This window comes from Prevotella veroralis, from assembly GCF_018127765.1.
GTDB lineage: Bacteria > Bacteroidota > Bacteroidia > Bacteroidales > Bacteroidaceae > Prevotella > Prevotella veroralis.
Genome location: NZ_CP072330.1, coordinates 576716 through 692058, shown reverse-complemented (window position 1 = coordinate 692058; position 115343 = coordinate 576716). Strand labels below are relative to the sequence as shown.

Genomic DNA, 115343 nt, shown 5'->3' with positions numbered 1-115343 from the left:
ATGGCGGTATTCAACTTGTCATCTGTATTACCGAAGGTGTACCAACGCTCGACGCTGTAGCTGCACAGCATTATGCTAAAGTTCACGGTGTAAAGGTTATCGGACCTAACTGCCCTGGCTTGATATCTCCAGAAGAGAGTATGGCTGGTATTATGCCAACAAACATCTTTAAGAAAGGACATACTGGCGTCATCAGTCGTAGTGGTACTTTAACTTATGAGGTGGTGCATAACCTCACCCAAGCAGGTCTCGGACAGTCAACAGCCGTTGGCGTCGGTGGTGACCCAGTTGTAGGTCTTTACTTTGAAGAACTATTACAGATGTTCCAAGATGACCCAGAGACGGATAGCATTGCACTCATTGGTGAGATTGGTGGTGACGCAGAAGAACGTGCCGCAAAGTTTATAAAGGAACATGTAACTAAACCTGTAGCTGTCTTCATCTCTGGACAACAAGCTCCTCCGGGCAAACAGATGGGACACGCTGGTGCTATAATTTCAAGTGGCTCTGGCTCTGCAAGTGAAAAGATAGCTGCGTTTGAGGCTGTTGGTGTTCCTGTTGCACGTGAGACGAGTGAGATTCCAACACTACTAAAGCAACAGATGAAGAAGTGATGCGAGGTATCTCCCAAGACTTTCAAGATAAGGAAAAGCCCCATCAGAACTATATTTCAAAGGAAGTGAAACATGAATCAATTAGTAAATTTGTTTAGCATTTCATATTAACTATAACTTCCTTAAAGAATCTAATATACCCTCGTTCGTCCAATAACTTTATTTATATGCGGACTAACGAGGGCTTTCTATTGCACACGAATAAGGTTCAGGACATCCCACTTTATTATAAGCATAGATTATTAGAATAATAAGTCCTTTTCCTTTCATATAACCCTTATCACACTGCTCATATAAGCTATACGATAGTACTTATATAAGCAGTACCATCGTATTCATATAAGCATCTCCGTATTATACACGTTTGTATAATGAATTATACACGCTTGTATAATCAGTTATACACGTTTGTATAATTAGTTATACACGTTTGTATAATCAGTTATACACGCCTGTATAATTCGTTATACAAACGTGTAGAACTCGGTAAGTCTTATTGAAGTACGATTGAACACTAACTTAAAGTATGGTTGACACCTAACTTAACCATCTATCTCACTTATCCTTAGACATCAATCCTAGTGAAAAAGCGCATCCAAACCATCGAGGCTAATCCTCTCATCAGTAGGAAAGTAAGGAAGGCTAACCACAATGCCTCATTAGCAAGACTCCCCCTAAACCCTAAGTAAACTGCGAAGAACGATAGCATGGCAATGACCGTTGAAAAGAGCATACCCTTCGTGTCAGTAAGTCCGATGAATACCCCATCAAGGATGAAAGCCGTCACACCTACAACAGGAATAAAGCAAGCCCAAGGCAAGTAAGGTCGCGCCGCCTCAACGACTGCAGCATCATCCGTAAGAAGATGTAAGAATCCTGTTCCACCTATCACATATATCCCCGTGAACAGTAGGGTCATCAAACCGCCAAACGCAAACAAGCGTCGTATCGTAATTCGCAGTCCTTGCTTATCTCCAGCACCATAATACTTGCCACTCAAGGCTTCTCCAGCATAAGCGAAACCGTCCATGACGTAAGAAAAGATAGTGAACAAGGTCATCAACAGCGTGTTTACAGCCAACAGCATTGTACCTTGTTTTCCTCCCGCCGAAGTGAAATAGAAGTTAACGGCTATCAAACATAAGGTGCGAAGAAAGATATCTTTATTGACAAGGAAGAAGTCAATCCACGCTCCTTTCACTGAAAGAATGTGGGTAAAATTAGCCCAAGTAGATTGCCCTAAGCTCGTTCCCTTTCTCGCCTTATTAATCTTACTTACACGCTTCCATGCACTTAATAATGCCACCAGAAAACCAATCCATTGAGCGAGCAATGTTCCTGTAGCGACACCTGTTATCCCCCAGCCCAAGGCAAACACCAAGGATAAAGAAGTAAGAATATTCACTATATTCTGTAAGATGGCTACGACCATAGGTGTACGTGTGTCCTGCATTCCAATGAACCAACCTGTCAACCCGTATAACCCCAACATTGCTGGTGCGCCCCAGATAACAATACGGAAGTAAGTTGCGACATAATCCCACGAGGCTTCAGGTGTATTCATCAAACGTAATAAGCCCCATTCCAATCCTCTTTGAGCAAGGATGAACGATAAACCGAAAGCAAGTCCAATGGTTAAACTACGCACCAATATTCCAATACATTCCGCCTTGTCCGCACGTCCAAAGGCTTGAGAAGTCATCCCACTGGTTCCCATTCTTAGGAAGCCAAGTAACCAGTACATCACATTGAAAATCATTGTTCCAACGGCAATCGCACTGATATAGGCTTCATTGCCAATATGCCCCACCACCATAAGGTCAACTAGTCCTAACAGCGGCACCGTGATATTACTCACAATGGAAGGTAAGGCTAGGCGGAGTATCTCCTTATTCTTATCGTCCAATCGCATCATTGTTTCACTCACGAATATAGTCTTTCGCTACAAGGTCGTAATATAAAGCTTCCAACTCAGCCAAGGATAAATGTTCTATGGAATGTTCTAACACGCGGATAAGCTCCATCCGACGAGTTTCATTCTCTACTCTATCAAAGTTCATAAGATTTCTTTTCTATATTATATCGTTGATCTTCCTACTAGAAGGGACAACATGACATACTAATTTACACTGCTATATACACGCAGAATGAGGCGACAAAAGTAATTGAATTAATTGTGAATTCAAAAGATATTAGGTAATTTTGCGTACATTAATGTATTATTAAACCATCATGGGAAAGAAACAGGAATACAAGCAAAAGAATGAGGAATATCTGAAAGAAATTAGTCAGCGGGAGGGAATAAAGGTTCTTCCTCATGGTATTCTTTACGAGATAATAAAAGAAGGAACGGGCGAAGGAAAGGTGCAGTCGCGTTCTATCGTAACTTGTAATTATCGTGGGAGTCTCATCTCTGGTAAGGTTTTCGATGATAGTTGGCAAAGGGGAGTGCCAGAGGCATTCCGTGTTAACGAATTGATTACAGGCTTTCAAATAGTTCTATGCGCCATGCATAAGGGGGATCATTGGCGTGTTTATATCCCTTATCAAGACGGATATGGTACGAAAAGAGACGGGGATATTCCTGCCTTCTCTACACTAATCTTTGAGATTGAACTCATTGGGATAGGTTAAGAACGTAGAGCGGAAAGTAATCTTCAATTAGCTTTTTAAAATACAATGCCTATGTTGCTTAAAACTTTCATTGGGTCTTGCATTGCGTTAATATCCTTCTGTTCTTGCAATTCAAAGTTGACTGTCGGTAACATGGCAGGAGAATACCACTATATATATAAGGTGGGAAAGGGGATGAGTGGGAGTTGCCGTCTGACACTACGTAAGGACAGCAGTTTCAGTTACTCAGAACATTTCGACCTCATGTATTCAAGTGGTAAGGGAGTGTGGGAACTAAAGAAAGACACAATAACCTTAATATTTGATAATCCGCCTTATAGCATTTACGAGGCACTAGCAGGCGGAGAGACTTATCGCGGAACTTGGACTGTGCCCATCATAAGAAGAAACAAAGTGCAAGTAAAGAATATAATACTCGTTAAGAAGTTGCACTTAACGAAGAAGTCATCTTATCTTGAGACGAAGAAGAATGACTAATTCACATTCGGATATGCGCTGCACCTTATCATCAATCAGCACAAAAAAAAGACTCTCATCATTGAGAGTCTTTCTTGAGGTGCCTAGCGGAATCGAACCGCTCTACATGGTTTTGCAGACCATTGCCTAACCTCCCGGCCCAAGCACCATTGTTGTTAGCAAAGGAGTATCTTGCTTTGCGTGTGCAAAGATAAGTACTTTATTCGGTTTAACCAAACTTTTCAAGATTTTTTTCAATGCCTTATAAGAAAATCATCCCTACGTTGCATTGCTCAATACCACTTAAAGGGTATTAAAAAGAGGACTTCAGTTATTGGTTAACTTGCGAAGTCCTCCGTTTCTAATTACTTAAAGCATACAGGCTTCTTGCGCCCTTTCAACTTCCGCTTAGCTTTGAGTTGGTCGTGGATAGCACATCCAGCGCAACCATGACAAGGGTCTTTGGCAGTTTGAAATGTTTGCCAAATTCTATAGCCCACATAGGCTAGAGCCGCAAGAAGGACTATTGCTAAAACAATATATTGCCACATCTCCTCCTCCTTCTATCTCTTAAACAGGAACATTCGTATCATCCTCAGCAAATGGATCTTCAGAGAAGTTTAGCTCATCCTCATCAAACCATTTAGAGAGTTTCTGCTTTGCTTTATCCTTTAAGTTATCATCAACTTGACTCCAAACCTTCCCTAAAGCATAGAGAAGAACGGCGAGGTCGTCAGCTAAACCAGCTATTGGTATTGCATCAGGGACAACATCTATAGGAGAGATCAGATAACCCAAAGCCCCAATGATGATGGCTTTGTCTTTCAATGATACCTTGTCACTCTGCATGAGATAATAAAGAATCAAAGCTATATAAACCAACTTAGCTCCTGCTCGCTTGGCGATGCGTTGTATCTTCTCAATGAAGTTCTGCTGTGAGAACTTGTCCTTGTATTTCTGTAAATCAGGTATTTCCATATTACAATTACATTAAAATTATTACTTAAAGGCTATCACTTTGTCAACGTATGCTTTAGCTTCAGGATAATCTTGATTAGCACGATGAACACGACTACGGACAACTGCCTTCATGATTACTCTATAGATTAAGAAGAGCACCAAACCGACAGCTATTGCCACCAAAACATTCCACACACCTTTGAAAGGTAGTGAATCATCGGGGAAACCAGACATTACGAGGATTGGCAAACATAATAAGATGCCAGCTACAGTATAACGTGAACGTTCGGTTCCCTCGCTATCTAAAGCTGCTTGATAATCAAACAAATAATCTGAAAGAACCTCTTCGCTAACCTCTACTGGTCGTTGAGGGAAACCAGCTTCATCCTTATGATTCCTTATCTTATTCTCTACAACGTGCTGGAAGTCATCCACTACAGTTACATATTGTTCTTCTAAATCTTTCATGATCAAACTCGTTTTTTAGCTAATGTCACACTCTCACCCACGCTAATCTTCTATAAAGGAAGATTAAAGGAGCATAATTGAAAAAAGATAAAGCAGTGTTCCTATAAGCCGGGTTCCGTCTCTTCCTCATCTTTCGATAAATAGGAAGATGCCTGTCATTTATCTAGTTTACAAGTCACCTTGTAACTCAAGCATTCTACCCTCCGTTGTGCTAACGCTTGGGCGGGCAGCCCTCAAACAACGGTTTACATGAACTTGCAGCTCCTGAACGATACAGCCAGACGATCACCCGCCTGCTGGTAGTCTCTTACACTACCTTCTCACCCTTACCACTATTAGAAGTGGCGGTCATTCTCTTCTACCTTCATCTATTGTCCCCAATAGCTTCTACTTTCGGAAGCAGGATGCCCTATGCTGCCCGGACTTTCCTCTCGTACCTTTAAAAGATACCAGCGACAGAGCCGGAACACTGCCTTATCAGGGTTACAAAGATACTATTAAAACATGGAACGGGCAAAACATTTTGATTTTTTTCATATAAATAGAAGGGCATACAAACTGTAACTACATTGCACATAACTATTCAATAGCATAATAAAAGAGCATCTTCTTTATCTTAGAAAGTGCTCTTTTCTTATGAAAGAAAGCACCTTCTATGACATTAAGAAGCCTCTTGTAATATACTTCAAATTATCTATTGATTATCAGGATGTTATAACTTTAGTTTAAACATCCCTCCTTTTTCTCCTTAGAAAATCATATATAATAAAGGTATCAAGTCCTTTGATGATACTTACAAAGAGTTATTTCCTATAGTTATTATTAACTAATTTGAAAGAATTAACAACGAATTGAAGAAGAGATAACAGGAAAAAGCGTTGAAACTGAACGAATGTAAATTTATCAACTCTTCTAATTAAGAGCCGTTAAGTAGCGAAATTAAAGTGTTAAAATCGGATAAAGATAGCTGACAAAATAACCGATTTACACAATTTGCACCTATATTTGCAACCACAAAAGAAGTCTGATAGACATTCCATACAATGCCAATTTGACAGATAACAAAGTTACTAATAAATAAAAGAATAAGTATATGAAGAATTTATCAAAGTATCTGGCTGGTGCAGCATGTGTTACTGCTCTTGCCTTTTCCACAGGTGCTTTCATCAAAGTATATGCAGCTGAAGCACCAGTTGTAGCTCCAGGTCAGCCAGTAGACCTCACTTATGCAGCAGAGAAAGCACTGCCCGCTGTAGTGCATATTAAGTATGTCCAAAACTCTAAGACACAGACCGTAGACGTTCAAGATGATCCATTTGGAGGCTTTTTCGATCCATTCGGTTTCTTCGGCAACCCTAATCAAGGTAACGGAGGATCACGCAGACAGAAGATCCAAACACCAAAGAAAGAGGCAACTGGTAGCGGTGTTATTATTTCATCAGATGGATATATCGTAACAAACAACCACGTAGTTGAGGGTGCTGACGAATTGACAGTTACCTTAAATGACAATAGAGAGTTCTCTGCACGCATCGTTGGTTCTGACAAACAGACAGACCTTGCCTTATTGAAGGTAAATGCGAAGAATCTCCCAACTCTACCAATCGGTGACTCAGATAAACTAAAAGTTGGAGAATGGGTAATCGCTGTTGGTAACCCTTATAACCTAAGTTCTACTGTTACAGCTGGTATCGTTAGTGCAAAATCTCGTGGCTTAGGAGCTTCTCAAAATGGTATCGAGAGCTTCATTCAAACTGATGCAGCTATCAACCCTGGTAACTCTGGTGGTGCGCTGGTAAATACGCAAGGCGAACTGGTTGGAATCAACGCAATGCTTTACTCACAGACTGGTTCTTATAGTGGTTATGGTTTCGCCATCCCAACAACTATAATGAATAAGGTTGTTGATGATATTAAGAAGTATGGTAGTGTTCAGCGTGTAACCTTAGGAATTCAAGGCGGTGACGTTCTAAACTATATCAACGCACAGAAGGAAGATGGCAAGAATGTAGACCTTGGAACGAATGAAGGTGTATATGTTGCCGAAGTAGTATCAGAAGATGGCAATGGTGCAGCTCTAGGCTTGATGAAGGGTGATGTTATCACAAAGTTTGATAACCAAAAGATAACTCGCATGTCTGAACTTCAACAGGCACTCAATGGTAAACGTCCTGGTGATAAGGTTACAATAACTTATCTCCGCCACAAGAAAGAGATCACAAAGAGCATTACATTGAAGAATGCACAGGGTACTACAAAGATTATCGAGCAAGCTGATATTGATGTTCTTGGTGGTCAGTTCCGCCCAGTAACAGAGGCAATGAAGAAGCAATTGAATATCAACTATGGGCTTGAAGTACTGAAGGTCAATAACGGTGCATTGAAGTCTGCTGGTATCAATCGTGGCTTCATCATCCAGAATGTCAATGACAATATGGTTAAGAGCATTGACGATTTACAAGGTCTCGTAAAGAAGGCTTCAACCAGCAAAGATCCTGTACTCTACATACAGGGTATTTATCCAACTGGCAAGAAAGCATACTTCGCAGTACCATTGGGTGACTAAGCCTTTAGTTGTAGTCTTTTGAGACAATAAAAGATAATCCTCCTTTCTCCTGAAAATAACCATGAGAAAGGAGGATTTCTATCTATAATAAGGTAATATTTTCTACGTTTTATTTGCTCAACTCATTGGATTTACGTAAATTTGCCACCACTTTAGTTAATGCCACGCAACATGAGACAATTGAAAATCACAAAATCGATTACGAATCGAGAGAGTGCTTCTCTTGATAAGTATCTTCAAGAAATCGGTCATGAAGAAATGATTAGTATTGAGGAGGAAGTTGAACTTGCTCAGCAAATACGAAAAGGTGACCGTAAGGCTCTTGAGCGGCTAACTAAAGCCAACCTACGCTTCGTTGTCTCTGTGGCAAAACAATATCAAAATCAAGGATTATCGCTCTCCGACCTTATCAATGAAGGTAACTTCGGATTGATAAAGGCTGCTGAGAAATTTGATGAGACACGCGGCTTTAAGTTTATCTCTTATGCAGTGTGGTGGATTCGACAGAGTATCTTACAAGCGATTGCAGAACAAAGTAGAATCATTCGATTACCCCTCAATCAAGTTAGCTCGGTCAACAAGATAAACAAAGTGCTAAACAAGTTTGAGCAAGAAAACGAACGAAGACCAAGCATAGATGAGATCGCACAGGATACAGATATTCCTGAAGAAAAGATAATTGAGGCTTTCAAAATAAACACGCATCATATCTCTGTTGATGCTCCTTTTCATGATGATGATGAAAGTAGCTTATTGGATGTTATTCCGAATGATGCAATTCCATCTACTGACAAATCTTTAGTAGAAGAGAGCTTACGGGCAGAGATTGGTAGAGTGTTAGATATCCTCGAAGATAGAGAAAAGAAAGTCATTGAGGCTTACTTCGGTATTAACCAACGGGAGATGACCTTGGAAGAGATTGGAAGTAAATATGGACTGACACGTGAACGCGTAAGACAAATAAAAGAGAAAGCAATAAGACGATTACGTCAACAGACAAATAGTAAAATACTCAAGGCTTATCTTGGGCAATAATATTAATATAGAAATAAGAAAATGAGACTTCGCCAACTATTAATCGTCACAGCTCTTCTTGTGGGATGTGTAATTAACGGTAATGCAAAAGGATATAGACCAGCAAAGATTTACATGTTTGGTTTTGCTGCTTCTTTTAACGATTCAATTGTCTATCTAACGGATATTCAAACAGTAAATGCATACTTAGTAAACAACAGAACAAAGTTCTTGGCTAATCGTGAAGACTATTCTTATCAATTACGCAACTATTTACAAAGTAATGGTTTAGAGGCTTATCCTACTTGCATAACCATGTTCGCAGAGAACGAGAAAGATGCTACAAAGAAGTATCTTAAACTAAAAGAACGTTACGAGAAATCGAAAAAGAAATACTCTATCAAGAGTTTAAAAGATAGTCAGTTTAAGTACACGCCTGTTGAACCCGACCAACAATCATAAAATGGACGTAAACAACTTTAGAGTAGCTGACCTTGACGTGCAGATTACATTCCGTGATACAAGTATCAACGGAATGCACTTGTTACGCTCGTTTGAACCTTTTAGAGTCAAGGAAGAATCATACAAACCTTTCTTTCGTCTTATTGTTGATGATTCAATAAGACCTGTACTCAAAGAGCAACGCAAACGTATTCGTGCCTTTGACACAGGTAATGGAGACACCATTGTTGATCGTGTTGAAGATGGAAGTTATCAGTACATCATCAAAGATATTAGTGGTGCTGATTGTTGCTTACTTAAATGTAATAAGGATTTCAGCGAATGTTATTGCGCCTTGAATGGCAATACCAATATGCGTACATTCGGTCTTAATAATGCACTGATGCTCATCTTCGCATTTGCGGGTGCTCAACGAAAAATCTTGCTTATCCACGCCTCCTTAGTACGCAATAATGGTTATGGATATGCTTTTATCGCAAAGAGTGGAACGGGAAAATCAACACAAGTCAGCATGTGGTTGCGTCATATTCCGGGTAGTGACCTCATGAATGATGATAATCCCATTGTGAGACTTATTGATGGAGAAGCATGGATTTATGGAAGTCCTTGGAGTGGGAAAACTCCTTGCTATCGTAATATTAAAGCTCGCTTAGGTGCAATCACACGTATCGACAGAGCTAAAGAAAACTCTGTCGACAAGCCCTCTCCTATTGAGGCATTCGCATCTCTTCTCCCTTCTTGCTCTAGTATGAAATGGGATTCTACCATCTACAATGCTGTTTGTGATACTATCACTAAAATAGTTGAGACTGGTCGTATATATACTCTCCACTGTTTGCCAAACAAAGAGGCAGCGGAGATTTGTCAACGCGCAATAGCAATTAAATAAGAATGTCGACTAAAAAGCCAATCCTCACAACGACTGAGATTCAATTTGCAAATGCCGATTTAATCCCAGAAGTCGTTAAGATCTTAAACGAAGGACATAATGTAACTTTGCGCCTTCGGGGATTCTCTATGCGTCCATTCCTTGAGAATGACAGAGACAAGGCTTTACTGGTAAAACCTTCAAGTATAAAGGTTGGCGATCCAGTCCTTGCCGAGATAAGTCCAAAACATTTTGTTCTGCATCGTATTGACCAAATAGACGGAGAGAATATCACGCTTCGTGGTGACGGAAACCTCGGTGTTGAACATTGTAAGCGAGAGAACATTGTTGGTGCAGTCATTGGTTTTTATAGAAAAGGACATAAGACCATGGATCGTACTGACGGGTGGAAATGGAAGTTATATAGCAAACTATGGGTAGGTTTACTTCCCTTTCGTCGTTATCTCCTTGCCGCCTATAGGCGATTATGGATTCCATTATTCGGACCAATCTAAGCAATGACAAAGTTCCTTTCTCTGTCCAATCAAACAAATAAGGCTAAGACATTAACTCATAATAAGTAATCAACAATAATGAAAGTAAAGAATGGCTTTAACCTCCGTGAAGTATGCGGAGAAAATATCATAGTTGCAGAAGGAGATGAGAATATCGACTTCAGCAATATCATCTCTATGAACGAGAGTTCGGCTTACTTATGGCAAGAAGTGCAGAAACTAGATAACTTCACCATTGATACTCTCACCCAACTCCTTTGTGAACAATATGAGATTGATGAAGCAACAGCTAAAAAAGATGTAACAACACTTGCTACACAATGGGCTGCAGCTGGAATCATTGAGGGCGAAGATATGCCTAAAGTTAAAGCAGAAGAGCAATTTCACAAAGAAGATATCAAGTCTCAAAAGGAGGAAATAACGAAACCAAAAGAGAAAAAGAAAGGTTTCTTTAAACGTATCTTTGGATAGATAAGATTCCGTTTTATATATTAGAAACGAGTCTCATCAAACCAGGGAGAGACATTGCTAAGATATACAAGAAAAAGTTCGTGAACAATTTAAGAAAAGTTCGCGAACTTTTTCTTGTATATCTTAGCATTGACAGATTGGCGAGACGATTATATATAAAATAAGATGTACCAATGCTATTGTAGCTTTTGATACACCTTATTTATTTGTTTTTACATCAGCTTTAAATACTGCTATTACTTGTTTCTTTTGTGGAATAAGCCAAATTTCTTTTTATCAGAGGAGCGGGAAGTCTTCATACCACCAAACTTCCGATAGAGCTTCCAGCCCAAGATAAGTCCATCTAATACGCCAGCTCCCGTATTGATAAGCCCAGAGAAGCGTTGTGTTGGTGTATTATTATTCTTGGGTTTGTGCATGAGCTGATTCCATAAGTCAGCTATTTTGTTGCTGTCTTTGGTTAAGTCAGTAAGCAACTGAGCTTTTCGAAGTCGAATGTCATTCAACGACTTATATTCAGAATCAGTGATAGTTTTCTGGTCAGTCATAAGCTTATTTTGACATTAAAAGGCTTCCTAAGAATCTTACTAATGGTCGTTCGATTAAACGATGACGTAATAAGATAAAGAAAATGAGTAGTACTAAATAGAAAGCACCAACGACTAGGAAAGCCAGGATAAGCGAACCCATCAATGTTTGCAACGCATAAGCTGCTGCAAAAGAAAAATAGACCAATGAGATGAGAAGAGTTACGCTAAAAACTGTAAATATAGTAATTACAGTCAATAACCGCACAATCTTCTCAATTACATCGAGCTTCAGATATTCTGATTGAAGCCCGATGTAATGCTTTAACGCCTCAACGAGTTGCGCTATTGTTTCAATGTTGTTATCGTTAGAAAACATTTCAACAAATTAGATAGTCTCTGCTGCTGCGTCCTTGATGTCCTCTACAAATTCATCAGCCTCTTTACGGCTAAGTTTAAGATCGTGCTTCTTGCAGAAGTCGTCAACAGCATCAGCAATCTTTGTTCGTGTGTCTGTTCCCTTTTCTGGAGCCAACAAAAGTCCAAGTGCTGCACCTGTAATACTACCGCAGAGGAATGCTCCAATGTAACCTAATGTCTTCATAATCTCTTACTTTAAAATGTTAGTTAAACATAATCTAATCATTGGCAAATATAGTCAAAGTTTCGCGTACTGACAATACGATCGCTAGTATTTTGTGTTAAAAATATTGCAAATACCTTATTTAACAAACTTTAGTTACGTTATTTTTTAACTTCTGCTGCTTATTTCGTAACTTCGCACGACAAAAAGAATAAACGCATAACTAATAAATAACTAACGGATTATGAAAAAAATGATGGTTTTGGGTGCTGCTATGTGTGTGGCATTATCATTCACTGGTTGTAAGTCTAGTGAGAGTGCATACAAGAAGGCTTATGAAAAGGCAAAAGCCCAAGAGCAGACATCTACAGATAATGATGATAGCATGAGGCAGGATGCTCCTGTTGTTGCTCCTGTTGAGACTGTACAGCAGCCTGTAACTCAAGCTCCAGTTGTCGATAACTATGACAACGAGCCAGTTCGTCGTGAGAATGTTTCAGTTGTAAATGGTGCTGGCTTGAAGGCTTATAGCGTTGTTGTTGGTTCTTTCGGTGTAAAGGCTAATGCAGAAGGTTTGCAGCAACGTTTGCAGAATGCAGGTTACTCAGCACAGGTAGCTTTCAATTCTGGTAATAATATGTATCGTGTTGTCGCTGCTACATTTGATAGCAAGGCTTCTGCAGTACAAAGCCGTAATCAGCTTCGTGCAACTTATGCTGATGCTTGGTTGCTCGCAAAGTAAATGGGTAGGATTCTAGCAATAGACTACGGAAAGAAACGTACAGGATTGGCAGTCACTGACCCATTGCGTATTATTGCAAATGGGTTAGCGACTATCCCCACATCCGATATTTTTGATTACTTGACACAATATGTTGCCAAGGAACCAGTAGATCAATTGGTAATAGGTAAGCCTATTCAGCCGAATGGTCAACCTAGCGAGAATCTAGCTCGTGTAGAAAACTTCGTTAATCGTTGGCGTAAACTACATCCAGAGATGCCTATCGATTATTATGATGAGCGTTTTACCTCTGTGATAGCGCATCAAGCGATGATTGCTGGTGGTGTGAAGAAAAAGACACGTCGTGAGGATAAAGGGCTTGTTGACGAAATTTCTGCAACAATTATTCTTCAGGATTACATGAGGTCTAAAGGGCTTTAGTCGATGAGTGTGCTTTGTTAAATCGACTCGATTAATGCAATAAGACCTAAAACCCAATAATTAATTAAAGAAGTAATATGGTATTACCTGTTTACACATACGGTCAGCCTGTGTTGCGCAAAGTAGCAGAGGATATTCCTCTTGACTATCCTGATTTGCAGCAGCTGATACAAAATATGTTTGAGACCAATACTGCCAGTGATGGTGTAGGGTTGGCTGCTCCACAGATAGGAAAGTCTATTCGTGTGGTAGTTATTGATTTGGATGTTCTTTCAGATACATTCCCTGAGTATAAAGGCTTTCGTCATGCTTTCATCAACGGACATATCTTAGAGTTCGATGATTCAGAGACTGAAACTTTAGAAGAAGGATGTTTATCATTGCCAGGTATTCATGAGTCTGTGACACGTGCCAAGCGCATCTATGTGAAGTATGTTGATGAGAACCTTGTTGAACATGAAGAATGGATTGAGGGTTACCTTGCCCGTGTTATTCAGCATGAGTTCGACCATCTCGATGGCAAAGTATTTACTGATCATCTCTCCCCATTCCGCAAGCAGATGATAAATAGTAAGTTGAAAGCCCTTTTGCAAGGAAAGGTGCGTTGTAACTATCGTGTGAAGCCTCCACGTAAGTAGAGTGATATGTTGCGTGGTATCGTAGTATCCTTGCTCTGTCTCTTGACATTGCCAGCAGCAGCCCAGTATAACATCAATAAGATGATGGAAGAGGGGAGGCGAACGCTAGATCAAGGATATTACGTTACTTCCATGCAAATATTCTCTCGTATTGTCGGTTTAAAGCCAAACCTTTATGAAGCATGGTATCTTATGGCTTTATCCAAGTATCATCTAGAAGATTATAAAGGAACCGATAGCGATTGTCGGCGTGCCTTAGAGCTACAACCTTATATAGCTGATATCTATGAACTTTATGGAATGACTAATATTCGTGAAGAACATTACGATAGTGCTATTGTTGCTTATACTCATGCGATAGATATTTCGCCTGACAATCGTGATTATTGGTTTAATCGAGCTTATTGTTTATATAGGATAGGAGACAAGCAAACAGCGCTTACCCAATTAGATTATATGCTAAAGCGGTGGAAAGACTTTAGTGCAGCTCAACAACTCCGAGCTGATATCAAAGCAGGACGACAGCCAAAGCAACGCCCTTCCAAGCCGATTCAGTTCGATATCAATCATCTTCGACCATTAAATAAGAGTCCTTGGCTAATGAAGCAAGTAACAGAAGGTGAGAATAAGCAGAGCAAACTCCCATAACCATTCCTCGTCTGATTGATTATACACCTAATCTTTAAGTCAGCATAGACTATTAAGTGCGAATTGATAGCACTTGGCGAATCTCTATTACTAATTGGTTTGTTGAAAATCACATTTATATTCCTCATTCTCATAATAAAGTGTTACCTTTGCCACAACTTTGATTTATAAAACTAATTTGTAGTATGGTTAAAATCACTTTCCCAGATGGTTCCGTTCGTGAGTACGAACAGGGCGTAACTGGTTATCAAATCGCCGAGAGCATTTCGCCGGCTCTCGCCCGTGACGTTGTATCTTGCGGTGTAAATGGCGAAACAGTAGAGCTCAATCGTCCTATCAATGAGGATGCAACGATTGCTCTTTATAAGTTTGATGATGAGGAAGGTAAGCACACCTTCTGGCACACTTCTGCCCACCTTCTTGCAGAAGCATTACAGGAACTTTATCCAGGTATACAGTTTGGTTTCGGTCCTGCTGTTGAAAATGGCTTCTTCTATGATGTAATGCCACCAAAGGGTCAGGCTATCTCTGAGAACGATTTCCCAAAGATTGAAGAGAAGATGCGTGAACTTGCTAAGAAGAACGAGCAAGTTGTGCGTCATGATATATCTAAAGCAAATGCCGTTAAGGAGTTTACTGCTGATGGACAAGAGTATAAGGTGGAGCACATTGAGCAAGATCTCGAGGATGGAACCATCTCAACATATACACAAGGTAGTTTCACCGACCTTTGTCGTGGTCCGCACCTTGTATCAACGGGTGCTATCAAGGCTATCAAAATTACCAGCGTTGCCGGTGCTTTCTGGCGCGGCGATGCAAAGCGTGAGCAGATGACACGTATCTATGGTATCTCTTTCCCAAAGAAAAAGATGCTTGATGAATATCTCGTTATGCTCGAAGAGGCTAAGAAACGTGACCACCGCAAGATTGGAAAAGAGATGGAACTCTTCATGTTCTCTGATCGTGTAGGTAAGGGTTTACCTATTTGGTTACCAAAGGGTACGCAACTTCGTCTACGTTTGCAAGAGTTATTGCGCCGTCTTCTCCGTCCTTACAACTATCAGGAAGTTATCACTCCAGGTATCGGTGGTAAGAACCTTTATGTAACTTCTGGTCACTATGCTCACTATGGCAAGGATGCTTTCCAGCCAATTCATACACCAGAGGAGGATGAAGAGTACATGCTTAAGCCAATGAACTGCCCTCATCACTGTGAGGTTTATGCTTACAAGCCACGTTCTTATAAAGATCTCCCATTGCGTATTGCAGAGTTCGGAACGGTATTCCGCTATGAAAAAAGCGGTGAGTTGCATGGATTGACCCGTGTTCGCACGTTTACGCAGGATGATGCGCATATCTTCGTTCGCCCAGATCAGGTAAAAGCAGAGTTCGAAACTAATATCGATATTATTCTAAAGGTATTCGCAACCTTTGGATTCGACAATTACGAGGCACAGATTTCACTCCGCGACCCTAACGATAAAGAGAAATACATCGGTTCTGATGAGGTATGGGAAGAGAGCGAAGCCGCTATTAAGGCAGCTTGTGAAGAGAAAGGTCTCAAGGCGCGTGTAGAACTTGGAGAGGCGGCTTTCTATGGTCCTAAGCTCGATTTCATGGTAAAGGATGCCATCGGTCGTCGTTGGCAGTTGGGAACTATCCAAGTAGACTATAATCTTCCTAACCGTTTCAAACTCGAATATACAGCGGAAGATAATACGAAGAAGACTCCTGTGATGATTCATCGTGCACCATTTGGCTCGCTCGAACGCTTCACAGCTGTGCTCATTGAGCACACAGCAGGGCACTTCCCACTTTGGTTGACACCTGATCAGGTGGCAATTCTTCCAATCTCTGAGAAGTATAATGACTACGCTCGCAAGGTAAAGGCCTACTTTGATGCTCACGATGTCCGTTCAATCATGGACGATCGCAATGAGAAGATTGGTCGCAAGATTCGTGATAACGAGCTAAAGCGTGTACCTTACATGGTCATTGTTGGTGAGAAAGAGGCAGCCCAAGGCTTAGTTTCTATGCGTCAGCAAGGTGGTGGCGAGCAGGCAACCATGACAATGGAAGAGTTTACTAAGCGCATTAACGATGAAGTTGCGGAACAGCTCAAGACATTGGATTAATCAAAAGCAACAATTCAAACCCATTGCCAACCGATAATGAGGGGATAAATAAGCAAGGAGGATATACCATTTGAGGTATATCCTCCTTTCATTATATAGGTTTTATCCTCTATTTGTTTCCGAAAGATATTTACATTCCATTTTTTCAATCTAGACTTCTTTGCAAGCTGATTATCCTTTAAAAATGAAGAAATAGGTGTTTTTTTAAAAAACGATAGTACTTTTTGGTTGAAACGATAGTACTTTTTTATGAAAACGATAGTACTTTTTCTTAAAAATGTAGGTTCATTTTAACTGAAAAATTAGGTATTTTCGTTCAAAATGCTAGTATTTTTTATCTAAAATGTATAGCGTTTTTCATAACCAACTGTGTCCCAATACGTTATAAAGATCAGAGAAAGTTGCCTATAATTTTAATATTTTCGTCCGATAGAATAGGTCTGCTGAAATATCGCAAAAACAGTATTGAAAATAACAATATTCTATTACAAAAATATAATTTATAGCTTCCTTGACTTTCTTCCGACAATATAGTCTTTTGATTGTCTATTAATCGTATCATAAGTAATGGTTATTGCTTTCATTGCTTGTTAATATAGTTTGAAGTCTTAATGATAATGTGGAGAATTATGTAAGATACTGCGGATTTATCAGATAGATACGTAGGAATTACAAGATAATTTTATAAATTTGTGCTATAATAACTCACAATATATCATCATGATACACAGATCATATACATTATTTCTCATAGCGACGATACTTCTTTTTACCAGTTGCAGTGTATTCCGCGGGTTCTCTCTTGATGGTTTTTCTGGTCCTGATATCTATGAATACCAGAAATTGGAGCGGGATACTATTCGTAAAGGTAGTAATGTTTTCCACTTTCCGTTGGTAGAATCACATCGTAAAATACGAGGAGATTTTCGTTTAAAATATAAGGATTCTGGGCGTATGAGGCTTGATTCCCTTGTAGAACAATGGTTTGGAAAGGATAATCAATTACTCATTATTCATAATGATAGCGTTGTTTATGACCAATGGACAGAGCCATTTTATCCAGGAAAGAATGCAACTGTCTTCTCTGTGTCCAAGTCTTTAACGGCACTTCTTTGTGGAATAGCTATTGACGAAGGTTACATTAAGAGCGTTGATGACCCTGTGACCGACTATATTCCTGAGCTCGCACAATATAATCCAACCTTTAGAAGTCTGAGAATTATCCACTTATTAAATATGCAGGCAGGTTTCGATTTCAAGGAACATTATGAATTTACACTTAAAAGTATGTCATCTATCGCCAAAATGGCACAACTGCAATATGGTCATGACTTCACCCGATTGTTCCGTCATGTGAAGTTTAAGTATCAACCGGGGGAGAAATACGAGTATAACAGCCTGACGACAGCTTTGTTATCTTGGATTATTGAGCGTGCTACGGGGAAGAATTATGCACATTACATGAGCGAGAAGGTGTGGAAACCACTAGGTATGGAGCATGATGCATGGGTGACAATAGACAGTAGGAAGCATCATCATGCGCAAGGCTTTGGGGGAATTGCTACGAATGTTTATGATCTGGCAAAGATTGGTAGGCTATATTTGAACCGCGGCAAGTGGGAAGGAAAACAGATTGTTCGTGAGGAATGGATAAACCGGAGTTTGGAGACAACAAGCGAAAATAAGGGATACCATTATTGTTGGTACTATCAGTACTATGACGATAAGACCGACAATTCGTCTTTCTATGCTTTTGGTGTCGGACATCAATTCATTTACATTAATCAGAAGAAGAACGTTATTATAACTCGAATAGGCAATAACTACAATTGGAAATGGTGGGAGATGTCATTTTTTGATGCTTTATGCAATAAATTATTCTGAAGAAACTAAAGGATATACCTGTTTTATGGTATATCCTTTTATACTTGTTATATATGCAGAATATTGGTTTGAATAAATTTTAATGATAAGTTGCTATAAAACTAGCTCTTCTTTATGCAATGCTCCTTCATGTAATTGTTGAGACGATGAGTAAATTCGTAATTTTTTAGTCCCCATTTTGGTGCGATGAGTAGTTCTGGCGGGCTCTGACTAACGAATCGTTCGAGGATAAGGTCGGCTCTTAATCGACTAATGTATTCGGCTATCAGATGAATATATTCGTCCACGCTGTAAAGATGGAACGGATGTTCCTCATACATTTTAGCTAACTTCGTTCCACGAATAATCTGCATTTGATGGATTTTCAAGGTTGTGAGAGGGAGAGAAGATATGATGGGTGCCTGTCGGAGACTCTCGTTTTCATCCTCACCGGGTAATCCGAGTATGATATGCGCACCTACACGAATGCTGCGACTGGCTGTGCGTTCGATTGCTTGCTTAGCACAATCGAAGTCATGCCCACGATTGATGAGGCGTAAGGTAGCATCATTACAGGTCTCAACACCATATTCGACGATGAGAAAGGTGCGCTGATTCAATTCTTCAAAGTAATCGAGCAGGTCGTCATTAATACAATCTGGACGCGTTCCGATGACTAATCCGACAACATCCTCCACTGCTAATGCCTCCTCATAGAGAGCCTTCAAATGCGAATTGGTGCCATAAGTATTCGTGTAAGCCTGAAAGTATGCGAGATATTTCATATCAGGATACTTGCGAGCGAAGAATCTTTTGCCATCTTCCAACTGTTCGGTTACGCTCTTTTGCTTATCGCAATACGTAGGATTGAACGTTTGATTATTGCAATAGATACAGCCACCTCGCCCTACACGTCCATCCCGATTAGGACATGTGAAGCCAGCATTGATAGAAATCTTCTGAACCTTAAAAGGGAATTGTTCGCGAAGCCAGTTCCCAAAGTCACGATAATATTGTTCCATTCTTGTTGCAAATGTACAGAATATTTTATACTTTTGCGATGTTTAAACTTGATTTTATGAAAAGAATAATCCTTATGTGTGCTACTATCTTGACTGCACTCCAATTGATGGCTGGTGAACCTATATCTATACGTGATATTACAGCTGGTGTTTTTGCTGCAAAGCGTATATCAGGTGTTAACTCTTTAAAGGGAACATCGGAGTATGCTCGCATCTCGGAGGATGGTCGACAGGTTGTGAAATACTCCTTTGTGACGGGAAAGCCGACGGGAGTTATCTTTGATTTGGCTAATGCCAAGGGTGAGAATCTCAAATCGTTTGATGATTATGAAGTGTCAGCAGATGGAAATAGATTGTTATTGCAAACCAATACACATCGTATTTATCGTCGTTCTTTCACGGCTGATTTCTATCTTTATGACGTGAAGACAAAGCAGTTGAAGCGTCTGTCAAAGGAAGGTGCCGAGCAGATTCCAACCTTTTCTCCTGATGGAACAAAGATCGCCTTTGTTCATAAGAACAATATCTATATTACGGATGGCGATAAAGAGACGCAGGTAACAACCGATGGCGAGTTTAATAAAGTCATTAATGGTTTGCCAGATTGGGTAAATGAAGAGGAATTTGGATTTAATAATGCGTTGGCGTGGGGTGCTGATAGTAAGACTTTGAGTTGGATTCGATATGATGAAAGCAAGGTAAAGACTTATTCTTTGCAGCTATTCCGTGGCTCTCATCCTCAACTTGATGCTTATAGTGTTTATCCTGGAGAATACAGTTATAAATATCCGAAGGCAGGCGAAGATAATTCAAAAGTGTCAGTTTGGTCATATTCTTTGGAGGGTGCATCTGTACGTCAAATCAATTTACCTTTAGCGGCTGATGGATATATTCCACGCATAAAGACAACAACCGATCCTAATCGTGTGGTTATCTATACGATGAATCGTCATCAAGATGAATTGAATCTCTATGCGGCGAATCCGCATACGGGACTTTGCTCATTACTGATAAAGGAACATATCTCAAAGTATGTTCAAGAGGCAGCGATGGAAGGTATCTCTATCATGAAAGATTATATTCTTTTCCCTTCTGATCGTGATGGTTTTATGCACTTATACCTTTATAATAAGGACGGAAAACTCTTGCGTCAGATTGATAAGGGCAATTATGATGTGACTGCAATCTATGGATATGATGAGAAAACAGGCAATACTTATTTCCAAGCAGCGGCTCGAAAACCTATGCAACGTGAGGTGTATGTTGTAAATAAGAGTGGAAAGATGACCTGTTTGTCGGCTCATGAAGGCTGGAATGCAGCTTCGTTCTCTGGCGATTATAAATACTTTTTGAATACATGGAGCGATAGTAATCATCCATTTGTTTATACCATTTATGATAATCGAGGGAAAGAAGTGCGTGAGGTGCTTAATAATAAGGAGTTAGAAGAGAAACTTCTGAAGTATAATAATGCGGGCGTTGAGTTCTTTTCGTTTACTACATCCGAGGGAGTCAAGCTCAATGGATGGATGATAAAGCCGTCTGATTTCGATGCAAGTAAGAAGTATCCTGTTATCATGCACCAATATAGCGGACCAGGAAGTCAGCAGGTTGTAGATAATTGGAATGTTGGTTCTATGGGGAATGGTGGTATGTTCGATTACTATTTAGCCCAGAAAGGATATATCGTTGTTACAGTAGACGGTAGAGGAACAGGTGCTCGTGGTGCTGATTTTGAGAAGAGTATTTATATGCGGTTAGGCGATTTGGAGTCAAAAGATCAGGTAGAAACAGCGTTATGGTTAGGTAAGCAAAGTTACGTGGATGCCTCTCGAATTGGAATTTGGGGTTGGAGCTTTGGAGGCTTTAATACCTTAATGAGCATGAGTGAGGGGAGAGGTGTGTTCAAAGCAGGTGTGGCGATAGCTCCTCCAACGGACTGGCGTTTCTATGATACTATTTACACGGAGCGTTATATGCGTACACCACAAGAGAATGCAGCGGGCTACGCTATTAATCCAATCAATCGTGTAAATCAGATGCAAGGTAAGTTACTTATCTGTCATGGTATGGCTGACGATAATGTTCATCCACAAAACACCTTCGAGTATTCTGAAGCTCTCGTGCAGGCTGATAAGGATTTCCGTGAGCTCTTCTATACGAATCGCAACCATTCTATATATGGAGGCAATACCCGCAACCATCTCTTGCGTCAAGTTGCCGATTGGTTTATTGAGAATCTGTAAAATAGCTACATCGGTATCACCTTACTTCTTTTTATCGCATTTAAGTATGTTGAATATAGCTTATAGATAGCCTTGTTAGTTAAGACTAAGTATGCCTGTCTCTGCCATCCTTGTATCTGTGCGTTTCATTAGATACGTTGGATCGGATATTATACACGTTTGTATAACTCGTTATACAGACTTGTATAATCAATTATACAAACTTGTATAATTCATTATACGCACCTGTATAATCCCGATACTTTAACTCTTTGAAGGGAGGGGAATATACTTAAAGGAGGAGATGAGAAATACTATCTTATCTTCATATAGGCTTTAAGACAATTAGAGGAATACCTTAGACAAGGTTATCGAGTATGCCGAAGAATCTCATCTCGGCACTCTTCCATCAACCACTTCGGTGTACTGGTCGCTCCACAAATACCTACAGTTTGTACACCATCAAACCACGTCATATCTATTTCGTCAGCACTCTCCACTTGATGGGAATTTGGATTCACACTCAGACACTCGTGGAAGAGAACCTTACCATTTGAACTCTTACGACCTGCCACAAAGAGAATCAAATCGTGGCGAGCTGCAAATGACGATATATTTGGCATGCGGTTAGCCACTTGTCGGCAAATAGTATCAAAGCTCTGGAACTTTGCTGTTGGTGAGATATGACTCTGTATATAATCAATTATCTTATGAAACTCGTCCAAACTCTTCGTTGTTTGCGAATAGAGATAGATGTCATGATTAAAGTCTAAGGCTTTCACATCCTCAAACTTTTCAATCACAATAGCGTGACTATGTGTTTGCCCTACCAGACCAAGCACTTCGGCATGCCCGTTCTTTCCAAAGATGACGATAGAAGCCTCTCCCCCACTCTTACTACTTGAAGGAGGAGTTGTAATAGTGTCCTCCTTGTCTAAAGATCCATTAATTGATTGATAACCTTTCTCATATTGCGATTTAATACGGCGTTGAAGTGCAAGTACAACGGGGCATGTTGCATCAATAATCTCTATGTTATTGCGCTTAGCAAGCTCGTATGTCTCTGGTGGTTCTCCATGTGCTCGAAGTAAGACCTTCACATCATGAAGATCACGCATCTGCTCATGATTGATAGTCATAAGCCCTTTCCTTGTTAGACGTTCCACCTCCATACTATTATGTACAATATCACCTAAGCAATAGAGCTTGGTGCCCTTTGCCAATTCTTCTTCGGCTTTCTTAATTGCAGTGGTCACACCGAAGCAAAACCCACTGCCGTTATCTATTTCTATTTGAAGCATCTTTTTAAAAGAAGTTTTTCAACTTATCTACTCTTCAACTTTCACAACTATTGCCCCTGTACGACCGCTATACTCTGGTGCATAAGCACACTGAGCTGTACAGGTTCCCGTGTGATATACACCAGCACGATCAATGTAATATTCGGTTTCTATCACGTGTTTACCCTTTGCCATCATGTCGAAGTAATAGGAAGTTGTGTAGTCTTTTGGTGCAATGTAATAGCCCCAGTGATATCCACTCAACTGACTAACTGGCTCTAAACAAGCAGCACGCTTGTCGACAACCTGCACAAAATCATAATCACGATCGGCAGTGATCGTCAAACGAATACGAACCTTGTCACCCACTTTCAGATTATTGAGATTCTTTGTCAGAGTACTATCAACCAATACTTCTCGTTTGATTTTCAAACCAGATGCCGCATCAGTAACCTCAGTAGCAGGCTGGAAGAATTGCGCATAAACAGCTCCCCAACTAATACCCGTACTTGTCTTTTGAATCTTCAATTCTTGTTTGTCAGAAGCAGACTGCGTTCCCATCGGCTCTGTCACCTTAATATATCCAATTCCAGCTGTAGGCTGTAATGTGTTCAGAGGATGATCATTCAACGTAAGTTTAGCATTCTCACCATTCTCCATCACCCATTTACCATCATTCATAAACGCCCATATAGCATCTACGGCATTCAAAGGAGTATCCCAACTCTGCGTTCTCTTCTCTTGTAAGAGCCAGCGTTGCATATTCATTAACGTCTGTTCGTCATTTGGCGTAATGCGTTTCACAGCTTCAATCGCTGCTACTTCTGTTGGTATCTTATAGTCGAACCAACTATATTGCGCACGTTTCGTATCAAAGTAACAACCCTTCTCATCTGTACAAACCATATACTCCTTAATACTCTGCAAGTACTCTTTTGCTTTCTCCACCTTATTATATTGTTGGAGGATAACAGCCGTGCGAGCCTTACCATAGATAGTTAAGTCGGTAGGTTTTTTAGACAGTCTATCCAAGAGATAGTTAATGTCTGGCGTTGTCTTACGCCCTGCCAAAGCATTTGAATATAAATAATCACAGAGGTCATCCATAGGGAAGAGCAACGTCTTATACTTCTTTTCTGTCTTCTTCATATTGGCGACTTCCTCTCCAACTCGCTTATCCAAATAACGGAAAGCAGCATCAACGATTGTTGAAGTCTCCACCTTATCGGTCAGTGTTTGTAAGCGAACAAGACTCTTAACAACCGATACTGTCATATACAAACTACCCTTCATTCCTGGATACCAAGAGAATGATCCATCAGGATTCTGTAGCTTCTTCAGACTGGTTAATGTCGTTGACAAACGATTTTGCAATTGGTTTCCATCAAAGAGACGAACTAACATTTGCTTCTGTTCACGTTCGTTATTAGCATCTCTCAACCATGGAGTTTCTTCCAAAGCCAACGTCTTCAAGTCTTGGTTCTTCTCTAATGCTGACATCATAGAGGTCTCTTTTCCAGTTTCTAAACGCCACTGGTTAATCGTCTGTTCTATCTTTGGTGAAGTAGAGATAATCTTCTTTGCCAGACGATTAGCATAGTAAGCTGAAACAAGACTAATAACGTTCTTTTCGTTTGTCTCTGCCACATAAGGCAGTGCCTGAACCATCAACCAATTTGGATTATTCGTATATTCAATAGTCAACCGTTGTGCTGTACTATTCTTTGGGAATAGCTTATTAACATCAACGACCTTCTCCCCTGCCCCATTCTGAGTAAATGGTAAGGTATTGGTAACATATTCCTTGTTTTGAAGAACAGGAAGATAATGTTGCTCACCATCAGAGAATCCATCGCCCTCTACCGAGAAGCGAGCAATCAACAAAGACTGATCAGCCGATAACTGATTAGCTTTCTCTGATAATAAAGAAGATAAGTTATAAGTTGCTAAACCATTACTTTGCGCCTTCAAAACGACCTCTTTACAATCTGTAAACAATACCTTTTCAGTTGCAGGATCAATGATTTCAATCTTTGCATTGGCATTGATCTCCTTATCCGACTGATTGAATAATCGTGCAGAAACCATTGCTTCATCACCGATACGCACAAAGCGAGGCATATTCGGTTGAATCATTAAACTCTTCTTTGCAATTACTTCATCTGTCAAATAACCATGATTCATTTCTTCATCATGCGAGATACCAATGAAACGCCACGTTGTCAAACCTTCTGGAAGCGTGAACTTAATACTTACATTACCCTTTCCATCCGTCTGTAACTGTGGATAGAAGAAAGCCGTTTCATTAAGATTCTCACGCATAGATGGTGTCACCTTCTTGTCTTCCTTCTCCTCTTCTGTCTTTATCTCTTCATCATACTTAATGACAGGGGCAGTGTATTTCACAGCAGCCCTATCGGTTCTCATCGATGGCATCTGCTCTGCAACACTAAACACACGGCTCTCTGCTGAATCAGACATAGGCATTGCCTTCAACTCTACCGCACGTGACATTAGAGTATAATTACGTGATTTCATCTTTCCATAACGGAAGCTAAAAGCAAAGTCCCAAGAGCCTAAGTAGCGATTATCAAACTCTGATAAGGATAGCTCAGGCACCTCTCTCTTATCGATATCAGCATAGGCAGACAAAGTCAAAATATTAACTTCAGAACCTTCCCAAAGCACACTTTGCTGACTAAGAGAGAAGTAAGGACTCAACATCCAAGAATGTGCAATGATTGCATCGAGGCTCTTGTCATAGAGAGTAGCCATCAGTTGAGCATCTGCCGCCTTACCATCTGGACGTTTAATACTTACTATCCATTCCTCTTTCTGACCCGGTGTTAGCTTGTCACGGAAGGTAGACCACTCCGTAATTAATCGTTTATCAGGCAATGGGCGAGCGATACTCTGCATGTGAGAATATAATACGCCATCTTTCACCCACGCATAATTCAAGGTAATACCATCGCCATATTCTTCTTTATAAAAGAGCTTTCTTGTCTTAATACTATTACTTTGATCAAATGACCCCGTCTCTATTACCTTATTACCAGCATAGATAGAATAAACCACATGTTGGTTTTTATCACTCGATCCAACCTGTAGATAGATAGGCGAACCATCACGTGGGAAGAAATTATCACTCAAGTAGAACCAATCATGTGTAGTAATTACTGGTTGCTTATCATCCATTGAGAAGAGAACAAAGTCTGTATTAACAGTATCAGTTCCACAGATTGCATGCAAACGATAAGCACCTGAAGACATTGGCTTCAAAGTAACATCCTCATTGGCTTTAGCCGTTGCATAATTGTTATAAACATATAGTTTCTCATCCTTCTGTTGTGGAACTATCACATACTTCACCGTCCCGTCAATGGGTTGACCAGCCATATTGAGGTAATCAAACTTGATAGTTTTCAAGCTATCACGCAAGTTCTTATCAGGAATATCACATGCCAACGTGGTCGGATTAGTACCAAGAGGAAGCGAGACAGAGCCTTCTCGGCTCTCACCACCAGCATCTGTCACCTCAGCCTCAACCTCGAAGTGATAGAAACGAGGGCGGAAAGAACGATTAGAAACCATTTCTTTCTCTACTTCTTTCGATAGAACGAAAGGTACAGAGACTATGAAATCACCCTTCTCGTCTGTTACCACATTACCAATCTTCACATCCTCGTCACTCTCATAGCTATCCCACCACCAGCGCATGGGGCGTCGCTTAACCCAATAAGTTACTTTCGCATTCTGTACAGGAACACCAGCAAAGCTCTTGGCATGCCCTTTCAGTTGGATAGTATCACCTATTGTGTACTTCTCCTTGTAGTCATCAAAACTTACTTCAAAGGTCGGACGCTTATATTCCTCTACTTTGAAACGAACTTGTCCACCTCCTTTACTATTTGTGATAATCGTAAAATCACCAGTAAGTCCACTACTTGATAACTCGAAATCGACTGCTGCTGTACCAAAGCGATCAGTAGTTACAGCCTTACGACTCACCTCTTTTCCATTCGTATCACGTAGTATCATATCAAATGAAACGCCAGCTTCAGCCTTCATCTTAAAGCCTTTTTGCGTCATTAGATATACAATAGCAGAGGCATGAACGGTCTGTCCGGGACGATAAAGAGAACGGTCTGTATAAAGGTTCGCTATCTCACCATTCTTATTAGCTTTATAGTAGTCATAATTACTTTTAAGGTCTATTGCAGGGAAAGCCTGGTCTTTGCTTGTATAGACATAGACCTCTGAACTATAACCAGGATCGGTTATAAACGCCTCTCCTTTACTATCCGTTGTGAGCATCTTTGTCAATGGTTTACTACTCCAATTATCCTTTCTGTACTCTATGCGGATGGTTGCACCAGGCACAGGCTGCCCCTCATTAGCATCAACCACAACATAACGATTGCGCTTATCAGGCTGTTCCTCCGTCATAACAAATAGATCACTAACATAATAAAGAGAGTAGTCTCTTGCTAAACGACTATCTGAAGGAACAAATTCTAACAAGTAAACACCCACTGGAAGGGTGGGTAGATTAAAGGAATCTTTCAGTATCTCATAGTCCTTATAACCCTTATATGTACGCTGAATAACCTGCTTAGAGGATGGTATCAATGATGCTTTGATAGCTTTCAAATCGTTCTTGTCCTCTACATTATATTGAGTATTACCTTTTAAAGATGTACGAGTAATGTTTATCGTAAGGCTTGGCACATTACGAACTTCCATTTGCACCGTATTATCCTTATCCTTACTTGTTACCCGATTTCGCTCTACTTCAGCCGTAGACATGGGTGCCGTCAATTCCTTACGTTCGTTACGAAGCTGTTCAATAGGTGCCCATGTAGGCCAACGAGAGAGTGCATTATCAATAAAAGCAACAAGTTTTTCTGCTGGTTCTTCATCTTCACTCATACAATTATACTTGCTTATTGCCACCTCACCACATATTGGTAAATCGCCATAAACACGCATCAAAGAGTCGAGCAATTCGCTTTTATTATCCTTCTCATCAACCGCAAGCAAAGCTGTATAGCATGCCGCCTCACGATTGCCATGCGCTACATAGTAACGATTCAGCTTGTCAAAGTCCCTTGCCTGCATACCAATGACATGGAGCAAGTCGCCTCCAAAGATATGATCATCCTTGCCTATCTTCACTAAAGGGGTATAGTTAGCAGCTTTTTGACGTGCAAGTAACGACGGATTAGACAACGCCTTCTTAAAGTATTCGGCACTGTTACCATCAGATTTACCCTGTTCTATCCATCCTAAGACACAGTTATATATTGCAGACAAAACCTCATCTTTGCGTTCAGCCTCCCGTGCTTTTACCTTCAACTTATTGAGTTCGACATCCATAGAGTCAGGTGAAATATGTGTCTGAATACTTGAGGCTAAGAAGTTAGCAGCCAATAGTTGCCCATAAGCCTTCTCACGTTGAGCCTTCTTCTCTATCTTTCGTAAAGATACAATTGCAGTCTTTGGCAAGTCTTTCCGACCTGCTACTTCCACCTGCTTCCACAATTCGTCATAGCTTTGTGCGGCTATTTTCATTGGGAATAACAGAAGTATAAGTGGAATAAAAACAAGTAACTTCTTCATAATTATAACTCTTTAGTGATTGCAAAGATAATGATTTTCAGATAGAGAAACGCCCTATCCACCTTATATATTATAATTGTTTAATATCAGAAGTGAGGTGTGCCAAGGTGTAAGTGAAGTGGTCAAAGTGATGAAAACCTATATTCTTTAGTGTTTGCTCACTAACCTGTCGATGTGAATCAGCATTATACTCAGGTATTAAAGGAAGCCGAATAATGACTTTATCAGCATATCCATTTTCTGATAACCACGTTAGGTTGCGAATAACAGACGCATTTTCTTTCCCCGTATAAGCCTTATAAATATCAGGATTTAAGTCTTTGACATCAACATACCACGTATGGATCAAAGGAGCAACACGCTCAACATCTTTCAGAGGAACATTAAGAGCTGTCTCAATCGTTAGTTTCCAAGCAGGATTCATAATATCTGCAAAAACCTTGATAAAACTTGATTGTAAGAGAGGTTCGCCTCCGCCAAAGCAGATGCCACCTCCTGTTGCCATAAAATAAAGGTCGTCTATCTCTACTTCTGCATATAACTCTCCAGGCGTCAACACCTGCCACACACCATCAGACTGTAAGCATTGAGGATTCAAACAATACTTACATCGCAACGAACAACCATGGAAAGCAACCAGTGTTGTTACACCTTCTCCATCTGTTGTCAGCCTATGCCGATTGATAGCTATTAGTGGGGCGATTACTTCTGATTGCATTTCTCTTTGTGTGATTGCGGTCTATTATATTCAACACTCTGCTTAACATTATCATCAATCTTAATCTTCCCCATTTCAAGATTAGTCCTTCTTAATCGAATAAGCAATTCTTTATTAGGACTCTTAACCTCTTTGACCGATAGATCAAAGCCTACATAATTATCAGAAGTATCTGTTATCAGGAGTGTATCCGTAGGATTCACACACACAGCGAAACGCCCATCAGTGAATGTAAGAGACTTCTTGCCAGATCTTGTAAACACCTCTATTGACGAAATAGGCTTATTACTTTCGCCATCAACAACCAGTCCTCTAATAACAATAGAATGTTCTTTATCGGTAGAGAAATTCTCTACTTTTTGTAAAGCCTCTCCCTCTTGTGGGATATTAATAGCCTTGGGAGAAGGACTCTTTACCGAATTGTTACAGGAAACAAGAGGGATGGTTGCAACACAAAAACCTGCTGCTAATCCTGCAACCTTCATACTCCACCCCCTTCGTTTACGTATTCTCAACTGCTCTTCCAAGTATCTGATCTCTTGTTCACAAGCTGGACAAGTGCCAGAGCAATCGCCTTTGTGGTGACATTCACAAGGTTGATAACGAATGTTATTCGCATCTGCTATCTGCTGACGAATACCTTTCAATGTTTTGCAAATATTCTTTCCCCTTATCATACCATGACCTCCTTTTTGATAGAACAACTATTATTTATTCTTTTCTACATGTGACGTAGGACTATCTGAATCGCTTATTCGCTCACTACTAGGGGCTGCGATTTCACCAACTATATAACGATCCATTTCTAATTCGACAATCTTCTTCTTTAGTTTTAACAAAGATCTCACCTTTAAAACCTTAGTTTCAATTCCAAAACGAGAGACTCTCAAGGTTCCATTTATCGGTACTTTCACTGCAAAATAGCCGTCTAAACTTGTAGAAGTATGCTTATTTGTTCCAAGCAATCGTACGTCTACAGAGGTCACTGGTCGCTTATTATCAGACGCAATAAGCTGTATCTTAATAACAACAGCAGCACGTCTACCTTGTGACCAGTCGACAACTTGCAGGTTATCTTGACTTACCTTGTGTACGACGCTAGCAGGAGTTGTATTACACTTAGAGCCTTGTGCGGGGACTGTCAAAGGCACCATTGTAACACAAATACTTGCAGCAATACCAATGACCTTCGTGTTTATACCTTTATGACTACGCTCTTTTAGTTGGTTTTCAATATATCTGATTTCTTGTTCACAAGCAGGACAAGTACCAGAGCAATCGCCTTTGTGGTGACATTCAAAGGGTTGATAACGAATGTTATTCGCATCTGCTATCTGCTGACGAACCTCTTTCAATGCCTTACAAATATCCTTTCCCTTTTGCATAATGATGGTCTTTAAGTGTCGAAATATTACTATCCAATATGCAAATATACAAAAAATAATAGAATAACAAACTCTATTATTGATACGAATTAAGTATTACAACATTAGATAGGATATAATAAGTAAGAAAACAAGAGACGCCCTCTTGCAATCAAAGAGACGCCTTCGTTGCCATGAAGAAAGCCTCTTCTCACATCAAGGAAACGCCCTTTTCAAATAGATAAAAGCGGAAAGACTTATCGTCCATCCGCTTTTATCGTTCGATAACTTTAAACTCTGAGAAGTCAGTCTTACGTAATAAGTCTTCGTAAGAGAGCTTCGGATGCTTCTTCATATAGACTTCCACCGCGTCTTCATACCGACTATGATAGATGCGTTTCGTCATAATTTGATTCACAATCCATTGAATCTTTCCTATCTGTAAGTCGCGCTCTATCTGTGGACGTGACTCAAAGTTCTCTAACGGGTAGACGCTCATCAAATAGAAAGTTAAGCAATCCGGAAGGATGTATTCACGCGACATTTGCTTGCGTTGAGCAGGTGAATAGAACCTTGCATACAATGGATAATTAGCTCCAAGATACTTATCTAGAGAGACACCTATCGTCCCGTTACCTACAACAATACTCTGATCTAAAGCGGAGATCTGCGCATATACCTTTGGAATCTCTATGTCTGGAAGAACTTGCTTCAGCCTACTAAAAGAGGTGCTAAGCTGTTTATCAATGTCATCCGTATTAGCGTATTCAGATTCAACTGCCGCTATCAACGTTTGAAGAGTTGTGTCTTGATAGAACTTCAGGAACTTACTATTGATATCAGGATCGGTTGTCTCCCCTATTTTAACTACATCCTCTATCAGCGTACGGGTCTCAATTGGATACTCTGTATTCATCTGCTGGAGTGCAGAGAAGTCACCCGTCGTGAGGTAACGATACTCTAACCGGTCATAGCGATCCAACTCTAATAACTGAGACTTATCGTTCTCGTCATCAGAAGAAAGCTTAAACTGGCAGCCAACACAGGTTACCAGAACCAGAAATAATATGTAGTATAGTTGCTTCACAAGCTTTTTTACAATAATTATAGGTGTCTTTGCAAATTTACTAAAAAGTATTTTTTTATGCAAGCGTTTTGCTAAAAAAGTGTAAAACACCACTTCTTTTGCAAGTTCTAATTGTCTGATAGCATATCAAAGTGCCGATGACCACGTACATAATACTGCCATAAGATAGAGTAATGCTTACGCCCGTCAAGGGTACAATTAGGTAATGATTTTGAGCAACCATTAATGTAATTAGGTTTAAAATCAGGACGTTTAAACTCCTTACGCCACTTCTTGAAAGCTCGTCGTGCAGAGAGGATCGCTTTGAAGTCGCCCCAATTATGATTCAAGATAAGCGTTTGGAAAGCTGCAAGATAGTCTAAAAAGAATCGCATACGCATTACATGATGCAGCTCATTATCAGGTAGATTCTTCCACAACATGGTAAGGTTATTACGGAAATTAAGGAACGTCTTGCGTGGATTCGACTTCGGTAATGTACCGCCACCAACGTGATATACGATGCTTTCAGGGAAGCAATAGATGTGTTTACCCATACGATGTAGCCGCCAGCAAAGGTCGATCTCTTCGTTATGAGCAAAGAACCTGCCATCTAAACCACCTGCTTCCCAATAGTCTTTAGCACGTATCATCATGCAAGCACCAGTTGCCCAAAGAATCTCCTCGGCATTGTCATATTGTCCATTGTCGTCTTCTATACTGTCAAAGATACGTCCACGACAGAACGGATAACCATAGCGATCAATGAAGCCACCCGATGCACCGGCATATTCAAAAGCGTCACGATTTGCCATAGAAAGTAGTTTGGGTTGACAAGCAGCTATATCCTCATGGGCATCCATCTCCTCTATTAAAGGCGTTAACCAATGATGCGTCACTTCAACATCACTATTTAGTAATACGTAATATTCACTATCAACTTGCTTAAGAGCTTGATTATACCCTTCTGCGAAACCATAGTTTTGATCTAACTGGATAACTCGAAGATGGGGATAATACTCGGATAACCATGCCACGGAATCATCAGTAGAGGCATTATCTGCAATGATTACATCTGCTTCTCTACATGAATATTCGACTACGGAAGTCAAATATTGCTCCATCATCTTCCGTCCGTTCCAGTTCAATATGACGATTGCTACTTTCATAGAAGTTCTGCTTTTAAAGAGCTTTGATCGTAATTGAATCCTCCTAAACGTACTCGGATAATCTGGTTATCGTATTCCTCCTTGGCTTGACTTGGGGACAGTTCTACACGGATATAATTGTCTGTAAAGCCATGCATTGCCTTTCCGCGAGCTGCTTTCTCAAAGAGTACGTCTGCTTCTTGACCTATATGTGCCGCATAGAAAGCATGTGTTTTCTCATCTGATAACTTCAATAACTTATGCGCACGATGCTTTTTTTCGCGATTATCTACCACGTATGGGATGGAAAGAGCTGATGTTCCAGGACGCTCAGAATAAGGGAATACATGTAGTTGTGTTACTGGGAGAGAGGCTAAGAAGTTATAACAATCCTCGAAATACTCGGGTCGCTCTCCACGCGAGCCAACCATCACATCTACCCCAATAAAGGCATCTGGCATCTTTTCCTTGATAAGGTTTATCTTGTGAGCAAACAGCTTTGTGTCATAGCGACGGTGCATTAACTTTAGTACTTCATCTGATCCGCTTTGGAGTGGGATATGGAAGTGTGGCATGAAAGCACGCGATTGTGCGCAATACTCAATGAGGTCATCATCAATCAAGTCGGGCTCTAACGAACTAATACGGAAGCGTTCTATACCTTCCACCTTATCAAGTGCCTTCACGAGATCTAAGAATCTTTCTCCTGTCGTTTCACCAAAATCTCCAATGTTAACACCCGTCAAGACTATTTCTTTTCCTCCCTCTTTTGCTGCTTCCTCTGCCTGCTGAACGAGTGATGCAATAGAAGGGTTACGTGAGAAGCCACGTGCATAAGGAATTGTACAATAAGTACAGAAATAGTTACAACCATCCTGCACTTTCAAGAAATAACGTGTCCGGTTTCCACGAGAACAACTGGCTTGGAAACTCTTTATATCCTTCGTCTTAACTGAATGATATTGCCCCTTACCCTCTTCAGTTGGGTTATCACCAATAGAGTCGACATCTGTTTTGTTCCATGCATCACTAAGATATTGAATCAAATCGGCCTTTTCATTACTACCCAGAACTAGGTCGACACCCTCGATCTTAGCAATAGTTTCACTCTCTAACTGGGCATAACAACCTGTAACAATGACAAAGGCTCCAGGATTCTGGCGCACCATCCGATGAATAATCTGACGACATTTGTGGTCTGCAACTTCGGTAACTGAACAAGTATTAATCAAACAGATGTCTGCAGACTCGCTTTTCTTCGCTTCTCTTACACCCATATTATATAAGGTACGCGCGAAGGTACTCGTCTCAGAAAAGTTGAGTTTACAACCCAACGTATAGAATTTGGCGGTCTTGCCTTGGAATGCTGCTGTATCTATCATATAGCTTGCAAAGTTACACTAAATCGCACACAAAACCAAAGGTTACCTCCCTTTGTTCCTATTAAGAAGATGTTTAACCTCAGAACTAAGCTCTAAAACAACAAGAAAAAAGCTCTATTCTTACATTGTGTAGGCACACACCAAAGCCTTTAACATTAATTTAATGTTTATAATCAACTGATTATCAACAACTTAGAAAATAGTTACAAATAAGATTAAAAAAAGTCTTTAAAAAATTATTGCCATATCAAAAAAATACTTACCTTTGCATCGTTTTAAGAAACAAATGATTGTTTTACAGATTTAAAAAGCAAAGAAAATGAAGAAATTAGTTTTAATGTTCGTAGCTATTGCAGCTATCTCTTTCGCATCTTGTAATGGTAACTCTAAGCCAGCAACTAACGTTGATACAACTGCTCAGGATTCAGCTGTTGATTCATTGAACCAAGATAGCGCAAAGGCTGACTCTGCTCAGGCAGATTCTGCAAAGGCTGATTCTACTGTTAAGAAGTAATCAGAAAGCGAACTGAAAAAGAGAGAAATTAACCGTGGAGCTAAGCTCTACGGTTTTTTAGTACCCTTACTTAAAGACGAGTTACCATAAAACACTATCATTATTGTTTTAAGTTTCCTGTCATTCCTATCATTCATTTAATATTCACAACTATCTAATAACTAGCCAATTGCTAGAAATGTTAAATGTGACAGCAAATGAAATAAAAACTAAATTAGGGGTTTATTACTTATTTATAGGATTAGTTGCACAGAATTAGAATTGTATTTTCAATCCATCATAAGCAAAAAAGAAACCATTAGGAAGGTAATGTTGTGCCTCTTCATGTAAGCCTATTTGGTGCGTCAAGTGGGTTAGATAAGTTTGCTTAGCACAGATTCTCTTACTAAACTCTATCGCCTCTGGGATTAATTGATGCGAATGATGTTCACGAGTCCAACGCAAACCATTAACAACTAACGTCTCAACACCTTCTAAGTAAGGGAACTCTGACTCATCAATTGTTTTCATATCGGTGATATATGCCAACTTACCTATTCGATAGGCAAAGATAGGTAACTTTCCATGCATAACATTAATCGGTACTACATCAAAGTCACCTATCCGAAAATGAGAATGAGGCTGTATAGCATGAAGCTCCAACTTTGGCACACCTGGATAGAGATGTTCCGTAAAGCAATAAGGGAAATTATGCCGCAGACCAGCACACGTGTCCTCATTGGCATAAACATCTATATCTCCTAACTGGCAATAAGGACGGACATCATCAATACCACCGACATGGTCATAATGGATATGCGTTATCAGTAAGCCATCGATCTTACGGAAAGGTTGTGGTAGCATTTGTTGACGGAAATCAGGACCACTATCAATGATAATGCGAGTATTCTCTGTCTCTAACAAAGCAGAAGTACGTAAGCGTTTATCTCGTGGATCAGTACTTCTACAAACCTCACAATTACAACCAAGAACAGGTACTCCATTTGAAGTACCTGTACCTAAGAAAGTTAAATATCTTATAGGTTCTGAAATCTTCATCTCACATTTACTTCGGGATGAATCTCAATACCAAACTTCTCTCTCACATCATGCTGGATAGTCTCACAAAGGCGTACAACATCAGAGCCAGTAGCACCACCAAGATTTACCAATACTAATGCTTGCTTCTCATAAACGCCAGCATGCCCGAGAGCTTTACCCCTCCAACCACATTGATCAATCATCCATCCTGCAGGAATCTTCTCATGGTCATCATCGATCGTATAATGTGGCATTCCCTCATATTGTGCTGACAATTCTAAATACTTATCTTTTGAGACAATCGGGTTCATAAAGAAACTACCAGCATTACCTATTCGTTTAGGATCAGGGAGCTTTGCATTACGAATATCAGTAATTACTTGTCTGAGTTCTGCAGCTGTTGGGTTATCTATTCCACGCTCAGCTAACGCAGCTCGTATATTGCCATAATCAAGTCTTGGCTCATAAGTCTTAGATAGTTTATAAGTAACTGATGTAATCAGGAACTTATCACGCCACTCATACTTAAACTTACTCTGACGATAGCTATATTCACAATCAGCATTAGAGAAGTGACATACCTTTCCCGTCGCAATCTCTACAGCCTCAACTTCTTCTATCAAATCTTTTGCTTCTGCGCCATACGCTCCAATATTCTGAACAGCACTTGCACCGCATTCGCCTGGAATAATAGAAAGATTCTCTGCACCATAAAGATTATGACGAACACAATAGTCAACAAAGTCATCCCATACATATCCAGAACCACAACGCACACGTCCATCCCCCAATTCTTCTATAAACGAGATACCTGAATGAAGTACTGTACCTGCATAATCGCCCGTTAATAGAAGATTACTACCACTACCAAGTATTAATAGAGGATAATCATCATCCTCCAAAAAACGCACAACATCTTGTGCCTCCTCTACAGAGTTATATTCTACGAAGCGTTGACATTTAGCATCAATGCCGAAAGTGTTATGCTTAAGTAGACTATAGTTAAACTCTATTTTCATTTTAACTTATATCGTTTTTGCGTTTTCCTTTGTTTCTGTTTATAACACGGATTTATTCTTCTTGATATCTGATGACCCTTGCCGGACTGCCGACAGCAACAGCATTAGCAGGAATGTCCTTTGTTACAACCGCTCCTGCGCCTATTACAGCATTACGACCTATCGTTACACCGGGCAGGATAATTGCTCCTCCACCAATCCACACACCGTCTTCTATCTTGACAGGTTGGGCATAGATATTCCATCCTCCACCAGGAATCATTCGTTCTTTGGCAGTGACTGGATGCGCTGCTGTATAGATTTTCACGTCTGAAGCGATTAGAACATGATTGCCTATATCAATACGATTATTGTCTACAAACGTACAGTTCATATTGATAACAACCCAGTTGCCCATGTGGATATTGACACCATACTCACAATGAAAATCCACATCGATATGAATCGGATCACCGACAGAGCCAAACAACTGCTCAAAAATTCTGCGTTTGCTTTCGTGGTCAGCATAGTCGCAATCGTTCAACTTGCGCAATAAGCGTTTTGTACGTAATATTATCTGCTGCAATTCTGGGTCGACAGCATTAAAGAACTCACCATCCAAGGCTTTCTGACGTTCACTTTTCATAAGCAAAAGGGTTTAAATAGTTGGGTATATGCTTCCACTACCAATGATAGGTAGAGGGCTCTCTTGTTAGTAAGCGACTATCTTCTCCAGCCGCCACTTCTGACCATGACGTTTGAAAATGAGCTGTGTTTCTACTCCATTAGAGAGACCACGGAAAGTAAGGATCTTGCGATTCGTTTCCGTATACTTCTGACCATAGAGGATATTGTAAATCATCTCATTAGGAATCTCTGGTAAGAAGGTAGACCACTCCTCTGCTGGTATCGTACGATTTACCGTTGTAGTCTCTTCGCCATCAGGATCTGGTCCGGAGTAAGCTAATGGATTCTTTATAGCACCTGCGCCTCGTGTAGCGAAGAAGTTAGACAGGAACTTAAAGAAAGAGGCATTATAGCTATCCTTGAACGATATATTACGAATCTCATTCAATCTCCATTTACCTTCTTGGTGATCAAACCAATATTGCTCAATAGCCCCCTTCTTCAGGTGAATCTTCTCAACGATAACACTATCCAAATCAGTTGACTTCGGATACTTCATCTGCTCTTCGTTATCAAATACCAATGTATAATAACCTTGAGGGCGGAAGAAGTGATCTGTCTTCCATTGACCTTTCTGTAATTCAATCTTCTTATTTCCAGTTAGAACTGGCAATGGGAAGTTAATACGACTACGTTGCAACTTCTTATTTGCAATGAAGTTGAAGAAGAAATCATCAAATAGTTGGTCAGCCGCTTTAGGCATTGGCGTTGAAGCTATCACCTCTGTCGCTGAATCAACATCATCGACTGTATCACTATCTACCTCCGTAGATTCAGTGTTTGTACTATCAGCCGATTCTACCTTTTTGTTAGAACAACCTGTGCCTACAGTAAGCATTGCCACGCAGACAACTACAGCAAGTAAAAATACTTTTCTCATATTCTCTTTATTCGTCTCAAATTTCTTGCAAAAGTACGATATTTATTTCTAATAAGGTAGCAAAAGTATAAAATTATATTATGGTAATTTCTCCGTTCCGATTATAAATCGTACCTTTGCAGGAAAATAATCAAGCAGTATGTTATTAGACAAGATACAAGAACTTCTTAATGAAGTAAGCACACTCACGGCCAAAAGCGCAGATGATGTAGAGCAACTACGCTTGAAATATCTAAGTAAGAAAGGTGAAATCAATGCGTTGATGGGCGAGTTCCGCAATGTAGCAGCCGACCAGAAGAAGGCGGTCGGCATGAAAATCAACGAACTCAAGCAACTCACACAGAACAAGATTAATGATCTTAAAGAGCAACTTGAGACAAGTGAGGCACAGAATGACGATATTGATTTAACACGTACCGCCTACCCGATCAGCCTTGGTACACGTCATCCACTGACGCTGGTAAAGAATGAAATCATTGACATCTTTGCTCGAATGGGCTTCACGCTCTATCAAGGACCAGAGATTGATGACGACCAGCACGTGTTTACAATGTTGAACTTTGCTGCTGATCATCCTGCACGTGATATGCAAGATACCTTCTTCATTGAGCGTAGCAGTACGATGGACGTTACGAAGAACGTTCTGCTCCGTAGCCATACATCCAACGATGAGGCACACTATATGTCTACACATGAACCTCCAATCCGTGTTCTTTGTCCAGGTCGTGTATATCGTAATGAGGCTATCTCGGCTCGTGCACACTGCTTCTTCCATCAGGTAGAGGGTCTTTACGTTGATAAGAATGTTAGCTTTACTGACCTAAAGCAGGTGCTTCTCACCTTTGCTCGCGAGATGTTTGGTGCAGATACAAAGATTCGTCTTCGTCCAAGCTACTTCCCATTCACTGAGCCAAGCGCAGAGATGGATATCAGCTGTAACATCTGTGGCGGTGAGGGCTGCGGCTTCTGTAAGCACACTGGATGGGTTGAGATTCTTGGTTGTGGTATGGTTGACCCACATGACCTTGAGGCTTGTGGTATTGATTCAAGCGTATATACAGGTTATGCCTTCGGTATGGGTGTTGAGCGTATTGCTAACCTCAAGTACCGTGTAAGCGACCTCCGCCTCTTCTCTGAGAACGATACCCGCTTCTTGAGAGAGTTTGAAGGTGCATAAGCTGCAACCTATTAGAATACGGTAAAACGGATATAAGAGGATGGTCAACACATCCTCTTTTTTTATTTCAGCCTATTTGCCATCATGTTCTCCCAAGACATATAGCTTATTTCTCCCTTTCCCGATGTTCTTAATCTTTCCCTCTTCCTCCAATCGTGTCGCAATACGATAAGCATTTGCCTGCGAAAGATTAAGGCTAAGGCGCAAATCGTCGACAGAGAAGAAAGGTTTGTCAGTTCCCAACCTTGCGATAGCCTCATCAATCTCCTTTATTGTATAGGGTGTTTTGCACGATGTGTTGTTGATGTGTGAAAGTGGGGATAGATTGGTTTGTTTCGAGGCTTAGGGCATAAAAAATCCCGCTCCATAGCTATGGAACGGGAAGAGTTATTTGTGATTGGAATCTAAGTAATTAGAGTCCCATCTTCTTGCGAATATCCTTAGGAATTGCATTCTTGTTAATCATGTAGTCCATGGTGTTAGCAGCAATGAAGTCCTTTGTCATGTACCAGATACCCTTGTAGTCACCAGTCTCACCCCAAGAGTTCTTTACCATGTAGTACTCCTTACCATTCTGATCCTTTGCAATACCAAATATGAGCATACCATGGTCATCGGTTAGCTCCCAGTTGTCGAAACGCTCTTGACGCTGCTTCTGTGTAGGGGTAATCTCTGGTACGTTTACGCCGAGAGAGTCGATCAAGTCCTTCTTCTTCGCAGTAGATAGACCTAGCCAGTGAGCCATGTCACTACCCTTCATGCTCTCAACTTTCTTGCCATCAACCATGTAAGCGAGTCCCTTGCGTGAGAAACCAGGCTCACTAACATCGCCACCCCACGCAACGGTGTAACCATTCATTACGGCATTGTCGATGACGCGCATCATCTCATCCATCGGAAGGTTGTAAGATTGTGGGTAACGCCAGTTGTCCTGTACTTCTACAGCGAATGTGGTGTAGAATGGATGGTGTGTGTAAGAGGTAATGGTTACGTAATCGTCCCAATTCACACCGAGGCTTGCAGCGAAAGTCTCTGGAGTGTATTGCTTGCCTTCGTATGTGAACTTATCTGGGCACTTGCCGAGGTAAGCGTCGAGAATGCCTTGCAATCCAACCTTCCATTGACCTGATATCTTGTTAGCCTTGTTGCGTGCAACTGCATTTACGTATGGTTCCATCAATGAGAAGAACTCGTTGAAGTTATTCAATGAGTCGCCATAGAGCGAACCAGGGAAAGGCATTGCGCTTTCTGGTACGATACCATGGTGCTGAATGGTGTAAAGAACATCGTATGCTGAACCGCCTTGTGCGAACTGGCAATCGCCATGCAGACGAACAACTTGAACGGCACGATCCATGTAGGTCTTGTTAGCTACGAAGCTCTCGCAGAGGTCGTAAGTTTTACCAGTCTTTTTGAGAATCTCCGCCTCGAAGTAGCTAAGTGTGGAGTAATCCCAGCACGTACCTGAGCGGTTCTGGTCTTTAATACTAGTAATTGGATTCTGCTTTACTACCGTAAAGACAGGCTTGTTAGAAGCAGATGCTTCTTTCTTGTCTGTAGCGTTAGCGCCTATCGCTACCAAAGCGAGCAGTGCTACTACTAATGTTTTCTTCATAAAGTTGTAAATAAAAGTAGGCTGCCATTGTTAGCTTTTGCATTGAGTGGCAGCCTTGGATGAAGTTATTAATTATATGTTATCAATTACTTTCTGTTGGCTGCGATAAACTCTTCAACATCCTTTGGATGGTAAGGGATGAGGTCTTTACCAATAAAGCGACATCCCTCCTTGGTGATGAGGATATCGTCCTCAAGACGTATTCCACCGAAGTCTTTATACTCGTCGAGCTTATCGAAGTTCAAGAAGTCAGCGCAGTGTTTCTTAGCTCTCCATTCGTCAATGAGAGCAGGGATGAAATAGATACCAGGCTCATCAGTTACAACAAATCCTTCCTCCAGGCGGCGACCCATACGCAAGCAGTTTGTTCCGAATTGCTCTAAGTTAGGGCGTGTCTCCTCATCGAATCCTACGTTAATCTGGTCGAATGATTCCATATCATGAACGTCCATACCCATCATGTGACCTAATCCGTGAGGCAAGAACATTGCGTGTGCGCCAGCAGCAACAGCAGCGTCTGTATCGCCCTTTGCTAAGCCTAATTCTTTCATGCGATCGAAGAGAATACGGCAAATAGCAAAGTGAACATCGGCATACTTGACTCCTGGTTTCGCATACTTCAAAGCAGCGTCATGACATTCCTCAACAACTTTGTATATCTCTAATTGTCTCTGCGTAAACTTGCCATTTACTGGGAAAGTACGTGTGTTATCCGAGCAATAGTGGTTGATGGTCTCGGCACCAGCATCACATAATGCAAGTCGACCTGATTCCAATACTGCCATTGATGGGATACCGTGCATAATCTCACCATGTTGTGAGAAGATGGTTGGGAAAGAAACCATTGCACCGTATGAACTAGCGATACCGCTAACCTGTCCACCAACGTACTTCTCCGTTACGCCAGGTTTAGCAATGATCATAGCCGTTGTGTGCATCTTATAGCCAATAACGGCAGCACGCTCCAGTTCTTCAATTTCCTCTTGCGTCTTCACAGAACGCATCTTTACAACGGCACGGATGAGATCCATGCTTGCTGATTCTTTCTGCTGGTTAGGATGAATACCGAAGAGGTCAAAGATCTGAATCTTTATATCGGCACGATAAGGGGGAAGGAAATGGACTTTACGGTGCTCACGCAATGCGTTGTTGCAAATCGTCTTGAGTCCTTTCATGTCTACTGTGTTAGCCACGCCAACGGCATTGGCCATGTCTCTAACTGAATCAACACTTCCATACCAAACAATGTCATCAATGTCGATATCGTCACCAACGAGTGTCTCGGTGTCGTTATCAACATCAATCACACCAACAAGCCCATCACGCTTCATACCGAAGTAATAGAGGAAAGACGAGTCTTGGCGGAACGGATAATAACCATTTGCAGGGAAGTTTGCAGGTGATTCGTTATTGCCAAAGAGAATGATGATACCACTCTTTACGAGCTTCTTTAGCTCTGCTCGGCGGTTTACATAAGTTTCTTTGCTAAACATATTTCAATAAATTAGATGGTTTGATTGCAAAGATAGTTATTTTTGGTTGAAAGTTATTAACTTTGCAGTTGTTTTTTAACGAGTTTTTATGCAAATTGATAGGAATACGGGCTTAGTATTAGAAGGAGGTGGCATGCGCGGAGTATTTACCTCGGGCGTATTGGATGCTTTTATGAAGTATAATCTTCGTTTTAAGTATGTCGTAGCTGTATCGGCTGGTGCCTGTAACGGCTTGTCATATATGAGCAGACAGCCTCGCCGTGCACGTATTTCTAACATTGATATGCTTGCCAAGTATGATTATATAGGTTTACGTCATTTGGTAACACAAGGCTGCATTTTTAATCCTGAGTTGTTGTATAAGCAGTTTCCATTTGAGCTTGTTCCTTTCGATTATGATGAGTACTTCCGTCAAAGTAAGTTAGGCGAAGTCTATGAGATGGTTGTAACGAATTGTGAGACTGGGTTAGCTGAATATCTTACCGAAACTGACGGCAATGCGAAGAGATTAAATGAGTTAGCACGGGCATCCTCCAGTTTGCCTTATGTAAGTAAGATTGTCACCATAGATGGCAAACCTTTGTTGGATGGTGGTATTGTTGATTCCATTCCCGTTCAACACTCTATTGAGACCGGACACGAAACAAACGTAGTGATTTGCACACGTAATAAAGGATGGCGAGATAAGAGCAAAGACTATAAGCAACCTAAGTTTATCTATCGTAATTACCCCCGCCTACGCGTTGCATTAAGTCATCGTATAGAGGCGTATAATCGTCAGTTAGATTTGATTGACGAGTTAGAAGAACAAGGAAAGATACTCGTCATTCGCCCAGAGAAGCCCGTTGTTGTTGGTAGAATGGAGAAGGATGTCAACAAGCTCGAAGATCTTTATGAAGAAGGATTCCGCTTAGGCGAAGGCTTTATAAAAGAGCATGTCGAGTAATGGGATAAATATAATCGAACAACTATAGGAAGCTCTTCACATCAAATTATCAGTCCAAGTTATTTGCCATTATGTAAGAAATTATCATTACCTTTGTATCTGTTAAGAACTAACCATTACAATTTAAAATAATAGTATTATGACACAAGAGGAATATAACCTTTTAGACATTGATTTTGCTCATTGCCCTGGCTCTCATTGTGGAAAAGCAAATGAATGTTTCCGCCACGTAGCCTATCAGATGCTTGCAAATTGCACACGAGATCGTTATATGGTAACCAATCCGAACGTGATAACGGGCAAGCCTAATTGTCCGCTCTTTATATCTAACCGCAAGGAACGCTATGCTTGGGGAATCTCACACATCTTTGACAACGTGCGTGCCTCCGATTTGCGTGGCGTCCGACTGAGCGTTATGCAATGCTTCGGTGCAGCTACCTATTATCATGTTAAGGAACAGCTCCGTGCCATCACCGAAGAAGAACAACAGGACGTCCGTGATGCCTTTACCGAGAATGGTTATGACGGGCAGAGCATTGAGTTCGATCGCTATGAAGAGCATTATCCCGTGCTTATGCGTATGAAACGTTATAAGTAAGCACAGTCTTCGCCTTTCAATTATAAGTTCTTTTCTGCTTATATAAGTAATACGATGATACTTATATAAGCAGTACAATCGTATTCCTATAAGACCTATCGAGTTCTACACGTTTGTATAGCGAATTATACAGGCGTGTATAACTAATTATACAAACGTGTATAATTGATTATACAAACGTGTATAACTGATTATACAAACGTGTATAACTGATTATACAAACGTGTATAATTGATTATACAGACGTGTATAACTCGTTATACAAACTTGTATAATGCGGTTGATAAAGGCTAAGGAGGATGCGATGTCAAGTATAAGTGCTATCGTACATTAACTTACAGGTGCCTCGCATGGGTATTAGGAGTAAGATTGTAGTCTAATTGGATGGCGGAAGATGATACTATTTTCTCTGTCTATATGGGTAAAAATAAAGGATTCCTCACAGGTATATTGCTGTGAGGAATCCTTATAATTGAATTGAGTATATAATTTCAAAGAGGTATAGCTCCCTTTGTGATAGTTAGTCGGTTATATTCTGGGTTATATACTTCGGAGATTCACCATATTTATTAGCTTCTCTTTGACTATCCATTGTTGTAAATGCAAATATGATAAAGCTGAAAGCGAGACTAACAAACCAGATTAACATACCGAAGATGGCAATTCCACTGCCCATAGCTGTTTTGATTAAAGGTATCATAGTGTCTATATCGCCGAAGAGAGCGTCAATGTTCGTTGTCCCTATTCCCAGAAGCATGAGAGATATGCCAATAGCTTCAATGATGATAGTCGTTAAGAGCCACCATCCACTTTTGCCTATGTCGTGCAGACGACGAATAGTCATAGAGCAATTCAGGAGCATTAAGACGATGTTAAGATAACGACCTATGACTGGGATAAAATCGCATAAATAGCTGACAATGAGGAGAAACAACGCCCCCCACCAAAATTCAGAGCGACGACTACGAGTGTTTAGTTTCAAAGCTCTCGTGAAGATTCTTTTAACTGCTTCTAGGAATCCTACTTTGGGTAATTCTTTAATTTGTTCCATAATATTGCTTTTACTTTGAGTTGTATTGATTCTATTCCTTTAGTAAGTCGGGACGTAACCGCTTTGTTCGCTCCATTGCTTGATCGAATTCCCATTGCTTGATCTTAGCTTCATTACCGCTTAGCAATATCTCTGGTACATCCCATCCTTTATAACTGCGTGGGCGTGTATAGATTGGAGCGGAAAGCATATCGTCCATAAAACAATCAGAGAGCGCACTTTGGTCGTCACTGATAACACCTGGAACGAGTCGAACCACAGCGTCGGCAATGATAGCAGCAGGTAGTTCGCCACCCGTAAGCACGAAGTCGCCTATAGATATTTCACGTGTAATGAGATGGTCACGTACTCGCTGATCAATCCCCTTATAGTGACCTGCAAGAATGATGATGTTACCCCCCATTGATAAGTCATTGGCTATCTTCTGATTGAATTGTTCTCCATCGGGAGAGGTGAAGATAACATCGTCATAATCTCTCTCTTCCTTTAAAGCACTAATACAATTATCAATCGGTTCAATCTGCATAACCATTCCAGCCTGTCCGCCGAATGGATAATCGTCCACTCTGCGCCACTTATCCTTTGTATAATCACGAAGGTTATGCAGCCTTATCTCTGCAAGTCCTTTCTTTTCGGCTCTGGCAAGGATGCTCTCATGCACGAATCCTTCCAGCATTTCTGGTAAAACGGTGATAATATCTATTCTCATAAGTGTTACAAAGTTAAGTATTATTTTATTATTGCGTTGAGACATTAAGTTTTTTTTGTAACTTTGCAGCAGTTTTCTAATAATAACTTAAGAACAATATGAAAAGATTCTTTTCCCTCGCCATCCTCTTGATGGCAGCTTTTAGTGGTGCTATGGCACAAAACGTTCAAGTTCATTATGACTTAGGGCACAGTCTTTACAAAGATCTCTCTTCGCGCATGTCGGTAACGACTACTGTTGAGATGTTTAAACCTGATACCTGGGGTTCTACTTTCATGTTCACCGATATCGACTATAAACGCGATGGTGCTATCGGCGCTTATTGGGAGATCGCTCGTGAGTTTAATCTCTCAAAGAACAAGCAGTGGGCAGCCCATGTAGAGTATAATGGTGGTGCTGGAACTAACTTGAAAGATGGTAATTATGTAGGTAATCGTTATCAGCATGCAGTTCTCCTTGGCGGTGCCTGGAACTGGGCTTCAAAGGATTTCTCTAAGACATTCAGCGTTCAGTTAATGTATAAGTATTATTTCAAGAACGCTAATAAAGGTTGGCATCCCTTTAGTGGTTTTCAGTTGACTGAAGTTTGGAGTACCACCTTTGCAAAGGGCCTTTGCACATTTGATGGTTTCTGCGATGTCTGGTATGATCCGAATGTAAAGGGCAAGTTAATCATGATTTCAGAGCCACAGTTCTGGTTTAACCTTAACACACTAAAGGGAATGAAGAATGTGAATCTGTCTTTAGGTTCAGAGGTTGAGCTTAGCAACAACTTCGTTTATAACGATAAGGGTAAGAATAACCGCTTCTACGCTATCCCAACTATTGCTGCTAAGTGGACGTTCTAAAAATATCTTCAATAATAAGATTTATTCATTGATATAATTTTACGAATGAAAAACTTAAGGATTCTCATATTATTGGTAGCTTTGTTGGCGACGATGTCTCTTAATGCTCAAAGTTCTAAAAATTTTATTAAGCCTTTAGTGAAAGATGGATTTTATGTTGATTCTATATTGAGTCTAAAAGGAAATACCATAATTTATATGAGGGCTGGAACAGAGTTTGATATAGAGAAGGCAAAGGTTGCCTATGTAGAGCATTCTATTCTTGGGCGAATAGATATTACAGACGAAAAAACTGCTAATCAGAATTCTACTAGTCTTATATTTCCTGAACCAGAGTTTAATGGTGATGCCTTTATATGTAATTTAGAAGATAAAACATATATAAAAATGGAAAGAGCTATTGGGCAAGTTAAGGTTAAAGACCAGTTGTGGGGACCAGAAAGTAAACTATATGTAAAGCCGGAGGCTTCTCCCGTAAGGATTCCTAAGGGGAAAGTGGTTATTCTCATAAGAGTTCCAGATGTAAATGATGATCCAAAATCTTTTGTTAAGGTTTCACAGTTTTCTGTAAGTAAAACTCGTAAGTTGTCTTTAGCAAGGCAAAATGAATTAACAGGTAAAATAACTTATGGTGGTTATAATAGGCAAGAAAAGGATTTTACATATAAACGATATGGTAATAGTTCTTTGTTGCTTACAGTCGATATAGACGATGTCGGAGAATATTGTGTTAGCATTAGTAATCCTAATAGAGTAGATAGTAAACTTTCTGTGTCTTGCTTTGGAGTTGACGAATAAACAAGTTCTTTGAATAGTAAACTTAAAAGGGCTCACAAGAATGGTTGTGAACCCTTTTGTTTTTAGTTAGTTGTTCTTTCTGCGTAATCTTATTCGGCGTTCCCACAGAGCCGTTCCCAATTTGATAGTGCTAGTTATATTGTATTCAGCCACAAACCCATCAGGGGTGATATGTATCTTTATCTTATTATAGAGCGGATGAAAATCTTCGGTTAGCGAATCACAATCATTGTCAATTTCAGTAGTATCTATGACAACAGAGTCTGTGTCATCATCCACTACTTCTGCTATGGCTGTATCACAAACCGCTTCATATTCAATACTATCATCTGATATAGAGTCTACTTCTATGGAATCAATCTCTCCTTCTGAATTTCCATTTAAATAATCAAACATATAATCGCTGACATATTCTTCACTCTTTATGTCCCTGTAGAAATTCTCATTTGAAACCTTATCAGTTGTGTTGCAGTAGCTCATTGTCCGACTACTCCCATCTAATGGTTTCCCGGTGATGGTTACCTTGTCTTGCCAAGGAATACTCTGTGCCATAATAGCAAGTTTTAATCCTGGGCAAATAACATTAATCAAGTATTTAAGAATCTCAAAAGACCTTGTATTGTTGTTTTTGACTAGTATGTCAGAGAATGAGTCATGCTCCTTATCTAAGATTCTGTATGAAATCCCAGACTTTGGAAGTTTAGAGAATGATGGATAAAGCTCATGTGAGTTACAAATGATGTATTGATCTAATGATGAATTATAGGCTAGGATAATGTCATGTTGTGTTATGAATTGGATGACAGAATCAAGAGAGGCATATTGATTGTCTAGTGGATAACACGGTTGATTGATATGCAAGCGGAAGACAGTCCCATAAGCGGAAGAACTGAGAGCTGTTAATGTGAAACTGGAGTAGACACTATTAGGGGTTGATTCATAGAGTGAAGTATAAGGAAGGAGTAAATTATTCTTACCTGTAGGCTTGAATAATTGTTCTCCATAGTCTGTTTCGTCCCCTTTGGCAGAGTATGACCATGAGTTGGTAAATTCATAGCTAATTTCATCACCTATTTCTATTGCATTTTGGGCTGAAGCCGATAGTGAAACAAAAGTAAGACAAAGCCAAATCCAGAAACTCATGTATGATTTGTGTTCTGAGTGTAATGTTGTATGGGAGGAATATTGTGATGTACTCATACCTTATTGATTAATATTTAGTGAGAATCGTGTTGGGGCATTTGCCTTTTTATTCTCTAACAAGTGATTCGTGTGAAATTATCAGTGATTGGGGTTGTCTAGAAGTAACATCCCTCGTATATTCTGTTAAACAGCCTTCTGGGTTGAAAGAGATAGTTTCTTTTATGTTGAGAGGATTAGATTTGTTCTTTAGCTTGGATTGTGACGATTGCCCCCTTGAACTTGTGAGAGTAAATATAGCTTTCGTGTTACCAGTTTCGTCTTTTGTTACGTTACTAGTGGAGTCCTGCAGTCTTTGATTATCTTCAAGTTCATTATGATGTATCCCTGACTGGTATTCACGTACGTAGACATTGGGGATTATACTAAGACCTGGAGTTGAGAGGTTTATAATTAGTGAAATAAAGGGGTTAATGTTCTCAGGGTTACTAATATCTTTCTTTACTTCTTCTTTTGAAACGCCTGCAAACATGTCTGTAGTAAGCTGATTCTCTCCTTTATGTGCATAGACGTAATCTATAAAATCGCTTATTAAGTCTTTAGGATTAGTAAGCATGTAATTAGTCATGTCTGCATTAAAGGTGATTAGTAGCCCATGTTCCTTTAGGAACTCCTCAGCGAACTGAGCAAAGACTACATCCGACTTGTCATGGTCTTTATCTCTATAAGGACTTTGCTGAACCAGCAACCTCATGGTATAAGTCTGAGGAGTTACATTCCTTACTATTAATGTGAACCTTGATTCGTAGGAATCTTTTATTTCATTTAAGAGGTAGTAGGACCATACAGAACTACAAGCTAGATTTTCATAGATGTCATCAGGAAAGTCTATGGGCTTCCCTGTAGTTGGATTTGTCGTTTTTACTGAAAGCTTATAGACATATTGAATAGAATCTCCACGTTTGAAATGAGTAGAGATATACTCTCCTTTGGTTTGTGCAGAGAGTGTTGTACAAATGAGAGAAGCCATCAATAAGACTATTCTTCGTCGGTCAATCTTCATGTTGGTAAGGTTGTAAGAAGTTATTAAATTGTTATGTAATAGAGATCATATCAAAAAGAAGATGTTTTAGAATAGTGATCCTTCGGTGATTGGAGAGGATTCTAAGGCGAGTTTATTCTCGTCCATCTGCACGAATCGAGCAATGAATTCTTCCTCAGAGATAATTGGAATAGAGAGTTCCTTTGCCTTTTTATTTTTGCCAGAAGAACTTTCTATATCGTTGTTAATAAGGAAACTAGTTGATTTAGAGACAGAGCCTGTTACTTTGCCCCCTTGATTCTCAATGTAAGCCTTCAGCTCATTACGATTCTTATAATGATGCACATCGCCAGTGATAACAAACGTTAGTCCTTCGCAACTATTACCAGTTGGCGCAGATGAAGACTGACTAATATTGAGTTCTACTAATAGCTGTTGCATCATAGAATAGTTATCTTTATCCTTCATCCATCTAACAAAGCTGGCACTCTTTTCTGGACCAATGCCTGCAATAGTAGCAAAGACATCTTCGGTGGTAGCTTCAGTAGCTGTATGGAATAGGTCTGCGATTTGATAAGCTGATAACAAACGATTGCAAACATCACGCCCGATAAGTGGTATATTTAATGCAAAGAGTAAGCGATGCGCTTCTACGTTGCGAGCCTTCTCTATGGCTGTAAGTAACTTGCTAACACTCTTGTCTCCAAATCCATCCATTGTTCGTAGTTCTGAAGCATGGTTGTTGAGATGGAATAAGTCTGCATATTCACGTACCCAACCAAGATTGATAAACTTCTGTATTGTCTGTTCGGATAGTCCATCAATATTGATTCCTTCCTTTGAAACAAAGCGTCCGAACTTCTTGAGTTGCTTTGCAGGACAATGCGTGTTGGTGCAATGCAACGTCTTTGTTCCACTACTCTCACTCTCAGTTACCTCTGTTGCTGATTGGCATACAGGGCATACCTCAGGTATATGGAATACGCCCAATCGCTCAACAACATTGATTACCTTTGGGATAATCTTATTTGCTTTGATAACAGCTATCTTTGTTCCCTTATCGCCAATCCCCAGTCGCTCACATTCAGAGATATTACAGAGCGAGGCACGCTTTACAGTTGTTCCTTCTAGTTCAACGGGCTTGAATACGGCAACGGGAGATATGGTTGAGGCTGCACAAGACCATTCTATATATTCTAATTCTGTTTCCGCACTCTCATCCTGCCATTTGAAAGCATAACCAGCACGTGTCGCATGATGACCTGTTACTGAACCTGTTGCGGCGTAGGCAGTATCATCGTATGTGATGACCAGTCCATCAACAGGATAGGGGAAAGGTGAGGAACTCTTGCCTGTTACCCGTTCTGTCCAACAATCGATGACAGCTTGGATATTTGCTTCTGTGGGTTGCTCAATGAGTTCTCTGTCTACTGGCTTAAAGCCTTGTTGTTCTAGCCATGCCATACGATTGCCCCATGAGATAATCTCTTCTTCTTCATAGACAAGGGTAAACGGAATCCAACGGATATGGCGTTCTTTCACTTCATTGATGTTCTTCAACGTCAATGAACCTGATGCAAGGTTACGAGGATTAGCATATTCCTCTTCTGATTCCATATTGAATTGCTCGAAGTCAGGATAACTGATAACAGCCTCACCACGAATCACAAGATGTCCTTTATAAGGTATTGCCTGTAGGATTCCGTCAATAGCCTTAGATAGATGGGTAATATTTGTCCCAATGTGACCATTACCACGCGTGACAACCTTTGTCAGTTTCCCATTATCGTATGTAACAACAAGTGTCAAACCATCTAACTTCCATGAGAGCCAAATAGGTCTATTCTCTGCCCATTTTGCAAGTTCTGCCACCTTCTTTGTCTTTGCGAGGGAGAGAGCAGGGAACTCATGTTCCTCTTTCTGACCAGTAAGATTATCAGCAGATACATTTTGTGTAGGAGAATCAGGTAAGATAATTCCCGTTTCCTCTTCTAACTTCTTTAATCGGTCAAAGGCTGCATCCCACTCATAGTTGGTCATGATTTCTTCTCGACCATTATAATAAGCATCAGATGCAGCGTTGAGTTGTTCAACAAGGGATTGTATTTCGTCGTTCATTCGTGTTGAGTGTTTGAATATTGGCAAAGATACTACAATTTGATGAATCTGACATTCATTCGCTGAATTAATTTGAATAGTTTATGTTGCCAACTCACTTCTTTTGCTTACCTTTGCGCCAAAGAATAATCGAATCAATTTTATTTATGTCTACACTAACGATTTCTATTATCGTCGCCTTCGTCTTGGGGTATGCACTCATAGCGATGGAAAGTCTGACGAAAATCAACAAAGCTGCAATAGCTCTGTTGATGTTTGTAGTATGTTGGGTTCTTTACATGGTCGACCCTTCACCTTTTGTGCAACTGATGCATCCAGAGTTTAAGGGTGTGGGTGATCAGCTCGTCACATTTGCCAACAAGTTGATAACCGAGCATCTTGGAGACACGGCAACCACGCTTTTCTTCCTCATGGGAGCGATGACAATCGTTGAGATTGTTGATCAGAATGGTGGTTTCAACTGGGTAAAGAATGTGATGCGTTCTAAGTCAAAGCGTAGTTTATTATGGAAGATAGCCTTCATGACGTTCTTCCTTTCAGCTATCTTGGATAACTTGACAACAAGTATTGTGATGATTATGATTCTCCGCAAGCTCGTTCAAGACCATAAGGACCGTATGATTTATGCGTCATTGGTTATCATTGCCGCCAACTCTGGCGGTGCCTTCTCACCAATCGGTGATGTGACAACCATCATGTTGTGGAATGCGGGAATGATAACAGCTGGTGGCGTGATAAGCGAGATTTTCATTCCATCTCTTATATCAATGATTATCCCAGCCTTTGTTCTTCAGTTCTTATTAAAGGGCAAGTTAGGTGGTGATATGTTAGAGACTGATCACTCTGGTGATACCGAACTATTAGAGTTTAATGGCTCACAACGCAAGATAATCTTTGCTATTGGTGTGGGTGGACTCTGCTTCGTACCAGTATTCCATTATTTCACAGACCTTCCTCCCTTCGTTGGTATCCTCCTTGTTCTGGGTATTCTTTGGACGATTACAGAGATATTTTATCGCAATCTACATCGTGCTAAGGGTGATAGCGAAGACTTCTCAAAGCGTGTCACCAATCTGTTGAGCCGTATTGATATGTCAACAATACTCTTCTTCCTTGGTATTTTGATGGCTGTCGCTTGTCTTGAAGAAGTGGGTATATTACACGAACTCGGTGGAGGATTAAACAGTTTCTTCCAAGGTAATCATTATGCAGTGACGGGTATAATAGGAGTATTATCGTCTATTGTTGACAACGTCCCACTTGTTGCAGGTAGTATGGGTATGTATCCTGTTCAGGCAACAGGCGACATGGCTGTTGATGGTATCTTCTGGCAGCTTTTGGCTTATTGTGCTGGAGTAGGTGGTTCTATCCTTATCATTGGTTCTGCAGCAGGTGTTGTCGTAATGGGATTGGAGAAGATAACCTTTGGTTGGTACATGAAGAAGATTTCGTGGATAGCTTTCTTAGGCTACCTCTGTGGTATTCTCTCTTATTGGGTTATCCGTACGTTTATCTTCGCAACGCCATTGTAACATTTATCAGTATAAAGAATACTTATACGAGTTTTACATTATATAGAAATCGGGTGACTCCAATATTTGGAATCACCCGATTTCGTTATTGTACTTGTTTAGTTGGCAAAGCGTACATTCTGTGCACTCATTCCAACGGTGATGTTACCTTGGATGAGCTTGCCTTCTGGTGAGTAGTAGAACACTTCGCTTGGTGAATTATAATCTGGAGTGTCTATAACATAGATGTTACCCCACTTGTCAACATTAACTTGCTGAGGACTGTGAAGCCTTGTCATATCGAGATTAGTCTTTTGACCTGTAGCTAAGTCATAGAGGAAGAAACTCTTATCTGTGCTTCCGTAAGGAGCATAGAGGCAGACAAGAGCATTCTTCTTGGCACTATATGCTATGGCAGTAGCATTAAAGAGTTGTGTTACTTTGTTGGTCTTTGTGTCAATCTTCTGTACTAATGGCTTTTCTACATAATCAAACATAGACACAATAAATACGTCATTGCCAACAGCAATGTTTTGGGTGTAAGGATTAAGTCCAACCTCAATATTCTTAGGATTACGGAATGTGTTGAGGTCAACTACTGCTACATACTTACCATTACCCGTCATACTATAGTTTGAAAGGTTTGCATATAGCTTACCATTTGTAATTGAGATTGCCTCTGGGTGGTCTCCTACAACAACAGAGTCAACCATTGGCTTCACTTTGTCGTTGGGATTCATCTTATATACTTTGCCGCTGTATGCTGAGAAGTAAACATATTTGCCATCTGTTGCCAAGTAACGTGGCTCAACCTTGTGGAGCTTAATGGTTTGCTCAACTTTTCCTTGTCGGTTCAAAACTTCTACTTTTGATGATGTCGTACAAGCAACAACTACCTTATCATGGAATACGATTAAGTCTTGTGCATCACCGATACCAATACCATTCTGCGCCTTATAAGCATCTCTGAATACGAAAGGTGCTGTTGGACGAGCTTGTATGTTGTAATCAAGGATACCAACAGTTCCATTATTAGCACCCAAGTTCCCAGCGCAGGAAACATAGACATCTGTGGTTGATACTTCTGGTTGTTTACCACCATTAATGTCATCATCATCGCTACAAGCGGTGAAAGTGAGCGCAGACATGAGGATAATGCCTAACGCAAGTAGATTCTTTTTCATTGTCATCATTGTTTTGTTTATAATTGGTTTTATTTCTTATGTTAGTTATTTCAAAGTAGGGACAGACGCCCTCGTCTGTCCTACACAAGAATATGAACTCACAGAATAGCAGAATTATTTAGCGGACAGACGAGGGCGTCTGTCCCTACTTTAAAATATCCTTGGGTTATATCTTCCATGTTGCGGACAGTCGCCAGTTGGTACCTGGCATTGGATAGAAGCGAACGACTTCATAGTTTTTATTGCCGAGATTGCGCATGTCAAACTGTACTCGTAATTGCTGCTTATTGATTTTGAACTCCCGCGAGAGCGTTATACTATGGTCAGCAAATGGTTTCATACGATTGTCTGGAATGTTATAACTTAGCGTGTATCGCTTGCCCATGAATAAAACATTATAACTGAAATCGAGCCAAGGAGTATGTAATAAAACGCTTGCTGAACCCGAATGAAGTGGTGTGTAAGCTATCTGGTTGTGGTAATAGACGACAGTTGGGTCACTGATGTCCGTTGCCTTCATCAGGCTATAGCTACCTGTCGCACTCACGGACCAATCATTACCCCATCTCTTCTCTATGTTTGCTGATACATCAAGCCCTAATTGGCGCACCTTCCCAGCGTTCATCATCTGCCAATAGAACATCTTTGGTACCGCAATAATCTTATCGGTGACATTGCCGAAATACCCATCAGCAGTCAAGGAAAGCTGGAGTGTACGATTAAAGGTGTGCGAGTAAGTGGCACCAAGGTTCCACATGCGTGACTTCTCTGGGTTCAGATGGCGGTTGCCGATACCTGTATAATAAAGTTCATTCAGTGTTGGAGTACGGAAGATTTCCTTATATCCAAAGCGGAGGCGGAAGTCCTGCAGACAACGCCACTGCATACTGAAGGCAGGTGACTGTCTGTGAAATCCGTTTGAAGCGTTCCCTTGTTTTACACGTTCGTAGATATTCGTTGCAAGAAGAGATGCATTGACACTGAAAGGACCTATCTGATAGTTAGCTGCTAAGGCTGTCCACAGCGAGTTTCGGGTTGGGTTAGCAGCTTTCGGAAGCGTCATGGATAGATGGTTATGCGCATAATCCTGTGCGAAGGAAAGGTTTAATCCCTGCAATGGATTTGTCCACAGCGTCGCTGTAAGGTAAGTCTCGTTCTGTCGGTAGGTATCTTCTTTATATCCACTGGCAGGTATATCAGAGTAGCGCGACCAAGCGTAATTCCATTTAGCAGCCGCTTTCATCTTGATGCGATTGCTAAATCGGTTCTCATAGAGTATTTGCGTAAAGACATTCTTATCTTTCAGACGCTCTGCCGAATACGTGTTGTCATAGATGACAGCCCCTGGCAATCCTCTGTTTGATGTGAAACCGTAAGCCTTCCACTGCAATGTCTGCTTATCCGTGAGTTGATAGTTCATATTCAGTTCACCTCGCCATGTCTGTATGTCGCTGTTGTTTCTACGCTCATGGATGGTCTTGATACCATTCTTTAGCGTGAACCAATAAACGCCGTCAGCTCTTTCGTAGCTTGTGTATGCGCCAATTCCAAGACGTGAGAATTGTTGATGATAGCGTAGGGAGGGTGCAAGGAGACCATAGCTACCCGTGTGCAGCGTCGTTGTGAGGTGTGGCTTGCGGTCGGATACGCCTTGTAACGTGCTGATATTGATGAGTCCTGCCGAGGCATATGCTTTTGCACTCTGATAGATATTGTCCTCTTGCCCGATTTGCAAACTGACGAGTGAAACGTTGTCAAGCGTGAAGCGAGAGAGGTCTACCTGTCCACTCTGGCAGTCGCCCACCTGTACTCCGTCATACGTGACGCCCGTGTGTCCAGCCCCTAAGCCTCGAATATTGACAGTCTTCATACCGCCTACACCGCCATAGTCCTTCACCTGTACACCCGCAAATCGTTTCAGCACATCGCCCATATCGTGTATGCCGAGACGCTCCATATCCGTGTGTGACAGAGTCTGTATCGGTGTACTTGCCAATACATTCCCAGGAATGCGGAAGCCTTTGACCACCACCTCGTCTATCGTCTGTGTGGAATCATTGGTTACGGTTTGTGCTGTCATACTCAAAGGGCATAACAACAGAAAGAAAGAAGCCAGTTGCCTCATCTTCTTATAATGTATCATAAAGGTTCTATGCAGTGCCCTTCCTCGAGGGATGCAATGACTTGCAATGGCAGGTCTTCTGACTTGTTATCAAAAGAAGGTAAACGCCTTCCCAATCATCGTTATCAGTGGCTTATGTTTACCTGTGACAGACAACTTACAGCTGCGGGACAGTAGCGGAATCTCACCGCTTTCCCTTTTTAATCATGTAATGTTAATGAACCTATTGCGCGTGCAAAGATACTATAAAGGGGAGAGATAGGCAAATAAATAAGGTGATTTCATGGTTGTTGCTTCGCATGGTATCTTCAAATATGTATCTATCTTTATAGGTTAGAAGCGTGTTGATAGCATTTAAGATATGCTCAAGTCGTCCCTTATCTTTTATCTTTTCTCTCATAAATAAGAATCTTATCTTGATTAGCCGATTTGCTGGCAAAAGGTTGTAGACATCTTTCTTCCACTAAATCTATATCCTTTCCCGTCAGTTCTTTTAGTTGGAGCATGATTCGTGAGATAGTGAATAGTGTGATACGAGCGTGCTGATCGTATCTAACCATCAAATCTATGTCACTTTGTGCATGTTCCTCTCCACGCGAAGATGAGCCGAATAACCATACACGCTCTATGGGCTGACTGGTTAGAAAGCCTTGTATCTTATGAATAAGCGGTTGTATATTGGAGCTAATCATCACCTTCTTATATTATAGTATCTATATTCCTTCTGCTGCAAAGATAGTCTTATTCCTTTAAAATAACAAGCCTTTACGCTGTTTTTAACGTGTCTTGATTGATTAGATAGCCCTTATAATATGAGTAAATGATAGTTGTTCTGATTTTTATGTATGGTTGGTTAGAATGAGTGCAAATAGGCTCGTCCAGTTTTTCTCACCTGTTTGCTAATCGTTTTCCACCTGTTCCAGCATTCTTTATCACCTGTTCCCCATTCCTTTCTCACGTGTTGCGCATCCTTTATACACGCATATAAAGTTAGTCTCACCATGATGAGACACAAGTTTCACCATGGTGACACAATAGTTTCACCGTGGTGAGAATATATTTTCACCATGGTGAAAATAAGAAAAGATACGGAAGTCAAAGATGCAAGACGCATGAGAAAGGAATGGGGAACGGGTGAGAAAGAATTCGGAAACCTATTAGACAAAGAGCGCAAATAGGGTTCTAAACATATAGTTTCGAGGTTTGAAACAAAGAGGAACGCTTATGAGTTATGTTTCTGTAGATGTCGCATTGGGTGTCCGCCCCATGTGTTCTCACCTACAAACGTGAAGCCTATGCGTTTGTAGAGACGCTCGGCTTGCGGGTTGCCAGTGTCTACTAATAATCCTGTTGGTAGATTCATGCGTTCGCCCTTCTCGATAGTAGCACGGAGAAGTTTTGTGGCAATGCCTTGACCTCTGTAGCTGTTGCTGACGCAGAGAGAGTCGATATAAAGTTCACCAGCTGCTGTTTCGTCTTCCATGTTGGAATAGTCTCTACCGAAAGTCTGCTTAGCCCCGTCTATAAATGCTTGGCGTAATTCGTGGAGCTTAGCTCCATCATAGCTTACACATACGCCCGCTATATCGTTGTTCTCCGTCATAGCTACCAGTGTGTTACGATAGGAATATTGCGAATCCTCTCGTTCAACTAACTTAGTCATCAACTGATGGAACTCATCTAACGTATGTTCTGGTCCAGCAAACCACTGGCAGCACTCGTGGTTCATAGCCTCCATAATCATTCGTGCTATCACTGCCGCCTGTTCTTTTCGTGCTTCTGTAATTTTAATCATGGTGCAAAGGTACGGAGAGAATATGGTATTTCATGGTTTCACTTGTATTATTCTTCGGCATTTATCATCGTTTCTCATAGTCATTCCTAACGTGTATAAACGCAATTACCCTCTCTAATCATGTGATTGGAGAGGGTAATATGGTTATCTTTTGCCTTGTTTTATAGTGCTGTGAATGCAGCGGTGAAGCCGAAGATAATACCAGGCGTATTGGCAATAGCCAATGGCCAATCGCGTTTGTCCTTGAATAGTCCGTATGCAACCCACAAGGTGCAGTTGATACCTGCCATGAATGGCTGAATGAAGGTGCCCTTGTGTCCTGCGAGGTTACTCTCTATTTGTGGAAAATAGAAGATGTACATTAAGATAGATGTTACCATACCTACCCATCCCATGGAAGTGAAGAACTTTTCTTTTGTCATAATCGTAAGTCTATAAAAGTGTTGATACTGTGTCTTGTGCGCCAGCGTTGTTAGTAGCAAAGACTGACATTATCGTTAGCATTGCCAAGCCCGTTGTGATTAATCTCTTTGACTTCATTATCCTAATAATATAATTGTTATTGGTGGCAAAGGTAATGCTTTTAGAATCAAACATAGCAAAAAGATTGATAGAAAATAGAACTATTTGTGATTCTATAACTTCTTTATTTTCTCTTTATCTCTGCGTCAATGATATAGATATCCCCATCCTTATCTTTTAAAACATTACGTGGGACAATATCCCATACTATGAATTGTGGATTCTCAAAGCATCCATCAGCTTTTGTCTTCATAAAGCCTATTGCCGCCATATAAGTCTCAATTTCAATGTTTGTGGCAGGGGTAGAATCTTTTATAAGGCTCTGTCGGATAATAGGCATTATACTTCGATTCTCATAACCCGTAAAGCCGAAGAATGTATAAGCGGTTTCTGGGAAAATAAGGTTGTGTAATAGAATCTTGTGCAATAAGGCATGAATACTCCCACTATTTAGGAGGTTATTGATCTTATAGATATAGTCATTCGATACGTATGTATCATTTTCATTGCCGCTTGGTCCTGGTATTCCTATTTTGAAAACGTCGTCCATCGGAACCCAAAAGGATTGCTCTTTTGCCATACATTCGGCTTCTCGTTGTTCGATATCAAGCCTATTTACATGTTCTTGGCTATCTCTAAATTGCGCTTCATGTAGTTGGCAGCGTCTATAGAGCTCATTGGCAACTTCCTTGATTCTGCTATTTTCCTGATTTTCCTCAGTACTGCTTCCTTGTGAAAAGAATTTAGATACATCATGATTCATCTCTTTTTGTTGCAAAGATAGTCTTTTTAGATGGAATGGCTTAATAAATATCTCACAAAATGAGAGCATTTGTGGTGATGCGGACTTTACATATAATTATGTATTATAGCTAAATATCCTACAGGGAGCTTGTTGGTCTGTTCAGTTTTTAGTATGTTTGCAACCGATAATGTACTTTGCTTATGCGTACCATCTTTTATATACATAACATCAGGAGACTTATAGCGATCCTCGCCGTGACGATGATCATTCATATAGTGTTGCTGTTCTTTCAAGCCTGTAACGAAGGAAGTAACTTCCATTTGGATGTTGATAAACAAGCTTTCATAGTGGATAATGGTGGTGTATGTGGGTTAGGACTGTATGTAGAAGGTGATAGCGTAGAGGATAACTTCATTGTCATTGATGAACAATCTCATGCAGGTTGGACTCGTGGAGAGGCTTCTATACTTTATATAAACCATCTTCCATCTAGTTGTAGGATAGTCCGAGAGAATGATACTCTCAGAATGCAACGGCTTCCTTTGCGCCCCAATACTACTTATTATATTAGGCGCAGTGGTGGCTGTCGGCAATCATGCCCAATATGTATAAGGGTTGATAAGAATGGAAAAGTATATGAGTCTGCGGTTCCAGTCTTTCAATAGTGAGAAGTTATGCGCCTACATAATCCATTTCATTACGCTTAATAATGAGAGGATAGCGTTCTGGATGCTTTAAGCTATCTATCTCAAGATCTACGTTCAAGTCCGGCCACTCAATCGCATTTCGACCAGACATCTTTACATTTAATACGTTATTGATACTGGCATCACGCATCCATGGAATACGATTATAAGATAAGAAATAATCGTTGCCACAAACAGACAGCATAATACCTTGTGCGTTAATCATTAATACGCTTACCGATGTGTCGATGGTATGATTCCTTGAAGTCGTCTCCATATTGCTCAACTATTTTTCGTATATTATTCAGTTCATGTTGTGAAAAGCCATAATTGTTGGCTAATTCAATCTTGGGTTCAAGCCAATACTTTGCTTCATTGTCTCCATTAATAACGTGTATGTGCATTCGTTCTTCTTCATTGGAGAAGATTTTAAATGTGTATCCTTTCTCACGTTTAAATACTGGACTCATAAAACAAACTTTATTATTCTGCGTCAAAGGTAGTGAAAAATCCTCGTATCGCCAAATCACGTATATTAATTAAACCTCTTCTGTATTGCATCCATAAAGGGTGTCAATTCTCGATTATGCACACGACCATAGCGATCAATCATTTGTAGAGAATAGGCAATGTAGAGACGACGCTTGGCACGCGACATAGCTACATAGAATTTGCGAGCATCTTCTTCGTCTTGCTTTTTATTCTTGTTGAAGGCGTTGGGATAACGTCCGTCGGCTGCATCAAAGACAATAACGTTGTCAAACTCCAGTCCTTTTGCCTTATGCACTGTCGTTACATAAACGCGCTCACGGATACTCTTACTATTGCAGAAATCGGCTTCTTTTAGTGTGTTGATATCCATAATATATTGGGAGAGTTGCTGAACAAGCGCATTTTCTATTGTGTTGTCCGTCAGCATATCTATGCGCAGATAACGCAAAACGTAATCTAACCGAGGAATCTCATTGATTAATCCATCTGCATACAAGGTGTTGTAAGCAGACGATAACTCCTGAACGAGGGCAGGTTCTTCGGTTGTGGTTAATACATAAAGATGTTGAACACCATTCAAGTAAAGTTCTCCATAGTTGTTACGAAGGGTATTTATGAATGGTTTTACCTTTGGATGTTGGAGAAAAGACTGTTGCTGTGGTTGCTTCTCACGTGCCTTTTCGGCACAAAGACGGACGAGGCTCACCGTTGCTCCTACATCATCAATAGCCTGATGACTATTCTTTCCTGTCAGTTGGAAAGTCTCTAAGAGCGATTCTAACTTATAGGAATGAAGGCTCGGTGAGAGAAGTCGTATCAGTTTTAGCGAGTCGAAGCATGGGTTCTTATGGGCTTTCAGTGTGTCGTTGCAATATCTTTGCAGACAATTGTCAATGATATTGTAATCGTAACTGGCGTTATGTCCGAGAATAGGACGTGTTCCAATGTAGGCAAGAAAGCGTTGCAAAGCTTCTTGAGGAGTGATTAGTTCCTCTGCAGAGAGCTTCTCATGATAGATAGCATACATAGGATTATCTTTGTCGCCGAGCTTTGGTAAGATAGGCTTGTCAGTCTTTATATAAAGGTCGAGCGGCTCTCCAACTATTTCCCCACCTTTAATCTTCATGGCTGCAATCTCTATAATGTCATCAGCAAATACGTCTAAGCCCGTTGTTTCAGTATCGAATACAACCATTTCTTCTTCATCGTAGGCTTTAAGAAACTCTGCTGTGTAGCAAGTGTCAGGATAAAGGAGGAAGTCGGAAGGCGAAAGTGCGAGTTGCTTCAGTTTCCAATTGAAGCGTCGTGCCAAAGCATGTGAAGGAAAAGCACGCACACCTTTCATTATACGTGTCCATGCAATAGAGTTATGTTCGTTGGCAAGAACACTGAGATGTGACAGTAAGAGCTTAACATCGGGCGTATCAAAGAGGTCGCGACCAGATACCTTGAAATGTGTCAGTCCTACTTTGTCCATTGTCTCGCTAATATGATCTGCATCTGAATTAGAACTGACTATCACTGCCGTTCGTTCTTCTTTGTTTTGTTCGTAAAGGTTACGAGCTACATCTGTAACCTCTTGTCGTTCCGAGTCGATCGTACTACTATGGATAATTCGTAAATCATCGGGCTTAGCTTTCACATCATTGTCAGAGGCAGGAAGTAACTCACGGTCTATCTTCAGTTGTTTTTCTGCGTAATCGTTAAAGACATCAAGCAGGTACTTTGGTGAACGATGGTTTCGTTGCAGATGATGAATATTACCCTTACAGCGCATCTTGAGCAGTGTGAGAGTCTCCACTTTGGCACCCATAAAAGAGAATATTGCTTGTTGTTCGTCTCCCAGATACATCACCATAGGATTATCTTTGGCAGTGAGCAGGTCAATGATAGCGAGCTGCATACCATTGAGGTCTTGCACTTCATCTACCTGAATCCACTTATAACGCTTACATGTATCATCGGTACTGTAAATGTCGTAAGTCTTTAGTAACAAGTCTTCGAAGTCGAGCAGATGGTTCTCTTCTTTGTATTGAGCATAACAAGCAGCATAATACATCTTCCAAAGCAACACACGAATCCTATCGGCAGTCTTTGCATCAAGTCCTGGCACATTGGCTTCGTCCATGTATTGCTGTGCATGATGATAGGTATCAATTACAGCCTGTTCGTTATATTCTCTCTTCTGCGACTTGCATATCTGCTTGATAGCCTCTCGGTCATCGTCCGTGAAACTCTCTGGGTGGAGGTAATACTTCCACGGATGCTGGTGTTCCATCTGATAGATGAAGTGCTGAAAGAAGATAATCGTCTGATACCCCTTGTATCTATTGAAGTCTCTTGTTACTCCTTCCTCATCTTCGTTACGATAGTCAGCAATGATACTCACGGCTTCCTCATCGTCAATAATAGCTGAGTCTGCTGGAATCTTGTCTTCCTCGAAAAGGAACTTAGAGCAGAACCGATGTACATTACCCACCATCAGCTCTGTGCTATCGCCTCCAACAACCTTCTGAATACGATTCGTCATCTCCCTTGCGGCACGGTTTGTGAACGTAAGACAGAGCATATCCTCGTATCTCACACCCTTTTCTCTCGCATATCTTATCCTCTCTGCCAGTATATGTGTCTTACCACATCCTGGTGAAGCCAGTACAAGATGGTACCCGTGGCTTGCCTCTACTACGGGTATTTGATACTTGTCTAATAATGTAAATGAATTGTTGGGTTCCATAGGTTCTTATCTTTATGGGCGTTAGAAGCCTTTGCAAAAGTAAGAAAAAGATTGGAAATAGCGTGCAATCAGCTTATAAAATGGAAATAAAATACTATCTTTGCAACCGGACTTGTGTGTACGAGCGTGTACCCAGTCCCATTTTGTGGATTAATAATTTAGCGTTTGCTATTTATTCAATAACGTTCAGGAAACTTGGTGGTAGAATGAACAACAAGAATGAATGAATAAGTGAACGTCCATGATAGCGTGGGCGTTTCTCATCTCTTGTTGTAGGTTTCCGCCAAGTACCTCTGAACGTGGATGAAAACGTCCACGTTTCACGTGTAGGTACTTGGCTATAACTTTCGTAATTTGAGTATAAGGCATCGCATTAAACTTTTTAATGCAATGACAAAAGAAGAAACTGTATTGCTTAAAGGAGTAGCTCTCCTTATGATGTTGGGCTGTCATCTCGGGTCTGGCTTTGGTATTAATTTTATTCATATAGGAGGGATTCCCTTATATGACATTATCAATAGAATAGATGTTCCTGTACAAATATTCACCATTCTTGGAGGATATGGCTTATTCTATGTTTTTCAGAAGGGTGATAAGCATCACCTTAGTAGAATCCTCAAACTTTATCTTCACTATTGGGTCATCATTTCGATATTTGTAACTATCGGTCACTTCATAGGAGATAGTTCAAAATATCCCGGAAGTATTAAAGACATTATATTGAATTATAGTTCTTTTTATTCAAGCTGGAACTATGAATGTTGGTTTCTTTTTCCTTATTCATTACTTTCTTTATCTTATCCCTTCCTATTCAAACAAATGTCTCGTTTAAAAGCAAGAAATGTCTGTTTAATTACATTTGTTATCTTTCTGATTTCCGGTTTATTAATTTCTAAACTTGGCGTACAGTATAAAACTTCTTCACCAGCTCTTTATAACCTGTTATACTTAGGATCTTTATTATTCCCATTCAGCTTGGGTGCAATGCTAAAACGTACAGAGTTATTTTCTAAACTTAATATGTTAGTTGCAAAAACAACTTACGGTAAAATTCTTGTTTTTACTGTATTAGTTATACTTTCAGTTGTAAAATATTATATTCCGAGTGCTCTTTTCTCCCCGTTTTATGCAATCGCATTTATAATTTCATTTGTTCTTTTGTCACAAGGAAAAGCAAACATACCGATACTTTCAGTTATTGGACATCACTCTATGAATATATGGATGATTCACACATGGTTCTTATACTACCTATTTTCTTCTTTTATAGCTGGTTCAAATATGTATTTTTAGAGTATGTAGCATTGTTATTTATTAGTTTTCTTGTTTCGTATTTTATTAATAGAATTGTTAAGTTGATACCTCTTAAGATTTAAGAATGGTTAGACTATTTTCTTTTACGGCAAAGGAATATGCGTAAGATTTTTAGAGAAAATTGGTAATTTATTTTGCGTTAGCATCCTGTTTCTCATGGAAAAGCTATATTTTTGTAGACATGGATTTTATGTTACTTGTAAATACTAATATAGAAAGGACTCTGATATGACCAAATTAAAACTAAAGAAGCATCTGGCAGTACTACCTAAGGAAGACGTAATGAACCTTGTGTTGAGTCTGTATGATGCGAGCACAGAAGCGAAGATGTATCTGGAAATGTATCTTACGCCTGATTATAGCGCTGCATTGGAAAAGTACAAAAAGATTATTCGCAATGAATTCTTTCCCTGCTCGGGGCTTTTCTGATAAGCCTTCATTTGCAACTTGCCGCAAGGCAATCTCCGACTTCAAGAAGTTGAAGGCTGATGCCATCAGTCTTGGAGATCTAATGCTTTACTATATAGAGTTGGGATGTGAATACACAATGACCTTCGGTGATATGTGGAAACAGTATTATACTACATTAGAAACGAATTTTGAGAAAGCTCTAAAGCATATTTCCGACCATAACCTTGAGGAACATTTCAGACCGAGAATTGAAAGTATGCTTAATTCAACACAATGTGGTTGGGGCTTTTCCGATACCTTATGGGATATGTACTATGACTATTATGGTTGTCAAGAATGAACAAAGAGACTTTGTCTAAACATATATAGAGCCTCATCTATAGATTTAAGATGTAGCAAACGACTAACAAATTTATAAAGAAACTATGCAGGATTTTGCAGCGATTGACTTTGAGACAGCTAACTTTGAACGGTGTAGTGTATGCTCGGTGGGCATGGTGATAGTAAGAGGAGGAGAGATTGTTGACAGTTTCTATTCGCTTATACAGCCCGAACCGAATTACTATCATTGGCGATGTACGCAGGTCCATGGGCTTACATGTGCAGATACTGACGGCGCACCCGTATTCTGTGAGGTATGGAAGCAGATAGAACCTATGATTGAAGGCTTACCACTTGTAGCCCATAACGCACCATTTGACAAAGGATGCCTGCGAGCATGCCTTATGACTTATCAAATGGATTACCTCAACTATGAGTTCTTCGATACGTTGAAGGCGGCACGACATATTCTCCCTCATCTCCCGAATCACCAACTACAGACCGTTGCGGCTGCATGCGGTTACGATTTAACCAATCATCATCATCACGCCCTTGCCGATGCGGAAGCGTGCGCTTGGATAGCCAAGGAGATATTGTAAGATTCTGCCCGTCACTCGTTGAAACTAATACCTTATAAAAGCGAAAAAACACATAGCCCATCTTAGAATATAAGCAGAGAAAACGAAATGTATACGTATTGCATTTCATTTTCCCGTATTCGCTTTCTTTTCTCAGGCGTTCTGCATTATTTTGATACGTATATAATGATATTATCTAAGCGTGATAAAGGAGGGTGTGTCAAAATGGACACATCCTCTTTTCTACTCCTCTTTACTTCATCTACCGCATAATTCGTTATTTACTGCAGCTATGCCGCTAATTTCATATAAAATGATTTGTTGGGCTTCCAATAGCTTATATAAACTTCTATAGAGCATCTGAAGGTGACTAAAAGTACCTCCATAATAGCTTTTAGCTCCTTGAGATTATTTTTTTTGCACATTTTTCCTATGTTAAAGGCAATAGCAAAGAAGGCAAAATCCATATTGACCTTGTCTTTTCCCAAATGCCTAAATCTCTTGTAGACTTTATTATATTTTGTTTGTCCAAAAACAGCTTCAGGTTCTATGCACCTTCGTCCTCGATGCTTGATGCCTTCTTCCGAGGTCAGTAGTTCCCGTGCCTTTTGTTTATAGTGCTGTAGTTGATGGTTTACTTCTATAATTCTGTTCCCTCTTGCCTTAAAACATGAGCCTCTCAACGGACAACCATCACAGCGTTCTGCCTGATAACGTACACTGTAAGTAACGAATCCATTAGAGGTTAGGGAACGCTTCATGCCTATACGCTTCATATGCTGTCCCATAGGGCAGACGTAGAAATCCTGTTCCTTATTATAATAAAGGCTTGCAGGACAGAATGGGTTAGGTGTATAGCGTGGATGCTGCTCTTTATGGAAGTAGTTATACTTCACATAGGCTTCCATATTATGTACGTCCATGAACAGATAGTTCTCCTCGGAGCCATACCCTGAATCGGCTACGACTGTCTTGGCATAACGATGGTAACGTGAGTTGAAGGACTCCAAGAAAGAAGGAAGTGTAAGCGTATCTGTACGGTTAGCATAGAGTGCAAAGTCGATGATAAACTGGTTCTCAGTTGCTATCTGCAGATTATATCCAGGCTTAGTCTGTCCGTTCCGCATAGCATCCTCCTTCATGTGCATAAACGTAGCATCAAGGTCGGTCTTGCTGTAGGAGTTTCTCTCCCCCATAATCTCAAGGTGCTGGTCATACTCTTGGAGTTTATTACGTTTCTTCTCAAGCTCTTTAAGCTGTTTTTTCTTGGTTCTAACAGCCTGCTTCTCTTCTTTTGTCTTAGGCTCAGGGGCTGATTCCAAAGACTTGTTCAATTCCTCGGATATCTCATCGAGCAGAGCTGCAGTAAACTCGACACCTTCTGTCTTAGCGGCATTGTCCTGCGCTATGACATCATCAACCTGAAGCAAGAGTGTGCGTATTTGTTCCTGCAACTTGGCGCGGTTCTTTTCCACGGTTCTCTTCCAAACGAAGGTATACTTGTTGGCTTTCGATTCTATTTTTGTGCCGTCAATATATTCAACGTCAAGACTTATCAAACCTTTGGCTGCAAGTACTAATACCACTTGTGTGAAGATATTGTTGATTTCCTTTTTCACACGATTACGAAAACGATTGATGGTAATAAAATCAGGCTGCTCATATCCTGCCAGATAGATGAAATGAATGTCACGCTTGAGAAGCGACTCTATACGACGGCAGGAATAGATATTATTCATATAGGCGTAAAGAATAACCTTGAGCATCATTTGTGGATGATAAGGCTTGCGACCACTGGGCTTATAAAGCTTGTAGACATTATCCAACATAAGATTATCCACCAAGGCGTCTAAAAGACGAACAGGATCATCTTCTGCGATGTCCTTATCGATTCTTTGAGGAAAAAGAATCATTTTCTTGTGTATGTAAGAACGAAAGTGTACCTTTGGCATAATGAGATTTTTTTGTATGCCTAAAGGTACAAAAACTTTAGGAAATAGCAAAGCCCTGGCTTGAGAAAGTCGGGGCTTTGTGCATAAAAAAGAGTGTGTGGCTATTTTGACACACCCTCTAATAACATACGTATTGCGCAAATACAGAATAAGCACGGAAATAATACAAGATGCGTATAAAACAAACACGGAAACCGCAAGTGAGCGTAGCTTATAAGGCTACTAAAAAGATTCTTAGCCGTTCTTGAATATGCCATTCCCCTACCCTTTCACCTGCAAATACCTATCATAAAATTATACAAATAGCAACAGAAACGAATCGGAAACATATACTTCATGAGTTGCAAAGGCGATACGCACCAGCCGTTCCACGCCTGCAAAAGTGGGACTTACTATGCCTATCTAATACAAATATTCATCTTAGCCATCACGGCGGTTGGCTTTTTTTTTGTACCTTTACGGGCAGAAATAAAAATAAATTAAGATGCATTTTAAATGGAACTATACACCACCAACAACCGAACAGAGTAATGCTGCTAAGGAATTAGGTGATAAATTAGGCATGAGCCCTACACTTGCATCTCTGCTTATACGTCGCGGGATAACGACGGAGAGTGCTGCGAAGAGATTCTTCCGACCACAGCTGGCCGACCTCATCAACCCCTTCTTAATGAAAGATATGGATGCCGCCGTTGACAGGTTGAACGACGCAATGGGGCATAAGGAGCGTATCCTTGTTTACGGAGATTACGACGTAGATGGGTGCACGGCTGTTGCGCTGGTCTATAAATTCTTACGACAGTTTTATTCTAACATTGATTACTATATCCCCGACCGATATGATGAGGGTTACGGGGTGAGTAAAAAGGGAATTGATTATGCCGCTGAAACGGGTGTGAAACTTATTATCATCCTTGATTGCGGTATTAAAGCCATAGAAGAGATTACCTATGCTAAGCAGCTAGGAATTGATTTCATTATCTGTGATCATCATGTGCCTGACGAGACTATGCCGCCCGCAGTGGCGATATTGAACCCCAAAAGACCAGATGACTCTTATCCTTTTAAGAGCTTATGTGGCTGTGGTGTGGGCTTCAAGTTCATGCAAGCCTTTGCTAAGAATAATAATATTCCGTTCTCACGTCTCGTTCCCCTACTCGACTTCTGTGCCGTTAGTATAGCCGCCGACCTTGTGCCAGTAATTGACGAGAATCGTATCCTTGCCTTCCACGGATTGAAACAGCTCAACCAGAATCCCAGCTTAGGACTTAAAGCGATTATTGACATCTGTGGGCTGAATGGGCGGGAACTATCCATGAGTGATATTATCTTCAAGATAGGGCCTCGCATTAACGCCAGCGGAAGAATGGAGAATGGTAAGAAGAGTGTGGATTTGTTAGTTGAACGCGAATATAGCTTAGCACTCAATCAGGCAAAACACATCGATGAATATAACGAACAACGCAAGGACGTCGATAGGCAGATGACGGAAGAGGCGAACCAGATTGTGGCACGCCTAGAGAGTCAGAAGCACCAATCCAGTATTGTACTGTATGACGAACACTGGAAGAAAGGCGTCATCGGTATCGTTGCCTCCCGCCTCACTGAGATATATTTCCGTCCGACAGTTGTACTGACCCGTGACGAGAATCTTGCTACTGGTTCTGCCCGTAGCGTAGCGGGTTTTGATGTCTATGCGGCTATCAAGAGTTGCCGTGATTTACTTCTAAACTTTGGTGGACATACTTATGCGGCTGGCTTAACGATGAAGTGGTCGGACGTTAAGGAGTTCCGTAAGCGGTTCCAAGCATACGTAGAGGAGCATATCGAACCAGAGCAGCGGGAAGCCATACTAGACATTGATGCCGTCATAGACTTCAAAGATATTACGAAGAAACTGCATAGTGACTTGAAGCGATTCGCACCTTTCGGACCTGCAAATCCTAAACCTATCTTCTGTACGTTGGATGTGTACGATTTCGGAACAAGTAAAGTCGTTGGACGTGAGCAAGAGCATATCAAGCTGGAACTCGTTGATTCGAAATCAAACAATGTTATGAATGGTATTGCTTTCGGACAGAGTGCGTCGGCACGGTACATCAAATCCAAGCGTTCGTTTGATATTGCTTATACCATTGAGGACAATGTCTTCAAACGTGGAGCTGTGCAGCTGCAGATTGAGGATATAAGACCTACTGAGAAGTGATACTCGTTAACGAATGCAGGGTGGTCAAGAGCAAACCCCAAGTTCAAAGTTACTAGTTCCTATGTAGAAGGTCAAACATCAAAGCTCAAAGTAGCAAATCCAATGTCCTATCTTGACATTCTTCATAAGTATTGGGGGTATCCCGACTTTCGTGGTATTCAAAGAGAAATTATCGAAAGTATCGGTGCGGGGAAGGATACCTTAGGACTAATGCCAACAGGAGGAGGTAAATCACTAACCTTCCAAGTACCAGCATTAGCCCAAGAGGGCGTGTGCATTGTCATTACTCCGCTTATCGCATTGATGAAAGACCAAGTGGAGCACCTTCGACACAAAGGAATAGCCGCAGCAGCTATCTACTCTGGGATGAGTAGAGATGCGATTGTAACAACATTGGAGAATTGTATCTTTGGTGGCGTTAAGTTATTGTACATCTCACCCGAGCGCATTAGTTCTGATATCTTCCAAATCAAACTAAAACACATGAAAGTGAGTTTCATCACGGTAGATGAGGCTCATTGCATTAGTCAATGGGGTTACGACTTCCGCCCATCCTATTTGCAAATAGCAGTAATACGAAAGCTCGTACCCAACGTTCCTATCCTTGCGTTAACCGCCACTGCCACACCTGACGTTATTGACGATATACAGGAACGACTCGGTTTCACAGAGAAGAATGTCTTCCGTATGAGCTTCGAGCGGAAGAATCTTGTGTATGTTGTCAGACAGGCGGAAGATAAAGAGGCGGAGATGGTTCATATCCTTCAATCAATACCAAAGACGGCTATTGTTTACTGTCGTAGTAGGAAGAGAACGAAAGAGATTGCGCAACTGCTTATGCAGTATGGTATATCCGCTATATGGTATCATGCAGGACTGGAACCAGCCGTAAAGGATCAACGTCAAAGTGAATGGCAACATGACAAGGTGCGTGTTATAGTTGCAACAAATGCCTTTGGTATGGGAATTGACAAAGCCGACGTGCGCGTGGTGATACACATGGATTGCCCTAGTTCGCTCGAGGCTTATTTCCAAGAAGCGGGACGCGCAGGGCGTGATGGGCAGAAGGCTTATGCGGTTCTTCTCTATAATGGGCATGACAACCGAACGCTACAAAAGAGAGTCGAAGACACGTTCCCCCCTAAAGAATATGTACAACAGGTTTACGAGCACTTAGCTTATTTCTATCAAATAGGCGTGAATAGCGGTGAAGGCTGTATGTTTGAGTTCCCTATTGATAAGTTCTGTGCAACATTTAAACACTTCCCTATCCGAGCCAACGCTGCGTTGATTTTATTACAACGAGCTGGGTATATTGACTACGAACCGAACCCAGATAATAATGCACGTGTGCGGTTCTTGTTAAGACGGGATGACCTTTATCGACTTGATTCATTAAGCGAGAAAGAGAATGATGTCGTCATATCTCTACTTAGGAACTATGGTGGATTATTCACTGACTATGGTTATGTCGATGAGAGTTACATTGCGCAAGAGGCTGGTCTTGACCGCAATCAAACTTATATGGTGCTTGTAAATCTAAGCAAGAAACGCATCATAGATTTCATTCCTCGCAAGAGTATTCCACTCATTAGCTATAAGAGAGATCGTGTTGATGGTAGCAACGTCATACTGGATAAAAGCGTTTACGAAGAGCGGAAAGAGCAATTCCAGAAGAGCATTAATTCTGTTATTAATTATGCACAGAACGATAGGGTTTGTAGAAGTAGACAGCTGCTTTATTATTTCGGAGAGAAGAAATCAGTAGATTGTGAACAATGTGATGTATGTCTCTCTCATACTCATCACGATGATCACGACCAGCAAGAGGAGATAAAAGAAAAGCTCCTCGCAATGGTAGCTGATGGTGAGAGACATCATGTGACAGAGGTTAGACAGCTTGATGAGGATTGGGATATAGTCACCAAGGTTATGAAGGAACTAATGGACGAGGAACAATTATTAATGGAAGGGAGTTACCTTATTCTATCAGACAAATAGCACCCTGCACCTACAAGTCTCTGTCTCTTCACAAAGTTCATTGCTCTTTGTTATTCTCACATTAAAGTCTAAGTCTGAATCACGCTGCTCACGATAGAAATGTAAGCGATCGCCTTGATGAGACTCTGCTACGTATGCAATCTCAAGACGCTTAATTGTATGCTGACGATACCAATCTAAATCCCACAAGTCAAATATATGTTCAATATACTTAACGGAGTTGATGTGCCCATTCACATCCACATCACTATAATAGGTATCAATAAAACGGATAAGTGAAGCCTTATCTGTTATCTTCACACGTGATGACTTACTAATCGGACAAATATAGTCTTTCTCTATGTATTCATTAATAAGACCTTCACGGATAGCAAAGATATCTGAAGGCTCGCGAGAACCCGTGTCGATGAGTGCCCAAACACTTTTACCATATCCATAAATGTGTCCCGACTCACTAACGACCTTAAAGTTGCGACTTGTAAAATACTTCATAGCATTATCAACCCATGTCTCAACATAAAACTTGTCGTATGCTTTAGGCATATCCTCCATTTCAATGGCGAGACGACTCAACACCCATGTCTTGTTGATAGTATTAAGATAATTCATGCCATAGCCCCGTTCATTGCTATGAAAATCAGCAGCATTAAGCATGTGATTACCTAAATATCCCATGAATAGATGATTAGAGAAATCGCAATGAAAAGGCTCCGCCATAAACTCATATCTTCCTATCTTCGGTAACTTATCCATTTCTTTATTATTTAATAAACAATATCATCTCAACCTATCAGACAATTATATAACGGCTTGCGATATTGCTTTATTACTTCTCTACAACTATAAATAATAAAGATATCACGACTCACTATAGTTATTATACCCATACTGAAGTGCGTTTTTATTCTTTATTTCATTTGCTGTCATATTTAACATTTGATGTAAACAACCTAGTTTCTAGAATGTTATATATGCTGAGAAGATGAGAGGAATGACAGTAAACTTAATTTCATGAATAATATTCTACGGTTCATCCAATAGAGAATAAATCCATTAATCAAGGACAACTAAAAAGGGATGCACCTCAAGAGATGCATCCCAAATTGTTTTATAGAAGTTTTAACTTCTTAGTCCGTAAGATTGATTACTTTACGTAAACAACAGCCAAACGATTAGAAGTTACACCCTGTACACCCTTACCAGTTGCCTCGTCAACGATAACACCACGACCCTTGAGGTAGTTAGCAACTACGTCAGCACGAGCCTGTGAGAGACGATCGTTAAGTTCCTTAGAACCCTCTGGAGAAGCTGTACCAACAACCTGAACGTGAACACCCTCCTTAACGTTGTTAAGAGCAGCCTTAGCGTCGTTTGTAAGAGCAGACTTACCCTGTGCGAAGGTTACGAATACAAGGTCAGATACTGTGAATTCCTTAACTTTAACTGCAGGAACTTCCTTAACAACCTCCTTAGTGATAACCTCTGGCTTACGGTTGCGAAGCTCATTGATCTGTGCGTTCAATGCATCAATCTCTGCCTGATCACGTGGAACAACGATTGTGAAGTTGTGTGTACCGTTAGAGTTCTTGAACTTGTAAGCAACACCAGCGTTCAACTGAACAAATGAGTTGTTAATGTTGTAAGCTGGCTGACCATCCTGTGCAACTGCCTTGTAGTTATAGTTTACATCATAATTTACTATACCAGCAGCTGTAAGAACTTTAGAACGATCCTTACCTAAGAAAGCGAAGTTGATAGAAGGCTCAACATAAACCTGCCACTGCTTCTGAGAACCGAAGTTGTAAGCGAAGTCTAAAGCAGCCTTAGAAGTCATGCGGTTACGCTGACCAGAAGTAAGCTCTTTTGTAGTCTTGTTGTTTGTGAATACGTGTGCCCAACCAAGACCATAAAGTGCGCTAACCTCAAATGCACGAGGCTCACCCTTGTAACCACCGAAGAGATTGCTCAAGTTTACTGTACCGAGTAAACTAACATTTGTAGCGCGAACTGCTGTACCTGTTGAGTGCCAAGGCTTGTTTGAGAAGTAAGCATTACCCTCAACAGCTAAACCGAATACTGGGGTGAAGTAACGACCAACGCGGATACCAGCGTTTGGATCAAGGTCGCTCAACCACTTGTGACCAGTAGTCTTCGTAGCAACACCACCATTAATACCAACATAAACGTTGTCAAATGCCTTGCTTTCTGCTACAGTTTGAGCAGAAACAGAAGCTGCCATAGAAGCAGCTGCTAACATCAAAACTAACTTTTTCATTGTCTCTCTGAATTAATTAATATTTATAAATTATATAGTATCAATGCTTTAACTGGCTGCAAAGTAATAAAAAAATAATGAAACAGCCAAATCTTTTCTACAAAAAGTTTGCGTATAGAGGGGTACTATGAACAAATCAAACTATATTATTGGAATAATAGAACAATCTAATACACAATTACTTGAGAAAGTTCACCTTTAATAAGATCAATCTCTCATAAATTGAAATAAGGGATCCATAGCATCACTGCTAAGATCCCTTAAACAAATTAGAGAGTTATAAAAAATCAGGTTTCTTTGTATATCATTACTGTTGAACGATGATCTTCATACCTTCTTCCACTGCTTGCATATTCAATGGAATCAAGTTATGATGACGTTCAGGCAAACTCTTATAGAGTGCTTTCTTCAAACCGTCAGTACTTACAACAGGGCAAACCTTAAGTAATCCACCTAAGACTATCATGTTGAAAACTTTGGCATTCTTCATTTCAGCAGCCTTGTCCATCGCATTGACACGATAGACAGTGATGTCCTTACGTGTAGGAGGATTCATCACTCCATAACCATCATAAATGAGGATACCACCTGGCTTCACCTTTGGTTCGAACTTATCTAACGATGGCTGATTGAGGACAATTGCGACATCATACTTACTGAGGATAGGTGAAGAGATGCGCTCATCACTGATGATAACAGTCACATTAGCCGTACCACCACGCTGCTCTGGACCATAAGCAGGCATCCATGTTATCTCCTTATCTTCCATTAGTCCTGAGTATGCAAGGATCTTACCCATAGAGAGTACGCCTTGCCCACCAAAGCCACTAATAATTATCTCTTTTTTCATATTACACCTTATTTATATATAGAGACGGACTAAAGATTGGTTGTATCTTTCAAATCTCCTTTCTCATATTCAGGGAACATATTCTCACGCATCCACTCATTTGCCTTTACAGGAGAGAGCTTCCAACCACTATTACATGTCGCAACAATCTCTATCAAGGAACTACCTTTCCCTTGCATACTTGCCTCGAAAGCCTTGCGAATAGCACGCTTTGCCTTGTTAATAGAGGCAACTGTATCTACACTCTGACGAGTTACATAGCAAGTACCCTTTAAGTGACTAGCAAGTTCTGTGATATTTAAGTTGTAACCATGCAGTTCTGGTTCACGACCATAAGGACAAGTCGCAGTTTTCTGCCCCATCAGTGTTGTTGGTGCCATCTGACCACCAGTCATACCATAGATAGCATTATTGATGAAGATGATTGGAATATTCTCACCACGATTCAAGGCATGAATTGTCTCAGCAGTACCAATACATGCCAAGTCACCATCACCCTGATAAGTGAACACAAGACGATCAGGCCATACACGCTTGATACCAGTTGCTACAGCTGGAGCACGACCATGAGGTGCTTCCTGCCAATCAATATCAAGATAGCGATAAGCAAATACAGCACAACCAACAGGACATACACCAATAGCCTTATTGGTCATCCCCATCTCTTCGATTACCTCTGCAACTAATTTATGAACCACACCATGTGAACATCCAGGACAATAATGCATTGTCGTATCATTCATCAAGGTCGGCTTCTTATACACCAAATTCTCAGGTGAAATTATATCATTTGCCATAATATATACGCCCTCCTCTCTTACTTTACTAACTTTTCTTTGAGTGCATTCACGATCTCTTCTGGATCAGGAACAATACCACCCAAACGTCCAAAATGTTCTACTGGTAAAGCACCATCAATTGCAAGACGAACATCCTGTACCATCTGACCAGCGTTAATCTCACTAACCAAGATGCCTTTCTTACCTTTGCAAAGATCTGCAAGCTGCTTACTTGGGAAAGGCCAGAGTGTGATAGGACGGAAGAGTCCAACCTTCAAGCCTTGTTCACGAGCTAACTCAACAGCTTTCTCACCGATACGTGCGGCACTACCAAAACTTACGATTACATAATCTGCATCCTCACATTGCTGTGTCTCAAAGCGCACTTCATTCTCACGTATCTGACGATACTTCTCCTGCAAATGTAAGTTTCTTTGTTCCATTACCTCTGGCATTAACTCCAAAGAGGTGATGATATTAGGCTTACGACCAGCTGTGCGCCCCATAGAAGCCCACGGACACTCTTTACGAATCTGCTCTTCTGTACGACGAGGTTTCATTGGTGGGAGAACAACCTTCTCCATCATCTGACCAATCACACCATCAGATAGAATCATCGCAGGGTTGCGATACTTAAATGCCAATTCAAAAGCAAGGTCTACAAAGTCGGCCATCTCCTGAACAGAGTTAGGTGCTAATACGATAACGTTATAATCACCATTACCGCCACCACGTGTCGCTTGGAAGTAATCACTCTGACTTGGCTGTATCGTTCCAAGCCCAGGACCACCACGTTGTACATTTACAAACACACCTGGGAGCTCTGCACCTGCCATATAACTGATACCCTCTTGCATCAAGGCGACGCCTGGTGAAGAAGAACTTGTCAGCACACGTTTACCAGCACCAGCACCACCATAAATCATATTAATGGATGCCACCTCACTTTCAGCCTGCAGGACAACCATTCCCGTGGTCTCCCATGGCTTCAAGAGAGCCAGCGTCTCTATTATTTCACTCTGTGGAGTGATAGGATAACCGAAGTATCCGTCCGCACCACAACGAATTGCAGCATGGGCAATAGCCTCGTTACCTTTCATCAATTTTACTTCTTGTTCTGCCATAAATTACCCCTCCACTTTTTTACGATAGACTGTAATACAGCCATCAGGACACACTGTTGCACAAGCTGCACAACCGATACAATCATCTGGTTTAGCAGACTCAACAAACGGATATCCGTGGACATTTACTTGTTTCTGAGCCAAGGCAATCACATCTTTCGGGCATGCAACGATACACAACTGGCATCCTTTGCAGCGATCAGTGTTCACTACGATGGCACCTTTCATCTTGCTCATAGTTTTTGTATTTTAAGGATTATACGCATCCTTGTTATAGAAGTTTAGAATATTCTCCAGCATCTCTTTTGCAACTACTGCTGGCGAATTAGGATCCAGTTCGATAGCCTCCATATAATTGGCTAAGGCATTCTGCCAGTCTCCTCGTTGCCGACACTCATTGCCAAGTTGTAGATATTCTTCTGCTGTCATCACTTATAATATTCTTTCTTGCCTGCAGCAAGTGTATTCTTCATCAAAGAACAAATCGTCATCGGACCAACGCCTCCTGGTACTGGAGTGATGAATGAGCATAACGGAGCTACCTCATCAAACTTCACGTCACCATTCAAGCGATAGCCACTCTTACGTGTTGCATCGGGTACACGCGTCGTACCAACGTCGATAACTACAGCACCTGGTTTAACCATATCAGCTGTTAAGAAATCGGGACGCCCAATGGCTGCAATAATAATATCGGCTTCCTGACATTCTTTCTTCAATGTCGCTGAATGCGAGTGGCAAACTGTTACGGTTGCATCTCCATATTGCTTTTGCATCATGAGCTGTGCCATAGGCTTACCAACGATGTTACTTCTACCTAAGATAACGCACTTCTTACCAGAAGTTGGAATATGGTAATGCTGCAACAGTGTTAGGATTCCTAATGGAGTTGCCGATATAAAGCATGGTAAACCGATCGCCATTCGCCCCACATTGACTGGATGGAAGCCATCCACGTCTTTGCGATAATCAATAGCCATGATGATCTTCTGCTCATCAATATGCTTGGGTAATGGGAGTTGCACGATGAATCCATCAACGTCATCATCCTTATTTAACTTGTCCACACAAGCCAACAACTCCTCCTCGGTAACATCAGCTTCGTAACGGATAAGCGTAGACTTAAAGCCACACTGCTCACAAGCAATAACCTTGTTCTTTACGTAAGTCTCACTTCCCCCATCGTGCCCTACTAATATAGCAACCAAATGTGGTTGTTTACCACCTGCCTTTGTAATAGCCTTTACTTCCTCCGCAATCTGCTGTTTGATAGCTGTTGCGGTTGCCTTACCGTCGATTAACTGATATTCCATAGCTTATATTATTATTGTTTGTTGATGATTCTTCTCACAAGCCCTTAGGCATAGAGGGCATACCAGGCATACCTTTCATCTTGCTCATCATACCAGCCATCTTAGAACCTGTAACCATCTTCATCATCTTGCGCGTTTGGTCAAACTGCTTAATGAGTCGGTTTACTTCCTGCAAGCTAGTACCTGAACCCTTCGCTATTCTCTGGCGACGTGAGTTATTCAACACCTCTGGATTCGTGCGTTCCTTTGGTGTCATGCTCTGTATGATAGCCTCAATACCCTTGAAGGCATTATCGTCTATATCTACATCGCGGATAGCTTTACCCACACCAGGAATCATCGAAGCGAGGTCTTTCAGATTACCCATCTTCTTTATTTGTTGTATCTGGTTGTAGAAGTCATTGAAGTCGAATTGGTTCTTCTGTATCTTCTTCTGCAAGCGTTTCGCCTCTTCCTCATCGAACTGCTCTTGTGCTCGTTCCACCAAAGAGACTACGTCACCCATACCTAAGATACGATCTGCCATACGTCCTGGATGGAACACATCAATAGCTTCCATCTTCTCGCCAGTACCGATGAATTTGATTGGCTTGGTTACAACTGTGCGAATCGACAAAGCAGCACCACCGCGTGTATCACCATCAAGTTTCGTTAGGACAACGCCGTTGAAATCTAATCTATCATTGAACTCCTTAGCAGTGTTAACAGCATCCTGACCTGTCATGGAGTCTACAACGAACAGCGTTTCATCTGGATTAACATGATTCTTGAGACTCTCAATCTCATTCATCATCTCCTCATCGACTGCCAGTCGACCTGCGGTATCGATGATTACCACATCACAACCTTTCGCCTTTGCCTCTGCGAGGGCGTGATCAGCTATCTCATTAACGTTCTTGTTCTCTAGTTCAGAATATACGGGAACGCCCACCTGTTCGCCAACAACCTTCAACTGGTCGATAGCTGCAGGGCGATATACGTCACAAGCAACCAACAAAGGGTTCTTATGTTCCTTTGTCTTCAGCATGTTTGCTAACTTACCAGAGAATGTGGTCTTACCCGAACCCTGCAAACCACTCATCAAGATAATGGCTGGACGGTTTGTAAGATTTAGACCTACTGCTTCGCCACCCATCAACTCTGCTAACTCATCATGCACTATCTTCACCATCAACTGACCAGGCTTCACGGCTGTAAGTACGTTCATACCGAGAGCCTTCTGCTTTACTGTATCGGTAAAAGACTTGGCTACTTTATAGTTAACGTCGGCATCGAGTAATGCTCTACGAACATCTTTCAAGGTCTCTGCTACATTGATCTCCGTTATCTTTCCCTCACCTTTAAGGATCTTAAAGGAGCGTTCTAGACGATCACTTAAATTCTCAAACATTGCTTTATAGTATACTTATAATTCTTTTCTGATATACAAAGATAGCAAAAAGAGAAATAAACCAACAAGCCAGTTAGTAGTATTTTAATGTATTTTAAAACACTTATTAGCTATTCATGCGCATATAAATATGCTTTGTGCAGAAATATGACTACAATTAAGGTAGACGATGTTAGCTGATACTTCAAGCATTCCTATACCCCGTGTCTTTCGTAAAGTATGATAAAAGAAGTCAGCGCCTATAGCCTCAATAGAGTATCATGTGCGTGATACTGGAGTATCATCAGGGTGATACTGGAATATCATCAGCGTGATACTGGAATATCATCAGCGTGATACTGGAATATTCTTTGGAGAAAGAAGAATCTTACCTAATAATAAAAGAGAGCCTCTCTTCACATTGAAAAGAGCCCCTCTTCACATCAAAGAAACGCCCTCTTCAAATGAAGAAGAGCGTTTCCTTCTGTATTGCTTCTTGTTTACTGCTAACGAGGCAGCGCATCGTTACACATCAACCAACCTATACTTGTGCGTTATCTGGGTCTATATCTTCAGAGTCGAACTCCTCTTTACCACGCTTCACATCACCTTCGAACGTTACAAAATAGAACCCTTTTCGAGGTGTCCACTCCATACAGAAGAGTTCAGAGGGGCTGCGGAATCCATTGCGTTTGATGGCTTTCTGCACCCATTCCTGCGTGTGATTAAACTGTGCAAGACTGCTTTCTACAATCTCTCCGTTATTCACCAACAATACGGAATAAGCAGTTTGACCGGGCGAAAGAACCGTCACGGCACCATTAGCCTCAAATAGAACGTCGTCTACATCGAACATAGAAAAGATGCCTTTCTGCCTTAGCATTAATCTAAACTGCTCCATTTCAAGACTGTTGCGCTTAAAGTTTCTAAAGTTTAGAACGCCATCTTTCACCAGAAAGACGCTCTCGCCCTTAATGAGATGACGCAGATAAGCGGAACGCATAGCGAAGCGGACAAGCATATTAAAGGCTGTCCAGACAGCCAAAGCGAAGATGAGATGCCAGGTAGTCATATCTGGGTTGTACAAAACACCACCGACTAACGCACCTATCACGAATGCACTAACGGTGTCAAGAGGTGTCAACTGCCCCATTTGCGCTTTACCCGTAATGCGTAAGAAGGCTAAAATACCAATCATGCCCACAATTAGCTTCATTGCTATTGCACCATAGGGCTGAATTAAATCTACCATTGTTATTATCTGATTAAGAATTATCGTACGATCTTATTGACGTGCAAATATACCGCTTTCTCACTGATTACACATGCAAAGAAGCATAAATCTTCAAATAGTAACGACTTATAGATAAAAAGATTGTAATTCTTTGTCTATTGGGAATTAATACTTACCTTTGCACCGAATAAGAAATAGGTAAGGAAGTGTGTGATAACATCTAAGAACGTTATATCACGTATCCCACAAAATAGCTAAGGATTAAATTATGGAATATTTCATTAATATTGATAACGAAAAGAGGGGACCATACAGTCTTAACGAGCTTGCCGAACGTAAGATTCAGGCTACAACATTGGTCATGCCTACCGATACACAGCAATGGATTCCAGCTTGGCAAATAGAAGAATTACGTACGATATTAGTAGGAAATGACCCTATTGATACCGAGACGCAGGAGCAGGATATGCCTTACGTAGAGGCTACTCCCATTGAACAAGCTGCTCAACCTGAAGCAATTCCACAGCAACAAGTGACGCAAAAGAAGAGTCACATGGGTTGTCTCTTGGGTATATTGATTACCTTAGTGGCTTTCGCTATCGTCTTAATCCTCACCTGTCCGAAACCAGAACAGCATAAGGAAGTGCTGTCGGGTGTAATCACTAAGACGGTGAATGACGCTGTTAACGACACAACCAACACAACGGGTAACGCACTCATCGACAATGCTTTCCGCTCTATCAGTAATGCTTTTGCAGGAAATGTGATACGCTCTGCAGTGGACAACCTCGTTACGGTGGACAATCACATTATATATTCTACGGGCAAGGTAAACTATGCTGGGCAGGATCACATCGTATCTCTGGGACTCTTAGGACATATCTTTACGGTTGACGAGGACGACTTGCAGGAAGCAGCAAGGCAATACTACAAGAACTCGGAGGTAAATCTTAAGGATCAGATAAGGCAGAAAGCGCAGAAAATGATACAAGACAAGATTGTCAAACCAGCTACATCTACGATTGAAGATGTGGTTGACGGGGCAATAGGTGGTCTATTAGATGAAATTGGATTAAGCAAGAGTAAGGCTGATATCCACAAGCAAATAGAACAGTCGACAGACTCCATTTTCTAACATAACATATAAGAGTAAGCCTACGGACTAAGGCTAACACAAAAGTAAAAAAGTATCGTATTTAATTATTATAACACTAAGAAAGTAAAGAAAAGTATGAAAAGATTATTCTTAATTGGTGCTATAGCACTAATGACATCATGTGGTTCTACACAAAACACAACGGCTATCAAGAACCTAAAGGAACAGCAGGAAGTACTCGACCTAACTGCTAAGTTGAATAAGACACAGCTTGATTATGAGAAAGAGAAAGTCGACTATAATGAGTTAACGGAGAAGGCTGCTAATGTTAACGCTGACGCTAACATGGCAACAACCGACTTCACTGCAACAAGCCCTTCTAGCACAGTAACGGATGCAAAGGACACTATCAAGAAATTGAAAGAGGCAAAAGCCATAAATAAGAAGTTGGCTAAGAGTAAGAAAAAATTAGATAAGATGGAGAAGAAGATAGCTAAACTTCAATCCAAGATTGACAAGTTGAACAAGACTATTCAGATCTCTGACAAGTAATATTGAGTAATAAATAGGGATGTACTTAACCACTTGTACGCCCCTATTTTTTATCCCCTCTATCACATTTAGAGCTTATCAACGCACATGAAGAAAAGACTTTCGATTGCATTATTTGCTTTATTACTCTCTATCCCGTCGTATTCTCAGATGTTATTCTCGGAGAATCTCACTTTAGACATTGATAGTACGAAGACCATACAAGGTTCTCTCATGCCAGTATTAGACTTTAAGACAGAACAAGAGAATATACTCACTGTTAAGAACACTGCTAATCTCAACGTATTGATAAAGCACCGCCGTGTTATCAACCTCATCAATAAACTGGAGTTCTCAACATACGGTAAGAAGGTGACAGTAAGCGGTGGATACATTCACACGGAGTATCGTTACTTATTGAGCCGAGCCTTTGAAGTCTATCCCTATGCCGAGTCGGAATGGGCAGGAAGTAGAGGCTTAGAGTTTAAGGTATCTACTGGTTTGCAATCACGTTATCGACTTGTAAACAAAGAGAAGTTCCTTATGTTCGCTGCAGCAGGTGTGTTCTATGAGTTCGAGAAATGGAAAGACCCAACCTCATCTGCGCCCACGCTCTACGCTTGTAGCCGTAGTATCAAGACGCATCTGTCCTTGAGTTTCAAGCATCACATCAGTGATCATTGGGACTTAACAGCTACTGCTATTCACCAAGGAAAGCCAGATAGCTATTTCAAGAAAGCCAGATTCGGGGGTGCGGTAGACCTTTTATATAAGATAACACCAGCTATTGGTATCAATGGTTCTTATCGTCTCATCTACGATACGGCACCTATCGTACCTATAAGAAAGTCTTACACTGCGGTAGAAGCAGGTCTCAACATTAACTTCTAAATATTCGCTATCCCTTAAAGAGCCCTTCTTTAAGGGATAGCCATTTGTAACACCAAGGGCAAATGATCGCTGAAACCATTGTTATAACGCATCCCGTTATAGTCACGGCGAGGCTTTACTCCACCATACTTTATATCTTCCTCCAATAGGAATGGAGCGTCATTGATGTGGCATGAAAGTACATAGGAACGAAGGTTCTCACTAATGAGTATCTGATCCAAACTACCCCATTCTCCATGATAGCGATACGTTCCTTTTGCCCCATTCTTACCCTTTGCTTGTGCCGAGACATTCAATAAGTTACGTTTGTACAAAGGCTTTAATGAAGGGCTATCAGCATAGTCATTGAAGTCGCCCATCACGATTACCTTCGCATCAGAGTGGCGTCTCTGAATAGAGTCAACCACGTTACTCACTTGCATCATCACGTGCTTTCGGAAAGGTTGCGACTGCATTTCTCCACCCCTTCTACTCGGTGCATGAAGCAATAGAACATGTAGGGTGTCACCATTAATAATAGCCCCCTTGACATAGAGAATATCACGAGTTGGTTGCATGTTGGCTATCAAACTAACCCTGATGGTATCGGTCTTTAGCAAGCGAAAAGAGAAGGGAGAATAAAGCAAAGCCACGTCTATACCACGCATATCATTCGATGACGTCATTACGTATTCATATCGTGCCTTGCGCAATAAAGAGCGTTTCGTAAGATCAAAGAGTACGCTATCATTCTCTACCTCGCACAATCCGACGAGGTCAGGTAACCGCCATCCACAACTATCCTCACCACAGGCTATGATGGTCTGCCCCGTCCTATTCAACTTCTTCCAATACTTCGCTCGTGTCCAGTGACGTGGTGAATTGGGTAAGAACTCATAGTCATTCTTCAGTGTATCATGCCGTGCATCAAAGAGATTCTCAGTGTTTAGTTCTACGATAGTAAACCGACTCTGTGCTTCAGAGTATAGGGGTATTACACCCAAAAGAAAGGTTAGAAACAAACGCAACATATCAGTATTTTTAAGTACAAACAGACCTATGATTGATTGACGATAGCCAACTGCTGTCGTACACTCTCCTCATGGATAAGCTCGAAGATATGTGCTGCAAACTTTGGATTCATACCACATAATCCTGCTTGTGTACCGCGTTTCTCGAGTATCTCATTATATCTCCTCGTCTGTAAGATAGTCATGTTATGTTCCTTCTTAAAGGTTCCGATCTCCCTACATAAGCGGAAACGCTTCGCAAGGAGTTCCATCAATGAGTTGTCTAACTCATCTATCTGCGCACGTAACGAACGGATATCTTCAGTTGTGAAGGTGTCATCACGTATCACAAGTAACGACAGAATGTAATCCAGAATATCAGGAGTTACCTGCTGTTTAGCATCACTCCATGCCTCTTTTGGGTTGCAATGACTCTCTACGATGAGTCCATCAAAGCCTAAATCCATTGCCTGCTGACAGAGAGGAGCAATCAAGTCACGGCGTCCACCAATGTGACTAGGGTCACAAATAATGGGTAATCCAGGAATACGACGGCGCAATTCAATAGGGATTTGCCACATCGGTAGGTTTCGATATATCTTCTTATCATAGCTAGAGAAACCTCGATGGATTACCCCCAAACGCTTTATCCCTGCTTGATTCAACCGTTGTAAGCCACCAATCCATAGTTCTAAATCAGGATTGACAGGGTTCTTCACTAATACTGGTATTTGAAGTCCTTGCATCGAATCTGCCAATGCCTGCATTGCAAAAGGATTAGCGGAGGTACGTGCGCCAACCCATAGTACGTCCATATCATACCGCATTGCTAATTCGACATGATCAGGGGTCGCCACCTCTGTAGATATCATCATCCCAGTCTCTTCCTTGACTTCTTTCAACCATGGTAAGGCTTTCTCTCCATTTCCTTCGAATCCTCCGGGCTTGGTACGTGGCTTCCATACGCCTGCACGAAAGATGTGACATCCTTTATCTGCCAGCATGCGTGCCGTACTCATCACCTGCTCTTCGGTCTCGGCGGAGCATGGTCCTGCTATGACGATGGGGCGTTTCTTATCACAAGGAAGGCATAAGGGTTCTAATTCTAACTCCATAATCCTGTATCTTTTGCTATCTCTTTGTTCTTTCCTGACATTCTTTTATCTTATAAACTCGCATAGGCTGTAGAAGATAAAAGCAACGGAAAGAAACAGAAGACTTCTTCTTTAATTCTAAAATAGTTGTATTTGGATACGAAAGTATAACATTTATTTCTACCACACAAGCATTTCTAAAGTTTTTTACTAACTTTGCAATATACAGAAAGGATACATTATGAAGCAGCTACATGCACTAATAACAATGGTTTTATTGAGCCTTGTTATGAACATAAATGCACAGGAAGCAAGACTTGTCAAGCTCACTAACAGCAATGGTATGGAGGCTATTGTGAGTAATTACGGAGCGCGGCTTGTTTCGTTGACAGCCCATAACTGGAACGGACGATTGGAACCTGTGGTCAAAGGGTACAATCAGCTGGAAGACTACAAGCAAGACTCTACATTAGGAGCAACGCTTATCTACATCGGTAAGGAGCATACAGAAACGCTCTCATCAAAGGTTTGGGAGATTGTTAGCTCTGATAACCAATCGGTCTCCCTACGCTATATTACGACTGAAGGAGAGAACAATCTCAATGGTAAACTGAATGCAACTGTTACCTATACGCTATCCGATCAGAATGCACTTGACATTGATTATCGTATCACGACGACTGCTCCAACAACATTGCAAGTAACCAATGGAATTTGTTTCAATCTATCTGGTGACATGCACCGATCTATCCTTAAACAACATCTGTGGATAGATACGCACTACACAAATAAGTTGGATAAGGAGCAATTCCCCACTAATGAACTACAGAAAACACGCCTTACTCCATTCGACTTTACCCAACCAAGAGAGATTGGAGAACGAATAAAAGCAACCATCAATGGCTATTATCATGCTTTCCAACTGCGCCATCCTGACAATATGCAAAAGCCTGCCGCTATCCTGTTCGATGCACAAAGTGGGCGCGCAATGACCATCTACTCCAGTGAACCCACCCTACTCATCAATACGCATGGGGCGCAAAGTAGTGGCATAACACTACAACCCTTGCATGCTGGATACAATAGTGGTATGGAGAAAGTAGACAATAGCTTACAGCCGGGACAGGTTTTCCATGGTGCAACCGTATTTCTCTTTACAACAGATCCACCGCTCATCATGAAAACTAAGTAGTACCAACAACTTGAAAAAACACTAATAACTTTTAAAATACTTGGCTGTTGATAGACGATTATTTATATTTGCAAGCAAATGAAGAAATATGCTTTCATAATAACAGCTATCTTGTGCCTGCCATTGCAGGCGCAAACAATAGCGGGGCAGCACAACGTTGATACATCGGTTGTGAAGCCTATTGAGTCATCGCGCCTGAAAGGACCAAGGGAAGCAACTGAGGCTGAGAAGGAATATGCTAGGCGTATGGCAGAGGATCGTGAACAGCAATCTCAAATAGACAATAACCTCCCTGTCATAACAGAAAGCGGTCAGACTGTTACTCCCAATAGTTTCTATTACCCCGAGTGGGGCTATGGCTTAGGTCCATGGAGACTGCATAAAGGATTGAACATAAACCTTAGTGCATCGGCATTTGCCAACCTTGGACATGGATATAACCATGGCGCAGGATTCTCGCAAGATGTGTCATTGATGTATGTAACCAACCTTTCAAAGAAGGCGACCCTAGCTGTTGGTGGCTATGTAAACCATCTGACTTATCAAGGAAACAACTACTTCGTTGGCGGAGTCAATGCTGTTCTCGGCTATCAATTCGATGAGCATTGGAGTGCTTACGCCTTTGTTCAGAAGGCATTCACCTCTAATAACGTCGGAAATGCTTTCGGTTACGCAGGTTATGGGTACCCTGCTTGGGGCGGATATGGCATGTTGGGCTATAGTCCCTTTGGTTACGGTTATGGTGCAATGGGCTTCGGTTATGGCGCAATGGCTAGTCGATTCATGGATAGAATTGGTGGTGGCGTAACCTATCAATGGGGTTCTCACAATCAAAACGCTATTTCTATCAACGTAGAATTCGATCATGTTCCATCACAACAAACGAACTTCTACAACACGAACAGATTTGATTACCCTGTGAGATAGGGCTTTTCTCCTATCATCGAGGTACGTTTCACTCACGTAAATAAGCACCAATAGGACTTATCATCAGCTATTAATAAGCTATGGTAAGTCCTATTTCTATGTTACACAACGCCTTCTTCGATAGGAAGAGAGGCTCTCTTTGAATACAAGAACTATTTCCCTTATTTGAAATTCACGATTTAATGTAGGGACAGACGCCCTCGTCTGTCCGCGTGAACCTCCTTACCTCCTTGTGAAATACGTCCTCTTATGCGGACAGACGAGGGCGTCTGTCCCTACTTTGATCAGTTAAAAGACATGTTAAAACAGCAAGACTAAAAACAAAGAGACTCCCTCCCTTTTCTGAATATACTTTACAAAACTAATGATCGAACTAGCATTGAAATAGAAAGAAATATACGTTTTAAATGGTTCGTATATACCTTTTTCATAAAACGGAGGTACGTTTTTGGTGAAACGGAGGTACGTTTTTGGCGAAACGGAGGTACGTTTTTAGTGAAATGGAGGTACGTTTTTGGCGAAACGGAGGTACGTTTTCACCTAAAATCAGGTATTTTTCAGGGTAAAAGCTAAAATCTTATAAGAGATTGATAGGTATGTTTTACATAACAAATTGGTTATCAGATCATTAGAAAAAGGAGCGATCCCCTTGCTATAAATCGCGTATTTGGACACAACATCAGACTTTATCGAAAATAACGCAATGAGAAGCATCCAAATTAGCAATAATCTATTACAAAAGTATCACACCCTTCTTTCTATTCTTACTCACCTATTTCATCCAACGCAGGCGAAGGCTATTCAAAACGACACTAACGCTTGAGAATGCCATTAGAGCACTTGCCCAAGAAGGTGTAATCTGCCAGTTGATACCGAAGACATATAATAGTCCAGCCGCCAAAGGAATACAAACAAGGTTATAGATAAACGCCCAGAAAAGGTTCTCCCATATCATTCTAACGGTGTTCTTACTTAGTCGGATTGCCTCTGGAAGGATAGCTAAATCATCGCCCATGAGCGTCACTTGCGCTACATCCATTGCAACATCTGTACCCTTGGCAATCGCTATACTGACATCTGCCAACGCCAACGCTTGGGTATCATTAATGCCATCTCCTACCATCGCAACGCGCTTTCCTTCAGACTGCAAACGCTTAACAAGGTTCTCTTTGTCCTGCGGTAAAGCCTTACTAAAGTAGTGCTTTATACCCACTTTATCAGCCCAATAGTGTGCAGCCTCATCCTTGTCACCACTCATCATATAGACCTCTATCCCGCTCTTCTGCAATTCCTCCATCGCCTCACGAGCATTGGGCTTCAGTTGTTCCCGCTTCTCGAAAGGAAGATTGTCAGCCTTGGTGAAATCTACTTCTTTATTAGGTATCGTCAACGTTCCCGTCTTATCGGTTACAAGTGCATCCACCTTACGTAAGCTCTCCAATGCTGCTGCATCCTTGATGAGTATCTGCTTTTGTGCTGCCTTACCAATTCCTACCATCAAGGCAGTCGGTGTCGCCAATCCCATGGCACATGGGCAAGCGATGACCAAAACGGCTACGGCAGAGATAATCGCTTGTGGTAAGAAAGCCTCGCCACCTATCAGCCACCATAGAAGAAAGGTTAGCAAGGCAATGAGCGTAACGACTGGAACAAACACTAAAGCAGCCTTATCGATAATGCGTTGCACGGGTGCTTTAGAACCTTGCGCCTCTTGCACCATCCGAATAATATGCGCTAATGCCGTGTTCTCACCTATCTCATTTGCCTTCATGCGGAATACTCCTTGACTAGGAATAGTGCCTGCTAGCACCTTTGAACCCTTCTTTTTCTCTGCAGGGGTAGGCTCGCCTGTGATCATACTCTCATCAACATAGGCGGCATCGGGGGTCATAAAGCTCTCAGCAGAGATAACTTCTCCATCGACAGGAACCTTCTCGCCAGGGTGAACCTCTAGAATATCTCCTACTTCAATAGTCGATATTGGCACTTCTTCTATTCGGTCACCATCAACAATATGTGCCGTCTTTGGAGCCATACCCATCATGTGCCTAATAGAGGAGGCAGTGCCGTCCTTTGCCTTTTCTTCTAACATTCGTCCTGTCAAGACAAAGGTAATGATCATTACAGCCGCATCATAGTATGTATGCCAAACGATACCTCGGCTCGCCCATACAGCATCCCCCCAGAAGGTGTTGAAAGTACTGAATAGGAATGATATTGCCGTGGATAAGGTTACGAGCGTATCCATGTTTGCAGTGCCATGAAGGAGTTGTTTCCATGCTGAAACATAGAACTGTCGACCGCAATAAACAATGTTTGCTAAGGCAATCAATAGAGAAACTTGATTAGCAATGGTACGTGAATGGAGGTCGATCCATCCCATCGAAACGCTCATTACGGCAATGGAGAATATCCAAGAAAGGATGGTTTTCCGACGTAATAACGTGTACTCGCGCTTCTCAATCTCCTCAACTGAAGTCTCTTTATCAATGACTAAGTCATAACCAATCCCATTGATTGCAGCTTTCATCTGCTCCAGTGAGATGGTTTCGGGGTCATAATCGACCAAAGCTGAACGACCAGGCAATGATACCGATGCGGTATTAATGCCTTTAAGCTCGTTCAGTTTCTTCTCTACATTGGCAGAACATGCAGAACATGCCATGCCGATAACAGGAATTGTTTGCTTCATGCTTATCTCCTTATAGGCTCAACTCATAGCGCCCACTATTGTCCACTGCCTCCTTGAGTTGTGCTGGAGTAACAACAGACTCATCATATTCGACATTTACATTGGCTTTCTCTAGATTAGCTTCTGCACTCTTTACACCATTTAAAGACTTTAGCGCATTCTCAACGTTAGCCTTACAATGTACACACTTCATACCACTTACTGCAAAAATATCACTTTTCATAACTTCGTTTTATTATATTAGTTGTTTGCAAGAAGACTTTCTCCTTGTCGCTTGCAAAGGTACACTTATATTAAGGAAAGCGTGTTACAGAATTATGGATAAAGGTTATAACATTCCTACAAAATGCTTCCTTTCATATTATTTCACGCTTATCATACTTCTTTCTAAATGCAATGACTTACTTTTGCAATACGTTATTATAAAGGTATTAGGTGATAAATAGAAAGACAGACATGTATGATAAGGATGCTTATCAGAAGCCTGAATAGATCTTAGAGCTGGTCTAAAGGCATACGAGTATTCGTCTTCATCCCCCGGAATTGAGATGGAGTCATTCCCGTAACTGCCTTAAACTGACTGGAGAGATAGGCCACCGAAGAATAATTCATACGCTGCGCTATCTGTGTAAGAGTAAGTTCATCATAACGAATTAGCTCTTTCACACGCTCGATACGAAGCTCTATATAATAGCGTTCGATGGTCTTTCCTTCTACTTCCGAGAAGAGTTTGGAAAGCGAACTATAGTCTTGATGGAGTTGAGAGACGAGATAATCACTCAGAGTTGTTGCTGACTGGTTATCTTGATAATGTACAAGTTTTATCAAAGAGGACTTTATAAGGTCTATTGTCTGCTGTCTTCTATCTCCGAGAAGTTCAAAACCTAAATCTTTTAAAGCTGTTCGAAGTACTAAGAGTTGTGCTTCCGTCAATTCTTCCTCGACAATAGCTTCGCCCAAATCAACCTTTATAGGATGTATATTCTGACGTTGTAAGGTCTGTTCAACAGCCATCTTACAACGATCACAAACCATGTTCTTTATATAAATCTTACTCATTCTGCGACCCTCCTAACCACTGCTTCCTTATTAAACTCCTTGAAGGTATAAACAACAATAGGCACTGATAATATAAAAGAGAACACATCACTGACCGCTTGACACATCTCAACGCCGAGCAAACCAAGGTGAGCTGGAAGGATAAAGATGAGTGGGATGAAGAATAAACCTTGTCTTGCAGCAGCAAGAATATTAGCTCGTAAAGGCTTACGGCAAGTTTGTGCCATCATATTACTTGCTAAGATAAAGGCATTGAGAGGGAAGGTACAGAGCTGCCAACGCAATGCAACCACTCCAATCTCAATTACTTTAGGATCGTCACGGAACACTCCTATAAGGGAATCACTCACTATCCAGCATCCAATAGCAAGTAGAATGAGGAAGCTGGTACCAAGAACTACCGTAAAGTGATAGGCTTTCTTCAATCGAGTATAGAGTCCCGCCCCATAGCAAAAGCCACAAACTGGCTGGAACCCTTGCCCTAATCCAATCACAGCAGCAAATGATAACATGGCGATTCTACCGACTATGCTCATCGCAGCAATAGCCGAGTCGCCATAGATACCAGCTGCCAGATTGAGGGACATAGTGGCTACGCACGCCAGACCTTGACGCATTAATGATGGACTACCACCGTAGAATATCTCCTTATAAGCCGCCCATGAGGGTGAAAAGTGCCGAAAGTGAATAGCTATATTCTCCCCTCTTCGAGTCATAAAGAATAGGATTACGAACGAAACGAACTGTCCTATCACGGTCGCAAGGGCTGCTCCACTAACCCCCATACCGCATGTAAAGATCAGTAAAGGGTCCAGTGCAACATTCAGTATAGCACCTATTACAATGCCATACATGGCGAAGTTCGCATTACCCTGCAGTCGCATCTGGTTATTCAACGTAAGAGATGAGGTCAAGAAAGGTGCTCCCAAGAGGATAAGACGCATATAACTCTCTGTGTAAGGGAGGATGGTTGGTGTACTACCCAGCATTAATGAGAGAGGAGTAAGGAATATCTCACCCAGAACAAGGATAACTAACCCAAAGAAGAAAGAGCTGAAGAAGCCCGTTGATGCCATCTTTATAGCATTTTCACGACGCTTTGCTCCCAGCTCACGAGATATGTAATTACCTGAACCATGCCCAAAGAAGAACCCCATCGCCTGGACAAAGAACATCATAGAAAACGACACCCCGACAGCTGCAGTGGCTTGTGTATCGATCTTACCAACGAAGAATGTATCCGCAATGTTGTACAGTCCGGTCACAAGCATGGATATAATTGTGGGTACAGCCATCGTTATTATAACACGATGTATTGGTCCTTGTGTCAAGAAAGTGTAGTTGTCTGTATGTCCGTGCATTATCTTATCACCTGTTAAATATCAATGCAAAGGTACGAAATTAATGAAAACTAAGTTCTTCTCTACACCATTTATAAATGGTAATAATAGATAAAAAGAAGGAGAAACAGCCTCTTCTGCACTATCAATCCAACTGAATAGACTGCTAAAAGAGGGTGTTTATCCTTCTATATAAGTTCTTCGATGATTCTAAAAGAACGTACCTTTAATGGTGTTCAAGTAATATCTGTAAGATACGTTCAGCCGATCTACCATCCCATCTATCAGGTATTCCACTCTTCTTCCACGTTCCTGCGACCATATCCGATAGTGCTGAACGAAGCAACTCAGCGTCTTCTCCAACAAGAACATTGCTTCCTACTTTCACAGTCTCTATGTGTTCGGTGTAACTGTTGAGTGTTATACAAGGGATACTATTGAATGTTGCCTCCTCAGCAACGTTCCCCGAGTCAGTCACAATACCCTGTGCATGAGCAGTAAGATAGGCAAACTCTAAGTAACCAAGCGGTTTAACGATATGCAGATTATGCAAGTTTATATTCTTCTTTAGGCTTAGAGACATGATAACCTGTACTGCAGAATCACGCAAAGGAGCAATAATTGGTAAATCGCCTGCCGTCTCGCTCAAGACACGGAGCATCTTCTCCAGATTGTCCTGATCAGCAAGTAAGGCCTTACGATTCAGTGTGAAGACAAGATAATTACTTTCTTTAATAGGTAAACCTGCCAACGCATCAATGTCAGCAAGGCTCATTCCCTCAATGCGCTCACGGTTATAACGGATGTTGTCAATAAGGATGTTGCCCACCATATACACCTTTGAGAGTTCGGCACCCTCCTTGTTTGCAATACTATTATTGCTGAATCCAGCCGTAAAGAGGATGTCCGACAGTCCGTCAATGACCAATCTATTGATCTCCTTAGGCATCGTTATGTCAAAAGAACGCGTCCCCGCGGCAATATGCGCAAGTGTGATTGCTTGCTTCTTAGTGACTATTGCGGCTGCCATTGTCGATGCCAAGTCATCAACAACGATAACTACATCACTGCTATTAGCCTGTAGGTACTGTTCAAACTTCGACATTACCTGCCCCGTGAGTTCGTTAAGATTCTCACATTCAACGCCCAAGTATGCATCAGGACGATGGATAGCCAACTCGTCAAAGAGCTTATCTTCCAACGTCGGGTCGTCTTCACTACCAGCATAAACCAGTGAGTAGCTCACCTTATGGCTGCTATCACTTTCTGACAACTTGTTTATTACCCTAATAATTGGTGCCACCTTTATAAAGTTAGGACGTGCACCACAAAAAATACAAAGATTTATGTCCTGTGTTGTCATTATCTATTATCCCTTAAACATATCCTTAATACCGCCGATAGAACCCATAAGGTTTGATGCCTCAAATGGTAGATAAACAGTCTTCTGGTTATTATTATGAGCTAAATCGGTCAACATCTGGATATATTTCTGTGCAATGAGATAGTTGGCAGGATTGGTACTTTGTCCAACAGCCTCTGTTATCTTCTGAATGGCAATAGCCTCTGCTTCAGCCTTGCGAATGCGTGCTTGCGCCTGACCTTCAGCTATTAAGATCTGCTGTTGCTTGTCAGCTTCAGCACGGTTGATGGCTGCTTGCTTCTCACCCTCCGACTGGAGAATAGCCGATTGCTTCTGACCTTCACTCGTAAGGATGGTTGCACGCTTATTACGTTCAGCCTGCATCTGCTTCTCCATAGCCTGAGAAACACTTGCAGGAGGCGTTATATCTTGTAGTTCTACGCGGTTCACCTTGATTCCCCACTTGTTAGTTGCATCATCAAGAACCGATCTTAGCTTCGTATTAATAGTATCGCGAGAGGTAAGCGTTTGGTCAAGTTCCATCTCACCGATGATGTTTCGGAGTGTAGTCTGCGTCAGTTTCTCAATGGCGTTAGGCAAGTTATTGATCTCATAAACGGCTTTGAACGGATCAATTATCTGAAAGTAGAGCAGCGCATTAATCTGCATTTGAATGTTATCTTTGGTTATCACGTTCTGACGATCAAAGTCGTACACCTGCTCGCGTAGGTCAATTGAACTGGTATAAGCGTACCTGCCAGCCCTCATAGCTACTATTTCCTTTGTCCGATCAATGAAGGGTATGATGATGTTAATGCCTGGTCGGAGCGTAGCATAGTACTTTCCCAATCGTTCAACGACCTTTGTTTCACTCTGAGAGATAATGACTATCGACATCTTGGCAAAGATAATTACCATGATGATAAGCGCAATCAACACAAAACCTAGAATATTCATAAGCATAAGTCTTTAGGTTCTCTCGCCCACTATCCATTGTTAAGACGATGATAAAAAGGCAAGAGAAGGGTTATTTAATATTGTTTCTTTTAATTGTCATACCTGTTCAACACCTCTCAACAGTCACAATGATAGAGTCCAAACGGAGGATTCGAACGTCATTCCCAACGCTTATCTCCTGTCCATCTATCGACTTGGCTTTCCATGAATCACCATCTATCTTCACACGACCATAGCCTCCAGTCTCTATTGTATCGGTTACTTTACCCTCACGCCCAATCAAAGCGTCAGCATTACTTAACCGTTGGTCTTCCCCCTTATGGAGGTATTTCAGGGCGATAGGACGTACATAGAAGATACTTAACAATGTGAAGATGGCAAACACGATGACTTGAACAACTATGCTATCTATCATCAATGAGGCGACAGAAGCACAAAAACTACCAATTGCGAAGCACATGATAAAGAAGTCATTGTTCATCATCTCGAGGATAAGACATACTATCCCAGCCAGCAACCAAGCCAACCAAAGGTTCTGTATCATATAATCTATCATAGCTATAAAGGGTTGATTTCGTTTGTAAAGATAGTGATAAAAAATGGATCTGTCAAATGTTTACGTAAAAATATGTGCTCTTTTAAATACGAAGAGACGCCCTCTTCGTATCAAGGAAACGCCCTCTTCATATTGAAGAAGGCGTTCCTTTATTTAAAGAACATGCCAACCTGTAGGGACAGACGCCCTCGTCTGTCCGCCAGAGCATGCCAGATCCGCAACCAACTTCCCCGCTTTATGCGGACAGACGAGGGCGTCTGTCCCTACTTTGTGGTATCCTTTTGTATAGAAAGAACCATTCCAATTAGCTTCCGTTAGGCACTCCTCCCCTTGGGGGAGGCTGGGTGGGGTTTCCAGACGAGGGCGTCTGTCCCTACTTTATAGCCTCACCTTCCAGCCCCTTCTCCGAATGGAGAGGGGAGTGGATAGTACCATCTGCCAACAAAGAAGGCGTTTCTTCACATCGAAGAGACGCCCTTTTCATATTAAGGAGACGCCCTCTTTGATGCAAAGAGACGCCTTTCTCAATGCGAGAAGGGCGTCTCTTGAATCTGAAGAGTATCTTGTCTCTATTTCAAATAGGCTTAACGACGCTTCTTTGAAACCTTCTTTGACGATCCAATATGTAATGTACCAGCAGTCGAAGTTGTACTTGTGCGAACATTAGAAGAGCCACTCTGACGATAATACTTCTCTGCTTCTGGCAACCACTTCTCAATGTTTTGGATACGACGAGCATCTGATGGGTGGTCGCTAAGAATCTCTGCTGTATTGCTATTAGTGCCTGCTGCCATTCGTTTCCAGAATGTAACGGCATTTGCGGGGTCGTATCCAGCCATCGCAGCAAATATCAATCCCATGTAATCGGCTTCACTTTCGTTATCGCGACTGTACTTTAGATTACGGAAAGAGAAGTATCCGCCAGCTACTTGAGCTGCTACATCTCCTACGCCACTACCCACTGTTGAATTCAAAACAGTACCTAAGATGTTCGTTCCCATCTGCTGATTCATCTGCTTGGTAAGCTGTTCTGCACTGTGCTTAGCCACTGCGTGCGCTATTTCATGCCCTAAAACAATAGCCAAACTTGCCTCGTTTTGAGTATAAGGAAGCAAGCCCTCATAAACAACGATCTTACCTCCAGGCATACAGAAAGCATTTGCCTGCTTGTCTTGAACAAGGTTGAACTCCCATTGGAAGTTCTTTACTTCATTGGCATAACCATTGTTTCGCAAGTAAGTCTCTACTGCATTTGCAAGGTTACGACCAACGCGTTGAACCATAGCAGTGTTCTTTGCATCCGTTGAACGCTTTGCAGATGCCATGAACTTAGTGTACTCTTGATTGCTAAGACTTAGTAGTTGGGCATCCGAAACACTAAGTCTATGGGTGCGCCCAGTCAATGGCACCTTAGAAGCAGTACCACATGCTGTCATCAAAGCAACGACAGCTGCCATTAAAAAATACTTGATTTTCATATCTTTCTAATTACCTTTTATAACTTTCCGAGTACGAAAGTACTACTTTTTCCATTACTATCAAACGATTTAAATACCTTTTTTAAAAAGGTTAACAAGCGATAATTCATTTTGAAAGAAATAGTTTCTACAGGATTAAACGGTTCTTTCACGCTTACCAATGTCCTTTGTTATCGGTATAAAATAAGCCACAATGAAACTGATAATACCTGATACTGCAACCATGAGGAAGAACTTTCGATAACCTACATACTCTTGTAAGAAGCCTGTAAACCACCCTGACATCACCATGGAAAAGGCTGTTATTGCCGTTCCCAATGAATAAGTGAAAGTGGAATGTTTACCTTTTGTACAAAAGCCTAACCATACTATGTAAGTTGTTAAGCCCAAACCCGCCCCGAAGTAATCGATAATAATACAAATATTAATGATGGATAAGGTGGAAACAAAATAATAACTGAGGTAGACAAAGAGGAACTTTGGTAAGGTGAGAGCCATAACAAAGAACCATAACCAACGTTGTAAGCCATCCCGACGGACAAGACTGATACCTAATCCACAACCTGCTATAAAGGCAAAAGTACCCACTGTGCCTTGCACCAAACCTAATTCTTGAGGCGAGAGAGCTAATCCGCCATTGCTTCCGGGATCAATGAGAAAGAGTGGAGCAACCCTTATAAACATCCCTTCGGGTATTAAGAAACAGAAGAGAAAGACGAGGTTTGCAACGTAATGAGGTCTTCTTATGAAGGCAGCCGTCACATCATGCCACCATTGGCGAGTAACACCACTCCATATAGGGAGCTTCGCACGGATAACAGCCTTAGGCAGAATGAGGGCATGAAATAAGGTCATAGCAATCATCAAAACGGCTAATACCCAGAAAAGAGTAGCCCAAGCTGGGCGAACAGTACGATTGATCACCTCCAAGTTACCTGCTAATGTGATGGGAATAGCCATCCCGACGATGATAGAAAGCAGATAAGAGACAGCTCGAAGACCGAAGAATATAGGTCGTTCCAGCAATAATGCTTCCCGATTATAGAGCCTTTCAATGGCTACATCATGCAAGGCTGCAGCGATCGCAATGACCATAAAGGCAGCAACCGACCATAAGAACCAATCCATAAGGCGCACAGAAAGGGCTAAGCCAACGAGACTTAACGCTATAACACACTCTGCAAGAATAATCCAGAAACGCTTGCTTTTATAACCAACTACGAACCTTCCTAATAGTGGACGTAGGATGAAAGGAAGAAAGAACCACGATGTGGTAAGTGTTATTGCACCATTCGACAAGCCCATCCGGTTGTAGAAAACTAATGAGGTCATTAACAAGATGACATAAGGTAAGCCCCGTGTAAGATAGAGCGTAGGTATCCATAACCAATGACTGTACCATTGGTTTGCAATCGGAATACCATTTTTTATTTGCTGTTCGTCGCTCATCTCTTACTCTCTACACCTTATATATATAGGGTTTCTATCATTGTATTCTTGTAATAATGATGGAGTATCGTATCATACTTATAGCCCTTCTCCCCCATTACGGCAGCTCCTATCTGGCACAGCCCAACGCCATGTCCCCAGCCCGCACCAATGAGTTGGAAATGTTGTGGCACTCCGTTCTCTATATGGCTACGCTCTACAACGAAGGCAGAACTATACAAATGAGTTTCACTCAACGTGCGTCTTATCTCTAACTCTTTACCAATAACACGGCTATACTTGGTGCCAACAATCTTTAAACGACTGACTCTCCCACTCTTTCCACGCTCTAATGGTTGCAAGTCAACGATCTTTCCAAAGTCAATACCCGTCTTTCTGCATATTAACTCGACAAGCTCTGTTTGACAGAAGTCCACCTTCCAACGATAAAAGTCGTGCGTCTCTTGGTCGTAGTTATTGAGTACTTGACTCAAAACTGCCATATCATGCGTATTACAGAATGCCTCTGGAGAAGACAATATCCATTCTCGTGCATGGGTTTCATTGGTTAAGTCTATACTTGGAGTAGTCCCTAAAGGTGCTTTGTCAGCAACGGAAAGCAGATAAGACTTACTTAGATTCTCCCAACAATACTGATACTCCTCCGTTACTCCACCACAACATTTGCTGAAACGGGCGTCACAAATCTCGTTACCAGCCATCAATACTTGTCCACGAGTTGCCTTGATGGCTTCCTCCACATGTGGACTTGTAGCTTTCGTGATACCTTGGTAACGTTGACAATGGTCATCGGCACAAACATCAAAGAGCTTATGGTCTTCCCTATCAAACCATCTTACCAGCTCTTCGGGTGTTTCGATCATGGCCGAAGTGGCACTCTTTCGATTGTTAGCAATATCTTTTCGTTTCTCTATCTGAGCCAACAACCAACTGCGAGAGATAACTGCATGTGCCTTCAAAAGCTCTAATGAGGAAGTAGCACTCATCTCACTGGATATAACACTGGCTAAGTAACGCTCAACGGGGAGCTTGTTTATTGCCACAATCTTGCCTTCGTCAATGATAAGATGCAGCTGCCCGAGGAATGTCTGAGCCTCTTTTCGTTCCCAATGGAAGTTTACTCCAATGGTAACATCAGCCAACGTGAAGGATGAATCGGCACTCTTTGGAGTGAAAAGGAGTTCTTCGTAATAGGCACCCTTCCATCTTATCTTGCCTTGGGAATACTCAACAAGCTGTTCACCTATCACCTCTTGACCATCAAGAGTGTATTCCTTATTTAACTGGAAATGTATCTTTTCTGCACTGACAATGCCTACTGAAACTTCTGGTTCTGCTTTTTTATTAGCCAATGATATGTTCTTAACAACCTTATCCATCGCCTCTTTTGATAAAGAAACCTCCTGCAAGATGGCTTCGGCACGTTCTGCTGTCATTCTTTCAAAGTCTGTTTGACGTGGAAGAATGAGTAAACCGCCCATATCCAAACTACCGGGACTCACCAAGTATTGGGCTTCTCCTTCTGCAGAATAGCATGCAGGGCGATGCTTCTGACGTGGGAAAACGACAGAGATAAAGCGTTCCTCATCCCTCCAAGACACGATATTCATCATCGGTTCGGTCTCATCTTCTTTCAAAGGGAGGACATTATAGATTGTTTGGAACAACTGTGTATCATGCTCCTCATCGTGGCTCACAATAGCAAGAGCAGGACAGATATAATCTTCTATCGCATAGACTCCATCGTTGTTATCCAATGTCAACAATGGTTTAGATGTCTTCCACAATACTTTCCAATGCTTTTGTATGGGTAAGATACCGCTTGTCCCTGCCTGGAAATGCAAATGATCAGGAGCACTGGCACCACACTTTGGACCATTATAAAACACCATCAGGTGTGGATATAAGCTCAACAAGCGATGCACCTGACCATAGTTTGCGACTATAGACTGTGCTTGGTGCTTGCAAGCAGGTATTGTGAAGTGCACAGGAAGGATGGGGAAAGGATTGACTAAGATATCGAAATCATGATGAAAAGGCAATCCTATCTGTACAGAAGGGCGGTTCTTGGCACAAAGGAAACAAGGACGTTTCGCAAGGGAAGCCTTATCTATCTTCGCCCCAGTGCTTACCATGCGTGCAGGATTGTATTGCGCGAGGGCTGAACCCACCTCACGTGTCTGCACGTTAGCCAACTCCTCAAATCGAGTCTGTACTTCTTTCCATTGGTTCAGCTGCTTATGAAAAAAATCGTAAAGCCCTTTCTCTACGCTATCGTTCTGTTGTTTGCGTGCAAGTAACTCCATTGTACGCAGCTGATCCTTGTATGTATTGTTGGCATTAAGCCTCTCTAAGCTAAGAACAGCATCACTATTCCCACCCCAACGACGGCAGAGATAAAGTTCATCATATATTCTTCCAATACGAAAAGAGCGACTGAAAGCCAATCCCATGGCGTAATCTTCACCATAACTAGTGTTTGGGAACTGCACTTGTCGGGCTAATGGCGTAAAGAAAGCACGCGGAGCTCCAAGTCCATTGATACGTAATGCGTTGTTACAACCATTGTTTTCTGTCCACTCACTATGGCTTATCAAGCCCGGAGGTAAGGTGTTTAAATCGAAGTCACACATACGATATGACCCCACAATCATTGCTGCTTTCTGCTCATGAAAGGCGTTAACTATGGTTTGCAATGTACGTTCTGACGAATAGAGATCATCACTATCCAGCTGTACTGCAAAGCGTCCGCAATGTTCGTCATTGATAGCATAATTCCAGCAACCACCTATCCCGAGGTCTGTTCGTGAGGGTATGAGGTGTACCAATCGGTCATCCGTTGCCAAAGAATTAAGTTTCTCTGTAGTCTTATCTGTTGAATGATTATCCACCACAATGACATTAAACGGGAAATCAGTAACCTGTGAGAGAGCTGAAACAACAGCATCTTTCACAGTCTTCTCACGATTATAAACAGGGATAATCACCGAAGCCTCAACAAGGAAATCACCTTTCGTGAAGTCGGGTTGAGCATAACGTTGCGTGTCAACCAAGGCTCCGATGGCTGCAAGATGGCGTGTTGCAGCTTGCTCCATCTCAATCTGTACCTCTCGATTACGTGGGTTTACATAGTCAAACTGCTTCTCTCCACTCGCACGAAGATCGTCTTCCTCTTCTGTGTATAGGTATTCATTCAGGTGGAAAATACTTCCTTGTCGACTCAAGAACAGGCGCAAGTCATACCAACCTGCATATTTATAATGTTCTGATTGACGCTCTTCTGCATATTTCCGCAGCATCTTTCCATTTAGAAGAACTACTGATCCAAAGTCGAAATCATCCCTAATACTACCCAACTGATAGTCGATTACAGGATGTTTCTGCGCCTTTCCATCCTCAACGGAGTAATGATCTGCATAGACCATAGCCGCCCCTGTCTGTTCAGCCACTTGTATCATGCGTTCCAAAGCATGGTAACCTAAGGTCAAAGGACTTGACTTCATATAGAACAAAACATAGTCTGCTTCTGTGGACTTAGCCATCAACAGCATCATGTCTGACGCCATTAAGCCTGTTCCCTGCAACACTTTTGCCTGTCCAGGTATGCCTTCTACAGCAACAGACTGTGCCGCTAAGAAAAACACTTGATCAACTATCTCTCCTTTCCCCATAGGTAGTTGAGCCATCAATGAAGCCATTGTTTCACTCGAACTATAGGCTAAGAAGCAACTTATCTTTTTGTTCTTTTCCATCTGAATGTATTGTTTTCTAGTATGCAAAGATAATACAAAATCCTTTATTACACCTATATTCAATCTTTTAAAAGCAATATTTATCCATCTTTTTACGTAACTTTGCGACCATTAAACATGGTATATAATAAAGGTAAGAATGGATAAGGAGAATCATATTGATCGTGCATTAGCATTCATGGAGCAGCTTGAGAAGTTGGGAAATCAACTGCATCAAGCTGACGAACAACAAAGACTTATGTTGCAACAAATGCTAACAATGAGTAAACTCAACCTAACGGACACAGAGGAATATCACACACTTGAACAGCGAAGTAAGGATCTTCAGGCTATGATTAACAAGTGGCGTCCTTACTACGAGGAGCGTTTGAAGATGGTAAAAGAGGCTCAAAAAGCTGCGAAGAAATAATCAATCAGGATAATGGAAAAGGATAATAACAAGGGAGGAATGATGAGTGTTATCGCCGCTTTGGGTGCAAATGTACTCGTAGCGATATCTAAGTTCGTTGGTTTTGCAGTCTCCGGATCAGCCGCAATGCTTAATGAATCGATCCACAGTATTGTGGATTGCGGTAATGAAATACTCTTACTCGTAGGTAATAAACAAGCGGAAGCAAAGCAAACAGACCAACATCCGTTTGGACAAGCACGTGCAAAGTACTTCTATAGCATGGTAGTTGCGATGATGTTGTTCTTTGCAGGAGGTGCTTTAGGTATCATGGAGGCTACGGAAAAGCTGTTTCATCCAGAGCACAGTGTGGAGAACACGTGGTTAGTCATGGGTATTCTCGTCTTCGGATTGATTGTGGAAAGTATCAGCCTGCGCGTTGCCTTCAAGGAAATCAACGAACTAAACAAAGACAATTTGCCCCTTTATCGCTTCTTGAGAGAGAGCCGTCACAGTGAAATTCTCATCATCTTTACCGAGGATACGTGTGCTGTCGTGGGCTTGTTGATTGCTTTGACAGGTACACTTCTTAGTCATTTCACAGGCAATCCATTCTATGATGCACTCTCAGGTGTGCTTATCGGTGTGCTACTCTGCCTTGCTGCGCTCTTATTGGCACGTGAGTTTTATAGTCTGTTGATTGGAGAAAGCGTTACAAAAAAGGATCTTGCCCGTATCAATGAGGCTTTTAATAGAAATGACATCAGCAAGCTCATCAATATAAAAACAATCCATCTCAGTCCGACAGACATACTTGTCACGGCAAAGGTGGATATCAAAGACGAGTGTGAAGTACAATCGCCTGAGATTGTCAACGACATTGAGCGTACCATACGTGCAGCCTTTCCAAGCTATAAGATTTATATTTATATCGAAACTGACAACTATCAAGAGGATTACGACAGCGCACATCCTACTTGCTAAAACATCAACTTGTCGACCATAAAAAAGCAATGGCAATGAGAACTATTCATATAGTTTCCATTGCCATTTCTTCATATCTACACATCCATTTGAGCGAAAGGTAATACCTTCTGACTCGAGTAACTGCCGTTGTTCCGCCCAATCAGGAGCAGTCCTCCCAGCACTGTTCACCACCCTATGACAAGGTAGTTTCTCCGCTTCGCCAGCATTATGTAGCATCCTTCCCACCAATCGTGCATGACGAGGATAGCCCAAGAGCCACGCAATCTTACCATAGCTTAACACCCTTCCTGACGGAATTGATGCTACAACCTCATATACTCCTTTACGAAATGCAGCTATATCAACAGCCATTCCTCACCATCATTAGCATCAAAAAAAACAAGAAGGATAGTCGACAGAGAGACCTTGTCACGACCATCCTTCAATATATTCAACTTACGTGTCAGTGCTTTAGAGTTCAGCTTCAACAGCTTTCTGAACCTCCTTGCAATCAACAGTTGGTTCGAAGCGAGCCACTACCTCGCCCTCACGATTTACCAAGAACTTAGTGAAGTTCCACTGTATATCGTTCTGTTTACGCGGTTCCGAGTTAGCCTTGTTGTACAAGTCTTCCATGATAGCAGCCAACTTCTCCTCGTAAGCACCACCATCATAACCCTTCTGACTCTTCAACCATGTGTAAAGAGGAAGTTCGTTTGCTCCGTTTACATCACTCTTCTTGAACTGTGGAAAGTCAGTCCCGAACTTAGCCGTGCAGAACTCATGTATCTCTTCATCAGTACCCGGTGCCTGGTGACCGAACTGATCGCAAGGAACATCAAGGATTTCCAAACCCTTATCCTTCAGGCTTCGATACATAGCTTCTAAGTCTTCATACTGTGGAGTGAAGCCACAACCAGTAGCAGTATTAACGATAAGAAGAACCTTACCCTTATATGTTTCGAGGCTAACCTCATTACCTTTTTTATCTTTCAAATTGAAGTCATAAACTGTTGCCATAACTCTTTTACTTTTATGTTTATAATGTTGTTTACTCTAATAAATGTTTGTGTCGTCCCTTTTCAATGCGAAAGTTGTTAGAAAAGGCATGTCACCTCTTGTGGCTCCCACCATCGTCGGTGTCATGCCTCTGCCTTTCTAACGTTATTATCTATCATCAAATATTCACTACACAAGGGAGAGTTACCTCTCTCTTTTGGTATTGCAAAGGTAGAAAGAATAATTTATATCGCAGGCGATTGGTGCTTATCTTTAACATAATTTCGCATGTTCTTCATCGAAATAAAGCCTCATTAAGCCACCTTAACAAAATAAACTCAACCCGAGAAAATTATCATTACAGATGCAGTTATAGCTAAATAGAATTTCGTATCTTTGCATTCAGCACGTCTAATGACTCATTAGAAAGCAATAGATAACTATTAATTTATCTCTAAACAACTGATAAGATGAAGAACAAGAATGATTATCAAGGAGCACCAGAGCACTATCTTTTATGTTATAATACCGAGTGCAAGAAGGGCAAAACCTGCTTACATCGACTCGTTGCAAACGCCGAAGTGTGCAAAGACAGGCTTATTAAGTGTGTCAATCCAGCTGTGAATAAGGCGGACAACTGCACTTACTACCAGCCAGATAAGGTCGTTCGCATGGCGTATGGCATGAGATATTCATTCGACAAAGTGCTTGCCACAGATGTAGCTAGTATTCGTCGCCAACTCATTTCGCACTATGGTAATGGTTCCTATTACCTTAGGAGGAACGGAGAAAAGCCTATCCCTCCAGCCGAACAAGCGTTTATTAACAGCGTGTTCAAGGACTTTGGCTATGAAGATGGAGCCATTTTCGATAGCTATAAGGATGAATTTGACTGGTAGATTAAGTCGTTTACTCGTAAACTTCTCCACTCGTTTACTTGCAGTTCAGCATTTACAGGATTATTACAAAAGGCTTGGAGAAGCATTACAAAGCACTTGGAGAGGTATTACAAAGCACTTGGAGAAATCCTGTAGATATCTTTCTCTGTTTGAGAATAGGCTTTTTTCCTTTGCTCTTCCTTGTTTTTTGCTAACGAAACAGTGGCTTGTTACACTGGACTTCATTATCCGTTTCGTGCTACATCTCATCATTTTCAATCGAAGTAGATTGTAGAGAGATAGATAACTTATGCACAAAAAGAACAAGGATTTAGCCTTTTTTTCGTTATCTTTGCAGGCAATAAAACATTGAGAACAAGGATGGGAACAGCAAAGAAGTATCTGTTAGGAATGACACTTGGCGAACTGAAAGAGGTTGCGAAGTCGTTAGGGATGCCTGCATTTACAGGTGGTCAGATGGCGAAATGGCTTTATTCACAACATGTGAAGAGCATTGATGAGATGACAAATATCTCTAAGGCGAACCGCGAGAAACTTGCTGCTGAATATGAGATAGGCTGTAAAGAACCTATTGATGCTCAACATTCTAAGGACGGAACAATCAAGTACTTATTCCCTACAGATAGTGGGAAATTTGTTGAAACAGTATATATCCCAGAAGAAGATCGTGCCACACTCTGTGTGTCTTCACAGATTGGTTGTAAGATGAATTGCCTCTTCTGCCAAACAGGTAAGCAGGGTTTTGAGGGGAATTTGAGTGCAACTGATATCCTTAACCAAATATATTCCCTCCCAGAACGTGACAAACTGACCAACATAGTGTTCATGGGGCAAGGCGAACCAATGGACAATCTCGATAACGTTTTACGTACTACTGAGGTGCTGACTGCTGACTTCGGTTATGCGTGGTCGCCTAAGAGAATCACCGTAAGTAGTGTAGGAATCAAGGGGAAGTTAAAGCGGTTCTTGGAAGAAAGTAATTGTCATGTGGCAATCAGTATGCACTCTCCTCTGCATGAACAACGGTCGGAATTGATGCCTGCCGAGCGAGGAATGTCGATTGAGAGTATCGTTGAATTGCTAAGTAACTATGACTTTTCGCACCAGCGTCGATTATCTTTTGAATACATAGTATTTAAGGGAGTCAATGACTCTGAAGAGCATGCTAAGGCAATAGTTAAGCTCGTTAGGGGTATAGAATGTAGGGTAAATCTGATTCGATTCCACCCTATTCCCAACATACCTTTGCATGGAGTTGACGACCATAAGATGGAACAATTCAGGAACTATCTAACGCAACATGGAGTCTTTACGACCATTCGTGCGAGTCGGGGTCAAGACATCTTTGCCGCCTGTGGATTACTTTCTACAGCCAAGAAGATTGCTGGAGAGAGACGATAAAAGGATTGAGACAGTATCAAACTATACAAGATATACATATATGAACGAGAATAAAAGAGTCCGCGTAGCTATCACACACGGAGATACAAACGGTGTTGGATATGAGTTGATATTCAAGACCTTTTCTGAACCAGACATGCTGGAGCTATGCACACCCATTATCTATGGGTCGCCAAAGGTGGCTACCTATCATCGCAACGCATTAGGAATTGAAGCTAACTTCACGATTATTAAGGATGCAAGTGAGGCTAAAGAAGGACGATTGAACTTACTCCCTGTCTTCGACGAAGAGATAAAGATTGAGTTAGGTGTTGCTTCCGAGGAATCGGGAGAGGCTGGATTGAAGGCTGTAGATAAGGCGCTTGAGGATTATCGTCAAGGCTTATTCGACGTGTTAGTGACTGCTCCTATTGATAATAATGACAAGTTCCATTTCAGTGGACAAAGCCGTTACATAGAAGATCACTTAGAGACTGAAGGGCACGGATTGTCTATCTTTATCCACGAAGGACTGCGTGTGGCACTGGCAACACGTAATCTTCCACTCCGTCAAGTGCCCGAATCTATCTCAAAAGAGAGCATTGCGAACAAGGCTGAAGCACTCTTCCAGAGCTTGCGCCGCGACTTCCGAATCTCTTGCCCACGCATTGCCATATTGGGATTGAACCCTAAGGCGGGCGACAATGGCTTGTTAGGTTCAGAGGAAGAAGAGATAATCATGCCTGCTATCAACGAACTCGTGGAAAAGGATATACAGGTCTTTGGTCCGTATGCTGCCGATACCTTCTTCAGTAATGGCGATTATCAAGAGTTTGATGGCATTTTGGCAATGTATTACGAACAAGGTTTATCACCCTTCCGCACACTCTCTGACTTCCAAGGAATCAATTACACATCAGGAATGTCACTCGTTCGTACATCCGCAGAGATACCTAATAGCTTCGCAATCGCAGGGCAAGGCGTTGCCAACGAGCAGGCTTTCCGCCATGCCATCTACCTTGCGATAGACATCTTCCGCAATCGTGCAGAGTATGACGAGGCTCAAGTTCATCCACTGCCAAAGCTCTATAAGGAGAAGCGTGATGAGAGTGATAAGGCGCGTTTCGCAAACCCTCATAAGCGAGAAGACCGCACTCCACATAGCGAGCGACACGAAGAGAAGCGAGGATAATATCTATCCAACAGATAGAACTCCATCCATAGACTCATGAGTAAAAAGCATCAGAATATATTCTTTGGGTTCGGCTTAGTCGTGTTAGTCATTATGATTACTCAACTCGACTTTGCTGATGTCTGGCGTAATTTACAGCATGCTGGTTACTGGTTCTTTGCCGTCATTGCACTATGGGCTGTTCTATATCTGTTTAATACATCGGCATGGTATGTCATCATAAAAAGCCAAACGAAAGGAAATACTGAACAGCAACGTGTTTCCTTTCATTGGCTTTACAAAGTGACGGTATCTGGCTTTGCCCTTAACTATGCAACGCCTGGCGGATTGATGGGAGGTGAGCCTTATCGTATCATGGAACTAACACCGAAGATAGGAGTTGAGCGTGCCACATCATCTGTTGTGCTATATGCTATGACACACATATTCAGTCACTTCTGGTTTTGGTTCCTATCAATATTCCTTTACCTGTTTACTCAACCCGTCAACCTATTGATGGGCACAATGCTTAGCGTTACTGGTATCTTTTGTATAGCAGCGATATGGTTCTTCTTGACAGGCTATAAGAAAGGACTTGCCGTGCGCGTGATGAGTATCGTGCGACACATCCCGTTCATTAAGAAGTGGGCTGAGCCTTTCATTCATCAGCATAAAGAAGAACTCGATAACATCGACCGACAGATTGCATCACTCCATAACCAAAACCCACGTATGTTCTTTACTGCGGTTCTATTGGAGCTGTCCTGCAGAATCTGTAGTGCCTTAGAGATCTTCTTCATTCTATTGGTTCTCATGCCAAGCGTCAATTACTTCGATTGCATCCTCATTCTTGCTTTCACCTCGTTATTTGCCAACATGCTCTTCTTTATGCCTTTGCAACTGGGCGGACGCGAAGGCGGATTCCTCATGTCGGTTACTGGCTTAGGACTTAGTTCAAGTGCGGGTATCTTCGTCGCACTGATCGTCCGCATCCGAGAGTTGATATGGACTGCTATCGGCTTATTGCTGATCAAGATTGAAAAGCGAAAAGAATAAAAGAGCAGTCTTATGAAGAGTACTTAACCAAAATACTATTAACTTATCCTATTAAATATCCATCTAAACAATAATGAAGATTCTTCATATATCTGACACACACAACAGGCACCATTTATTGACAAATCTACCTATGGCTGACATCATCGTTCACTGCGGAGATTTCACTGACATGGGAACAGAAAAGGAAGTTCTATATTTCCTTAATTGGTTCATAACCCTACCCTATAGATATAAAATCTTCATAACAGGGAACCATGACCTATGCTTATGGGATGCGGATAATATAGAGGATTTACCTAATAACGTATTCTTCTTGCAAGATAAGAGTATTACACTAGAAGGCATTACACTCTTTGGATTGGGTTACAATCATAATGAAAAGAAAATCCCAACTAAGGCGGATATTATCATCACCCACGAGCCACCATTAATGATTCTTGACGAATCAGCAAGGAGACACTGGGGGAATAAGGCTATTCGTGACAGAATATTTAGTACCAAACCTTATGCCCATCTATTCGGACATGCTCATGAGTCTGTAGGTAAAATTCTAATAAGTGACACCTTATATGCTAATGGAGCAGTATTAGATGATCAGTACCAATTATACCAGACACAACCATTATTACATAACATTTAATCATTCGGTATTATGAGCAACCATTATAAAAGAGGATTTCATGTAGATAAATCAGGCGAAACTCTCCGAAAGAGTCTATTAGAAGGACCATTAAACAAATTCTTGGAATGTGTCAACAAAAACCCAGATTTAACCTTTCAAATTAGAGACAACTACTTTAATATTTATTATTGGGGAGGTAACATTGCACGGGTCTATTCCGATAAGAGAATAGAGATTGATAAGAACTACTTCAGAAAACATTCTAAAAAAGAAGAAAAAGATCAACTTGAAATCATAGAAAAGGAAAATCATTGTCTACAACTTTTCAGAGAAGGGAAATATGAGGCTTATATAGCATGCATTAGTGCTGCTATGGAGCACTATTGGCTGAATATTCTAAATGGTAAAGGTGTTGAAGAGAAAAAGGCACAACATCTTTTGTGTCTACGTAATCAGTACAAATTATCAGACTATACAATTATCGACTTAGAATATCAGGTCAGTAAAAGATCTGAATTCAAATATTGCGGGAATAAAAGAACCCCAGCAGGAAAGATTCCATCACCACGCTTTGATATCATAGCCATAAGAAACAGCGATCATTGTCTCTGCATCATAGAACTAAAGAAGGGTACCAAGGCGCTTAAAGGCACATCTGGACTCCAAGAGCATGCCCATTCGTATGCTTACTCTATTGGAGCTAATACCAAGACAGAAGAGGCATTTACTAAGGAAATGAACGAAGTTGTAGAGCAGAAGAAACAACTGGGGTTATTACCCAAAGATATCAAGATAGACTGCAGTCACAAACCTGAATTTATCTTTTGTTATCAATTCAAAGAAGAAGGAACTAGTTTTGAGTTCCAAAAGGAGGTTTTCAGAAAGGAACAGAAAGGAGAAGCTAAAGGGATAAGAGTTATATGGCTAAATAAAGAAGAGTATCAGCTTTATGATAGATAAGCCCCAATTATCTTCATCCTATAACAACCTTTCAATATCACCAAAGAGCGTATATATAATATGATAAACATAACCATACATCGTGGAGCTAATCAAATTGGTGGATGTATTACTGAAATTGCAACTACAAAAGCCAAAATTATCATTGATCTTGGTAGTAATCTACCAGGAAATAGGATAAAGGAACTAACAGTAGAACAAGTTACTCAAATTACAGCGGATGCGGATGCAATATTCTACACCCACTATCATGGAGATCATATAGGTCTATTTCATCTTGTTCCAAACGACATTCCACAATACGTTGGTAAAGGAGCTTTGGAGGTTATCAAGTGCAAATATGATACCCTTTCCAAACATATAGATACAAAGGAAGAGCAGAATACTATCAATCATATGCGTACATACTTTGCCAATGAACCTATACAAATCAAAGATATCCGAATTACCCCTTACTTCTGCAGTCATTCTGCCTTTGATGCTTATATGTTTAAGATTGAATCTGAAGGGAAAGTTATATTACATACAGGTGACTTTCGGAACCATGGCTATCTAGGAAAAGGCTTAGACCGCATTCTGAAATATTATATCAGGCAAATAGATCTTCTCATAACCGAAGGAACTATGTTGGGACGGACGCAAGAGAAAGTATTACATGAAATGGATATCTTGTCTAATACCATAAAAGTTCTAAAACGGCATAAGTATGTCTTCGCACTCTGTTCTTCTACGGACTTAGAACGATTAGCCTCTTTTAAAGAAGCATGCAAATTAACACACAGAGTATTTTGTTGTGACCATTTCCTATCATCAATACTGGATATATTCACAAAATACACGAAGAGTAGTATCTTTAATTTCTCTAACAAATTTCTATTAAATCAATATAATGAACCAAAGGTTAGGGAATTTCTAATGAAGAGAGGTTTCTTAATACCTGTCAGAAGCAGCCAGATTGAACGTATAAAGAAACTGATAAATACTTACAATGACGCCCCTCCTTACCTGATTTATTCGATGTGGCAAGGATACCATAATGGGCAAGAAGAACACCTTAACCCACAAATCATTGCAATGCGGGAGCTCTTCAACGGAAGGATTTATGATGGGACTAGAGATGGTTTTCATACCAGCGGACATGCAGATCTTAAAACCCTTCGTGATGTATGTATAAGAACAAATCCTCATACTGGAATTATATTCATCCACAAAGATTTTAGTTCTTCAATAGAAGCTTTGCATCTTCCTACAAGAATCCATTTAATAAGAGCAAATACAATAAGAGACAATTTTGCGATTCGCATCTATTAGATAGTAGCAAATACCCAGTTGCATATACTCATATAGTAAAAACAAGAAATAACCATAAAGGCTAACTAACGGCGATTACTTGTCTCCACTTCTTTCAAGCTAACAAGCGAGAGCATGGCTATCAACACATTAATTATTCCCAAGCTCTCTCTTTATTATATCATAGGATTCGATACATTCACTTCCACAAATATTGCCGACCGCACATGGGCATTGGATACAAAGCTCCACAGAACGCTCACTTCGAGCAAGGCGCACAAAAAAGAGTGTGGAAGAAGAAAGTTTATCATCAAAAAGATAGCAGGAATGGAAACTATCCACTATCTTTGCCAAGCCAGACAACAAATCGCTAGTGAAGGTGTATGTCAACCAGCATAAAACTGAATGCTCCATTGAGGAGCATCCAGTATTGCAACACAAGCGAAGCCACAAGCTCTGCATATCCAATAAAGACCAAGTGTCTAGCTTTCCAGTAGACTTACAAAAAGGCTGTCTACTTATTCAGCTAATATAACAAAAAAGTGTCTAGCTAAACGAGGAAAAATCAATCCTCACAAGGAGGTTGATTCAAATAATAAATAAATTGAAGCAATGGGATTATATAGTATATCTGGTTTTTTGACTATAAGTTTAGTTTGCTATCTATTTTATCACTTAAGGCAATCGCAATGCAAAAAGTCTTTGATGTATTCTGTTGCCTATATAATTTTATGTACTCTTCTTATTTCAGGCGTCATCGGGTTGTTTTATAGAGCACTAGAGGGCATGAACTATATAATAGTAGGCATTATTATGATATGGATTTGCTCTAAGTCGCATCATTCTGGGGGAGGCGGTGAATATATGTATATAAGAGGCTGGATTGGTGCAATCGTATCATTAATATATGGAATATTAAAAATATTAGACATGATATAAACAAGATGAAAGTCACAAAAAACTATAAAGTTCTATCTTATATGGTCAAACTAATTCTGTATGAAAGTGTATAAAATCTTATCTTACATGTTTTTTAGTATATATACGATATCGAAGTATTCAGTTCTTTGGATGAAATATCCAAGAAAATGGCATCGATATGCAGAGTGGTATTTAATAGATATAATCTTAAATGTTATAGGGGGAGTATTTCTCTGTATTTATTTAACTTTACAGTCTGTATCTATTCTGGCTTGGACGAAAACAGATAAGATAGGTTTGCTTCTATTAATTATATTTCTCATACCTGTTATAAGCAAATTCTGTGAAAATAAAGTTTGTAATTCTCTTTCAAAGTATTACAAGACATACAAAAGTTTAAATAAAAACGTGAAGTGTCTGTATATGATACTTTCTTTGTGTACATGGTTGTTATCTTTAATTTTATTCATTGCTAGTATTATAATCTCCTTAGCAACCCTTTAGCCCCCAATAAATTGATTCATTCAAACTAAAATGAAAGAACTTGTAAAATTCTCGTAAAAATTAGTATGAGTATTTACGTATTTCTTTTAACATTGAGTTTTTATACATCAAAAGGGAATAATATAGATATTAACCCTACTAAGATAGATGTTATTGTTGAAAAGGATTCCACTGATAAACCGATGTTGTTGGTCCCTCCAATGCCTTCTTTTAAAGGAGATCTACAGAAATGGTTACGAAAGAATACTAGACGTCCAGAAGCTGCTGATACAATAGAAGGGAGAGTGATTGTCAATTTCCTTGTTCAAAAAGATGGACGTATCTCTGATATTAAGATATTAAAGGGGCTTCACCCCTTATTGGACGCTGAAGCCATTAGACTTATCAGAAGCATGCCACGCTGGAATCCTGCTCTAGACATTTGGACATTAAAACCTAAAGATGAAAGATTCACTATAGCAGTAGTATTCAAAAAGAGAGATAAAAAATAATACGAACTATTCAATTTGCCACATAATATATTATAATTAGATAAGAGAATACAACAATCTAGTATTCCTCACGGTTATAGAAAGAAACAAGTAAGCAACAAGTTTAAATGAAAGAACTTGCAAACTTCTCGTAAAAATTAAATCATAATATGGAACAACTACCATTCAACTTCGCTTCCGTTCCCCCTACATGGGAACTCTGTTTTAACAAAGATTGTCCACGCAAAGACACTTGTATGCGTTATTTTGCTGGTCAGCATCTACCAGACGATAAAAACGTGGGCTATGCCATCTATCCTAATGCGCTACAAAAAGGCAAATGCAAGTTCTACGTGGAAAAACGGGTGATACGAGCAGCATGGGGATTTCACAATTTATTCCTCAACGTAAAACGCGTGGACGACACTCCGATACGCAGAGAAATTCAGCAATATCTCAGTAGTCGCCCCACCTACTACCGCTATATGAACGGACAACTCACCCTCACGCCCGAGCAGCAAGAGGGCATTATAAACATCTTCCGCTCGTATGGTTACACCGAAGAGTTAAGCTTCGACAACTACTTTACCCGTTATGCTTATGAATAAAATAGAGTATCATAATAGTCTCAAAGAATGAGACTCACAGTTTCATCCTATGAAACGCACCGTTTCATTGCTTGAAACTCATTACACCTGTGATGGAATGACTTTTTAGCTTAAGACTGGAGGATATAAAGTCTTATTTAATATGGATACAAATTGTAGAAAGAGATTACATAGATG

General features: G+C 41.0%; 111 protein-coding genes, 1 tRNA gene, 1 other RNA gene and 1 riboswitch (2 of these 114 running past the window's edge). Of the genes, 48 read left to right on the top strand and 65 right to left on the bottom strand.

Annotated features, from left to right (window positions below):
- Positions 1-614: the 3' portion of a succinate--CoA ligase subunit alpha gene (sucD, locus tag J5A55_RS02915; protein WP_004382728.1), read on the top strand. It extends 259 nt beyond the left edge of the window; only the last 614 of its 873 coding nucleotides appear in the window; the start codon falls outside the window, past its left edge; the stop codon is at positions 612-614.
- A 565-nt stretch (positions 615-1179) separates the two neighbouring features.
- On the opposite strand, the gene J5A55_RS02910 is transcribed toward sucD, so the two are convergent.
- Together J5A55_RS02910 and J5A55_RS02905 are read right to left on the bottom strand one after the other, a co-directional pair.
- Complete coding sequence (locus tag J5A55_RS02910; protein ID WP_004382727.1) at positions 1180-2529, bottom strand: MATE family efflux transporter; 1350 nt, start codon at positions 2527-2529, stop codon at positions 1180-1182.
- Between the two features lie 4 nt (positions 2530-2533).
- Positions 2534-2674, bottom strand: a complete 141-nt coding sequence (locus J5A55_RS02905) for a hypothetical protein (protein WP_004382726.1) — start codon at positions 2672-2674, stop codon at positions 2534-2536.
- Positions 2675-2846: 172 nt separating this feature from the next.
- Between J5A55_RS02905 and bamJ the strand changes: the two genes are divergently transcribed.
- Both bamJ and J5A55_RS02895 read left to right on the top strand, forming a co-directional pair.
- Positions 2847-3248: a BamJ family beta-barrel-assembly machinery protein gene (gene bamJ, locus J5A55_RS02900; RefSeq protein WP_004382725.1), complete on the top strand. Its 402-nt coding sequence runs from the start codon at positions 2847-2849 to the stop codon at positions 3246-3248.
- Between the two features lie 132 nt (positions 3249-3380).
- Positions 3381-3725: a hypothetical protein gene (locus J5A55_RS02895; RefSeq protein WP_004382724.1), complete on the top strand. Its 345-nt coding sequence runs from the start codon at positions 3381-3383 to the stop codon at positions 3723-3725.
- Positions 3726-3802: 77 nt separating this feature from the next.
- On the opposite strand, the gene J5A55_RS02890 is transcribed toward J5A55_RS02895, so the two are convergent.
- The 5 genes from J5A55_RS02890 to rnpB all read right to left on the bottom strand — a co-directional run bounded on the left by J5A55_RS02890 (position 3803) and on the right by rnpB (position 5605).
- A tRNA-Cys gene (locus J5A55_RS02890) sits at positions 3803-3873 on the bottom strand.
- 196 nt (positions 3874-4069) lie between these two features.
- Positions 4070-4255: a FeoB-associated Cys-rich membrane protein gene (locus J5A55_RS02885; RefSeq protein ID WP_004382722.1), complete on the bottom strand. Its 186-nt coding sequence runs from the start codon at positions 4253-4255 to the stop codon at positions 4070-4072.
- 19 nt (positions 4256-4274) lie between these two features.
- Positions 4275-4682 carry a YkvA family protein gene (locus tag J5A55_RS02880; RefSeq protein ID WP_004382720.1) on the bottom strand — a complete coding sequence of 136 codons (408 nt, stop codon included), beginning with the start codon at positions 4680-4682 and terminating at the stop codon, positions 4275-4277.
- 21 nt (positions 4683-4703) lie between these two features.
- Positions 4704-5132, bottom strand: a complete 429-nt coding sequence (locus J5A55_RS02875; RefSeq protein WP_004382718.1) for a hypothetical protein — start codon at positions 5130-5132, stop codon at positions 4704-4706.
- Positions 5133-5220: 88 nt separating this feature from the next.
- An RNA gene (gene rnpB, locus J5A55_RS02870) (RNase P RNA component class A) lies at positions 5221-5605 on the bottom strand.
- A gap of 620 nt (positions 5606-6225) precedes the next feature.
- On the opposite strand from rnpB, the gene J5A55_RS02865 reads away from it, so the two are divergent.
- The 6 genes from J5A55_RS02865 to J5A55_RS02840 all read left to right on the top strand — a co-directional run bounded on the left by J5A55_RS02865 (position 6226) and on the right by J5A55_RS02840 (position 11028).
- Positions 6226-7698 (top strand): trypsin-like peptidase domain-containing protein, encoded by a 1473-nt coding sequence (locus tag J5A55_RS02865; protein ID WP_004382716.1) that lies wholly within the window; start codon positions 6226-6228, stop codon positions 7696-7698.
- A gap of 171 nt (positions 7699-7869) precedes the next feature.
- Positions 7870-8733, top strand: coding sequence for a sigma-70 family RNA polymerase sigma factor (locus J5A55_RS02860; RefSeq protein ID WP_004382715.1), 864 nt, complete (start codon positions 7870-7872; stop codon positions 8731-8733).
- Between the two features lie 21 nt (positions 8734-8754).
- On the top strand, positions 8755-9174 hold the full coding sequence (locus J5A55_RS02855) for a hypothetical protein (protein WP_004382714.1): 420 nt from the start codon (positions 8755-8757) through the stop codon (positions 9172-9174).
- A gap of 1 nt (position 9175) precedes the next feature.
- A complete protein-coding gene (locus J5A55_RS02850) occupies positions 9176-10063 on the top strand; it encodes a hypothetical protein (protein WP_004382713.1) in 888 nt (295 codons plus the stop codon).
- A 2-nt stretch (positions 10064-10065) separates the two neighbouring features.
- Positions 10066-10557, top strand: a complete 492-nt coding sequence (locus J5A55_RS02845) for a hypothetical protein (protein ID WP_004382712.1) — start codon at positions 10066-10068, stop codon at positions 10555-10557.
- 78 nt (positions 10558-10635) lie between these two features.
- A complete protein-coding gene (locus tag J5A55_RS02840) occupies positions 10636-11028 on the top strand; it encodes a PqqD family protein (protein WP_004382711.1) in 393 nt (130 codons plus the stop codon).
- Positions 11029-11264: 236 nt separating this feature from the next.
- On the opposite strand, the gene J5A55_RS02835 is transcribed toward J5A55_RS02840, so the two are convergent.
- The 3 genes from J5A55_RS02835 to J5A55_RS02825 are packed head-to-tail and all read right to left on the bottom strand — an operon-like array spanning position 11265 to position 12159.
- Entirely contained in the window at positions 11265-11576 is a 312-nt protein-coding gene (locus J5A55_RS02835) for a hypothetical protein (RefSeq protein WP_004382710.1), read from the bottom strand.
- Between the two features lie 4 nt (positions 11577-11580).
- Positions 11581-11934: a phage holin family protein gene (locus tag J5A55_RS02830; RefSeq protein ID WP_004382709.1), complete on the bottom strand. Its 354-nt coding sequence runs from the start codon at positions 11932-11934 to the stop codon at positions 11581-11583.
- Between the two features lie 9 nt (positions 11935-11943).
- Complete coding sequence (locus J5A55_RS02825; protein ID WP_004382708.1) at positions 11944-12159, bottom strand: YtxH domain-containing protein; 216 nt, start codon at positions 12157-12159, stop codon at positions 11944-11946.
- Positions 12160-12382: 223 nt separating this feature from the next.
- Here J5A55_RS02825 and J5A55_RS02820 point away from each other — a divergent pair, with 223 nt between their 5' ends.
- The 6 genes from J5A55_RS02820 (at position 12383) to J5A55_RS02795 (ending at position 18605) form a co-directional block, all read left to right on the top strand.
- Positions 12383-12880: an SPOR domain-containing protein gene (locus J5A55_RS02820; RefSeq protein WP_004382707.1), complete on the top strand. Its 498-nt coding sequence runs from the start codon at positions 12383-12385 to the stop codon at positions 12878-12880.
- Complete coding sequence (gene ruvX / locus J5A55_RS02815; RefSeq protein ID WP_004382706.1) at positions 12881-13300, top strand: Holliday junction resolvase RuvX; 420 nt, start codon at positions 12881-12883, stop codon at positions 13298-13300.
- Positions 13301-13377: 77 nt separating this feature from the next.
- Entirely contained in the window at positions 13378-13938 is a 561-nt protein-coding gene (gene def / locus J5A55_RS02810; RefSeq protein ID WP_004382705.1) for a peptide deformylase, read from the top strand.
- Positions 13939-13944: 6 nt separating this feature from the next.
- Entirely contained in the window at positions 13945-14586 is a 642-nt protein-coding gene (locus J5A55_RS02805) for a tetratricopeptide repeat protein (RefSeq protein WP_004382704.1), read from the top strand.
- A 185-nt stretch (positions 14587-14771) separates the two neighbouring features.
- Complete coding sequence (gene thrS, locus J5A55_RS02800) at positions 14772-16721, top strand: threonine--tRNA ligase (protein WP_004382703.1); 1950 nt, start codon at positions 14772-14774, stop codon at positions 16719-16721.
- A gap of 954 nt (positions 16722-17675) precedes the next feature.
- Positions 17676-18605, top strand: coding sequence for a serine hydrolase domain-containing protein (locus J5A55_RS02795; RefSeq protein ID WP_249118603.1), 930 nt, complete (start codon positions 17676-17678; stop codon positions 18603-18605).
- Between the two features lie 101 nt (positions 18606-18706).
- On the opposite strand, the gene mnmL is transcribed toward J5A55_RS02795, so the two are convergent.
- Positions 18707-19606, bottom strand: coding sequence for a tRNA modification radical SAM protein MnmL/YtqA (mnmL, locus tag J5A55_RS02790; protein ID WP_004382700.1), 900 nt, complete (start codon positions 19604-19606; stop codon positions 18707-18709).
- Between the two features lie 56 nt (positions 19607-19662).
- On the opposite strand from mnmL, the gene J5A55_RS02785 reads away from it, so the two are divergent.
- Positions 19663-21852, top strand: coding sequence for a S9 family peptidase (locus tag J5A55_RS02785; protein WP_234396059.1), 2190 nt, complete (start codon positions 19663-19665; stop codon positions 21850-21852).
- 347 nt (positions 21853-22199) lie between these two features.
- On the opposite strand, the gene J5A55_RS02780 is transcribed toward J5A55_RS02785, so the two are convergent.
- The 8 genes from J5A55_RS02780 to mtaB form a co-directional block, all read right to left on the bottom strand.
- Positions 22200-23132 (bottom strand): 4-hydroxy-3-methylbut-2-enyl diphosphate reductase, encoded by a 933-nt coding sequence (locus tag J5A55_RS02780; protein WP_004382697.1) that lies wholly within the window; start codon positions 23130-23132, stop codon positions 22200-22202.
- A gap of 27 nt (positions 23133-23159) precedes the next feature.
- Complete coding sequence (locus J5A55_RS02775) at positions 23160-28733, bottom strand: alpha-2-macroglobulin family protein (protein ID WP_004382696.1); 5574 nt, start codon at positions 28731-28733, stop codon at positions 23160-23162.
- A 70-nt stretch (positions 28734-28803) separates the two neighbouring features.
- Positions 28804-29451 carry a radical SAM protein gene (locus J5A55_RS02770; RefSeq protein WP_004382695.1) on the bottom strand — a complete coding sequence of 216 codons (648 nt, stop codon included), beginning with the start codon at positions 29449-29451 and terminating at the stop codon, positions 28804-28806.
- Positions 29436-30128 (bottom strand): hypothetical protein, encoded by a 693-nt coding sequence (locus J5A55_RS02765; RefSeq protein WP_004382694.1) that lies wholly within the window; start codon positions 30126-30128, stop codon positions 29436-29438. Before J5A55_RS02765 ends, J5A55_RS02770 begins: the two co-directional genes overlap by 16 nt.
- 30 nt (positions 30129-30158) lie before the next feature.
- A complete protein-coding gene (locus J5A55_RS02760) occupies positions 30159-30836 on the bottom strand; it encodes a peptidase associated/transthyretin-like domain-containing protein (protein ID WP_004382693.1) in 678 nt (225 codons plus the stop codon).
- Positions 30837-31089: 253 nt separating this feature from the next.
- A complete protein-coding gene (locus J5A55_RS02755) occupies positions 31090-31902 on the bottom strand; it encodes a gliding motility protein GldB-related protein (RefSeq protein WP_039850990.1) in 813 nt (270 codons plus the stop codon).
- Positions 31903-32009: 107 nt separating this feature from the next.
- Positions 32010-33050, bottom strand: coding sequence for a glycosyltransferase family 2 protein (locus J5A55_RS02750; RefSeq protein WP_004382691.1), 1041 nt, complete (start codon positions 33048-33050; stop codon positions 32010-32012).
- Positions 33047-34411 (bottom strand): tRNA (N(6)-L-threonylcarbamoyladenosine(37)-C(2))-methylthiotransferase MtaB, encoded by a 1365-nt coding sequence (gene mtaB / locus J5A55_RS02745; RefSeq protein ID WP_004382690.1) that lies wholly within the window; start codon positions 34409-34411, stop codon positions 33047-33049. Before mtaB ends, J5A55_RS02750 begins: the two co-directional genes overlap by 4 nt.
- A 319-nt stretch (positions 34412-34730) precedes the next feature.
- Here mtaB and J5A55_RS02740 point away from each other — a divergent pair, with 319 nt between their 5' ends.
- Positions 34731-34925, top strand: coding sequence for a PG1828 family lipoprotein (locus tag J5A55_RS02740; RefSeq protein ID WP_004382689.1), 195 nt, complete (start codon positions 34731-34733; stop codon positions 34923-34925).
- Positions 34926-35180: 255 nt separating this feature from the next.
- Here the strand turns inward: J5A55_RS02740 and J5A55_RS02735 are convergent, their stop codons facing one another.
- From J5A55_RS02735 to J5A55_RS02720, 4 genes are all read right to left on the bottom strand, one after another.
- Positions 35181-35963, bottom strand: coding sequence for an MBL fold metallo-hydrolase (locus J5A55_RS02735; RefSeq protein ID WP_004382688.1), 783 nt, complete (start codon positions 35961-35963; stop codon positions 35181-35183).
- Complete coding sequence (gene murB, locus J5A55_RS02730; RefSeq protein ID WP_004382687.1) at positions 35960-36964, bottom strand: UDP-N-acetylmuramate dehydrogenase; 1005 nt, start codon at positions 36962-36964, stop codon at positions 35960-35962. Before murB ends, J5A55_RS02735 begins: the two co-directional genes overlap by 4 nt.
- 52 nt (positions 36965-37016) lie before the next feature.
- The gene (locus J5A55_RS02725; RefSeq protein WP_004382686.1) at positions 37017-37589 is read right to left on the bottom strand and encodes a sugar O-acetyltransferase; all 573 of its coding nucleotides are present in this window, start codon (positions 37587-37589) and stop codon (positions 37017-37019) included.
- Positions 37590-37655: 66 nt separating this feature from the next.
- A complete protein-coding gene (locus J5A55_RS02720) occupies positions 37656-38510 on the bottom strand; it encodes a DUF4348 domain-containing protein (protein ID WP_004382685.1) in 855 nt (284 codons plus the stop codon).
- 139 nt (positions 38511-38649) lie between these two features.
- Between J5A55_RS02720 and pheS the strand changes: the two genes are divergently transcribed.
- Positions 38650-39687, top strand: a complete 1038-nt coding sequence (gene pheS / locus J5A55_RS02715) for a phenylalanine--tRNA ligase subunit alpha (protein WP_004382684.1) — start codon at positions 38650-38652, stop codon at positions 39685-39687.
- A 72-nt stretch (positions 39688-39759) separates the two neighbouring features.
- Here pheS and J5A55_RS02710 read toward each other — a convergent pair whose 3' ends face one another.
- The 3 genes from J5A55_RS02710 to J5A55_RS02700 all read right to left on the bottom strand — a co-directional run bounded on the left by J5A55_RS02710 (position 39760) and on the right by J5A55_RS02700 (position 42795).
- On the bottom strand, positions 39760-39930 hold the full coding sequence (locus J5A55_RS02710) for a hypothetical protein (RefSeq protein WP_004382683.1): 171 nt from the start codon (positions 39928-39930) through the stop codon (positions 39760-39762).
- Positions 39931-40099: 169 nt separating this feature from the next.
- Positions 40100-41302, bottom strand: a complete 1203-nt coding sequence (locus tag J5A55_RS02705) for a C1 family peptidase (protein ID WP_004382682.1) — start codon at positions 41300-41302, stop codon at positions 40100-40102.
- 86 nt (positions 41303-41388) lie between these two features.
- The gene (locus tag J5A55_RS02700; RefSeq protein ID WP_004382681.1) at positions 41389-42795 is read right to left on the bottom strand and encodes an aminopeptidase P family protein; all 1407 of its coding nucleotides are present in this window, start codon (positions 42793-42795) and stop codon (positions 41389-41391) included.
- 88 nt (positions 42796-42883) lie between these two features.
- Between J5A55_RS02700 and J5A55_RS02695 the strand changes: the two genes are divergently transcribed.
- Both J5A55_RS02695 and J5A55_RS02690 read left to right on the top strand, forming a co-directional pair.
- Positions 42884-43741: a patatin-like phospholipase family protein gene (locus J5A55_RS02695; protein WP_004382679.1), complete on the top strand. Its 858-nt coding sequence runs from the start codon at positions 42884-42886 to the stop codon at positions 43739-43741.
- 139 nt (positions 43742-43880) lie between these two features.
- Positions 43881-44339, top strand: coding sequence for a DUF6078 family protein (locus J5A55_RS02690; protein WP_004382677.1), 459 nt, complete (start codon positions 43881-43883; stop codon positions 44337-44339).
- Between the two features lie 520 nt (positions 44340-44859).
- On the opposite strand, the gene J5A55_RS02685 is transcribed toward J5A55_RS02690, so the two are convergent.
- The gene (locus J5A55_RS02685; RefSeq protein ID WP_249118602.1) at positions 44860-45321 is read right to left on the bottom strand and encodes a DUF805 domain-containing protein; all 462 of its coding nucleotides are present in this window, start codon (positions 45319-45321) and stop codon (positions 44860-44862) included.
- A gap of 100 nt (positions 45322-45421) precedes the next feature.
- Positions 45422-46099, bottom strand: a complete 678-nt coding sequence (gene trmD / locus J5A55_RS02680) for a tRNA (guanosine(37)-N1)-methyltransferase TrmD (protein ID WP_039850987.1) — start codon at positions 46097-46099, stop codon at positions 45422-45424.
- A 98-nt stretch (positions 46100-46197) separates the two neighbouring features.
- Between trmD and J5A55_RS02675 the strand changes: the two genes are divergently transcribed.
- Together J5A55_RS02675 and J5A55_RS02670 are read left to right on the top strand one after the other, a co-directional pair.
- Positions 46198-46947, top strand: coding sequence for a nucleoside-specific channel-forming Tsx family protein (locus J5A55_RS02675; RefSeq protein WP_004382674.1), 750 nt, complete (start codon positions 46198-46200; stop codon positions 46945-46947).
- Positions 46948-46992: 45 nt separating this feature from the next.
- Positions 46993-47745 carry a hypothetical protein gene (locus J5A55_RS02670; RefSeq protein ID WP_004382673.1) on the top strand — a complete coding sequence of 251 codons (753 nt, stop codon included), beginning with the start codon at positions 46993-46995 and terminating at the stop codon, positions 47743-47745.
- 66 nt (positions 47746-47811) lie between these two features.
- Here J5A55_RS02670 and J5A55_RS02665 read toward each other — a convergent pair whose 3' ends face one another.
- From J5A55_RS02665 to ligA, 3 genes are all read right to left on the bottom strand, one after another.
- The gene (locus J5A55_RS02665; RefSeq protein WP_004382672.1) at positions 47812-48888 is read right to left on the bottom strand and encodes a hypothetical protein; all 1077 of its coding nucleotides are present in this window, start codon (positions 48886-48888) and stop codon (positions 47812-47814) included.
- A gap of 106 nt (positions 48889-48994) precedes the next feature.
- Positions 48995-49948 (bottom strand): hypothetical protein, encoded by a 954-nt coding sequence (locus J5A55_RS02660; RefSeq protein WP_004382671.1) that lies wholly within the window; start codon positions 49946-49948, stop codon positions 48995-48997.
- Positions 49949-50014: 66 nt separating this feature from the next.
- Entirely contained in the window at positions 50015-52045 is a 2031-nt protein-coding gene (gene ligA / locus J5A55_RS02655; protein WP_004382670.1) for an NAD-dependent DNA ligase LigA, read from the bottom strand.
- Between the two features lie 146 nt (positions 52046-52191).
- On the opposite strand from ligA, the gene nhaD reads away from it, so the two are divergent.
- Positions 52192-53577 (top strand): sodium:proton antiporter NhaD, encoded by a 1386-nt coding sequence (nhaD, locus tag J5A55_RS02650; protein ID WP_004382669.1) that lies wholly within the window; start codon positions 52192-52194, stop codon positions 53575-53577.
- Positions 53578-53675: 98 nt separating this feature from the next.
- Here nhaD and J5A55_RS02645 read toward each other — a convergent pair whose 3' ends face one another.
- The 6 genes from J5A55_RS02645 to J5A55_RS02620 all read right to left on the bottom strand — a co-directional run bounded on the left by J5A55_RS02645 (position 53676) and on the right by J5A55_RS02620 (position 59942).
- Positions 53676-54740 carry a YncE family protein gene (locus J5A55_RS02645; protein ID WP_039851140.1) on the bottom strand — a complete coding sequence of 355 codons (1065 nt, stop codon included), beginning with the start codon at positions 54738-54740 and terminating at the stop codon, positions 53676-53678.
- Between the two features lie 166 nt (positions 54741-54906).
- Positions 54907-56883: a TonB-dependent receptor plug domain-containing protein gene (locus J5A55_RS02640; protein ID WP_004382666.1), complete on the bottom strand. Its 1977-nt coding sequence runs from the start codon at positions 56881-56883 to the stop codon at positions 54907-54909.
- A gap of 31 nt (positions 56884-56914) precedes the next feature.
- Positions 56915-57105: riboswitch (cobalamin riboswitch) on the bottom strand.
- A 134-nt stretch (positions 57106-57239) separates the two neighbouring features.
- On the bottom strand, positions 57240-57554 hold the full coding sequence (locus J5A55_RS02635; protein WP_004382665.1) for a nucleotidyltransferase family protein: 315 nt from the start codon (positions 57552-57554) through the stop codon (positions 57240-57242).
- A 530-nt stretch (positions 57555-58084) separates the two neighbouring features.
- A complete protein-coding gene (locus J5A55_RS02630; RefSeq protein ID WP_004382663.1) occupies positions 58085-58657 on the bottom strand; it encodes a GNAT family N-acetyltransferase in 573 nt (190 codons plus the stop codon).
- A gap of 161 nt (positions 58658-58818) precedes the next feature.
- Positions 58819-59079 (bottom strand): hypothetical protein, encoded by a 261-nt coding sequence (locus J5A55_RS02625; RefSeq protein WP_004382662.1) that lies wholly within the window; start codon positions 59077-59079, stop codon positions 58819-58821.
- A 224-nt stretch (positions 59080-59303) separates the two neighbouring features.
- The gene (locus tag J5A55_RS02620) at positions 59304-59942 is read right to left on the bottom strand and encodes a putative polyvalent protein kinase domain-containing protein (RefSeq protein ID WP_050755883.1); all 639 of its coding nucleotides are present in this window, start codon (positions 59940-59942) and stop codon (positions 59304-59306) included.
- 182 nt (positions 59943-60124) lie between these two features.
- Here J5A55_RS02620 and J5A55_RS02615 point away from each other — a divergent pair, with 182 nt between their 5' ends.
- The gene (locus J5A55_RS02615; protein ID WP_039850984.1) at positions 60125-60589 is read left to right on the top strand and encodes a hypothetical protein; all 465 of its coding nucleotides are present in this window, start codon (positions 60125-60127) and stop codon (positions 60587-60589) included.
- Positions 60590-60596: 7 nt separating this feature from the next.
- Here J5A55_RS02615 and J5A55_RS02610 read toward each other — a convergent pair whose 3' ends face one another.
- The 3 genes from J5A55_RS02610 to J5A55_RS02600 form a co-directional block, all read right to left on the bottom strand.
- Positions 60597-60836, bottom strand: a complete 240-nt coding sequence (locus J5A55_RS02610; RefSeq protein ID WP_004382653.1) for a DUF2442 domain-containing protein — start codon at positions 60834-60836, stop codon at positions 60597-60599.
- Positions 60829-61080, bottom strand: coding sequence for a DUF4160 domain-containing protein (locus tag J5A55_RS02605; protein WP_004382652.1), 252 nt, complete (start codon positions 61078-61080; stop codon positions 60829-60831). Before J5A55_RS02605 ends, J5A55_RS02610 begins: the two co-directional genes overlap by 8 nt.
- Before the next feature lie 65 nt (positions 61081-61145).
- A complete protein-coding gene (locus J5A55_RS02600; RefSeq protein WP_004382651.1) occupies positions 61146-63836 on the bottom strand; it encodes a 3'-5' exonuclease in 2691 nt (896 codons plus the stop codon).
- A 390-nt stretch (positions 63837-64226) separates the two neighbouring features.
- On the opposite strand from J5A55_RS02600, the gene J5A55_RS02595 reads away from it, so the two are divergent.
- From J5A55_RS02595 to J5A55_RS02585, 4 genes are all read left to right on the top strand, one after another.
- The gene (locus tag J5A55_RS02595) at positions 64227-65129 is read left to right on the top strand and encodes an acyltransferase family protein (RefSeq protein ID WP_004382649.1); all 903 of its coding nucleotides are present in this window, start codon (positions 64227-64229) and stop codon (positions 65127-65129) included.
- A 249-nt stretch (positions 65130-65378) separates the two neighbouring features.
- Positions 65379-65579 carry a DUF6155 family protein gene (locus tag J5A55_RS12275; protein ID WP_004382648.1) on the top strand — a complete coding sequence of 67 codons (201 nt, stop codon included), beginning with the start codon at positions 65379-65381 and terminating at the stop codon, positions 65577-65579.
- Complete coding sequence (locus J5A55_RS02590; RefSeq protein WP_234396058.1) at positions 65548-65901, top strand: DUF6155 family protein; 354 nt, start codon at positions 65548-65550, stop codon at positions 65899-65901. The genes J5A55_RS12275 and J5A55_RS02590 overlap by 32 nt, the downstream gene beginning before the upstream one ends.
- Before the next feature lie 85 nt (positions 65902-65986).
- Entirely contained in the window at positions 65987-66481 is a 495-nt protein-coding gene (locus J5A55_RS02585; protein WP_004382646.1) for a 3'-5' exonuclease, read from the top strand.
- A gap of 269 nt (positions 66482-66750) precedes the next feature.
- Here J5A55_RS02585 and J5A55_RS02580 read toward each other — a convergent pair whose 3' ends face one another.
- On the bottom strand, positions 66751-68412 hold the full coding sequence (locus J5A55_RS02580) for an IS1182 family transposase (protein WP_211802935.1): 1662 nt from the start codon (positions 68410-68412) through the stop codon (positions 66751-66753).
- Between the two features lie 484 nt (positions 68413-68896).
- Here J5A55_RS02580 and recJ point away from each other — a divergent pair, with 484 nt between their 5' ends.
- Complete coding sequence (recJ, locus tag J5A55_RS02575) at positions 68897-70618, top strand: single-stranded-DNA-specific exonuclease RecJ (RefSeq protein ID WP_004382643.1); 1722 nt, start codon at positions 68897-68899, stop codon at positions 70616-70618.
- Positions 70619-70720: 102 nt separating this feature from the next.
- The gene (locus J5A55_RS02570) at positions 70721-72619 is read left to right on the top strand and encodes a RecQ family ATP-dependent DNA helicase (RefSeq protein ID WP_004382642.1); all 1899 of its coding nucleotides are present in this window, start codon (positions 70721-70723) and stop codon (positions 72617-72619) included.
- Here the strand turns inward: J5A55_RS02570 and J5A55_RS02565 are convergent.
- From J5A55_RS02565 to J5A55_RS02520, 10 genes are all read right to left on the bottom strand, one after another.
- Entirely contained in the window at positions 72608-73372 is a 765-nt protein-coding gene (locus tag J5A55_RS02565; protein WP_004382641.1) for an acyl-[acyl-carrier-protein] thioesterase, read from the bottom strand. The genes J5A55_RS02570 and J5A55_RS02565 overlap by 12 nt on opposite strands.
- A gap of 391 nt (positions 73373-73763) precedes the next feature.
- Positions 73764-74894, bottom strand: a complete 1131-nt coding sequence (locus J5A55_RS02560) for an OmpA family protein (protein ID WP_004382640.1) — start codon at positions 74892-74894, stop codon at positions 73764-73766.
- Positions 74895-75201: 307 nt separating this feature from the next.
- Positions 75202-75744, bottom strand: coding sequence for a 2-oxoacid:ferredoxin oxidoreductase subunit gamma family protein (locus tag J5A55_RS02555; protein ID WP_004382638.1), 543 nt, complete (start codon positions 75742-75744; stop codon positions 75202-75204).
- A 29-nt stretch (positions 75745-75773) separates the two neighbouring features.
- Positions 75774-76541 (bottom strand): thiamine pyrophosphate-dependent enzyme, encoded by a 768-nt coding sequence (locus J5A55_RS02550; protein ID WP_004382637.1) that lies wholly within the window; start codon positions 76539-76541, stop codon positions 75774-75776.
- Positions 76542-76561: 20 nt separating this feature from the next.
- Positions 76562-77647 carry a 3-methyl-2-oxobutanoate dehydrogenase subunit VorB gene (locus J5A55_RS02545; protein WP_004382636.1) on the bottom strand — a complete coding sequence of 362 codons (1086 nt, stop codon included), beginning with the start codon at positions 77645-77647 and terminating at the stop codon, positions 76562-76564.
- A 3-nt stretch (positions 77648-77650) separates the two neighbouring features.
- Entirely contained in the window at positions 77651-77884 is a 234-nt protein-coding gene (locus J5A55_RS02540) for a 4Fe-4S dicluster domain-containing protein (RefSeq protein ID WP_004382635.1), read from the bottom strand.
- Positions 77885-77896: 12 nt separating this feature from the next.
- Positions 77897-78076, bottom strand: coding sequence for a tetratricopeptide repeat protein (locus J5A55_RS02535; protein ID WP_004382634.1), 180 nt, complete (start codon positions 78074-78076; stop codon positions 77897-77899).
- Positions 78076-78960 carry a bifunctional methylenetetrahydrofolate dehydrogenase/methenyltetrahydrofolate cyclohydrolase FolD gene (folD, locus tag J5A55_RS02530; protein WP_004382633.1) on the bottom strand — a complete coding sequence of 295 codons (885 nt, stop codon included), beginning with the start codon at positions 78958-78960 and terminating at the stop codon, positions 78076-78078. The genes J5A55_RS02535 and folD overlap by 1 nt, the downstream gene beginning before the upstream one ends.
- A gap of 34 nt (positions 78961-78994) precedes the next feature.
- Complete coding sequence (gene ffh / locus J5A55_RS02525) at positions 78995-80350, bottom strand: signal recognition particle protein (protein WP_004382632.1); 1356 nt, start codon at positions 80348-80350, stop codon at positions 78995-78997.
- A 520-nt stretch (positions 80351-80870) separates the two neighbouring features.
- The gene (locus J5A55_RS02520; RefSeq protein ID WP_004382631.1) at positions 80871-81581 is read right to left on the bottom strand and encodes a DUF421 domain-containing protein; all 711 of its coding nucleotides are present in this window, start codon (positions 81579-81581) and stop codon (positions 80871-80873) included.
- Between the two features lie 250 nt (positions 81582-81831).
- Here J5A55_RS02520 and J5A55_RS02515 point away from each other — a divergent pair, with 250 nt between their 5' ends.
- The 3 genes from J5A55_RS02515 (at position 81832) to J5A55_RS02505 (ending at position 84081) form a co-directional block, all read left to right on the top strand.
- Positions 81832-82698 (top strand): GYF domain-containing protein, encoded by an 867-nt coding sequence (locus J5A55_RS02515; protein WP_004382630.1) that lies wholly within the window; start codon positions 81832-81834, stop codon positions 82696-82698.
- 96 nt (positions 82699-82794) lie between these two features.
- Positions 82795-83211, top strand: a complete 417-nt coding sequence (locus J5A55_RS02510; RefSeq protein ID WP_004382629.1) for a hypothetical protein — start codon at positions 82795-82797, stop codon at positions 83209-83211.
- A gap of 87 nt (positions 83212-83298) precedes the next feature.
- Positions 83299-84081 carry a DUF481 domain-containing protein gene (locus J5A55_RS02505; protein ID WP_004382628.1) on the top strand — a complete coding sequence of 261 codons (783 nt, stop codon included), beginning with the start codon at positions 83299-83301 and terminating at the stop codon, positions 84079-84081.
- A gap of 29 nt (positions 84082-84110) precedes the next feature.
- Here J5A55_RS02505 and J5A55_RS02500 read toward each other — a convergent pair whose 3' ends face one another.
- Positions 84111-85091 (bottom strand): endonuclease/exonuclease/phosphatase family protein, encoded by a 981-nt coding sequence (locus tag J5A55_RS02500; protein WP_004382627.1) that lies wholly within the window; start codon positions 85089-85091, stop codon positions 84111-84113.
- A gap of 26 nt (positions 85092-85117) precedes the next feature.
- Positions 85118-86185 carry a bifunctional 3-deoxy-7-phosphoheptulonate synthase/chorismate mutase type II gene (locus J5A55_RS02495; protein WP_004382626.1) on the bottom strand — a complete coding sequence of 356 codons (1068 nt, stop codon included), beginning with the start codon at positions 86183-86185 and terminating at the stop codon, positions 85118-85120.
- A 220-nt stretch (positions 86186-86405) separates the two neighbouring features.
- On the opposite strand from J5A55_RS02495, the gene J5A55_RS02490 reads away from it, so the two are divergent.
- Positions 86406-87356, top strand: a complete 951-nt coding sequence (locus tag J5A55_RS02490) for an aldose epimerase family protein (RefSeq protein WP_004382624.1) — start codon at positions 86406-86408, stop codon at positions 87354-87356.
- Positions 87357-87434: 78 nt separating this feature from the next.
- Positions 87435-88283, top strand: coding sequence for a hypothetical protein (locus J5A55_RS02485; protein WP_004382621.1), 849 nt, complete (start codon positions 87435-87437; stop codon positions 88281-88283).
- 772 nt (positions 88284-89055) lie between these two features.
- Here the strand turns inward: J5A55_RS02485 and J5A55_RS02480 are convergent.
- From J5A55_RS02480 to J5A55_RS02435, 10 genes are all read right to left on the bottom strand, one after another.
- On the bottom strand, positions 89056-90975 hold the full coding sequence (locus J5A55_RS02480) for a heavy metal translocating P-type ATPase (RefSeq protein ID WP_004382619.1): 1920 nt from the start codon (positions 90973-90975) through the stop codon (positions 89056-89058).
- Positions 90976-90985: 10 nt separating this feature from the next.
- Positions 90986-91198, bottom strand: a complete 213-nt coding sequence (locus tag J5A55_RS02475; RefSeq protein WP_004382618.1) for a cation transporter — start codon at positions 91196-91198, stop codon at positions 90986-90988.
- Positions 91199-91470: 272 nt separating this feature from the next.
- Positions 91471-92034, bottom strand: a complete 564-nt coding sequence (locus J5A55_RS02470) for an AraC family transcriptional regulator (protein WP_004382616.1) — start codon at positions 92032-92034, stop codon at positions 91471-91473.
- The gene (locus J5A55_RS02465; RefSeq protein ID WP_004382615.1) at positions 92031-93395 is read right to left on the bottom strand and encodes an MATE family efflux transporter; all 1365 of its coding nucleotides are present in this window, start codon (positions 93393-93395) and stop codon (positions 92031-92033) included. The genes J5A55_RS02470 and J5A55_RS02465 overlap by 4 nt, the downstream gene beginning before the upstream one ends.
- Positions 93396-93600: 205 nt before the next feature.
- On the bottom strand, positions 93601-94737 hold the full coding sequence (locus J5A55_RS02460) for a UDP-N-acetyl glucosamine 2-epimerase (protein WP_004382614.1): 1137 nt from the start codon (positions 94735-94737) through the stop codon (positions 93601-93603).
- Positions 94738-94743: 6 nt separating this feature from the next.
- Positions 94744-95700 carry an SPFH domain-containing protein gene (locus tag J5A55_RS02455; RefSeq protein ID WP_004382613.1) on the bottom strand — a complete coding sequence of 319 codons (957 nt, stop codon included), beginning with the start codon at positions 95698-95700 and terminating at the stop codon, positions 94744-94746.
- A 100-nt stretch (positions 95701-95800) separates the two neighbouring features.
- Positions 95801-96250: an NfeD family protein gene (locus J5A55_RS02450; protein WP_004382612.1), complete on the bottom strand. Its 450-nt coding sequence runs from the start codon at positions 96248-96250 to the stop codon at positions 95801-95803.
- Positions 96251-96834: 584 nt separating this feature from the next.
- Entirely contained in the window at positions 96835-97728 is an 894-nt protein-coding gene (locus J5A55_RS02445) for a M48 family metallopeptidase (protein ID WP_004382609.1), read from the bottom strand.
- 135 nt (positions 97729-97863) lie between these two features.
- A complete protein-coding gene (locus J5A55_RS02440) occupies positions 97864-99177 on the bottom strand; it encodes an MFS transporter (RefSeq protein ID WP_004382607.1) in 1314 nt (437 codons plus the stop codon).
- Between the two features lie 17 nt (positions 99178-99194).
- Entirely contained in the window at positions 99195-102929 is a 3735-nt protein-coding gene (locus tag J5A55_RS02435; protein WP_004382606.1) for a DUF4922 domain-containing protein, read from the bottom strand.
- Between the two features lie 139 nt (positions 102930-103068).
- Between J5A55_RS02435 and J5A55_RS02430 the strand changes: the two genes are divergently transcribed.
- The gene (locus J5A55_RS02430) at positions 103069-103338 is read left to right on the top strand and encodes a hypothetical protein (RefSeq protein ID WP_004382605.1); all 270 of its coding nucleotides are present in this window, start codon (positions 103069-103071) and stop codon (positions 103336-103338) included.
- A 12-nt stretch (positions 103339-103350) separates the two neighbouring features.
- The gene (locus J5A55_RS02425) at positions 103351-104301 is read left to right on the top strand and encodes a cation diffusion facilitator family transporter (RefSeq protein WP_004382604.1); all 951 of its coding nucleotides are present in this window, start codon (positions 103351-103353) and stop codon (positions 104299-104301) included.
- A 42-nt stretch (positions 104302-104343) separates the two neighbouring features.
- Here J5A55_RS02425 and J5A55_RS02420 read toward each other — a convergent pair whose 3' ends face one another.
- A complete protein-coding gene (locus tag J5A55_RS02420) occupies positions 104344-104655 on the bottom strand; it encodes an MGMT family protein (protein ID WP_004382603.1) in 312 nt (103 codons plus the stop codon).
- 99 nt (positions 104656-104754) lie between these two features.
- The gene (locus J5A55_RS02415; protein WP_004382601.1) at positions 104755-105303 is read right to left on the bottom strand and encodes a glutathione peroxidase; all 549 of its coding nucleotides are present in this window, start codon (positions 105301-105303) and stop codon (positions 104755-104757) included.
- Positions 105304-105752: 449 nt separating this feature from the next.
- Here J5A55_RS02415 and J5A55_RS02410 point away from each other — a divergent pair, with 449 nt between their 5' ends.
- The 11 genes from J5A55_RS02410 to J5A55_RS02360 form a co-directional block, all read left to right on the top strand.
- Positions 105753-106181 (top strand): DUF6078 family protein, encoded by a 429-nt coding sequence (locus J5A55_RS02410; protein WP_004382600.1) that lies wholly within the window; start codon positions 105753-105755, stop codon positions 106179-106181.
- 360 nt (positions 106182-106541) lie between these two features.
- Entirely contained in the window at positions 106542-107582 is a 1041-nt protein-coding gene (gene rlmN / locus J5A55_RS02405) for a dual-specificity RNA methyltransferase RlmN (RefSeq protein WP_004382598.1), read from the top strand.
- Positions 107583-107622: 40 nt separating this feature from the next.
- Entirely contained in the window at positions 107623-108753 is a 1131-nt protein-coding gene (locus tag J5A55_RS02400; RefSeq protein ID WP_004382597.1) for a PdxA family dehydrogenase, read from the top strand.
- 36 nt (positions 108754-108789) lie between these two features.
- The gene (locus tag J5A55_RS02395) at positions 108790-109788 is read left to right on the top strand and encodes a lysylphosphatidylglycerol synthase transmembrane domain-containing protein (protein WP_004382596.1); all 999 of its coding nucleotides are present in this window, start codon (positions 108790-108792) and stop codon (positions 109786-109788) included.
- Between the two features lie 73 nt (positions 109789-109861).
- Positions 109862-110431 (top strand): metallophosphatase domain-containing protein, encoded by a 570-nt coding sequence (locus J5A55_RS02390; RefSeq protein WP_039850977.1) that lies wholly within the window; start codon positions 109862-109864, stop codon positions 110429-110431.
- Positions 110432-110443: 12 nt separating this feature from the next.
- Positions 110444-111373: a hypothetical protein gene (locus J5A55_RS02385; RefSeq protein WP_004382594.1), complete on the top strand. Its 930-nt coding sequence runs from the start codon at positions 110444-110446 to the stop codon at positions 111371-111373.
- 60 nt (positions 111374-111433) lie between these two features.
- Complete coding sequence (locus J5A55_RS02380) at positions 111434-112684, top strand: MBL fold metallo-hydrolase (protein WP_004382593.1); 1251 nt, start codon at positions 111434-111436, stop codon at positions 112682-112684.
- A 114-nt stretch (positions 112685-112798) separates the two neighbouring features.
- Positions 112799-113062 carry a hypothetical protein gene (locus tag J5A55_RS02375; RefSeq protein WP_004382592.1) on the top strand — a complete coding sequence of 88 codons (264 nt, stop codon included), beginning with the start codon at positions 112799-112801 and terminating at the stop codon, positions 113060-113062.
- Between the two features lie 1091 nt (positions 113063-114153).
- A complete protein-coding gene (locus J5A55_RS02370) occupies positions 114154-114579 on the top strand; it encodes an energy transducer TonB (RefSeq protein ID WP_004382589.1) in 426 nt (141 codons plus the stop codon).
- A gap of 149 nt (positions 114580-114728) precedes the next feature.
- A complete protein-coding gene (locus tag J5A55_RS02365) occupies positions 114729-115166 on the top strand; it encodes a DUF6078 family protein (protein ID WP_004382588.1) in 438 nt (145 codons plus the stop codon).
- A 142-nt stretch (positions 115167-115308) separates the two neighbouring features.
- On the top strand, positions 115309-115343 hold the start of the coding sequence (locus tag J5A55_RS02360) for a hypothetical protein (RefSeq protein ID WP_004382587.1). Its footprint extends 394 nt past the window's final position; the window shows 35 of its 429 coding nt (coding positions 1-35); it begins with the start codon at positions 115309-115311; the stop codon falls past the right edge of the window.

Coding starts and splice junctions, on each gene's coding strand:
- J5A55_RS02485 (WP_004382621.1), top strand. CDS start 87,435: ATGAAGAAATATGCTTTCATAATAACAGCTATCTTGTGCCTGCCATTG.
- J5A55_RS02555 (WP_004382638.1), bottom strand. CDS start 75,744: ATGAAAAAAGAGATAATTATTAGTGGCTTTGGTGGGCAAGGCGTACTC.
- J5A55_RS02415 (WP_004382601.1), bottom strand. CDS start 105,303: ATGGCAACAGTTTATGACTTCAATTTGAAAGATAAAAAAGGTAATGAG.
- recJ (WP_004382643.1), top strand. CDS start 68,897: ATGCATTTTAAATGGAACTATACACCACCAACAACCGAACAGAGTAAT.
- J5A55_RS02445 (WP_004382609.1), bottom strand. CDS start 97,728: ATGAAAATCAAGTATTTTTTAATGGCAGCTGTCGTTGCTTTGATGACA.
- J5A55_RS02540 (WP_004382635.1), bottom strand. CDS start 77,884: ATGAGCAAGATGAAAGGTGCCATCGTAGTGAACACTGATCGCTGCAAA.
- J5A55_RS02500 (WP_004382627.1), bottom strand. CDS start 85,091: ATGTTGCGTTTGTTTCTAACCTTTCTTTTGGGTGTAATACCCCTATAC.
- J5A55_RS02845 (WP_004382712.1), top strand. CDS start 10,066: ATGTCGACTAAAAAGCCAATCCTCACAACGACTGAGATTCAATTTGCA.
- J5A55_RS02905 (WP_004382726.1), bottom strand. CDS start 2,674: ATGAACTTTGATAGAGTAGAGAATGAAACTCGTCGGATGGAGCTTATC.
- J5A55_RS02590 (WP_234396058.1), top strand. CDS start 65,548: ATGAATTCTTTCCCTGCTCGGGGCTTTTCTGATAAGCCTTCATTTGCA.
- J5A55_RS02735 (WP_004382688.1), bottom strand. CDS start 35,963: ATGAAGATTTCAGAACCTATAAGATATTTAACTTTCTTAGGTACAGGT.
- J5A55_RS02515 (WP_004382630.1), top strand. CDS start 81,832: ATGGAATATTTCATTAATATTGATAACGAAAAGAGGGGACCATACAGT.
- J5A55_RS02775 (WP_004382696.1), bottom strand. CDS start 28,733: ATGAAGAAGTTACTTGTTTTTATTCCACTTATACTTCTGTTATTCCCA.
- J5A55_RS02475 (WP_004382618.1), bottom strand. CDS start 91,198: ATGAAAAGTGATATTTTTGCAGTAAGTGGTATGAAGTGTGTACATTGT.
- J5A55_RS02420 (WP_004382603.1), bottom strand. CDS start 104,655: ATGGCTGTTGATATAGCTGCATTTCGTAAAGGAGTATATGAGGTTGTA.
- J5A55_RS02545 (WP_004382636.1), bottom strand. CDS start 77,647: ATGGCAGAACAAGAAGTAAAATTGATGAAAGGTAACGAGGCTATTGCC.
- J5A55_RS02370 (WP_004382589.1), top strand. CDS start 114,154: ATGAGTATTTACGTATTTCTTTTAACATTGAGTTTTTATACATCAAAA.
- J5A55_RS02640 (WP_004382666.1), bottom strand. CDS start 56,883: ATGATACATTATAAGAAGATGAGGCAACTGGCTTCTTTCTTTCTGTTG.
- mtaB (WP_004382690.1), bottom strand. CDS start 34,411: ATGATAGATACAGCAGCATTCCAAGGCAAGACCGCCAAATTCTATACG.
- J5A55_RS02505 (WP_004382628.1), top strand. CDS start 83,299: ATGAAGAAAAGACTTTCGATTGCATTATTTGCTTTATTACTCTCTATC.
- J5A55_RS02520 (WP_004382631.1), bottom strand. CDS start 81,581: ATGGTAGATTTAATTCAGCCCTATGGTGCAATAGCAATGAAGCTAATT.
- J5A55_RS02670 (WP_004382673.1), top strand. CDS start 46,993: ATGAAAAACTTAAGGATTCTCATATTATTGGTAGCTTTGTTGGCGACG.
- J5A55_RS02435 (WP_004382606.1), bottom strand. CDS start 102,929: ATGGAAAAGAACAAAAAGATAAGTTGCTTCTTAGCCTATAGTTCGAGT.
- ruvX (WP_004382706.1), top strand. CDS start 12,881: ATGGGTAGGATTCTAGCAATAGACTACGGAAAGAAACGTACAGGATTG.
- J5A55_RS02465 (WP_004382615.1), bottom strand. CDS start 93,395: ATGCACGGACATACAGACAACTACACTTTCTTGACACAAGGACCAATA.
- murB (WP_004382687.1), bottom strand. CDS start 36,964: ATGAAAATAGAGTTTAACTATAGTCTACTTAAGCATAACACTTTCGGC.
- J5A55_RS02630 (WP_004382663.1), bottom strand. CDS start 58,657: ATGATTAAAATTACAGAAGCACGAAAAGAACAGGCGGCAGTGATAGCA.
- J5A55_RS02585 (WP_004382646.1), top strand. CDS start 65,987: ATGCAGGATTTTGCAGCGATTGACTTTGAGACAGCTAACTTTGAACGG.
- J5A55_RS02535 (WP_004382634.1), bottom strand. CDS start 78,076: ATGACAGCAGAAGAATATCTACAACTTGGCAATGAGTGTCGGCAACGA.
- J5A55_RS02700 (WP_004382681.1), bottom strand. CDS start 42,795: ATGTTTAGCAAAGAAACTTATGTAAACCGCCGAGCAGAGCTAAAGAAG.
- J5A55_RS02565 (WP_004382641.1), bottom strand. CDS start 73,372: ATGGATAAGTTACCGAAGATAGGAAGATATGAGTTTATGGCGGAGCCT.
- J5A55_RS02765 (WP_004382694.1), bottom strand. CDS start 30,128: ATGATAAGGGGAAAGAATATTTGCAAAACATTGAAAGGTATTCGTCAG.
- J5A55_RS02785 (WP_234396059.1), top strand. CDS start 19,663: ATGAAAAGAATAATCCTTATGTGTGCTACTATCTTGACTGCACTCCAA.
- trmD (WP_039850987.1), bottom strand. CDS start 46,099: ATGAGAATAGATATTATCACCGTTTTACCAGAAATGCTGGAAGGATTC.
- def (WP_004382705.1), top strand. CDS start 13,378: ATGGTATTACCTGTTTACACATACGGTCAGCCTGTGTTGCGCAAAGTA.
- J5A55_RS02580 (WP_211802935.1), bottom strand. CDS start 68,412: ATGCCAAAGGTACACTTTCGTTCTTACATACACAAGAAAATGATTCTT.
- J5A55_RS02760 (WP_004382693.1), bottom strand. CDS start 30,836: ATGCAAAAGGGAAAGGATATTTGTAAGGCATTGAAAGAGGTTCGTCAG.
- J5A55_RS02495 (WP_004382626.1), bottom strand. CDS start 86,185: ATGGAGTTAGAATTAGAACCCTTATGCCTTCCTTGTGATAAGAAACGC.
- J5A55_RS02840 (WP_004382711.1), top strand. CDS start 10,636: ATGAAAGTAAAGAATGGCTTTAACCTCCGTGAAGTATGCGGAGAAAAT.
- J5A55_RS02660 (WP_004382671.1), bottom strand. CDS start 49,948: ATGAAGATTGACCGACGAAGAATAGTCTTATTGATGGCTTCTCTCATT.
- J5A55_RS02470 (WP_004382616.1), bottom strand. CDS start 92,034: ATGAGTAAGATTTATATAAAGAACATGGTTTGTGATCGTTGTAAGATG.
- J5A55_RS02835 (WP_004382710.1), bottom strand. CDS start 11,576: ATGACTGACCAGAAAACTATCACTGATTCTGAATATAAGTCGTTGAAT.
- J5A55_RS02895 (WP_004382724.1), top strand. CDS start 3,381: ATGGCAGGAGAATACCACTATATATATAAGGTGGGAAAGGGGATGAGT.
- J5A55_RS02830 (WP_004382709.1), bottom strand. CDS start 11,934: ATGTTTTCTAACGATAACAACATTGAAACAATAGCGCAACTCGTTGAG.
- J5A55_RS02635 (WP_004382665.1), bottom strand. CDS start 57,554: ATGATTAGCTCCAATATACAACCGCTTATTCATAAGATACAAGGCTTT.
- J5A55_RS02365 (WP_004382588.1), top strand. CDS start 114,729: ATGGAACAACTACCATTCAACTTCGCTTCCGTTCCCCCTACATGGGAA.
- J5A55_RS02550 (WP_004382637.1), bottom strand. CDS start 76,541: ATGGCAAATGATATAATTTCACCTGAGAATTTGGTGTATAAGAAGCCG.
- J5A55_RS02425 (WP_004382604.1), top strand. CDS start 103,351: ATGGAAAAGGATAATAACAAGGGAGGAATGATGAGTGTTATCGCCGCT.
- J5A55_RS02510 (WP_004382629.1), top strand. CDS start 82,795: ATGAAAAGATTATTCTTAATTGGTGCTATAGCACTAATGACATCATGT.
- ffh (WP_004382632.1), bottom strand. CDS start 80,350: ATGTTTGAGAATTTAAGTGATCGTCTAGAACGCTCCTTTAAGATCCTT.
- J5A55_RS02620 (WP_050755883.1), bottom strand. CDS start 59,942: ATGAATCATGATGTATCTAAATTCTTTTCACAAGGAAGCAGTACTGAG.
- J5A55_RS02885 (WP_004382722.1), bottom strand. CDS start 4,255: ATGTGGCAATATATTGTTTTAGCAATAGTCCTTCTTGCGGCTCTAGCC.
- J5A55_RS02375 (WP_004382592.1), top strand. CDS start 112,799: ATGGCTATCAACACATTAATTATTCCCAAGCTCTCTCTTTATTATATC.
- J5A55_RS02750 (WP_004382691.1), bottom strand. CDS start 33,050: ATGAAAGTAGCAATCGTCATATTGAACTGGAACGGACGGAAGATGATG.
- J5A55_RS02645 (WP_039851140.1), bottom strand. CDS start 54,740: ATGAAAAAGAATCTACTTGCGTTAGGCATTATCCTCATGTCTGCGCTC.
- J5A55_RS02850 (WP_004382713.1), top strand. CDS start 9,176: ATGGACGTAAACAACTTTAGAGTAGCTGACCTTGACGTGCAGATTACA.
- J5A55_RS02570 (WP_004382642.1), top strand. CDS start 70,721: ATGTCCTATCTTGACATTCTTCATAAGTATTGGGGGTATCCCGACTTT.
- J5A55_RS02440 (WP_004382607.1), bottom strand. CDS start 99,177: ATGAGCGACGAACAGCAAATAAAAAATGGTATTCCGATTGCAAACCAA.
- J5A55_RS02780 (WP_004382697.1), bottom strand. CDS start 23,132: ATGCTTCAAATAGAAATAGATAACGGCAGTGGGTTTTGCTTCGGTGTG.
- J5A55_RS02690 (WP_004382677.1), top strand. CDS start 43,881: ATGACACAAGAGGAATATAACCTTTTAGACATTGATTTTGCTCATTGC.
- mnmL (WP_004382700.1), bottom strand. CDS start 19,606: ATGGAACAATATTATCGTGACTTTGGGAACTGGCTTCGCGAACAATTC.
- J5A55_RS02795 (WP_249118603.1), top strand. CDS start 17,676: ATGAGGCTTGATTCCCTTGTAGAACAATGGTTTGGAAAGGATAATCAA.
- bamJ (WP_004382725.1), top strand. CDS start 2,847: ATGGGAAAGAAACAGGAATACAAGCAAAAGAATGAGGAATATCTGAAA.
- J5A55_RS02430 (WP_004382605.1), top strand. CDS start 103,069: ATGGATAAGGAGAATCATATTGATCGTGCATTAGCATTCATGGAGCAG.
- J5A55_RS02665 (WP_004382672.1), bottom strand. CDS start 48,888: ATGAGTTTCTGGATTTGGCTTTGTCTTACTTTTGTTTCACTATCGGCT.
- J5A55_RS02615 (WP_039850984.1), top strand. CDS start 60,125: ATGCGTACCATCTTTTATATACATAACATCAGGAGACTTATAGCGATC.
- J5A55_RS02605 (WP_004382652.1), bottom strand. CDS start 61,080: ATGAGTCCAGTATTTAAACGTGAGAAAGGATACACATTTAAAATCTTC.
- J5A55_RS12275 (WP_004382648.1), top strand. CDS start 65,379: ATGACCAAATTAAAACTAAAGAAGCATCTGGCAGTACTACCTAAGGAA.
- J5A55_RS02490 (WP_004382624.1), top strand. CDS start 86,406: ATGAAGCAGCTACATGCACTAATAACAATGGTTTTATTGAGCCTTGTT.
- J5A55_RS02875 (WP_004382718.1), bottom strand. CDS start 5,132: ATGAAAGATTTAGAAGAACAATATGTAACTGTAGTGGATGACTTCCAG.
- ligA (WP_004382670.1), bottom strand. CDS start 52,045: ATGAACGACGAAATACAATCCCTTGTTGAACAACTCAACGCTGCATCT.
- nhaD (WP_004382669.1), top strand. CDS start 52,192: ATGTCTACACTAACGATTTCTATTATCGTCGCCTTCGTCTTGGGGTAT.
- J5A55_RS02805 (WP_004382704.1), top strand. CDS start 13,945: ATGTTGCGTGGTATCGTAGTATCCTTGCTCTGTCTCTTGACATTGCCA.
- J5A55_RS02705 (WP_004382682.1), bottom strand. CDS start 41,302: ATGAAGAAAACATTAGTAGTAGCACTGCTCGCTTTGGTAGCGATAGGC.
- J5A55_RS02390 (WP_039850977.1), top strand. CDS start 109,862: ATGAAGATTCTTCATATATCTGACACACACAACAGGCACCATTTATTG.
- J5A55_RS02740 (WP_004382689.1), top strand. CDS start 34,731: ATGAAGAAATTAGTTTTAATGTTCGTAGCTATTGCAGCTATCTCTTTC.
- J5A55_RS02675 (WP_004382674.1), top strand. CDS start 46,198: ATGAAAAGATTCTTTTCCCTCGCCATCCTCTTGATGGCAGCTTTTAGT.
- J5A55_RS02880 (WP_004382720.1), bottom strand. CDS start 4,682: ATGGAAATACCTGATTTACAGAAATACAAGGACAAGTTCTCACAGCAG.
- J5A55_RS02610 (WP_004382653.1), bottom strand. CDS start 60,836: ATGATTAACGCACAAGGTATTATGCTGTCTGTTTGTGGCAACGATTAT.
- J5A55_RS02855 (WP_004382714.1), top strand. CDS start 8,755: ATGAGACTTCGCCAACTATTAATCGTCACAGCTCTTCTTGTGGGATGT.
- J5A55_RS02820 (WP_004382707.1), top strand. CDS start 12,383: ATGAAAAAAATGATGGTTTTGGGTGCTGCTATGTGTGTGGCATTATCA.
- J5A55_RS02595 (WP_004382649.1), top strand. CDS start 64,227: ATGACAAAAGAAGAAACTGTATTGCTTAAAGGAGTAGCTCTCCTTATG.
- J5A55_RS02865 (WP_004382716.1), top strand. CDS start 6,226: ATGAAGAATTTATCAAAGTATCTGGCTGGTGCAGCATGTGTTACTGCT.
- J5A55_RS02460 (WP_004382614.1), bottom strand. CDS start 94,737: ATGACAACACAGGACATAAATCTTTGTATTTTTTGTGGTGCACGTCCT.
- folD (WP_004382633.1), bottom strand. CDS start 78,960: ATGGAATATCAGTTAATCGACGGTAAGGCAACCGCAACAGCTATCAAA.
- J5A55_RS02560 (WP_004382640.1), bottom strand. CDS start 74,894: ATGAAAAAGTTAGTTTTGATGTTAGCAGCTGCTTCTATGGCAGCTTCT.
- J5A55_RS02385 (WP_004382594.1), top strand. CDS start 110,444: ATGAGCAACCATTATAAAAGAGGATTTCATGTAGATAAATCAGGCGAA.
- J5A55_RS02380 (WP_004382593.1), top strand. CDS start 111,434: ATGATAAACATAACCATACATCGTGGAGCTAATCAAATTGGTGGATGT.
- J5A55_RS02910 (WP_004382727.1), bottom strand. CDS start 2,529: ATGATGCGATTGGACGATAAGAATAAGGAGATACTCCGCCTAGCCTTA.
- J5A55_RS02400 (WP_004382597.1), top strand. CDS start 107,623: ATGAACGAGAATAAAAGAGTCCGCGTAGCTATCACACACGGAGATACA.
- J5A55_RS02725 (WP_004382686.1), bottom strand. CDS start 37,589: ATGAAAAGTGAACGTCAGAAAGCCTTGGATGGTGAGTTCTTTAATGCT.
- J5A55_RS02720 (WP_004382685.1), bottom strand. CDS start 38,510: ATGAGAAAAGTATTTTTACTTGCTGTAGTTGTCTGCGTGGCAATGCTT.
- J5A55_RS02695 (WP_004382679.1), top strand. CDS start 42,884: ATGCAAATTGATAGGAATACGGGCTTAGTATTAGAAGGAGGTGGCATG.
- J5A55_RS02455 (WP_004382613.1), bottom strand. CDS start 95,700: ATGCTTATGAATATTCTAGGTTTTGTGTTGATTGCGCTTATCATCATG.
- J5A55_RS02450 (WP_004382612.1), bottom strand. CDS start 96,250: ATGATAGATTATATGATACAGAACCTTTGGTTGGCTTGGTTGCTGGCT.
- rlmN (WP_004382598.1), top strand. CDS start 106,542: ATGGGAACAGCAAAGAAGTATCTGTTAGGAATGACACTTGGCGAACTG.
- J5A55_RS02600 (WP_004382651.1), bottom strand. CDS start 63,836: ATGGAACCCAACAATTCATTTACATTATTAGACAAGTATCAAATACCC.
- J5A55_RS02860 (WP_004382715.1), top strand. CDS start 7,870: ATGAGACAATTGAAAATCACAAAATCGATTACGAATCGAGAGAGTGCT.
- J5A55_RS02480 (WP_004382619.1), bottom strand. CDS start 90,975: ATGAAGCAAACAATTCCTGTTATCGGCATGGCATGTTCTGCATGTTCT.
- pheS (WP_004382684.1), top strand. CDS start 38,650: ATGTTATTAGACAAGATACAAGAACTTCTTAATGAAGTAAGCACACTC.
- J5A55_RS02625 (WP_004382662.1), bottom strand. CDS start 59,079: ATGACAAAAGAAAAGTTCTTCACTTCCATGGGATGGGTAGGTATGGTA.
- thrS (WP_004382703.1), top strand. CDS start 14,772: ATGGTTAAAATCACTTTCCCAGATGGTTCCGTTCGTGAGTACGAACAG.
- J5A55_RS02395 (WP_004382596.1), top strand. CDS start 108,790: ATGAGTAAAAAGCATCAGAATATATTCTTTGGGTTCGGCTTAGTCGTG.
- J5A55_RS02770 (WP_004382695.1), bottom strand. CDS start 29,451: ATGCAATCAGAAGTAATCGCCCCACTAATAGCTATCAATCGGCATAGG.
- J5A55_RS02410 (WP_004382600.1), top strand. CDS start 105,753: ATGAAGAACAAGAATGATTATCAAGGAGCACCAGAGCACTATCTTTTA.
- J5A55_RS02825 (WP_004382708.1), bottom strand. CDS start 12,159: ATGAAGACATTAGGTTACATTGGAGCATTCCTCTGCGGTAGTATTACA.